The following is a 115,343-nucleotide window of genomic DNA, read 5'->3' as shown; positions in this document are numbered from 1 at the left end:
AAGCTGTTTCCGATGACCACGCTCAATGCGATTCATCAAAAAATGCACGCGACTGTCGAGCAAGTAGGCGGCTTAATTGACGCAGTGTTTTTTTGCCCGCACAGCGCGGATGATAATTGTGACTGCCGCAAACCCAAACCCGGCATGCTGCAAGAGATCGCAAGCCGCTACAATGTCTCGCTCAAAGGCGTGCATTGTGTCGGCGACTCTTTACGTGATTTGCAATCGGGTTTTGTAATGGGCTGCATTCCGAATTTAGTGTTGACTGGCAAAGGTCAAGGAACGATGAACAAAGGCGGCTTACCGCCGGGAACACAAATCCATTCCGACCTCGCGGCGATGGTGGACGCTCTACTCAATGCAGAAGCAGCCGCCGACTAATTTTTCATCTTATTTCTTTCGCTTCAGGATTATTCATGTATTCAGCATTGTGTTTTATCCGCTCTTTACTTTTCACGATTGTGATGGTCATCGCCACCGTGATTTGGGCACCTATCTGTTTTTTGTTTGCACCGCTTCCTTACAATCAACGCTATTGGGCAACTGCACGCTGGAATGTGTTCATCATCTGGGCGGCAAAAGTAATTTGTGGAATTCGTTATCAAACCCGCGGATATGAGAATTTCCCTGACGGTCCTGTGATCGTTTTATCCAAGCATCAATCTGCTTGGGAGACCATTTTCTTACTGATGTCGACCCCGCGCCCCTTGGTATTCGTATTTAAAAAATCGATACTCTACATCCCCTTTTTTGGTTGGGGGATCGCCCTTTTAAAAATGATCCCGATTGATCGTAGCAAAGGTAAAGACGCCTTCGCACAAGTTGTAACGATTGGACGCAAGCGTTTGGCAGATGGTCAATGGGTCATCATGTTCCCCGAAGGCACCCGCATTCCCGTTGGACAAAAAGGTAACTACAAAGGTGGCGGCACGCGACTGGCGATCGAAACCAATACACCTGTGATTCCGATTGCCTTAAATTCGGGCGAATGCTGGCCTAAGAATTCATTCATCAAACGTCCTGGCCTGATCACGGTCTCAGTCGGCAAACCTATTGCGCCTGGCGATATGAATGCGACAGATTTAATGACCAAAGTCGAAGAATGGATAGAAGCGGAAATGCGCGTCATCTCGCCTCAAGCCTACAAGTAGGCCTACAAGTAAGTCTACAAATAAGCCGCTCAATCAAAGCCATGCTAAACTCTTGAACTAGACCTGCTCGCTTTGTTCTATATTGACTCAGCAAGCAAGCGCTGTAGATTAGATTGAGAGATTTATGATGTCAGTTGGAAACTCTAGAAAAGCTGCGCCTGCAACGCAAGCAAGCTTGATCCAAGGATTGCAGCGTGCGTTGCAATTAGATTTTTTCAACGATTTATTTGGCGGAAATGAGCAAGTAGTCACGCCTCACCGTCCGCCAAGCACAGTCGATCCCGCCACTGGCACACGCAAGCGCCAAATCCTAATTCAAGACCAAGTCCTTGACTATGAATTGCGTCGCTCAAAACGACGTAGCATCGGCTTTTTGATTAGCGATGACGGCCTACGTATCACGGCACCTCGTTGGGTAACGATTGCCGACATCGAACAAGCGATACGCGAAAAGCAACAATGGATCATCGCGAAACTACGTGAGAAACGAACACAATCGGAACGTCGTCTACAGGCGACTATGCGCTGGGAAGATGGCGCGCGCTTGCCGTACTTAGGGCAGCACTTACATCTGCGCATTGTGCATCACGGTCGAACTGCGGTAACGCACGACATCGAGCAAGCTACCCTCAACATTAGCCTGCCACCAGAATTTACGGAACAACAACTAAAAGACCGAGTACAGAGTTGGTTGCAGCAAGAGGCTAAACGTGTTTTTAATCAACGTATGCCCTTATATGCAAGCAAGTTGGGAGTGAGCTACCACTCAATGAGCTTGTCGTCTGCCGGGACGCGCTGGGGGTCTTGCACAGCACAAGGAAAAATCCGCCTCAATTGGCGCTTAATTCATTTTTCTCTAGATATCATTGACTACGTAGTTGCGCATGAACTCTCTCATCTGCGTGAGATGAATCACAGTGCTGATTTTTGGGCCACGGTCGAATCGATTTATCCTAATTACGAAAACGCTAAACAGCAATTACGCCGTCACGCCAGTGCTGACTTGCCTGTTTTTTAATCGCGTTATACGCGAGCTAGCGTATCAGCGTATTTTTAGCTGAACAGGTACAATCGACGCTTTTCCATTTTCGAGGACATTATGCGCTTACTTCACACGATGCTGCGCGTTGGCAATTTACAGCGCTCTATTAATTTCTACACCGAAGTATTGGGTATGAGATTGCTCCGCACTTCTGATAATCCAGAATATCAATACACACTTGCTTTCTTAGGCTTCGGCAGCAATCCCGACCACGCGGAATTAGAATTAACTTACAACTATGGCGTTGAGTCTTATGAAATGGGAACCGCCTATGGTCATATCGCCATCTCGGTTCCAGATGCAGCGGCAGCATGTGCCGCAGTCAAAGCACGAGGTGGTAACGTAACGCGTGAAGCAGGTCCCGTCAAAGGCGGAACAACGGTGATCGCTTTTGTGCAGGACCCGGATGGTTATAAAATCGAACTAATTGAGCGCTAATAAAAGAGCTGGTAAAGCTAATCAATAAATTAATCGATGCCATTGATTTAAGCGTCTTAATGCAATTAGGTTCAATAGCTTCGCCCTGATACCACCATGTTGATACTAGGGCTAAAAAGCAGTTAAAGTATTTTGCCGTGGATCTTGAAATTGATGAGTTCTTCCACTTTTAAAGATCTACCTGACTTTGAATTCGCATGACGGATAAAATTGGCATCGACCTTAAAAATCTTCAGGCTTACAACATTTTCTATTGTTAAATTGGTCAAACCTAGCTTTTTCATCTCATTGACAAATTGTTGTGTAATTTCAAAATTCTTGAATTTTATTAAATCTTCCAATTCAAGATTCTCAAATCCCATTCCTGCGACTTCCCTGACAAATGTTGTGTCAACCTTAAAAACCCTTGCTTTAACTAACTCTTCTAAAGCCAGATTGGAAAAACCATTGGCCGCCATTTCTTTTACAAATGCTGGATCGATGCGAAAGATTTTTGCCTTAAAAAAATCCTCCATTTGCAATTTTTTAAATCCCATCGTCTTTATTTCATCGACGAATGCCGTTGTGATATCCAAAAATGCCGCTGAAAATATTTGCTCTTGATTTAATAGAAATCCTCGGTCGTGCATGGCATGCACAAAAGAAGCTTGTTCAAAAAAACGAAATGTCCCTTGACCATCTCCCTTATTAAACTTTCCTTCCAATTCAAATATACCTGCTTCACGAACAAGGCGGAAATTCACACTAGTATTCGAACCCTTTGCCCTCTCCTCATTTAAACCTTCAAAATCGATAAAATCAAAACTTGATCCTTGATTAAGCTCCTTGAGATTTTTCTTATAATAAAAATTAAATTGAATTTTCCCCTTAGAAAATTCGTCAAGATTCACATGCTCTTGTCGCGCATGATTCACATCTGTAATTTTGGCTTTCCACGTACCCTGTACCGCAGCCTTAGGCGTTTCCGCAGTGGCTGGAAAAATCAAACTAAATGCCATCATGAATAAAAAAAACAACTTGTCGCGCATTCTCATCTTTAAACTCCTTTGTGGTATCGCTGTTTCTTAGGCCTTTTATAAACAGATCGTCGTTTAATTTAAGGTTCAAAGTTTTATCAGCAATTACTATGCCCGCTTATGTGCATTCACTTGACTATAGGAGAGAGGCGTCATTTTGTTGGCATGACTCGTGTCCGCACTAACAGCTCGGACATATTTCGGACAATCTATACGTGTCTATATTAGATCGGGAACTAAGGCAAGTACAATGTAGCGCCTAGAAGTTTTATAGGCTGAGATTCTCGTATTCAAAACAATTTTCAAATTCAATTATTTCCATATCTGCGGAAATAAGAAATCAAACCGCGCGTAGAATCATCTAGCTGCGCGTCGTAAGCTTGGTCACCATTTAAGGCCGGTAATAAGCTGTTCGCTAATTGCTTGCCCAATTCTACGCCCCATTGATCAAAAGAATTCAAGCCCCACACCACGCCTTGCACGAACACTTTGTGTTCATACAGCGCGAGTAACATGCCGAGTTGGAATGGATCTAAGCTGGTCATCAGAATTGTGGTTGATGGTTGATTTCCAGCGAACACTTTATGCGGCAATAATTTGGCGATCTCGGCTTCTTGCAAACCGGCTGCGGCTAATTCTATGCGTGCTTGTTGTTCGGTTTTACCAAATGCGAGCGCCGAACTTTGTGCCAAACAATTCGCCAACAAGGGTGCTTGATGTCCAGGCAATGGATAATCACTACTTGCGGCCACCACAAAATCACAGGGGATCAACCAACCGCCTTGATGCAATAATTGGAAGAAAGCATGTTGACCATTGACGCCAATCTCGCCCCACACAATAGGATTAGCGCGGCAACTCAAAGGCGCACCGTCACGCCCGACTGTCTTGCCATTGGATTCCATTTCCAACTGCTGTAAAAAGCCCGGCAAGTGACGCATGGATTCGTTATAAGGCAATACGGCGGTAGTTTCCGCTCCCAAGAAATTAGTGTTCCAAATCGACATTAAAGCCAATAGAACCGGGAGATTTTTGTCTAATGGCGCGCTACGGAAATGGGTGTCCATGGTTTCTGCGCCTTCGAGCAAGCGCTCAAAGCCACGCATACCAATCGCTAAAGCCACCGACAATCCTACCGCTGACCACAAGGAATAGCGTCCACCGACCCAATCCCAAATCTGCAAAATATTCGCATCGGGAATACCAAATTCATGCGCCTTGCTTGGATTCGAAGTGACCGCAATAAAGTGTTTAGCAATTGCCCATTCTTCCATCGCCGCAGCTAACAACCAAGTGCGTGCGGTATGCGCATTGATACTAGTTTCTTGTGTTGTGAAAGTTTTGGATGCGACGATGAATAGGGTCGTGTGCGGATCGAGTTTTTCTAGCAATGGCGCTAAATGCGCGCTATCTAAATTGGATACGTAATAGAAATTCAATCCTGGATGCTGCAAGGCGGACAAGGCACGCGTTGCCAACTTAGGACCAAGATCTGAACCGCCGATCCCGATATTCACAATATTTTGAATTGCATCGCCTTTAAAGCCGCGCCATAGACCGCTGCGTACACGTTCGACGATATCGCGCATTTGTTTTCGTACTGCATGAACTTCGGGCATCACGTCATGTTCCGCGCTGGGGAAAGGCGTGAAATCGGTATGACGTAAAGCGGTATGCAGGACGGCGCGGTTTTCGCTGAAATTAATTTTTTCGCCAGCGAACATGCGATCGCGCCAGTCTTCTACTTTGGCGTATTGTGCCAACTTGATTAAATCATGTAATGCCGCGGCATCAATACGCTGCTTAGAATAATCAACCAGCAAGCCATCTAACTCTTGAGAAAAATGCGTAAAACGTGCCGCATCATCAGCGAATAAATCGCGTAAATGCTTATCCTGCAAGCGCACTTTATGAGCCAATAAGGCTTGCCATTCAGAAGTACTGGTGAGGTTCATAGTGTCCGGATTTTTTAATTAAGCAGGCAAAAGATTCGCCAGTGCGACGTATTGTTCTAGAGGGATAGTTTCGGCACGGGCTTGCGGATCGATACCGACTTCCATCAATTGCTGTTCGGTGAAAAGACCAGCGACGCAGTTGCGTATAGTTTTACGACGCTGAGAAAAGGCCTTAGTGACAACTTGTTCTAAATTCTCTAATTTGCACGCCAACTTTTCTTTTTTGGGAATCATGCGCACAATCGCCGAGTCCACGCGCGGTGGTGGATCAAAGGCGGTAGGCGGCACGATAAACAGCAATTCCATGTGATAACGCCATTGCAGCATCACCGATAAACGCCCGTATTCCTTACCACCCGGCTCAGCCACCATGCGCTCAACCACTTCTTTTTGTAGCATAAAATGTTGGTCTTCAACTTGCTCTGCATATTCGGCAAGATGGAATAGCAAAGGGCTAGAAATATTGTATGGAAGATTACCAACGATACGCAATTTTTTACCTTGATTGACTGGGATAGTGGCAAAATCAAATTGCAGCGCATCACCCTCGTGGATAATCAATTTGCTTTGATCAAAACTTTTCTTCAAACGCGCAACTAAATCGCGATCAAGTTCCACCACATGTAGTTGATCTAAGCCTTCTAACAACAAACGCGTCATCGCGGCCAGACCCGGCCCAATCTCGACCATGCTCTCACCGCGTTGCGGATTAATGACCGTGATAATGTCACTTAATACTTGCTGATCGGTGAGGAAATTTTGCCCGAAGCGTTTACGTGCGATGTGTTTCATGTTTTTTGAATTGTTATTGAAGATAAGACTAGAAATCGACTAAAAATTTGAGCGCCCGTTAAAACAAGCAGGCCAGCCCGGTAAGAGTAATAGCAATGCAGTTATTTAGCCAGTCCGTTCGGGCTAGGTGTTGCGCCTCGGCTGGCCGCTTGTCGCGCTACCATTTCGGCCGCAATACGAATCGCTACGCACATGCTATTCGCGTCCGCCAAACCTGTGCCTAGTTTGGCCAAATCTAAGGCAGTACCGTGATCAACCGAGGTGCGGATCAAGGGCAAGCCCAAAGTAATATTCACACCCAAGCCAAAACTTGCGTGCTTTAAAACAGACAAACCTTGGTCATGGTACATCGCTAAAACGCAATCAGCGTCTTTCAAGTATTTTTGCTGAAACAAAGTGTCCGCAGGAAAAGCGCCGCGTGCGTCTATACCTGCACTACGCGCATGTTGAATGACAGGATTAATGACATCGATCTCTTCGCGCCCCAAATAGCCGTTTTCACCCGCATGAGGGTTTAAACCTGTGACAAAAATCTTGGGCTTACTGATTCCGAATTTTTCTTGTAAGTCGCTATGAATGATTTGCAAGGTACGCAGTAAATGATCGAATTGAATCGCGTTAGGTACGTCGCGCAAAGCTAGATGAGTAGTGGCTAGCGCGACCCGCAAGGCTTGCGGCAAATGATCAGAAGCTTCACATGCCAACATCATCACTACCTGAGCGCTGCCAGTGCGCTGTGCTAGATATTCGGTATGTCCAGTAAAAGCAATGCCAGCGTCATTGATGGTACTTTTTTGCAAAGGCGCAGTGACCATTGCATCGCACCAGCCTTGCTGTATCGTTTCGATAGCCACATCTAAGGTTGCCAAAACCGCGCGCCCATTGCGTGGATCGAGTTGCCCCGCCACCACATGCGCCATTAACGGGCTATCAATCACGGTAATCTGATCTTTACCGCATCCTGGCAAACCATTATGACGCAAGGCCTGCTGAGAGACGCCCATCAATCGGATATTTCTATCTAGATCATGAGCCAACATCGCAAGATAAGCGGCGTCGCCTATCAATACGGGTCTTACCTGCCCACGCAATTCCCAAGCCGCCAACAAAGAGATTTCAGGTCCTATGCCGGCAGGCTCACCAACGGTAATGGCGATGACAGGTAAAGATGATCCCATTATTTTTTATCGTTGTTTCTCAATTAAAGACTGATCTAATGCTTCAGTTTATTTCAGTTTATTTCAGTTTATTTCTATTTATTTTTGCTCGTTACGGAATTCAACATACGCGCGGTCACGTAATTGGCGTAACCAGTCTTGCAAAGCTTCTTCTGATTTACGGCTGCGTACCGACTGACGGGCTTCGACTCGTTTGCGTTCTTTTGAGTCTTCGGTCACTTTACGTTCAGTCACTTGTATCATATGGAAACCCAACTGCGTTTCTACTGGATCACTGACTTCGTTAAGCGCCAATTTGTTCATGACCGCTTCAAATTCTGGGAAGGTATCGCCTGGGCGTATCCAACCCAAGTCTCCGCCTTTAGTAGCTGAAGAGTCGATAGAATTAGTCTTTGCCAATTCTTCAAATGTCGCCGTCTTATTGATAATCTTTTGCTTCAATTCGGCCATCGTGGTTTTGATTTGCGCGGCAGTCAACAGCTGCGTAGGTCGCATCAAAATATGACGAACATTTGACTCTTGTACGGTATTGGCGGCAGCCGTTGGCGCAATATCACGTTTGCCTAATAACTTGAGGATATGAAATCCGTTAGGGCTACGAATGATTTCAGAGAAACCACCAACGAAGCTGATTTTATTGACCGCTTCCATAAAGAGTGGGGAAATCTTGTCTTGCTCTCGCCAGCCCACTTCGCCGCCTTTCAGCGCTTCGGTAGAATCAGAGTAGGTTGCCGCCAACTTAGCAAAATCCTCGCCTATGCGTAATTTTTTATAGGCTTCTTGGGCGCGCGCACTACGTTGTGCGATGACTTCCGGTGTCGCATTCTCTGGAATACGAACCATGATGTGACCAAGATTAATTTCTTGATTCTTACTAGGAGCAGCCGCTTCAGCAGCGAGGAAATTATCTACTTCCAGCTCGGACACTTGTATTTTGCTATCGACTTCACGCTCACGGACACGCTGCATCATGATGTCATCGCGAATCTCTTCACGGAAAGCGGCAAAGGAAGTGCCATCACGCTCGATTTGATTACGCAACTCTTGCAAACTGGTTTTATTTTGTTCCGCCATACGTTGCAAAGCACGGTCTAACATAATGTCATCAACGCGCATGCCCTGCTCTTTTGCTAACTGCACTTGTAAGCGATCGATGATCATGCGTTCTAACATCTGCTTTTCCAGATCAGCGCGAGCTGGCAGCGGTGTGCCCTGCGCCTTCAAAGAGCGTTCTATGGAGTTGAGTCTATCTTCCACTTCCATTTTAGTAATCACTTCGTCATTGACGACCACGGCAATACCATTTACCACTTGCGCTCTGGACACTTTTTTCGGTGCTGGCTTCGCAGTTTGCGCTAAAGGATCCTCAATTGGTGCGATAGGCGAATTAGTCGTTGCGACTTTTGCTGGCGCCTGTGCAGTTGCGGGAGCCTTCGCTTCCTGCGACCACGCCGCTGACGACATGGTAAGTCCAAATAAGGCGGTTAAACAGACGGATAAACCGAGTGCTAACGGGCGTTTCAATTGATTCATGTGCAAATTGTGTCGCATAGTGATCCAAAATTCATAAAAAAATGAGGTCTTGCTAATTTACCTCGTCTTTTATCGCCGTTTTCTGGCGAAAGCTGCAATATACACGCTAATTCGTAGCCTGATAACCTGAAATATTCTTTTTCAAAGTTTCAACCGGATTACTGCCAAAACCTAAACGTGCCAATCCGTTCAACTCCAACTGAATCGAAAAGCCAGAGTTATTCGATAAATTCGTCGTCGCGAAACGATGAGCAACAAAACGCAAAGCCCAACAATCGGCTCGATACTCAAAACCGGCCAACCCCTCTACCAATTTATTATTTTGCAAAGAGTAATTACTCTTACCGACAACATACCAACGATGCGCCATCGGCCATTGTCCCGATAGCTCCAACTGTTTCAACACTTCACGTTGAAATTGGTATTGCAAATTGAGGATTTTCTTGGGCGCTGGCTGCCAACGAACCGCATAATTTGAACGCACCAGTTGACGATCGCTCTGGCTTACCTGGAATGCCGCTTCTAGGTTCAAGGTATCCGATACCTGGCCATTTCCCGCAACTAGCAAATCGGAGCGACTAGGATTGGTTTTACCGTCTAGACTGACTTTCTGCGTATTGAAGTAAAAGCGCTGACCTAGGGCAAACTTGAAACGCTCTACCCCATTGTCTTCAATAAAACGTGAGACCAATGCTGTAGTCACTTGATTTGAATCGCCAATACGATCATGCCCAGTAAAACGGTTTTCACTAAAAATTTGCGCAAAATTAAAGTCAGCTACGGCCGTATCAAATAGCGGAAAATCGGTTTGATCGCGGTAAGGCGTATTCACGTAGAACAAACGCGGTTCCAAAGTCTGGGTCATTTTCTCCCCAAGCAAACTGGCGCGACGCTCGAATATCAGACCACTATCGATGGATACGCTAGGTACCGTTCTTTGCAAACTATCTGGTTTGCCTATGCCTGGATTATCGATTTGATAGCTAGTCGCGTGAAAAGAAATCTTAGGAACGATAAAAAAGGCTGGTTGAATATAGGGTAAAGATACTTGTGGGTTCAACACCGCACGCTGGCCACGCATCATAGTCGGATGCCAAAAACGGGTCATCAACGCATCTACCGACCAATCCAAACCGAGCACATCACTTTGCCCCGCATGAAAACTGAGTTGAGGTAAACGTTCGTATGGCAAAGTAATTGGCGCAGTAATATCTTGCAAAACCTGATAACTGGTTGAACGTAAAGATGCGTTCCAGAACGAGCCATAATAATCGAGCGCCACTTCACGCAATAACAAACGCTGCGCGGTCTTAGCCGTCGAGTTGGAAAAATCGGCTGGATAATCATTATCCGAAGCCTTATTCAAATTCCACGAAAATAACAGCTCAGGCAGTACATTCTGTCTGTGGATGGAAGAACCGGCGTAGCGCGTGGTATCGGTTAATTTATCGCGTATCACTTCCACCGCAGTTTCACCTGCGTAAGTATCACCTAAATAACGGCCTTCCAATCCCAATTGCAAACCACGACGCGCGATAAATTTAGGATGAACGGTCAAATCACGGTTGGGCGCGATATTGAAATAATATGGCATACCGAATTCGATTCCGCCTTTATTCGAATGCCCTACACTGGGCGGCAACAGGCCTGAATGCCGCGCGCCTGACAAAGGAAAACTAAAATTCATCCACGATGGTGCACCCATAATCGGCACACCTTTAAAATAAAGTACCGATTTAGTCGCTATACCGCGATCCAAACCAGTATCTAGGCTCATAGTATCGGCTTGCAAATACCAATCTGGCGACAAGCCTTCACAAGTGCTGTAAGTGCCTTTGATAATTTTGGCTTTTTCTTCGCTTTCGAATTCTATTTTTTCTGCGTGTCCCTGACCATTATTTTTTGCCAAGAAATAGGTGGGATTAGTCACAAAGCCTGCGCCAGTCTCAATCACAAAACGCAGCAAATCACCACGATAACAATCGTTATTGCGCTTCAACACTACGTTACCCGAAGCGTCGAGTTGGTCTTCTATTTGTGAGTAAGTCGCTTTATCCGCACTGAAATATAAATTTCCCCGATTCACTTCCACTTGATGATCCAGATTAATCACTTTTTCAGGCTGCCCGGTCACCAACTCAGCCTGAATCACGGTAGGCGCGACGCTGCTATCCAGGACTTTGGGATTGTTGGCTTTATTCAAGTCAGTGGACTTTTTCTCGGTTGCTGCGGCTGGTGTTGGTGATTTGTTCTCTTGAGCTTTGACGGCTAGCTCCTGCCCCTGCAATGGCACCGTACTTTGCCCATAAGCTGGGGCAAATGCAGCCCATATGAGGCCAGCAATAAGACTCTTGGCAAATACCGGATGTGCGGGAAACATAGCTGCGGATGACGATGAATGCGATAATACGATTTTGCTTCGTTGGCTGTTTCGGCGCATGAAATAATTAGTTGATGGCATTAAGTTAAATGTTTCTCTGGCGCTAAGTGCTCGATAATAAGACAAATGCGTGTAAATACCTATTTTGCAATAAATAAACTTGCTCGCTGACTTGTGTGCTGACTTACTTATTAAGCTATTTGGCTCGCTATTTTTAACTAGCTGCCGACTAAAAGCCGACTATTATAGGCGCAAACACCCGCTTACAAGAAATCATGCTCGCGCTAACAAACACATATAAGGCATAGCCCAACGAAGTCGTCACTGCAGATACAAAAAGCGAGAATCCCAAAACACATACTCGCGCTATGAAAATTAATTATTTAGAACGCAATTTAGAACACAAATAAAGAGTCATAACTATGTCAACACAACACGACCAAGATACCCAACGTCTAGAGCATTTACGCACATGGTTGGCTAGTATCACCACGCCACAGCTAGATTTAGATAGCTTACGTATCGCTTCCGCTGATGCCAGTTTCCGTCGCTATTTCCGAATCGACGGTATGGCGGATGGTACTAAATACAGTTTCATCGTGATGGATGCGCCGCAACCGCAAGAGGATGTCAAACCTTTCATCCAGATTGCGGCTTTGTTTAAGCAGATCAATCTGACAGTGCCCGAGGTGTTGGCACAGGATACCGAACAAGGCTTTTTGCTATTGACTGATCTCGGTACGACTATGTATTCCCATGTCTTAAATAGTGACACCGCGCACAAGCTGTATCTTGATGCGATTGATGCCTTAATTCTGCTCCAAACTCAAAGCCAACCAGACGTCTTGCAAGAATACGATAGAGAATTTTTGCGACGTGAATTAATGATCTTCCCTGAATGGTACATAGGTAAACATCTGGGTGTGACTTTAACGGAAGAACAAACGGCAAATTTAAACAAAGTCTTCGATGCGCTCTTAGCGAATATCGTGGCCCAGCCGCAAGTCTTCGTGCACCGCGATTATCACTCACGCAATCTAATGTTGATGGACAAAGGCAATCCTGGCATTTTGGACTTCCAAGGCGCACTGTACGGCCCGCTGACTTACGATCTGGTTTCGCTATTACGCGATGCCTATGTACAGTGGGATGAGGAAATGGTGCTCGACTGGGCGATTCGCTATTGGGAAAAAGCTAAAAAGGCGGGCTTACCCGTAGCACCCGATATCGACGGTTTTTATCGTGATTTTGAATTCATGGGCTTACAACGTCATCTCAAAATTCTCGGTATCTTCGCCCGCCTCGCACACCGCGATGGCAAACAACATTATCTCGACGATATGCCGACCGTGATGGAATACGTGCGCAAGACATCACATCGTTATAAAGAATTGATTCCACTATTGCGCCTATTGGATGTACTAGAAGAAACCGCACCCAAATTCGGCTATACGTTTTAATTACCTTCAGGTTCTCAGATGAAAGCAATGATATTGGCCGCAGGTCGCGGCGAACGTATGCGACCTTTAACCGACACTTGTCCTAAACCTTTATTAAAAGTGCGAGGTCGCCCTTTAATCGTTTGGCATATTTTGAATCTGGTGAAGGCGGGTATCACCGACATCGTCATTAATCACGCGCATCTCGGTTACATGATCGTGGAAGCCCTCGGCGACGGTAGTAAATTTGGCGCAAAAATAAGTTACTCTGCAGAGCCAACTGCGCTGGAGACAGCGGGTGGAATTGCGCAAGCATTGCCTTTACTGACGGATGGTGAAGCGCCTTTTATTGTGGTCTCGGGTGATATTTACATTCCGCATTTTAATTTTGCCGAATGCCTAAATACTTTGGAAGACAAGGATATGTGGGGCAATCCTCATCCGCTAGACCAACGCGATGTCGCATGGCTCTATATGGTGAAAAATCCTGACTTCCATCCCGCTGGCGATTTTTCATTAAGCCTGATGGGACTTAGCAATGGCGATAACGAAGGTGCCACGCGACTTACCTTCGGCAATATTGGCGTGTACCGACCAGAAATGTTCACTCATATTCAAGCTGGCGAACACGCTAAACTCGCACCGATTCTGCGCGACTACGCAGACCGAGGCCAATTGGGTGGAGAGCTGTATCGTGGCGTGTGGCACAACCTCGGTACGCCTGAACAATTAGCAGCGTTGAATGCGCCTTTAGCCAAACTGAATTAATTCAAATAAAAATCGTAAGTTAGGACTTATGCAAAATTGTCCCGGGAGCCTCTGTCAGCATGTCTAACCTGAACAACCTACAACCACACAGCAAGATCGCGATTTGTGGTGCTGGCCCGGTGGGGCAAGCTTTGGCATTGATGCTGTATCAAGCTGGATTTGCGGCACATGACATTGTTCTATTCGATGCCAAAACCAGTGAACAAGCAAGCCAGGATGCGCGTAGTATCGCGCTCTCTTACGGCAGCGATCAACTCTTAAGTAAACTTTTAAATACGCTCCATGCTAGGCCAATAAAAACAACTGCGATTAAAGAAATTCATGTCTCACGTCGCAAGCATTTTGGCCGCAGTTTTATTACGGCAGAAGATTACCAATTACCGGCCTTAGGCTATGTAGCACGCTATGGTGATATCGTTAGTCCTTTAGAATTATCACTACAAAATGCGGGTATTGTGACGCATAGACCGGTGATCGTAACGCGCATTCAGGAAGAGGAATCACAAGTTACGATACACTTGCAAGATGGCACTACGCACACGGCGGCCTATGCGATTCAAGCCGAAGGCGGTACTTTTTCTGATCAGGAAGAAAGATCGCAACACCATGATTATCAACAAACTGCACTCATCACCCACGTGCTAGTTGACAGACCCATCGTGCAACGTGCCTTTGAACGTTTTACCGACCAAGGGCCGATCGCCTTACTGCCACAAGAAGATGGATACGCCTTAGTATGGTGCATGCGTCCAGACGCTGCACCTGCCAAATTGGCGCTCAGCGATACGGCGTTTTTAAGTGAATTACAAAGCGCCTTTGGTGAGCGCCTCGGTCAATTTATTAGTACCCAAAAACGTGTCGCTTATCCATTGGGATTAAATGCTCAAGCGCACGCTACACAACGCACCGTGCGCATAGGTAATGCCGCGCAAACGCTGCATCCGGTTGCAGGTCAAGGTTTAAATCTAGGATTACGTGACGCCTATTGTCTCGCGCAATGTCTAGTAAAAGATACTTCACCACAAGCACTGCATCACTTTGTAGCGCTACGCAAAACCGACAGGCAAGTCGCCATCAAACTGACCGACACCATGGCAAAAATTTTCGCCAGCAGCCAAGACGGTAGCATCACACAAAGCCTATTAGGTTTAAGCTTGAGCGCGGTTGATTTACTGCCACCGGTAAAGAAAATGCTTGCCGAACAAATGATGTTTGGTTGGCGCGGATAGCACCAGACATGAACTAGGGTGCGCACGGTGCACCCTAGTGAAAATCAACAGCTAGTTTAAATCGATGGCCGCTTTTTAGCCAACGCCTGCTTTTGATTGCTTGATAAACTCAAGCTCAGATTGGGCACATCATCTGCCTGTAACTTCGCATTCACGGTCAATAATTCATCACGACGGAAGGCATGAATCTGCACTGTTTCACCCACGCTATAGGCGCTCAAAATACCATTCAAACCATTGGCCGCATCAGCCGCTGTCACGCGTAAGCCATTAACTGCCACCAACACATCATTCGCGGATAAACCAGCTTTATGGGCAGCACCATTTTCATAAACATGAGTCAGCTTACAGTCTGCGCCACTCTTACTGACGCGAACATTGAGTGAGGCTTTTTTGCTCGTATTTTCATCGGTGAGTTGCACAGCAAAATCCGCATACAGAGCCGCAAGTGGCAGGTCCTCTGTACCTTTGATGTATTTATCGATAAAACGTTTTATCTTCAGGCCAGTAACTTGCTCGACCAAAATTTCAAATTCCTGCTCGCCCAAACCTTGCTGCTTAGCGCTTGGTACTTTATCGTAAAAGTCTTTACCAAATTTTTTCCATAGCGCGCGCATCACGTCGTCGAGTGATTTTTTACCTTGCGTTTCTGCGCGTATCGTTAAGTCCAACGCCAAAGCTACCAATGAACCTTTGGCATAATAGCTGACGATCGCATTCGGTGAGTTTTCATCCTGACGATAATATTTAGTCCAAGCATCAAAACTCGATTCCGCCACACTTTGTTTTTTGCGACCCGATCCGCGCTGCACTGCATTAATGGTCTTAGCGATCAATTTCAAGTACGCAGCTTCATCAATTAAATCACAACGACGTAAAAACAAATCGTCATAGTAACTAGTAAAACCTTCAAACAACCATAGCAAGCTAGTGTAATTTTCTTGTGTCAAATCATAGTTAGCGAAGGCAGCTGGCTTAATCCGTTTCACATTCCACGTATGGAAATACTCGTGACTGCATAAGGCCAAGAAATTACGATAAGCGTCGCTGAAGCTGGCATCATTCTTGGTCGGCAAATCAGCACGATTGCAAATCAAGGCAGTCGAAGCGCGATGCTCCAAGCCACCGTAGCCATCACCCACTGCCATCGTCATGAACACATAACGCGACATCGGTGCTTGCTTGGTGCGCGGCTCAAAAAAAGCAATCTCCGCTTCGCAAATCTTTTTCACATCGTTAGCGATACGCGGCAAGTCGATATTGGGCACCTTACCTGTCACCACAAAATCATGTGGTACGCCATGTGCTTTAAAACTAATCAGCGCAAAGTCGCCCATTTCAACAGGATGATCGACCAGATCGTCGTAATCTCTAGCGATATAGCTACCAAAACCATAGCGCTTAGCTTTTAATTCCGGTAATGAAGTCGCAACGCGCCAGGTCTTGGCGGCGCTTGCTTCGGGTCTTTGAATATCGACGATATGCGAAATATGCTCTTGACCACGCACTTGCAAGAACACACTGGTGCCATTAAAGAAGCCATGGCTTTGATCAAGATGTGCCGCACGTACCGACAAATCCCATGCATAAACTTCATACGTAATGATCAATGCACCGTCACAAGGCGCAGCTTGCCAAGTTGTCTTATCTAATTTTTTTAAAGGGACTTTTTTACCATTGGCTTGTGCCGCGATACGAATAATATTGCGGGCAAATTCACGCACCATATAACTGCCGGGGATCCACACTGGCAGCGAAACGATTTGACCTTGCGTATCTGGCTGGGCAATCGTCAGCGTCACTTCGAATAAATGTGCGGCTAAATCATGGGAAGTAATGCTGTAATGTACAGCGGCATTATGTTTTGTCATTTTTCTTACCTTCTGTCTAACGTTCAATTACAAGCGAATATTCGCCGCTAGGAAAGTAAATACTTGCGTCGTCACCACCACGCAAGTCAAACGAAAACGCAATTCAACGAACCACTCTGGCATGTTGAAACGCACATACATACGCTTATCGTACTGATAGGAAAAAATGAATGCCAATACTTGAATCACAAAACCCAAGAGCATATTCGACATACCAAACCAAGCAATAATCGCAGGTAAGACACCCCACAACAAATCTCGTTTAGCCTCTCTCGCATCACGTTCTTTACCAATTAAAGCAAGTCCCCAATGCAAGCCGCCGAGAAAACCTAAAATCGCAATGCCATACACTAATTGCGCATCAATAAAAAACTCCATCCAATCGGGATGCACGATCCAGCACAGCAAAGTCAACAATACAAAAGGACTTAATCCAACCAAGCCAAGTCGCGTAGCAAATTGTTTATCAAGAGTATACATAGAGAGCCAAAAGAAATCGCCATCAGAATGGCGAACAAAGAAAGCCGCTATTTTAGGCGAAATAATGAGCTGTTGGGATGAGAATAGCTAGGTTTCGGCGATTTCTGGGTCTATTAAGGGTCTATTAAATCCGCAGGAACATCAATGTCCCGCAATATGCCGGGATCAAATACTGCGATTTCAGTCACGGGGAGAGTCTGGAGTAGCTGGCGTGCACCACGATCACCTTGCAAACTCAATAATTGGGGTAAATATTTAATCGCAAATCCAACCGGATTTCCACGCTGACCCTGATAGCTTGGCACCACAATATCCGCCCCCGCTTCTAGATGTTTTCGAATTTCTCTTAAGGTATCTAGGTCTAAGAAAGGCATATCTGCCAGAGCAATCACGACAGCATCCGCATCAGGTGGTACTTGACACAAGACCGTTACAAGAGAGGTCGCCATGCCTTCTTGCGCATCTTCACAAACACAAAATGGCAATCCTAATTCGCTGAGATTTTGTTGAATAGACGCCGCCTCTGAAGCGACTACAACGAGGCTTTTGGGGAATTCTTGAAATAACTTAGAAGCGCTCGCAGCGAGAACACTTTGCCCGGTTGGCAAAGTTTGCAGTAATTTATGCTGTACACCACTAGGATCAAAACGCCTCCCCTGACCAGCCGCCAACAACACGCCATAGCATAGGAAAGCGTCTCGCTCACTCAATTTGTATCAACCTGAATTTATTTCAAAGCAACGGGCGCTGATTTCATATTCGTCAGCTTATCCTCTAAAGCCTTGATATCTACCATCCCAGGCAAACGTGAACCGTCCGTAAAAATTACCGTCGGAGTTCCAGTTACCCGTATTTTTTTACCCAAAGCCAAGACTTTTTCATGGGGCGCTACACAACCCGCAGCAGCCACAGGTGCTGCTTTATTATTCAGCATCCAATCGTCCCATGCTTTACTACGATCTGGCGCGCACCAGATATCGCGAGATTTGGTCACTGAATCTTCCGCCAAAATATTGTACATAAAGGTATAAACCGTGATGTTATCGACACCTTGCAAAGTGTGACGGAATTTTTTGCAATAACCACAATTAGGGTCTTCAAAAATAGCAATCACACGCTTGCCATTACCCTTCACATACTTGACCGCTGCATCCAAAGGCAAATCGGCAAAGTTCACACGATTTAATTCATCAGTACGTTGCTTGGTGAAATTTACCGATCCCTTGATATCGATAATGCTACCGACAAACACGTATTTTGCCTTCTCATCGGTATAAACAATTTCATTACCCATGCGAACTTCATACAGGCCGCCATAAGGCGTCTTAGTCACAGAATCTACTTTCGCACCGGAACCAACATTCTCCACTATCATCTTTTTGATATAGGCCTCGGTTTGAGTCGATGTTTGCGCTTTGGGCTGAGTGGACGTTTGTCCATGCGCTGAACCTGCCAAAACACTTGCGCCGACCATCACTACGCCAGCCAAGTTGATTAAATTCTTTTTCATTATCTCGATCCGATAGCTATCAATGTCACTACAATTTTTTCAAACAATTCATTTTCCCATCGCATGAGAAATTAATTTTCTTTTTAAGAGTGGCATGCGATTAAGTAAGTTCAATCCCGCATCACGCACCAGACGAACGGCAGAAATCTCGCTACCAAAGAGTCGCTCTAAACCATCGGTCGCCAATTGCATCAAAGCCACCTCTTCGCTACGGGCACGCCGATAACGACTCAAGACGCGCGCATCACCGCAATCACGAAACGACTCGCGTTGACTCACTACGTTCAACAAACTCTGCACGTCTGCAAAACCCAGATTCATACCATGTCCCGCCAGCGGATGCACCACATGCGCTGCGTCACCAACCAAGGCAACACGTTGCGCTACCAAACTATGCGGGCGAATAAAACGCAAAGGAAAGGACTTGATCACTTCTGGTTGCAGCGGCGACAATTGTCCGTGCGTCACAGCGCAGTAAACCTGCAAACGCGCTATCAGGCTAGATAAAGACTCACGCATCAAATCAGCAGCCAATGCATCGGGTGCGGACCAAACCAAAGATACTTGATTTCCGGGCAAAGGCAGAAGCGCAATGATCCCCTGGTCACCGACAAACCATTGGTGCGCGACACCATGATGCGGTTTTTCACAAGCAAAATTCGTCACCACGCCTTGCTGACCATAAGAACGGTAATCCAGTCCAATATCCACCTGACCGCGCACCCAAGACTGCGCGCCATCAGCACCAACCACCAAGCTAGCATGCAACTCACGACCATCCGCCATCCATATACTGGCGTGTTCAGTGTCGCTACTTAATTTTTCAGCACTGCCATTGATGCGGTGAATATTGGGCGCAAAGCGCAAAGCGGCGTCAAGTGCATGATTCAAATTACTATCCTCAACGATCCACGCCAATTCACTGATATAGGAACCATAGGCATCAAAATCGATAGCCCCTTTAGCATCCACGCCAGCATCCTTGACCATCATCGAAGTGACTGCAGCAATCCGACTAACATCCAAAGCGTCCCAAACTTTCAAACCATGCAATAAATGATAGGCCACATGATTTAAAGCAAACACCCGAACATCCAGAGCATCCGGCAAACTACTGGAAACGGATAAAGGATTCGCACTAGCAGCTTGCCCCGCCCCCAAAAGCGCCACCGACAAACCGGCCTGAGCCAACCCCAAAGCCGCCGCCTTACCCACGGCACCGTCACCAACAACACAAATATCCGAGCGAATCACCTGATGGCTCATAGCAAACCCCAATTCAGCAAATTCCAACAAAAAGCATAAGTCCCCCATTATACGTGAGCTAAATCCCATATTCAGAAAGCCCAAATACAGGCTGATATAAGTTAAAGGATGAGGCCAAAACAGAATTTATTTGCTTTTTCCCGAACAAGTGTCTATAATTCTTGGTCTTGGCCTGGTAGCTCAGTCGGTAGAGCAGAGGATTGAAAATCCTTGTGTCGGTGGTTCGATTCCGCCCCGGGCCACCAAGAAATTCGTATTAAAAATAAGGGCTTACAGCGATGTAAGCCCTTATTCTTTTATGGCTTCCAATCTACAATTCCGCAGAATGTTCTACAATTATTCGCCATAGCAAACAAATTCAACCACTTTACTTTACCCGGATTCACCCCAAGGTTTTTAAAGTTTGTTAAGTTTGACTAACTAAGATCTGGCGAACAAATAATTTTAAAGCTCAAAAAATAAATTACTATTTGTTGTCGCGATTAGTCATTAACAAAATGTTGTGCGCCTGACCTACATCCAAATTGTGAATAAAATGACAAAAATAAACACCGAAACCGAAACAGTCGTAAAAAAAATACTTCCGTATTTGCAACGCCGAGGATATGACCTAAGTCAAGATCTCGATTTTGAAACTGCTGTCAATACTACAGATAGATATACAAAAGGGTACATCGACATACTTGTCACGCTTGGAAAAGATAAACCGCTATTCTTAATTGAGGCGAAGAAAATCTCGAAAACTTTAACAGTAAAGGATCGAGACCAGGGGTTGAGTTATGCAAATTCAAAGGGGATAAATGTCCCATTCTTCGTATTAACAAATGGTATCGATATACATTGCTACAATACAAAAACAAAAACAAAAATTCAGTGGGATGGTAAGAGTACAGAAAAAATACCAACGAAAGAGCAGCTGAAAGCGGTCATTAGAACGTTAAAAGCAAATCCTCACGAAACAAACATCGCGATATCACGGGACTTAAGTCTACCGTTCAGACCTGGCCTTCCCTTACGCCAATTAAATGCCCTCTTTTATAAGTGTCATAGTGCGATAAGAAAAATCGAAAAAAATGAAGAATACGCTTTCTCAGATTTCTCGAAACTATTGTTCCTCAAATTATTAGAGGAAAAAGCAGACATCGAATCTGACTTTGTTTTACCCTATTCTTATCGCTTCCACGAACTTGCTCAAAAACCGGCCTCCGAAGCAGATCAAGTGAAGGATTCCGTCCTTAGCATGATCGAATCTATCATCGACCAACGGGCTTATGGAGCCGTACTGCAGGACAAAATAAAGTTAAAGAACCCTAAAGCATTTCAGTACATCATAAAAGAACTCTCTGGTGTTTCATTTTATGACTGTAGTTTGGACTCAAAAGGTGCAGCATTTGAATACTTTGTACGAGCAACACTAAAAGGTAAAAAACTCGGCCAATATTTCACTCCAAGAGAACTTGTACAGACGATGCTCGCAATAGTGGGCAGAAAGAAAATTGCCAATGCTGTAATTTCGAACTCTGAAGGCCTAAAAATATTAGATCCAGCTTGCGGCACAGGTGGTTTTCTAGTCTTCTTGATGCAAGAAACAATTGCACAAGTCACAGATATGTTGAAAAGCCGTGAAATTACGAAAGCAACCTGCGAGAAGGCAAAAAAGACAATTAAAGAAACTATTTTCTTTGGGTCAGACGCGAACGAAGGGGTCGCTGCTTCTGCAAAAATGAATATGATCATTGCGGGTGATGGTCACACCAATATACAACGTGAAGATAGCCTCGCTGTTAGTGCAAAGAATTGGAACATAAATACCCCAGATTGCGATCTAATTCTCACAAATCCTCCTTTTGGAACGTCGGAAAGCGAGTCTCTGTCAAACGCAGATCGAGCCCAATTCCCGATACAGAGTAGCAAAGGCCAATACCTTTTTTTACAAAAAATGATCTTGGCTTTGAAGCCTGGATCAGGCGAGATTTGCACAGTTATTGACGAAGGTGTGCTAAATACCGAAAGCGGAGCACCACTGCGCAAATGGATACTGCAACAATGTAGATTAAAGGCTGTTGTAAGCCTCCCGAACGAGACATTCAAACCAAATAAAATAAATGTCAAATCAAGCTTACTCTTTTTGGAACGCCGCGAAACGCCAGATTTAGAATTTGAAGAAACTTACAAAATTACGATAAGCAAAATCGAATCATTAGGATATTTGGGGTCAGGTGAAAAGATCCGTGGCTTTGAGTCATCAAAATTTTTCGATGAAATTGCGACAAAACTTCTAGACCAAGACGGCAAAGCGCATCGTGCTGGGTATAACTGGGAAGCATTCGATGTCAGCTCTAGCCGCCTTTGCAAAGATAAAACAAACAGATTTGATTTCAAATACTGGAACACTGAAGTAAGAACACAAATAAAGAACCTCAAAAATGCCGGGGGCGTTTCAATTAAAGAGTTAAACTTAATTACAACTGCTAGAGGAAGTAGCCCCTCTGCCGAAAACTATGTTGATGAAGAGGATGGATACGCTTTAGTAGTCAAATCAGGAAGCAATATTTCACGTCAAGGTAAGATCATTAAAGACGAAGCTGATTATATTGAAAAATCCGTATATGACGAATACGTTGAAAAATCCACCGAACAGAAAAGTAATTTGAACTTAATTGAGAAAGGTGACGTGCTGTTGTCTTCAACGGGCGATGGGACACTAGGAAAGTGTGCAGTCTATGATCTTGACACTCCCGCTATTGCCGATGGCCACGTAACAATAATTCGTCCTGATTTAGATAAAGTCGATCCATACTATCTATGTGACTACCTTCGACTTGGTTTTGGATCAGTGCAAATTACCAGGTCATATACTGGCTCCACAGGGATGATTGAGCTTACCCCTGACCAAGTAGATAATATTGTTGTAGATCTAAAAGAGAGTAAGCAAGCGCAGAAGCAACTTTCAAAAAAATTGAGAGCCTTAGAGGACAAATATCTAAAAACTCTCGAAGACGCGAACGAACTTCAAACTCAAGCAGCAAACTTAATGCAGTTGGTTTGAATCACTTTGTGATAGCAGCCTAGCGCTACAATTTTGGTGTTAGGCTGCGAGAGTTTCAAGTTGATCTTGCTCTTCGACTTAGAGGCTTCACCAGATCACCGATTCTGTGACGCGTGTAAATCTCTGTAGTGTTTCTATTTTTGTGGCCAAGAAGACTTTGCGCATGCGCCAGATTTTCTGTATCGGTAGCTGTCTTTGCCCTCAAGTCTCTAAACTGAAAACTTACCCCAGCCTTTTCCCGAGCCTTATCAAATCGAGATCGCAAAGCATAATAACTCAATCCTTTCCCATCAGGATCTTGTAGCAACGCCTTGTTAACTTTATCTCTTGGCTTCGCCATAATCCTTTCAATCACATTCGCGAGTTCTCCTTCAATCACGATACGGAGCTTCTTGCCAATCTTATTTTGGGTAACTATCAGGTTCCCATCCGAAATGTCCGTCTCCAAAATCTTAAGCACATCAGCAGGACGCTGACCGGTACATAATGCTAAATCCATGGCATCTTGTACTGTTGGATGCGCAACTGAGTATACCGCTAAGTATTCTGTATCAGACACATACCGATCTCTAGCCTTTTCCCTATGGCCTTTAATCCCAATACAAGGATTAGTTACATCAGTGTATCCCCATGATCGAGCGTGATTAAAAATGGTACTAAATAGAGCTCTCTCGCGATTTGCACGCACTTTTGATGTCTCGCCCCTTACACGCAAGTATTCGGCGATGTCGAATGGTCTAATACTATCAATAGCCAACTCGCCAAATACAGCATCTAAAAGCTTGAAGTATTGAATATAGTCGCGCTGTGTATGTGCTTTTAATGTAGGTAGAATCTCACGCAAGTAGCGTTGTCCGATAACCGAAAATGATTTGTCTTCTGGATCTACTACCTTACACTCCAACTCAGCCCATAAACGGCGAGCCACATTTATATCTTTACCTAGAGGTGTCCACTTACGAGGTATGTTGCTAGAGACATGATAGTATGAGCCACTCTTTACCGACATCCTTGGCGGCAAGCCGTGATTTGTTTGACGCCTACGCCCCATAATTATTCTATCCCCGAACCAATCTAGAAATCGCATTAAAATTTGGACGACGCACCTCAACATGAGGCTCGCCCACCCGAGAACTAAATGCTGCACCAAGTCGAAATTCAAAATAACTTCTCGCTACTTTCGGCCTTTTTTGAGCGGTTATCTCGAATTTCCAATTATTATTCCGTAGCCATTCAATCTGGCGTGAACAATAAGAATAGCCAGTCAATTCACGAATCTCATCTTCTGTTAAGAACATACTCATTCCATTTCTACGTATTTTGGGGAGCTGTTGCAACCCAACACACTCCAAGAGCTTGATTCGCGAAAAATGCCATTCCCTCATTATTATGGTTCGCGCCTAATTGCATAACGTGCGAGAAGGCGTCAAAAGCATCTGTACCGTATGGCAGCTGATAATAGTTTTTCTCAGGTACGACAATCCCGCGAGACGACCAGTAGCGCTTCTTATTTAGTTCGTGCGTATCCTGATCTTTTGAAATGTATTTGCTGATATAACCCGCCAATTTGTGCGCACCATGCTTACCGAATCCAAACCTATGCGGATCACGCACATTGATTTGTCCGCCTTGTTTTCCATCGTCTGACAGCCCGACAATCTTCTGCCAGATGGCGCGAATCAATTGATAAACTTGGCGACCGTGCACAGCCACATGAATATGAAATGCACCTCGTTCTTGACGCTCCACCGTGGCTACATAATGAAAATCTTTATGCTCCCCCATACGTCTACGGAATAAATCCCAATCCTTCTTCAGTCGCTCAGTGTCTTGCATATTTTCGCGATAAGTAAGTGTCAGCATACGATCAACAGCAATAGCTTTACAACGCAGTCTGACAGCCTGTTTAGCGCGTTTGGCGCTATCTTCATCGTTCTGTCCCCGCTTCTCAGAATCGCCGCGCTTAGATCGATTTGGCATCGGTAACGAACCTGTTTTCTTAATCCGAACAGAGCGAGTTGCACAAATCTCTCTTTGCCCATCAGGAAACTGACGGTCGTAAATCATCCAAGTAGTTTTTAAAACAGGTCCATCGTCTAATAACCAATTTGCGGTCTCATCTTCTGTAGCAAGCCGCCCCTCATCAAACTCAAAATTCTTGCTTGAACATTGTGAATCATCTATATTGCTAAACATTGATGCAGCTCCTTAGTAAATGCGTCAATCATGGAGACGAACACTTGCAGGTGTTGCGTCTCTTTTTTTTACAAAACCATTTTTTTAAACAAACCTTTGTGACCCTTGCCGCCCCAGAATTTTGCTGTTTCCGTTAAGTGTCCCTAATACAAGTTTAGGCGCGCTTCGCGCGCTTCCGTCCTCGCTGTCGCTGTGGGCGTCGCGCTGCTCAGAACGCCTATCTTATTTTTTGCTAGTTGCTGAACGAAAAAAATCAAAACCAAAAATACTCAACCACCTATCGCTTAAACATGCTTGTTTGCGGGATACGCTGTTCGCTTCGCGAAGGTCTACCGACCCGGCAGCTACCACAAACATCGGACGATAAAACCGTCCGACCGCGACATGTTTAAGTAGAACCGTTTCGGAATATCCATACATTCTTTGTCTTCAATCAATTGCACCAAATACTTACCAAATCAATCAACCGATACGGCATGAAGTTCATGTAGTGCAATTGCATCGCTTAGCCTCATCTGCGATCTCGATGAATTAACATCGCAATTGAGCAGAAAGTGCTCAATTTCTAAAAACGCATGTCCGGCAAACCACTCGTTTGTTCCAGTAGCCGAATACATCAAATTAGCCGGTGGTGTAGTTTGATATCCAGGCTTCTGACGAAAATAGTTCAAAGCCTTTAATTCAAGTTCTTTTGCATCTGCAATCTTTGCTCCAACGAGAACAGAAAAGCTCTTATCAAGATCAAACAAGTCAGCAGGGTTTAATGAAGAAATATGAAAATTTGATGCCCTCTTAACCCAATTCTTTGAGTATCCGATTTTGATCTTCGAGTGATCCACGAGAATCAGTGCATATACGCGATAGACTGGTATCTCAATCGGCGCATAGACAGACACAGGGACTTTGATTCGATACCAGCCAAGCAATTTACTAACAAAAGGTTTGAAACCTGGATACCTGTCAGTAACCTTTTTTACTGTCGCACGAAGCTTTTTCTCTCCTATCTTTTCAACTAGATAAAGCAACCTTAGTGCATCAATCTCGTTCTGAACATGCACTCCGTAAAAATCAGCCGGGAAAGACTCAACTATGTCACTCATTGCGAACTCCCTATTTTCGTAATTTGAAGCATTAGCAAAATTTCCGTCCTTGAATCATCGTTACTTTTGCTATGCAAAAATTTTGGCAAAAACGGCAAACCAGAATGTGCATCTGAATTTTTTTCCTGAGTAAGCCCTCCAATCAAAACCAACTCACCATCAGCCAAACTCACTGACGTAGATAGCTGACGTTTGGTCAAAGTTGGTGAATTATTTACGCCGGTTTCCGTTTTGGCGAAGTCACTTATCTGCTGATCAATAGTCATATCGATGGTTGACTCGCGAACGATTGGAGACAAATCTAGAATCACGCCCGACGACTTGTATTCGATGGATTGAACCGGCTGCCCACCGCCCTGAGGAAAAGACACTGCCCCAAGAGTCGGAACGTCCTGACCGACCGCCAAACGCGCATGTGCACCCGATTTCACTCTTAACGTTGGTGTAGACATAGTTCTGAATCGACTATCGCCAGCTAATGCAGATAAGGCGGCATCAATATTGGCTGACTTGATAGCGATGGAATTTGCCAGGCTATTCGCATTACCAAGACTCAGCCCTAAGCGCCCACCCAATACATTGAGCGCTAAACCGAATGCCGTTCCTTCTGTCTTCGCGGTTGTGACTTCATATACAACCATCTTGACGACAACCTCACCGGCATTCGTGTCAACTTGCGGCAATATTTTTTTGAGCTTTTGAATTTCATTTCCACTGCCTGCAAATATGAGCGTATCGCTGTCTTGATCTATTGCCGCTGATGCAGTTCCTGGCTGTACGTTCATTGGATTCGTCTTGGCGTTGGCTGGAGCACGTACAACTCTGTTTACTGTAAAACTTCCTGAAGTGAACAACGGGGTAAGCAGTCCAGTTAAATAGGAAACCTGCCGATATTTCGGTTTATAGATATAAACATCCGACTCCGCAGCTTCTGCCTCTGCAATCTTTTTGATCGATAGATAATCAACACCATCACGGGTTTCTATTTTCAGGTTTAGAGAGTCAAGAAAGTTATTCCAGAAAACTCTCAAATCCCCCTTGCTTGCGTCAAACCGAAACGACACAAGACGCTCATCCATCAATAGTGCAGGATCGATCACGTATGGTTGTTTTAATGCTTCCAAGTAAATCAGACTGACTATTTGAGAAATACTCACGAACTGAAAATCAAATTTAATCGCGGTATCGTTCAAAGTCTTAGCTTGGACTTTCAAAGGCTTGAGCGCTTCTTTCGCGTTTGAAGCGAATGAAGGAACTGAGACAAGCAAAATCATTGCAAAGATCAGGCGCATCATTTTGGAACCTGTGCAGTTGGAGGTAATACTGCATGATCAGATGATCCCGACCAACGAGTTACCCGTTCGTTGTCGATTTCTCCAATTTCAATCGCACCATTTCCTTGAAACATTGATGGCGATTCAATGCGAAGTTTTCCGACTTTATTAGACACCACAAACCAGCGGCCTTTTGATGATGCAATCTGTCCGACGATTCTCCAATTTTCTGAAAAACCAGAAGGAGCGGAATAGGAAGTCGTATTTTCAACTGTTAAGTTTGGATCTTTACTCTTGTCGGCCACTACTAATTTTTGAGTATCAGAATTCTCAGCCTTGTTTGGATTAAAGAACTTCCACGTCGAATAACCTCCGATTACTCCACACAGGATTACGCCACCTGCGTAATACCAGAGCGCCTTGTTTGCCAATATGTTTTGACGGGAGTCAATAGATTTCTCCATACCTTTACCGCCCGCATAGCTTTGATAAAGTGGGAAAATTTCTGGATCGTATTTCTTTTGTCTATCGTCGATACGTGTCTTACTATTTAACTTCCACCCCTCGTAAATTTCAACCCGATAACGTTTACTTAAACCAAGTGATTTATGTTTATGCATTCGGAATGCAAACTCAATCACGTTCTTCACAGACCTATGCAATCCACTTATGTCTTGAGTCATTAGGACTACATCGCAAGCGACACCGGTAACGGAATGAGTATAGTGACGATGCATGCGAAAAAATTGCATGTGTTCATGACTTAACTTGCCACTGTCAGTACCCCAAAAACGCCATGCCTCGTCGATAGCTACTAAATCCCCGCCTTTCACGACAGAATCTAATTCCGACTTTTCTTCGTCAGGAAAAAACTGTGGTTGTAGAATTCGATCGTTTTCAACATGAATGATTGAACCTAATTTGTCGATTTGCGCATCACGTTTATTCACGAGATATTCGTGGATCAAATCCTCGTTTATTCCGTCAATATTCGTAACAACACGCCGACCTTGTGACACGGCATCTAATATCGGTGACGAAACGACTTCGAAGGATTTTCCTGATCCCTGTAAGCCAACATATGCATTGATTGCCATGATTAACCGATCAGCGGCACGCGACGAATAATGAAGCGAGTGGAGTAGGCAGAAATTACCATCGAAATTCCGGAAGATACTGCGAATAAATCGAGAAAATACCAAACTGACGCAGATATTCCACCGATAGCGCTATGAATTTGACTTGCCTTGCCAGAAGGAATTAATCCCCAACCTATAATGACCTCCATAAACTCTTTGACGATGAAGTAAAGCGCAAAAAAAGTTACGAACTTGACGATTACAGACCTTAGTAAAAATCCGAACATTGTTCGCAAAGCGGATAAGAGAATTCCAAAGAGTGCGGCTGGCATAATTAATTTTCCTGATCTATGCGGAAAGAACAATAAACAAAGCAACAAGAATCCAAACCAAAGACATTACCGACGTAATTTGTGATCGGAATTGCTCAGAAATCGCGCAGTGAGATTCCATCGCAATCGTTTCGCCAAAAATCTGAAAGGTTGGCTTTGGGCATTCAGAAGCATGCGATGGCGTTCGATAGTTCTTTAGTTCAGGAATCAACGACATAATCGGAGAAAGAATTTGCCATGCTGTCGGCGTTGTCTCTAGAGTTGGATCTGGCGTTTGTGGATCTGCACCGAGATCTACTTTCGGCGCATTCATAACATTGACGTTAGCAGTGGATGTACCTGGACTCGGTGTAGGAGTCGGATTAGTAACGGGATCAGTACTCGGATTCGTTACAGTTACCGTTGGTGAAATTGGAACGGTTACTGAGCCAGGCGCATTGGCCGGGGAAAGCAAATCTGCAATCGTTGGTGCAGCGGCAGGTTCAACGGCTCTCCAGGCCGCGACATCAGTCGCTGTAATTGGTTGCGTAACGCTATATGGTAGGCCTTGATAACCTGGCTGAGCAGCTGCGTTTTGCCACGCTTGGTTCGCTAGATTGGCGATCAAGTTGTCTGGTAAAGGTTGATTTTTTGCAGCCGCACTCATTCCACCATAAGCGGTGTTTAAATCTGGATAAGCACGCGGCCCCTCTGATGCACTTATGTTTAGCCCCGCGCCCTGATCAGATTTGTAAGGCGACGTTGCTGGCGGTTTCGCATTGTCGCCACAATAGTAAGGGGACGTTTGCGTACAGACATATTCGATTCTTTCTAAACCCACCAACCGACGTGATCCATTTGCTGAAATTTCGTAAGCCGGCGGTTGAGCCCAACTATGCACCTGTCCGGACTGTTGCGCATTTACGAGCAAATGGTATTTCTGTGTAAATTCATCCAAACTATAAAAAGCTAAAATTAGTCCATTTCCAGCATCCCTTGAAATAGGTATTTCTCCGGCAGGTGCTAATGGAAACTGTCCGCAAAAATCAGAAGCAAAACATGTTGAAGACCTGTAGACCCTAAGACCATTTGCAACAGCGGTTTTATATTGGCCTTCTTGGATCTGGCCTGGTGCGTACGCAGGCGGCGTTGTAATTCCATTCGAATCAACAATAAGAAGATTATCCGACAATTTTAGAGAAGTTTTTCCCGCTACTATGGCTGCACCGACAGCGAAAATACCCACGCTCGCCGCTACCGTTAGCCAAACCGGCGCACCAGCGATACCAAGTGCGACACCACCGACTGTAGATGCAACATTCACAGCAGTTAGCGACGAGCTTGCACCAGCGAGCGTAGTAGCAATTCGTGGATCATTTGCTGCAAAGCCACGCGAAATAGCTGTTTTTGTCAGCACTCCACCAATCGCACGATTAACCACAAAGTTTGCAGCTGGCGCAACAGGCAAAGCTTGTGATTGTGCCGGATTCTGCTGAAGGACAGTAGCGACAAGAAGCGCAATTACAAGAATTTTCTTTAGCGCGATCAGTGCAATAATTTTTTTCATCATAAAAATTTTTCCAGAGCCGACAAAAATGTTGGGTCAATCAATCGAAGCCAACGTATAAAAAAGTAGGCGGCTGAAAATTGGATTGCGAGCACAAGGATTGCAACTAGCAATTTAATCAGCGTCTTTATTTGGGTTTTCATAATAGAAATTATTCAAAAATTTTCGCAAACCAAATGATTGACAACGTTATCCAAATCGGGAATAAGAAGATTAGAACTGTGAAGAAAATTGATATAACTTCGTCTTTTGACTCGGCAAAACACGAAAGAAACCACAAGCATGGAAATAGTAAAATCGTGAGTGGCACATCAAAATTTGATCGAAATGGCTTACCATCAAGATAGTTAAGCACCGCTTTTCGGACGCAAATCCAAATGAAAATTAGTGGACACAAAACAAGAAAAATTTTATTTAACATTTCGTCCTCCTATTGATTGTTAATACCCTGAATAACCGCCCATCCACTGACGATTCCCCACAAAAACATAGATAAATACCAAAGCTGATTAATAGTCATTTTCGAACCTCTTTTTTTTCGCGGACGCGAAAATTTAAAAAGGGGCAAATGCCCCTTTCTTAGTCCTCGCGATTAGCCGCCTTTTATCATCCGCAGAACGACCTTAGCGCCTTTGATTGCGATATATACGCTCGCCAATAAACCGGCGATTGCCAAAACTGCCGATGTTGTGGTGCCAAAATTAACTGCTGACGTTAATGGCGTTAAATCAGGACCACCGTCAGCCAGAGCAGAACCGGAAACAACAATTGCACCTACCAATGCCAAACCACGTTTAATATGTTTGTTCATGTTAAAACTCCTTCGTAAAAAATCTGGGGAAGCGCCCAGTCCGCATTGTTAGCCTCGACGAATAAATCCCAAGACCAAACCAATTCCATGTGCCACAAAGTACAGCCCAACCACGGTGCCAAAGGCCAATGCCCAGAGACCAGATGCATAGCTGTAATTGAATGGCTCTAGCGCTGCGTCTAAATTGTTTTTTTGTGAGGGATCAAGAAGATAAGCTTGCACTTTCGCCGGCACATAAAATTGCGCACCAACTTTCCCACATGCCGCTTGTTGTGCAGCAGTCGCAGCGGTTGCAGGAACACACACGACTACAGTTTGAATTGATCCGACTCCCACCGTTAGGCCGCTTTCTTATCAACTTCTTTTGATAATGCTGACCGAGGCGAGCTTACGTTGTATGGATGTAAGTTAGTTAATCGTGCAGTCAACCGAAGATCCGTACCAACAGACAACTCGAATTCAGCCAAATATTCCCCAATCGGCGTTTCATTTAAATGCCGTGGCATTAACAATTCACCGACTAAAACTTGTTGGCCTTTCTCAGCACTTTCAGACGTAACGATGCACTGACCTATTTTCATTTGGCCTGGCTCACCTGTTTTCTTGCTTTTGAAATCGATTGTTTTGAAGCCGACGATTCGTAAATGATGTTTTGAATCAATGGACATGTTTTTTCCTTTTCAGAGGTAAAAGTTTGTTTTTACTTTTTTTTTAAAAAAAATTAAAAGTATCAATAGGCCATATAACCGAGTTAATCCGTGTAAATTTCATACACGGTGTAGAAAATATACACTGTTTGCAAAATAATTGCAATATATCGATAAAAAGACGAAAATTTACAAACTCAGGAAATGGAATGATTGAAATGACAAAGCGAATTCGGGATCTGGAAGTAAGCGAACATCTAAGAACACTTACTCATGAGAGATTTGGTACGCGAGGGAGATTTACACTACTTGAACGTGCAAGCGGCATTGGTGCGTCGAAGTGGAAGAATTTTTATTACAAGAAACAAGAAGCTACAACTGAAATGATTGCATTTTGGATTGAAAAATACCCAGAGGATGAATCATTTTTAATGACTGGAAAGATTCCACCAAGAAAAGACGGCTATCCGTTCGGTACAATACCACCGCACGTAAGACAGACCGAAACGATAAGTGACAGATTAAACTGGGTAATTGTCGAATGGACATCACCTCGTGGAGCGGCTCTTTTTGAATATTTGGAAGAGCGATCAAAGCATCAAATAGCAGCTGAGGAGTGGAAGAAAACAGTCTTGGGCGAACAAGCGCCAACAGCAGCTATGGTCGAAATTGTTTGTAAAGCTAGGCCTTACTTCGCAGCCTGGATTACATGTGGGAGTGAAATAGATAGTTACGATCAAGTTGATCCGACCTGTACACGTTCAATAAAAACTTGGCGATCAAATTTATTGAAACAGTTGATGTCTGCTCCATCGGAAGATCCTGAAAAATAGAAGCATTACTTACGAAATTTACCTTTCCTTCTATATGTTCTTTTCTAGGAAAAATGCCGTATATTTAGCTTGAACATCCGCAACTTTTTCATCATCACAAACGTGAAATGACGATCTCTCGATGACAAATTTAGATCGCTGATCCAGTGACGCTTGGAGCGCAATCGAATCAACTTCACCATAAATTTTCACAGCAAGAATGCCGATACAATCGATGATTACATCCCTTGCACATTCATATTCAATTTTTTATTGGATCTCCCACAACGATTCCGTTAGTGGTGAGAGAAATGCCAAGCAAAAAAATTACAAATTAGTAATTTTTTGTTCCAAGTAAATCAACTAATCAAATTCATTCTAATCGTGTTTTTTTTCAGTTTGAATTAGTCACTCTATTGACCATAGCTTTGACTTTTGCGGTCATATTGGTTGGTATCATATTGATTTTAGGATGAGCATTTGCGAAAACACGAAAAACTTCATCTGCAAATGCCTGTCCGATTTCAGCTACACCATCGAAATCAACAATAACTGATTGAAATTTTTCAAATCTTCTAGTTAACCTTTTGGCCTGGGATCTTGACACTAGAGTTTCACCCTCATGTTGTGCCAACTTTACAGGAACAATTGTTTTTGCAAAAGAGAAGTCCTCTGGCAAAGCAAATTTATCAAAGACTTCTTGCGATGTTCTGATGCTCTGATTCTCAAGTTCCATAAGCACCTTGGTTCCTTTTATTTCATCCTTCCTAGAAAGGAGAACATCCTCTAAATTTTTGTCGAGATGTACAAATGCCAAGTCCCCTGAACTAATAATAAATGAATCAAACATTTTAGATGAAAAGAAAATGCCTTCCCCTGAGTGATTTGTCGGATCGGTTGTAAGCTTACCTTTTGCCAACTCCAAAATAGCTTCCCGAGGGTCATACAAATTTAATGCCCGCTGAATTTTTAAGAAAATTCCCTCACCTGTATCCATCACAACGCATTTTGTCGAATATATATTTCGACTAATAGTAACAGTAACATTTTCAGATCCTGAATGATCGATAGCATTATTGACCATTTCTGTTATTCCGTGATGCCAAATATTCCTTACGTTTTGTGGAAGATCTTTGACCATTGGTGCACAAAGCTCTCTCCAAACTACATCTTCAGATAAGCCTTCTCGATTATATGTAGCACTTTTCTTCGCAACATCAAGCAAATAATATTCAATTCCTCTACCGGAACCTGTAGATTCGATTAACTGAAGCTTCTTCAATTGCGCTAGCCATGAACTTGCTGTTTGACGCGAGACTTTAAATGTATCTGCAATTTTCGCTGAAACATTTTTCCCATCAGTTCTAACTAACTGACATATTGAAATAATTTTTGAGTTTTCCATAAAGGAAATTGTGGCTCATATTAACGGTAAGGTCAACAAAAACAAATTTAAATGAAAAATATTTCATAAATATGATGACATTAATGGAAAGAATAATCAAATAAAATGTAAAGCAATCTCATCTTAATCGTAAAGTAGAATTTATTAAAAAAGGAAAATTAGACATAACATATACATTCCAAGAAAATTTAAGTTTACCTATCTAGCAGTTCTACAATTCATGGTAACGCTACGCGATTCCTCGCTCTCTAGCGTGAGAGAAAATCAACTTTGTAGAAATAAAGAAATGTAAGTATTTGTTTTATAAAAAAAAGTTTGATGATTGAAAATCCTTGTGTCGGTGGTTCGATTCCGCCCCGGGCCACCAATATAGAAGCCGCTTAACAAAGAAATTTGTTAAGCGGCTTTTCTACAATTCTTGGGCTAGTTTTACAATAATTGCTGTTACACAGCGGCTGCTTTGTCACTCATTCGCATTTTAATTGGCACCCAAAATCATCTATTGTAGGCATACATTCGCAGTCTCATTGCCACCCACTGGCACTCTAACTATCACCCCACATCTCAAATTTCGTCACAAATTGACGCTTCAAGGCGACGACTTCGCTTGCGACATTGGACAGACCAATCTAGAATAAACCTTGTCATTTTTATTCCTCCATTTCTCTTACCTTCCTAGACTCAATGAAAAAAGTTGCTGCTGCAGTTGAAACACTTGCCCCTGAACCACGTCTATACCGCGTTGTTTCCGCCCGCATTCAACAACTGATCAAAGAAGAAAACATTGCCGCTGGTGAGCGCTTGCCGTCGGAACGGGATTTGGCGAGTAAGCTCGCTGTCAGCCGCGCTTCGCTGCGTGAGGCCTTGATCGCCTTAGAGTTGGGCGGCATCGTGGAGGTGCGTGGTGGCTCGGGCGTGTATGTGAGCGAGCAAGCGAAGGTTGACAATAATGTAGTCGAAGGTGGCCCAGGGCCATTCGAAGTGCTTTCCGCCAGGCGTTTAATCGAATCCGAAATTGCCGCCATTGCTGCAAAAAACGCTACTGATTCGGCGATTGATGCCATCTTGAAAGCCGTGCTCGAAATGGAACGTCATCACGATAATCGCAATGAAAACGAGATGGCTGACCGAAATTTTCATCTGGCCATTGCACGCGCAACGGGCAATAGCGCGATGGTTGGCGCTATTGAATACCTGTGGAATCAACGCGGTAGCTTGTGGCACAAATTAAAAGAGCATTTCCAAACGGAAGAATTACGCAAGCAAACCTTACTGGATCATCGCGCCATCTTAGAAGCCATTGCCGCGCATGATGCGAATGGTGCAAAACAAGCGATGCGCGCTCACTTGGATAGAGTTAGCCGGACTTTCTCGCGCGGTTAATTTTAGCCACCTAGCTTGACGAGGATAAGCCGCTTTAGGGTTAATTATTTAGGGTTGATATCTAATGTATTGCTAGTGTATCGGATCTAGACGGGCTGGCTGTTTCAATGCCCAATCAAAGCGATTTTCAGATATGTACTGGATGGGTGCGCTTAATGCGAAATTTAATGCGAAATACTTTTTCATCCGCATAAAATTCTTGATCTTGTCCCGTCCACCAACCCGGAACACCTAGCACCGGTAGAGGTGTGTAATCTGCGGTTGTCAAAGTATGAGATTGTAATTGGGTGCTTACTTGCCTATCAAGTTGGGTGGCCTGTAGACTAACATCTTGCTTGAAAAATTCTGGACTTACCCACACCACCCAAGCATGCGCCGTAATACCTTTATACGGCTGCACCAGCTTCTCCATCAAGGCATGACCAAAACTCCAGACCTGCGCCACAGTCGCAAAATCATCACGATGCTCGATGAAAGCCTGCTGCCATTGATGCTCACGCAAACAATTTAAAAGTCGATGTCCACGTTCAGAATTTTCTAACACCAAGAGTGCGGCATTTTCATCAAAAATGGTTGCCGCATCACGCGCTGGACCACGTGATTTGCCGATACCAAGCGTCTCAATTTGCGCGGCTTGTAGTGCATTGAGTTGACGTTTGATTTGCGGAAAACTTAGCCAAACCAAGGCATTAAAAAAATCATGCAAATTTTCGCGTGTTGGTACTTTGCCCGCCGCACTGATGTGGCTTTCGTAGGCAACACCGTCTGGTAAGTCTTCTTGTGGAATAAACTGCAAAGGCAGATCGCGATGATTCAATAAACCCGCTGACCGCGCTGCTTGGTTCAAAGCGACACGCCAATCTTCCTGCGCCAGAATATTTTCTGCGGCAGGAAGAATCGAGGCTAACCAAGGTCGCGACCAATCAATGACGGAGTAAAACTGAGTCATTATAAAATTAAGCGGAGACTTTCCAATTGATAGTCTCGCCACCATTCAGCGGCACTAAGCTACCGTCGAGATAACTCAATTCATTTGGCAAAGTCCAGCTTTCGCGCTTTAAGGTGATGCTGCCAGCGTTACGTGGCAACTGATAAAAATCAGGACCAAAGAAACTCGCAAAGCCTTCCAATTTATCTAATGCACCGACTTGATCAAAGGCCTGTGCATACAGCTCCATCGCATGCAAAGCGGTATAACAACCAGCACAACCACAAGCGTGCTCTTTGACGCCTTTTGCATGTGGCGCTGAATCGGTACCGAGGAAGAAACGAGGATTACCAGAGGTCGCTGCTTTCACCAAAGCTTGGCGATGTGTTTCGCGCTTCAATACTGGCAAGCAGTAATAGTGAGGACGAATGCCGCCTTTGAAAATTTCATTACGGTTGTACAGCAAATGATGCGCCGTAATTGTGGCAGCAATTGAGCCACTCGCTTCGGAGACATAAGCTGCCGCATCGCTAGTCGTGATGTGTTCAAACACCACTTTCAGTTCTGGCATATCGGCACGCAAAGGCTTCATCACGGTATCAATAAACACAGCCTCACGATCAAACAAATCAATCTCTGGATTAGTGACTTCGCCGTGCACCAAGAACGGTATGCCAACTTCTTGCATGACTTCTAAAGTTTTATAGCACTTACGCAAATCGGTCACACCCGCGTCTGAATTGGTCGTCGCACCAGCGGGATACAACTTCACCGCATGTACAAAACCGCTGTCTTTAGCACGACGAATTTCATCGGGCGGCGTGTTATCCGTCAAATACAAAGTCATCAAGGGTTCGAACGCCATCCCTTCTGGCAAAGCTGCCAAAATACGTTCGCGATATGCACCTGCTAAAGCTGTCGTGGTCACAGGCGGTTTCAAATTCGGCATCACAATCGCACGAGCAAATTGCGCTGCGGTGTGCGGCAAAACAGTTTTTAAGGCGTCGCCGTCGCGCAAATGCAGATGCCAGTCGTCTGGACGGATAATGGTGAGTTCGGAAAGTGTACTAGAATCCATAAGCGCTTTGAATGAAAATCGTAAGAGGAAAAGTCACTATTTTACCGTTTAACGGGTGGGCTTTGGATTTCTATTGGTTACAAAGCGAATTACTTGAAAAGTTTCTATCTTGCACAGGAACCGGAATACATTTTAATTAAACACCTTATCCGACGGAAAACGCAAACTATCTCTTAATAGAAAACTCATAGGCAAGGCATAATTTAATCCGCTCGTAGGCAATGCTTGCATGAACCATTTTTCATACAGTTTGGCGAGCTCGCCTTCATTGATAAGTTTAGCAATCTCTTTATCGATCAATGTTTTCAACGCAGGATCGTCTTTGGCGAACATGATGGTCTGAGCCTCGATACCGATGTTGTCACCTTGGATTTTCCATTGTGAAGTTACTTCTGTACTAGCGCGTAGTCCAGCTAAGATAAGTTCTTCTGCGACCACCGCATCAGCCTGTCCTTCTTGCAACAACTCAAGTCCGGCGCGGGAATTACTGACCTCGATCAACTTTATTTCTGAAAACTTCAATTGCGTTAATTGCCGCAGCAAACTGTTTGCTGTACTGCCACGCACGATGGCCACGCGTCTTTGTGTTAAATCTGACCAATTCTTGATATTGGAATCGGCCTTGGTCAAAAATCTCGTTGCGGCAAAAAAATAAGGTATGGAAAACGCTACTTGCTTACGACGTTCGGCAGTATTGGCCGTCGTGCCGCATTCCAAATCCGCGCTTGCGTCTTGTATCGCGGAAATCCGATTTGATGAATTAACCAGTAAATAGCTGAGCGTTATTTGCGGCTGCTTTAAATCACGTTTAATGCGTTCAACCACTTTGCTGCAAATATCCATGGCGTAGCCTATGGGCTTACTGTCTTCGGATAAATAAGAGATGGGAACACTCGCTTCGCGATGCGCAATGACGATGGTCTTGCGTTCTTTGATACGCGCTAAGGTATCAGCGGCGTGAACTTGTATAGCGAACAGCAGAGTGAAGCTAAAGCATAAATACTTAAACACGGTATTCCTTTGAAGCGGAAACATTTGCCGTGCTATTTTACACTTTGCGGAATTTGTGTGTTTGAGAGGGAGAAAGTTGGGGAAAACTCACGCTGCATAGGTACTGCATAGTCTGGCGGCGCGGGCTTTTCCCACCCTACAAATCTTTTTTCTATCGAATCTCAAACACCATTGAGCCAAGAGAAATTTGATACTCGGGATGCAGGGCAAGGCGTCTCCCGCAGCAATATGTCAATATTGCGAGGAAAGACAACGCCGCTATGCGCCCGAGAATCGAATTTATCGCCGCGCTCAATTATGGGTAGAGACCTCGGACTTCACGCGCTTGTAATACACGAGTACAAGCAATGATAAAGGCCGCAGTACGCAAGGAAACATTCTTGTCCTCGGTCACGTGCCATACTGAGTGGAAAGCTTCTTTCATAATGCGTGTTAAACGATTATTGATTTCATCTTCTGTCCAGAAATAGCTAGAGAAATCTTGTACCCATTCGAAGTAAGAAACCGTTACACCACCGGCATTGGCGATCACGTCAGGCACGACCAAGACACCACGATCACGCAAAATATCATCTGCTTCTGGCGTGGTTGGGCCATTTGCACCTTCGAGAATAATTTTTGCCGTGATTTGATTCGCATTAGCTTCTGTGATTTGTTGTTCCAAAGCCGCTGGAATCAAGATATCGCATTGCACTTTCCAGAATTCTTCATTCGGCAAAACGGCTTCAGCACCAAGGAAACCTGCAACGCTACCATTAGTGGCAACGTGCTCTAACAACTTAGGCACATCCAAACCATTTGAATGGAAAATGGTGCCGCCGTGATCTTGAACTGCCACCACTTTAGAACCTGCTTCTGCAAACAAACGTGCAGCGATACCACCGACGTTACCAAAACCTTGTACTGCGATTTTTGCGCCAGCAATCGTCACACCTTTTTTCGCAGCAGCTTCACAACCAACGACGAAAACGCCACGGCCTGTCGCTTCACGACGACCCAAGCTACCACCTAAAGAAATAGGCTTACCTGTCACTACGCCCGTCGCGGTACGACCTTCGTTCATGGAGTAAGTGTCCATCATCCACGCCATGGTTTGTTCATTGGTATTGACGTCTGGTGCTGGAATATCTTTGTCTGGGCCGATGATGATACCGATCTCAGAGGTGTAACGACGCGTCATACGCATCAATTCACCGCGTGACAAAGTCTTAGGATCAACACGAATACCGCCTTTTGCACCACCGTAAGGAACGTTGACTGCAGAGTTTTTGATCGTCATCCAAGCAGACAAAGCCATCACTTCAGACAAAGTCACATCTTGATGGAAACGCACGCCGCCCTTACCAGGACCACGTGAAGTATTGTGCTGTACGCGATAGCCTTCGAAGTGCGCAATCGTACCGTCATCACGTTCGATAGGCACATCAACGATCAAAATACGTTTAGGGCGTTTTAAAGTTTCTACCCAACGCGACAAGCTGCCTAAGTAGGGTGTTACGCGATCAATTTGTTCTAGGTATACGTTCCATGGGCCAGTCGCATGCGGGGTCAGGTAGGACGGGATTTGGTGGTTACTTGACATGGTAAGTCCTGTAAATAATGTGGCTCGAATTAAGCTTGGATTAACATTTTTCTGACTTGATCACACCTTAGTTTTTCGATCTGATCAAAGGCAGCGCATCTTAAGGCAAGTGCTTAGCGGCGTTCCAATGCTTTGTTTGCATCCAACTATGCGTGATATGCATAGTTGATAAAATAAAAATAAAATGCGATGCGAGAACTACTGCAAAAATGCAGTAGGCGATACCAATTTGAATTGGTTTGAATTGGTTCTACTTAGTTTCAACTCAGGAGTGTGCGCTTGCATAAAGGAATTTGAAGCGTCGACAATCTCTAGCCCATAGCTAGGGTAAAAAGGAAAGGTAATAAAAGCGAGAGGTAAAGAAAGCTTGGGTAGAAAATTACATTCTCGTATATTGATGCACAATGACCTGAATTTTGGCCTCACGTTTGAGCTTATCGAGACTGGCTTGCAGTCTTTCTACCAACTCAGGATCAGAATGCAGATGCAGGCCAAAATACAGGGCGCCGCCATCATACAATTTCATCAAACGGACAAAACTATCGGCAGGAAGGTCAAAATTTTTCTGATTCATCGCCATACCAATTTCCGTATTAATAAGCACATCGAGATGGCCTATTTTTGCGGTACGCATCACATCCGTATTCGAATTAAAAATACGAATGGCCGACTCGGGGACGCCAGCCTGAGTCAACTCGGACACCGACGCCTCTGCCCTGATTAAACCTATTCTGAACTTAGCAAGATCTTTAATCTGATGCACTTTATCGGCGACTTCTTTACGCACATAAATCCAGGTCGTTCGTGGCAAAACGGGACCTATCCAAATAAATTGTTGCTCGCGACTAGGCACACGCGCAATCGTGTAAATCAAAGTATTGGGTGTTTCCTGTACCGTTTTATAGGCGCGGATCCAAGGTACTAATTGAAATTCGCATTGAATTTTTGCATTGGCACAGGTCGCTCGCAAAATCTCCGTGGTGATACCCGTCACTTCGCCGTCTTGCAGAAAATTATAGGGCGGCCATTCTTCAGTATAAGCCTTGATGGTTTGTGCCGAAGTCGGAGAAATTTGAAGAATTAGGAAGGCAAAAACACAAGCAATATGTTTGAAAAATGATTTCAACTTTATCGACATAAAAACGAAAGTAAACATGAAATCAAAATTACGAGCGACAGACATAGAGGTTTAGAATATTTCCAAATGGCATGCATTATCACACAGAATCTCTAGCCTAACCGCAATCCCAGCCCCATAGGACAACATCACTGCGCGACATACAACAACTAGCCCAAAAGTCGCAGCCAAGCTCACTATCGCTGCGAACGTACCGTTTTGGATTTATTACTCAGCTGCGATTTCTGCGCTAAATAATCCCATAATTTCGCCACTACTGGTTTGCCCGCTTTTTGCTCGGACGGACGTTCGCGATAGAGACGGATTTCCATACTCACTTCCCACGCATCAGCACCACTGTCGGCTCGTGCTAATTGCTTTTGTTTGAGCTCACGCACCACCGCAGACTCTGGTAAAAATGCAACGCCACGACCTTCCAAGGCCATCATTTTTAAGCCTTCTGCCATGTCGGTCTCGTAACACCTATCCAAATGCAGCGCTTGTTTAGTTTGATTCAAAATCAAATCCACCATACGCCCTAAGTAGGCATTATTAGCATAGGCCAAAAAGGGTAAAGGCTGCTCTATCGTACCTGGCAAAACAAAATCCGGCACGCCCGATTTATCACAACGCGCGTAGGCACGTAAGGCTTCTGTTCCCATACTGATCATTTCGTATTGCGCAGGATCGAGTAGTAAAGGTTGCTGCGGATGGTGATAACACAGCATAAGATCGCACCCACCTTCCACCAAACTCATCACGGCATCATGCACGTTCAAAGCCAACAAACGGCTATTAATTTCTCCAAAATTATTCTGTAACTCGGTCAGCCATTTAGGGACAAAGGTCAGCGATAAAGTATGTGGCACCGCAAAGTCAACGGTGGTTTGAACTGACGTACGTTTGCCACGTAATAAAGCGCGGGCATTGTTGATTTGCCCCAGCATAGCAATGGCTTGCTCGAAGAAAATCTCGCCCGCATGAGTTAAGCGGGTGGGATAGGAAGTGCGATCTATCAAGTCCGCCCCCAACCACGCCTCTAAGGATTGTATACGCCGTGAAAAAGCTGGCTGCGTCACGTGGCGCAATTCCGCTGAGCGACTAAAACTATTGGTTTCTGCCAAGGAGACAAAATCCTCTAACCATTTGGTTTCCATAAAACGTTATTCCTCTTGCGTCGCCAAATTACTATGCTGCTGTCTTTCCCACATCTGCGCGTAGGCACCCGCTAAATTCATCAGCTCAGTATGCGTGCCGCGTTCAATAATGCGGCCTTTATCCATCACCAAAATCTGGTGCGCATCAACGATAGTCGATAATCGGTGAGCGATCACCAAACTGGTTCGGCTCTTTGCAATTTGTTTTAATTGCGCTTGTATCATTTGCTCAGATTTCGAATCTAATGCGGAAGTTGCCTCATCAAAGATCATCATCACTGGATCTTTTAAAAGAGTACGCGCAATCGCCACGCGCTGTTTCTCACCGCCCGACAATTTCAAACCACGTTCACCAACCATAGTTTGGTAGCCATCTGGCAGGCTCTCAATAAAATCGTGGATGTAGGCGGCTTTGGCGACTGCAATCACCTCATCTTGAGTCGCGCCCGGTTTGCCGTAAGCGATGTTGTAGGCGATTGTGTCATTAAATAACACCGTATCTTGCGGCACTATACCTATCGCCTGACGTAAAGAATGTTGCGTGATATCGAGAATGTTTTGTCCACCTATCTGTATCGCACCTGACTGAATATCATAAAAACGAAATAGCAAACGCGATAAAGTAGATTTGCCCGAGCCACTGTGCCCGACCACCGCAGTCGTAGTTCCGGCAGCGATTTTGAAATCAACATCAAACAAGATCTGGCGCTTTTCTTCATAACTAAAATTGACACCCTGGAATACCACATCGGGCGAAAGATGTCCCTGCAATTGCAGAGCCGGAGCATCGGCTTTATCGGCAATTTCTTTATTTTGATCGAGCAATGAAAATAGCTTTTCCATGTCGGCCAGACTTTGCTTAATTTCACGATACAAGACACCCAAAAAATTGAGAGGAATGTATAACTGAATCATAAAAGCATTCACCAAAACCAAATCACCCAAGGTCATGGTTTGGTCAATCACACCTTGCGCCGCACGCCACAAAATCAAGGTAACGGCGGTAGCAATAATCAAGGATTGACCCGCATTTAATAAGGATAAAGTGGTCTGCGATTTGACTGCTGCTTTTTCATAACTTTGCAAACCCTGGTCGTAACGCTGAGCCTCATATTCCTCGTTACCAAAATATTTAACAGTCTCGTAATTGAGCAAAGAATCAATCGCCTTAGTGCTGGCTTTGGAGTCCAATTCGTTCATGGTGCGACGGAAATTGGTGCGCCATTCTGTCACTGCAATCGTAAACACGATATACGCGACCAGAGCAAAGATAGTAATAATGGCGAACCACTTATCATATTTAACGAACAAATAGCTCAGTACCAAAGCAATTTCTAATAAGGTCGGCACGATGCTAAACAAAGCAAAAGAAACTAGCGAAGAAATGGCTCTGGTACCGCGCTCGATATCACGCGTCATCCCACCAGTTTGTCGGTTCAAATGAAAGCGTAAGGAAAGTGCATGCAAATGGCGAAAGACTTTAAGCGCAATTGTACGTACGGCACGCTGCGTTACTTTGGCGAACACAAATTCACGCATTTCCGTGAACAGCGTGGTGGACAAACGCAAAACACCGTAGGCGATCAAGACACTTACGGGCAAGACCATTAAACTCGCAGGACTCAAAGGATTGGCGGTGAGACGATCTACCAATTCTTTCAAAACCAATGGAACACCGACATTCGCTAATTTGGCGCCAACTAAAAAGCTCAAGGCTAAGAGAACCCGCCACTTATACGCCCATAAATAAGGTAGCAAGGTTTTGACCGTGGACCAATCGCCACGTCCTTGCGGAGAACCAACAGAAGAAGATAAAGATGAATTACGACGCATGGGCTTCCATCAAAAAAAAGAAATTTGCTATATCATTCCAACTATTGTGCATTGAAAACTCTGATTCAATTACAAAATAACCATAAATCCAGAGGTGATCCAAGCGCTTTAGGCAGACAAAGCGGATCGATCAGTAAAATCAGTGTAAGTCCTTTTTAAATTACCCAGATTTTTACAAGAAATCATTTACCCGATTGTATCGCGTTCAGCCTAACTACGAGAGAACACCATGTCAGACACTCATCAAACTTCCCTGCCAGCCGGCATGCCCACCATACGCGTAATGCCTATGCCATCCGATGCTAATATTCATGGCGACGTATTTGGTGGTTGGATTATGGCGCAAGTCGATATCGCTGGAGCCGTGCCAGCAGCGCGCCGAGCCAATGGCCGGGTTGCAACGATTGCGGTAAATTCATTTTTGTTTAAACAGCCCGTATTCGTCGGTGATTTATTGTCGTTTTACGCTGAAGTCGTGAAAGTGGGTAACACCTCCGTCACCGTATCGGTAGAAGTTTATGCGGAACGCAACCGCCTGCAAGCTGATACGGTTAAAGTGACCGAAGCCACGTTGACTTATGTGGCCACTGACGAACACCGTAAACCGCGCCAAATCCCAAAACTCGAAGCTTTATAATTTACCCGAGTTTAATAGCATAGCGTTAGTACCAATTAAGTTTGTAAGTCTTGAATATTGAATACTGAATATTGAGTAGTAGATCAGACTAATTGGAATAATAGTCTCACCTCAGAGCGTAGGATCAATGCATGCTTAGTTTATACAAGTTCATTGCCTTACTTGTCTTTTTAAATGCGAATTTATTCTGCGCGTCTGTCGCTGCACAATCCTTGGCTTTGTATTGCGAAGACGATAGGCCACTACAATTTTTTGACGAAGAAGGCAAACTCACGGGCATGACGATAGAAATCGTCAGAGAAATCCAAAAGCGGGTCGGTAACAACGACCCGATTCAAGTCGTACCTTGGTCGCGTGGCATCGACAAAATTAATGCGAACCCGAACACCTTGTTATTTAGCATGGCACGCACGCCAGAACGCGAATCCTTATACCAATGGATAGGTCCGATAAAAGCCAACACTTATGGTTTGTATGCAAGAGCAGACTCGAACTTAGAAATTAATAGTCTAGAAGATGCAAAGAAAATTCCCTTGATAGGCGTCTATCGGGGTGATATTCGTGATCAAACTTTAACCCGTCTAGGCTTTACTAATTTAGACAGGGCCAGCTCAAATATTTCCAGTTTCAAAAAACTCATGATAGGCAGAATATCCGCCTATACCGACTCTAAGCTAGGCGTGGAAAGTCTGGCATTAGCATCCGGCTATGCCGCTAGTGACGTTAAATTTGTTTTTGAGTTGTTCAAAAGCGATCTGTATATCGCCGCCTCAAAAAGCACCTCCCCAGCCATAGTAAAAAAATGGAATGCTGCCTTAGAGAGCATGAAAAAAGACAAAACCTTTCATCAAATTCAGCAAAAATATGTGCACGATGATGTGCAAAATAAAATAATGAAGTAGGTCTAGGCCAAAACAAATACAAATACAAATAAAAAAGAGAGTCGCAGCTCTCTTCTTTCGTCATCCAAAAACCGCTTAAGTTTTTTTCGCCTCGTCCCGCAACGCACGACGCAAGATTTTCCCAACATTTGTTTTCGGCAATTCAGTGCGAAATTCTATGTACTTCGGTTTTTTATACGCGGTAAATTCCTCTTTACAGAAAGCCATTAACGCTTCTTTGGTCAAAGCTGGATCTTTTTTCACCACGTATAACTTCACTGCTTCACCTGAGTTTTCGTCTGGCACACCAACGCACGCGCATTCCAACACGCCTGGATGACCTGCAACGACACCTTCAATTTCCGTTGGATAGACGTTAAAACCTGATACCAAAATCATGTCTTTCTTACGATCGACAATCTTGGTAAAACCACGTTCATCCATCACACCAATATCGCCTGATTTGAAGAAACCATCTGCGGTAAATGAATTAGCGGTTTCGTCAGGACGATTCCAATATCCCAGCATGACTTGCGGACCTCGAATCGCAATCTCACCGCTCTCACCCAAGGGAACTGGCTTACCATCATCGTCCAAAATCGCAATCTCTGTCGAACAAATCGGCAAACCTATGCTACCCGTAAATTCTTTCGCATCGGCATAATTGGCGGTCGCCACGGGCGAGGTTTCTGACAAGCCGTAGCCTTCTGCAATCGCGCAACCAGTGACTGCTTTCCATTTTTCTGCAACTGCTTTTTGCACCGCCATCCCACCGCCTGTGCAGCAGAAATAACCTGAGAAATCAGTTTGTGCGAATTCTGGATTATTCAATAAGGCGTTATATAAAGTATTGACCGCTGGGAATACGTTGACTTTATATTTTTTGAGTTCTTTCACAAAACCAGGAATGTCGCGAGGATTAGGAATCAAAATATTCAAACCACCGATGCGAGTTCCCACCATATTACAAACTGTCAAAGCGAAGATATGGTAGAGCGGCAAAGCGCAGACGAATACTAACTGTGGCGTTCCCTTGTGAGCATCCATGCTCGGTTTTAACCATGCATGATTTTGCAGCACATTGGCCACCACGTTTTTGTGTGTCAGGACAGCACCTTTAGATACGCCTGTGGTACCGCCGGTGTACTGCAAGAATGCGACATCATCCAGCTTAGCTTCCATAGGTTGAAATTTCATGGAACTACCCTGCGCCAATACTTCTTTGAAGCGCACAGAACCCGGCAAATTAAATGCTGGTACTAATTTCTTCACATGACGCACGACCAGATTGACTATCGCACCTTTGATCCCGCCCAACATTTCGCCCATAGAGCAAATCACAACATGCTTAATATCAGTATGCGCAATGGCCTGTTCTAGAGTGATCGCAAAATTTTCTAAGACGAAAATCGCTTCCGCGCCTGAATCTTTTAATTGATGTTCCAATTCACGATGCGTGTACAAAGGATTGACGTTGACCACCACGTAACCAGCCCGCAATACTGCGGCTAGAGCAACTGGATATTGCAAGACATTGGGCATCATGATCGCGACTCGAGCACCAGGCTGTAAACCACGACTTTGCAACCAAGCAGCGACTTTTTTCGACAAGACATCGACTTCGCCATAAGTCATGTACTTGTCCATACAGACATACGCATTGCGATCAGAAAAAGTCTTGAAGGCCTCTTCCAACAAATGTACCAAGGATTTGTATTGCGTGACGTCGATCTCTGCTGGCACTCCTGGTGGATAGGATTTAAGCCAAAATTTATCTGTGCTCGTTGCTGTATCCATACTGTCTCCATTTTTAATTGAAGGGTCAACTTATGTTAACTTGTGTTGACCTCGTGTTGACTCATTTTGCTTGCCGATCTCGCCGACAAAACCACATGCACCAACACGATACACCAAGCCTCACACTCTGACCATTGTTGGTGCAAATTAGCCGCGTAAAATCAGAGAAAACTGAGTAAGCGCTCTAGGAAATTTTGCACCGCAGCATATGATACCTAGGCGATTTTAGCTTTTTCGACTTCTACCAAAAGATCGTAAAAGGTCGGACCACCACCCATGTCGGTTAATTTTTGACTGGTCACTTCATTGGCATTTTTATGGTCCGACGCAAATTTTTTCCACCAAATCGACAGCCCAACTACCATGCCAGCACGCGCTTTATCGGTGACGCGTGCTTTCGCAAGGAAGCTGCCACGGTCATTAAAAATTCGCACCCTATCACCGGCTTTAATCTCGCGGCGGGTCGCATCCTCAGGGTGGATATCGAGATGCGGTTCACCTTCGGTATCACGCAAACTCTTCACATTCACAAACGTCGAATTTAAGAAATTACGCGCTGGCGGTGAAATCATCGCCAGCGGATATTTTGCTGCCAACTCCGGATTGCTAACGACCGATTCGTAGGGAGGAATATACGCAGGCAATGGATCTAATCCATCATCTAACATTTGCTGACTATAAAACTCGCATTTACCGGAAGGCGTCGTGAAGCCGCCGTGCGCAAATGCGGCATCTGGCATTTTCAACTTAGACCAACCTTGCTGCTTTAACTGTTCCCAATTGGTATGTTCGGTGCGCGCATGTTGATAATTAAATGCTTGTGCGGCAATCGCATCATCGGACTCGGTAAAACAAGGGTCGGTAAATCCCAATGCCTGCGCCAACAAACGGAAAATTTCTGCATTCGATTTGGCTTCACCCATAGGCGCAATGGCAGCATTATTCGCCATCATATAGCGATGGCCATAGGCGCTATGCACATCGACGTGCTCCAACTGCGTGGTGGCAGGCAATAAGATATCCGCGTAATCTGCCGTATCCGTCTGAAAATGTTCTAGCACTACCGTGAATAAATCTTCTCGCGCAAAGCCTCGTGCCACCACAGAAGAATCAGGTGCAATAGCAACCGGATTCGAATTGTAGACCACCAACGCTTCTATTTTAGGACCAAATTCCGCAGAACCAGGATGCATTAAGCTATTGCCGATATCGCTCATATTAATCGTGCGACTGGCCTGAGCTTCCGGGAATAAATCTGGACGCTCTAAAGCCTTAGAATTTTTTACAAAGCCACCGGATGACGATAACAGCGCGCCACCTGCGGCGTGACGCCAAGCACCAACCAAGGCGGGCAAACAGCAAATATTACGCACTGCCATACCACCGCCGTGTACGCGCTGCACACCATAATTCATACGGATTAAACTAGGTTCACCACGACGTGCGCCTTCGCCATAGTCGCGTGCTAGACCTTCTACTTCTGCAATCGTGATGCCGCAAATAGCCGCTACTTTCTCAGGTGTCCATTCTGCCACGCGCTGCTTTAATTGGTCGAAACCCAACGTGTATTGCGCAATATAGTCATGATCGAGCAAGTCTTCTTTGATCAACACATGCATCATGCCCAAGGCCAAAGCGGAATCTGTACCAGGCCGCACGGCGATATGTTGATGACATTTTTCCGCACTCAAAGAACGATAAGGATCAATCGCAATAATTTTGGCGCCATTGCGCTTGGCTTCTTGCACGCGTGTCCAGAAATGCAGATTCGAAGCGATAGGATTGCCGCCCCAAATAATAATCAGACGTGCATTTTGAGTTTGTTCAACATCGGTACCGATGCGATCACCTAAAGTATATTTGTAGCCCGCACCACCGGCCGATGCGCAAATCGTACGATCCAGAAAGGAAGCGCCGAGTTTATTCAAAACCCTCGCGGACATGCTTTCGCCTTGCACCATGCCCATGGTACCGGCGTAACTGTAAGGCAAAATGGCGAGCGGATTACGTGCTGCGATTTCTTTTAAACGAGAAGCAATAGTCGCGATGGCTTCGTCCCAAGAAATTCGAACGAACTTGCCTTCACCCTTATTACCAACGCGCTTTTGTGGATATAACAAGCGATCAGGATGGTAAGTGCGTTCGGTATACCGGGCTACTTTGGTGCAGAGTACGCCGCCCGTCGTGGGATGATCAGGATCACCTTTGACCTCCGTCGCCACACCATCTTGCACAGTCACCAATAAGGCGCAAGTATCGGGGCAATCATGAGGACAAACGGCACGAACGACAGAGCTAGACATAATACTTCCTTCAATAGGTAAGACAATACCGAGATGATAGACCGCTTCTGATTCTTGTGCCAGACACGAGCGTGGGAACTTTCTGATGGTTTCGCGGTCAGGATTAACGAAGATTTAATTTTTTTCCGCGTGCGTCTGCAACAAATCGAGTAAGTCTAGTATCCTTACGTTCTCACTCAGGTGCTAAGTTGGATTCTAAGTAAGGTTCTAAGTTAGATTCTCGGTTAGGTTCTGAATTAAATAAGCTTGATTAAATTCAGCACGAACGCACTTTTAACGCATTTTTAAAAATAAAGACTATTGCCATGAATCGTACTAAGACCGCTCTGATATTGATTATTCTCGCCTGTAGCGGTCTACTTGGCTTTGCCTTGTATTTGCAACTCGTATTGGACATGTTGCCCTGCCCGCTGTGTGTCATGCAACGTTACGCATTTGCTTTGATCGCCTTAGCTTGCGTGTTTGCTTTGATATTTCCTAATCAACAAAGAAAAAGCATGGCCGCCAGTGCAGTTTTCGGCTTCATTGGTGCGGGAATAGCGGGTTATCAGTTGTGGGTAATCTCTCAACCGCCAGGCTCTTGCGGTGCCGATCCCTTGTCTGGCCCTATGAATAGTTTTTTTGTGGCGCAATTATTTCCTGTGATGTTTAAAGCCAATGGCTTGTGCGAAACGCCTTACGATCCCATCTTAGGCTTATCTATCCCTGCATGGGCTTTGACTTGGTTCTTGGTATTTATCCTTGCGTCTTTCACTTTAATCATCAGTAAGAAAAAAGAACGTGTGTTCTTCGGCAAAATCCGTGGATGAGCATTTTCAAGGATGTGCATTTTTCCCCCTCCATGCTCGATAGCGCAAGTTCAGGCAACATCACCGCTTGAACCTCTAGAAACCCGTATGCTGTTATGTCAGGTAACTGGCTATAGCAGGGTGCAATTAATTACACAGTCCGAACAAGCGTTAAGCGATCAACAACTAGCGCAACTCAATCAATTCGCCACTCAGAGACTCGCAGGCGAGCCTATGGCCTACTTGCTTGGATATCGTGAGTTCTTTGGGCTGAAATTTAAAGTCACGCCGGATGTCTTGATTCCCAGACCCGATACCGAGTTATTAGTCGAATTAGCACTGGAATGCACAGCGAGCGGTAAGCAACTCTTGGATTTAGGCACTGGCTCTGGCGCCATCGCGATTTCGATTGCGGCGCAAGATAAAAAAATCGAAGTCAGCGCAGCCGACATCAGCGCTGCGGCCTTAGATATTGCTCGCTTTAATGCAACTCAATTGCTAGACGCCAATACCAAAATTCAATTTCATTTGAGTGACTGGTATAGCGCCATCCCTGCACAAAAATTCCACACCATCGTCAGCAATCCACCTTACATCGTCAAAGATGACATCCATTTGAGCCAAGGCGATTTGCGATTTGAACCCATCAATGCCTTGACCGACCATAGCGATGGTCTAACTGCTTATCGCAGAATAATAGACGGCGCGCACCCCTACTTGTATTCCAATGGCTGGTTATTAATGGAACACGGCTATGACCAAAACGAGGCGGTGCAAGGCTTATTAAAAACCGCTGGATTTATGGAAGTGCAAAGCTGGCCAGACTTAGCGGGTATTTTGCGAGTTAGCGGCGGACGCTTAGGCGATTAAGGAGGTTAAGGAGAACTTCAAATGGATATTTCAACCGACAAAGCAAAACTGGATATCGCGCTGATCCATAGTTTTTTATCTGAGCAAAGCACTTGGGCCATCAATATTCCAAGAGTACTGGTAGAAACCTCTATTCAACATTCTCTTTGTTTCGGCGGCTATGAAAACGGTCAGCAAATTGCCTTTGCGCGCGTGGTAAGTGACTATGCAACTTTCGCCTATTTAATGGATGTCTTCGTTTTACCCGAACATCAAGGGCGCGGTTTGAGCAAACAACTGATGCAGTACATCATGGATCATCCGCAACTCCAAGGTCTCAGACGCTTTATGCTCGCCAGCTCCAATGCGCGTGGTCTATACCAAAAATGGGGCTTTCAAGCCTTAAGTAAGCCAGAAATCATGATGGAAATTAATCACCCAGACATCTACAAAGCATCTAAATAATGTCTTACGCAATTTCAATTTAAAGACAAATAAAGCGAATTTAGGTGAGGTTAGAAACAATATTGGTATTTATTTAAAAGCTTTATGAACTAGCTTTGGCTGTTAAGCTTTTTTCTCGTCTGTCAAGACTGGCGCAATTGCGCAAATTGCGTATGATCACGGGCTGATCGACTGCCTAGCCTAAATTTATCTTGGAATTACCGAATTCAAGTTCGGAGTTCAAATTTGAAGTTCAAGCTTAACGAATTGAACATCAAGGCTAGTGAGCAGCCCATTTCACTTTGCATTTTATATATTAACTATTCTCACCTATGTTGCCTTCCATTGAACAACGTCTCGCCGTAGAACTTGCCGCCAAACCTGTACAAATTGCTGCTGCGGTAGCACTTCTTGATGAAGGTGCGACCGTCCCTTTTATTTCACGTTACCGTAAAGAAGTCACAGGTGGTTTGGACGATACCCAGTTGCGCTTGCTAGAAGAGCGCCTGCGCTATTTACGCGAATTGGAAGACCGCCGCGCGGCGATCATTTCTTCCATCGAGGAACAGGGCAAAATGACACCGGCCTTGCTCGATGCGATTCATCACGCAGAAGATAAAACACGCTTAGAAGATTTGTATTTGCCGTACAAACAAAAACGCCGCACTAAAGCACAAATTGCAGTCGAAGCTGGATTGCAACCGCTGGCAGATGCATTATTAGCAGACCCGAATTTGGTACCAGAAACCGTCGCAGAAGCCTATTTAAAACCCGCCTTCTCAACTGCCAATGGCGACAATCCCGGCGTCGCCGATGTGAAAGCGGCCTTAGATGGCGCGCGCCAAATTTTGATGGAACGTTTCGCAGAAGATGCGAGCTTACTGCAATCCATTCGTGAATACTTACTCGACCACGGTATCGTCGAAACCGCTGTGGTCGCAGGCAAAGAAGAAGCTGGTGCTAAATTCAGCGACTATTTCGCCTACTCAGAAACTTTGGGTACCATCCCTTCACATCGCGCTTTAGCCATCTTCCGTGGTCGTCGTGAAGAATTTTTAACGGTAACTTTACGCCTCGATACAGAAGAAGAAAAACCGAAATGGGATGCACCTTTAAACCCTTGTGAAAGTCGCATCGCCGCCCATTTTGGCGTCAGCAATAAAGGTCGCGCTGCCGACAAATGGTTAAGTGATACCGTGCGTTGGGCATGGCGCGTCAAAGTCTTCATGCATTTGGAGACGGAACTCATGACCAATTTGCGAGAAACCGCCGAAGTCGAAGCCATCAATGTATTTGCCCGCAATCTGAAAGCCTTGCTGCTCGCCGCTCCTGCTGGTCCGCGCGCGACTATGGGTCTCGATCCCGGACTACGCACTGGCGTTAAAGTAGCGATTGTCGATGCAACAGGTAAAGTAGTTGAACACGCCACAATTTATCCGCACCAACCACGCAATGATTGGGATGGTTCATTGCACGTCTTGGCGCAATTAGCTGCCAAACACAATGTCTCCTTGATTTCGATTGGCAATGGCACGGCATCACGCGAAACGGATAAGTTGGCGCAAGATTTAATCAAGCTCAAACCTGAATTAAAACTGACTAAGATCGTGGTTTCTGAAGCCGGCGCGTCGGTCTACTCCGCCTCCGAATTCGCCTCCAAAGAATTGCCTGATCTCGATGTCACCATCCGCGGTGCCGTCTCAATTGCACGCCGCTTGCAAGATCCATTGGCGGAGCTGGTCAAGATTGATCCTAAATCTATCGGCGTCGGCCAATATCAACATGACGTAGGTCAATCACAATTAGCGCGCTCACTCGATGCCGTGGTTGAAGATTGCGTCAATGCGGTTGGCGTTGATGTAAATACGGCCTCTGCACCTTTGCTGGCGCGCGTCTCGGGATTATCGAGTAGCGTGGCACAAAGCATCGTCAATTATCGCGACGCCAAAGGCATGTTTAAATCACGTTCCGAATTACGCTCCGTGCCTCGCTTAGGTGACAAAACCTTTGAACAAGCAGCTGGTTTCTTGCGCGTGATGGGCGGCGACAATCCACTCGATGCATCCGCCGTGCATCCTGAATCCTATCCACTCGTAGAAAAAATTCTGGCCGATATCAAGAAAGATGTGAAGTCTATTATTGGCGACACAGGCTTGCTAAAAGCGATCAGCCCCGCCAAATACGCGGATGAAAAATTTGGTATCCCAACGATCTCTGATATTTTGAAAGAGTTAGAAAAACCTGGCCGTGATCCACGTCCAGAATTCACGACAGCCACCTTTAAAGACGGCGTAGAAGAGATCAAAGATTTACGTCCAGACATGATCCTAGAAGGTGTCATTACCAACGTCGCTGCCTTTGGTGCCTTCGTTGATATCGGTGTACATCAAGATGGTTTGGTGCATATTTCCGCGCTTTCCAATACCTTCGTCAAAGACCCACATACCGTCGTCAAAGCGGGCCAAGTGGTGAAAGTCAAAGTATTAGAAGTTGATGAAAAACGCAAACGTATTGCACTGACCATGCGCCTGACCGACTCCGCTCCAATCGCCGGTAGCAAACCCGAGCAACGCGCAGATCGTGACGATGCCAAACGCTTGAATCAGCATCGCAACCAAAGCCAACACAGCCAAGCTGCAGCACCCGTGAATAGTGCGATGGCTTCTGCGTTTGCTAAGTTGAAACGCTAAGTCATCACTAGTGGCATGCCCGTGCATTAAGCGATCATGCCACTAGCGCTAGCTACTTCAAATAAAAATGAAGTCGGCAAGCGCGAAGAGGGATCAAGCGGACGCTGACTTCACACTACCCTTTTTCTACGCTTGGATCTCCGCCAATTCGATTGCTGGCAACACGAAAGGTTCGACTAATTTTAAATAGTCTCTCTGAAGTCGAAGTTGTGAAAAAAATTGAATAAATTCCTCAGTCACTACAGTGTTAACACAGGTGTTCGCCGAGGGATTGAATAAACGTTTTTTCAAAGGTGTTCGTTGCGCATCCAGACCATTTAGATATTCTAAAACGAACAAGGTAATTAACACGGGATAGTAATGTGCATTATCCATATTCGGCATTGCAACACCCACATCTACATCTATAGGTTTCTCGTCCCAATTTTCGTTAGCAGTCAGCATGAGGTTGTACGTCGTATTGAGGCGTTTGACTTGTCGTGGATTAGTCAATCCGAAGTATTTTAGCCAATGTACAAACGCCGACTTTTGTGTTCTAGACAAACTAGCGACAAGGGTAAGTTTAACCTCCTTTGTTACCTCGTCTTTTTTAGTTAATGTTTTCGCCTCTGTCTTTATATCTGAATTTAACGTGGCATCCATTTCAAGTTGTGGGCTATCGATTTCCTTCTTTTCAATCGACGACGACTCTGTTGGTAATTTTAGCGCTACCTGTGGTCTGCCCCCCTCCGACGAAACAGCACTTGTTTTATCTAAACTCAGCATTGCTTGTTTCTGTATTTCACCTGAATGGTTTTCAAGAAATTTTTTGTCGCTCTCAGACAAAGTTCTCTCCCATAATTTTTCAACAAATAGTTGAATGCCGTCTGGGTCCGGCTGTGCCAACACTATGGGGATATGAATCACCTTCGCTAAGTAATCGCGCGCAATGGCGTTCGCATTATTAAAAGCATGGTGTTTAGACACCTTCTCAAAATGTAAGGCCAGTGCGGCCAATGCAATTTTAGGGTCAACCGCTATCAGTACCGATACTTGGGGAATCTCTAGTACCAAGCGTACTGCTTCAAATACTTTCACTATACCTTCTGGACTGCATCGATCTAAATCGTCAATCACAAACAATAAGCGCTCAGGGGGTTTAATTGGTTTTGTTAATCCAAATAGATGCTGTGTTTGAGGTTTGATCTGCACCTGACCTAAACGCACCTTACAAAATTTTTCTAATGTGACACGCATTTCAGGAATCTCCCCCAAATGCTTAGCATAATCAGGTAATTTCAAATAAGTTTTAAGTTTATCTGCTAGTGGCGTTGCAATGATGTTTTTAAATTCATCAACAAAGAGTTTCGACATCATGTAAATCGAAGAAGCAGCACCTGCCCCCACAAGCAAAGAGTGTTTAAGAAAATCCTTCACGTTACTCAATTCACTTAGCATTGCGAATATTTGTGAAGAATTGTCTTTGCTTTGAATATCTACTGTCGGAGCTTTTGGCAGCAAGGGAATCAATTCATTATAAAAAAATAGTATTGCGATCAAAGGCAGCGTAGCGACAACAAAACGTGCAAGCAACATTCCCACCTTCACCGCACCATGCAATGCAAATGCGACGCGTAATTTTAGATAAAACTGCCACATCCACCGTGGAACTGCCCCCAACTGCCACCATTTAAGGCGCGCAAGTGGTAACGGTATCTCCAGTAAGGCCTTAATTACTTCCTGCGTGATTCCCGCTTGTAAATTAGGGGTATGTTCATATGACCAAGCGTTAAATGTACCAAATATAAAAGCCTGATCTCCGGGCTGGTCTCTAAGTTGCGCTTGTAGAGATTTGATAAAGCTTGACTTGCCTGACCCCCAATCACCAAGCAAGCCTATAGTTTGATGTGAATGATTTTTTTCATGTGCCAAAATCGCAGCCAAGGCTCGCGTTAAAGCGCCTCGATTTAAATGATCTTCTTGACTTGGCGCCTCGGGTAGAACGTGCTGGCTGGCTCTGTTTTTAATTAGTGGGTCTTCAGGAGTTTTCGTTTCGGAAGGTATCGCTTTTTGTTCATCTACGTTTTCGGCTTGAACTGCGTCTTCTATCAATGACGTGGGAGATGCAAACGACTCTGATTGGCTTGATACCGACTTTGCTTTACGTCTGGATGTTTGAGATGTTTTCTGTGCTTTAGGAGTCACATTAAAGTAGGCTGCTAATTCTTGGACATTTTTTTCAGCATCTCTTAATTTATACGTTCCATTCACTATTCGTGGATAAGCATCGGCAATTTCTATTACAAGCCGAGCTCCCTGCGAATCTATATCGTGAAACTCCGAAGCTATCTGACGCAGTGCTTTTGGCCAGATGTCTATTGCCGAAACCTCAAGCTCAGATCCAAACGTTGTTAACCACAAACGCTGTCCTAAATACTCCTCTATCGTAATACTATTTTTTTCTATGTACTCTAGATCTACAAGATTAGCGGCAAATTCGGCAGTATTTAGAAGGTCGACAATACTATCAGCATCGATACCCGCGTTGTCTGAGTAGGCGGCAACTGCTGTGTAAGTAGCGCAGACAGCGACATAAACGGCGTCATTGAGGGTGGTGTCATCAGGATCGTCATCATCGTTATCAATATCGATAGCTTCAGCTGCTTCGGTAGCAATTAAGGCAGCACGATTACTCGATTTTCTATCAAAAGATACTCCACAGGCGATTGCCCACCAGATGCCGAGCAAATAGGTAATCCGTTTATCCCCTTTATCCCTTGTCGCCCAATAATCCAAGCTAGGATAACCGCTCACTAAGGACGGTAGAATACGCAAAGCACATCGTGCTGCGAACAAACTTACTAAGGCGTGACCATACTTATCTCTTTTTATAACGGCTCGCAAACGATTTTTTAGCTCACTCGCCGAAATCTCCTCAACGTCTGACTCAATTGAATTCATACTTCCCTCTTTTCTTCACACTTTTATTAATGCGAAAATTGCTTTATCTCTTGTTGTTCCCGATGCCTAGAAGTAATTAGGCGCAGTGAGATTGATGCAATAAACCTTACGGAAAACCTATGATTCATTTTTTTTAATATTTTCGCAAGCTATTCTTCATTTACATGAACCAAATACGACGGCAGAGAAAATTTATTTTGTCTTGAATTTCCCATGAAAAAGGGCGCGAATAAATTCGCGCCCTGTCTGAGAACATTCAACCTCAAGCTTTGGAATAAAAATTCCCATGAAAACAATGCGGCAGCCAATATGGTAAGTGTGCCAGTGCTACTGGTCCTGCTGCTAGATTTTGTGCATCAAAAACACTAGCAAAACTAGTTTGCCGTGGAATATCAAAACCCACGCCCACCAACCACGCCTCGCCCTCTTTGGTCGAACCGGCTTTAGATACCACGACATGCTCTTCCAAACGACAGTCTGAGCCAAAATTAAAGCTGTCCGTCTTGCCACTTTCTTGGTCTAGACGCATGACACCATTCAAGGTGTTGTTGGTATTTTTTTCTACAGCGACTGGATAATAGAGATAGCGATTTCTTTGTCCAACGACACGTGGATCGACACGAGGAAATTCTAGATTTTCACTGCGTTCGGTCAAACTAACCTTATTGCGATTCAAGTCAATTTTTAAAAACGCTGGTGTCGAAGGTTCAGAGATCACATCTTCACCTCGCATGATTTTTGGCATCCAATCATTAAAATTATCCAGGTTATCGCTCTTCACAAAATCAACATGAATGACGTTATTTTCTTCCCACGCATTACCGAAATGAAAAACCATCAGCGCCGGTATTTCTAGCAGGCGAAATCGACTGAAATCGGCTTTCTCCACGATCATAATTTTGACCGATTCTTTGGCTTGCCATTCCATCGCCTGCACCATACTTTTTCCTGATCGCACTGCATCCATATTCAAGTGTATCGGTGCGAATAAGAAAATCATGTGCTTTTGTGAGATGGCAAAATCATGCACCATGGCGGAACGTGGGGCATTCATAATATGGTGCTTGAGTAATTTACCTTGTGGCGAAAATTGGTAAAGTATCAGCTTACCCATCATCGTGCCGAAATTCCATAAACTGCCATCGGCTTCCATTTTAGGGTGAGCAGAAAATGGCATGCCTGCTAATTCGGGTGCCCAAGTCACTGCGCCCTGTGTTGTCAAAGTCTGAGCATCCATCGCATGCGCCGAACCACCTTCCCACAACGCCAATAAGCGGCCATCCATGCGAATTACGTTAGTATTCGCGGTATTCATAGTGTCAGATGTACGCAATGGGATTTTCGGTTCTATCGCCGTACCAAAAGCAGGAACTAGAAATTCACCCGCCTGCTGTTCAGCGACGAATTTTTTAGTGCGAACAAAGCGCGCTTGATGTGACACCCCGTTGTCACCAAAACGCCATGCATGCACTAAACCATCACCATCAAACCAGTGATGATAGCGTTGCCCGCCGCGTTCAAATAAACCCGGACCATTGCGATAAAAATCACCGCGTAAATCCGCTGGTAACTTGCCTTCTATCCAGGCCGCGTCACAACTAATATCCTGACCTTGGAATCCGCGCAGGCAAGTCAGTTTAGGATTGGTTTTAAACAGTTCTGGAGCGCGGCGATAATGCGAATTAACAGCATCCGCTTGACGTGCCCACGAGGGTAAGGACGCAGTGGCAGCAGTGGTAGCGAGGGCGGTTCCCATCGATTGCAAAAAGTGGCGGCGATTCATGCTAGCGCTCCTTAATTCACACGTACGCTGATACTATGCGGCGCCGAAGTTAAGCTGATCTTAGCGCTATCGAAAGTCGGCGGACCAAAATTACCTACCGCATCATTACTGAAACCATAAGGTTCAGTGGGCATACCGATGGGATTGCTATCAAGACGTCCGTTGCCGTTCAAATCCTGTATTACCGAGATCGCATAATCTCCGTCTGGCAAGCCCTCAAATTGAACCGCGACTTTATTCGCATTCGCCGCGACCTTTTTACTTAAATACACTTGCTTCAGCCATTGTCCTTTTTGGTTAAAGACTGCCACCATGACCTCGCCTTTGGTTTCGGTAATGCCATGTACTTCCACTTTTAAGTCACCCGCCAAGGCCGATGCGCTGAGCAAAGCAGAGCTTAAAGCCATAACACTAACGATAGTTGCAACGATTTTCATACGACCTCCTAATTGATAATGTAGGTCTGCATGGTAGTAAGCGAATTGCAAGCTTTGGCGTCTTTGCGACGGAGCGAGCACTTTTTGGCGTCAATGGTCGTCACAGGACGCGAAAAATAAATAACAACATAGCAAGATGCAAAAACATCCGCCGCTATTTGGGCTAGTTCTTCTGCCTGCGCAGGCTTTTCTCAGTTTCCTTTATAATGGCGAGCATCGATCTATCTTTTAAGGAAATATCATGAGCGACGTTCAAACTTGGATTAAAGAAACCGTAACCACCAACCCTGTTGTGCTGTTCATGAAGGGCACTGCGCAATTTCCACAATGCGGTTTTTCTGGTCGTGCGATTCAATTATTAAAGGCCAGTGGTGCAGAGAACCTGGTCACTATCAATGTGTTAGAAGACCCAGTCGTGCGTCAAGGCATTAAAGACTACGCAAACTGGCCTACTATTCCTCAGTTATACATCAACGGTGAATTCATCGGCGGCTCAGACATCATGAATGAAATGTTTGAAAGTGGTGAATTGCAAGCCCTGATCAAAGGCTAAGCATTCCACAAGTATAAGCACGCTATGAGCACACCACTCGCACCGAAACGAATTATCGTCGCCATCACGGGTGCGACGGGTGCGATCTATGGCGTGCGTCTGCTTCAGCATTTACAAAACCTACCCGGCATACAAAGTCATCTTTTGATTTCGGATGCCGGGGTTTTGAACATTCATCAAGAGTTAGATCTAAAACGCAAAGACATCGAAGCCATGGCGCACGTCGTGCATGCAGTACGTGATATCGGTGCGACCATCGCTAGTGGCTCTTTTCAATCGGATGGCATGGTCATCGCGCCCTGCTCCATGAAAACCCTAGCCGCCGTCGCACACGGTTTTGCCGACAACTTGATTACGCGCGCAGCCGATGTGGTTTTGAAAGAGCGCCGTCGTTTGGTTTTGATGGTGCGAGAAACGCCATTTAATCTAGCGCATCTACGTAATATGACCGCGGTCACCGAAATGGGCGGCATCATTTTTCCACCACTTCCCAACTTCTATCATCGTCCTGCCTCAATAGAAGAAATGGTCGATCACAGCTTGGCGCGGGTGCTCGATTTGTTCAGCATCGAACATCAGCTTGCGCCACGCTGGGCGGGTTTAAAAGGTGATAGTTGAAGCACTAGGTGCTTAGACATTCGCATTGCTCAAGAAAGCCGCAAACTCAATTAATTGTCGCTCCTGCGCAGGCAGGAGCCCAGCGTCTTCCATCAATTGCCCATCAAGACACTGGATTCCTGCTAAAAACACGCAGGAATGACGACTAATGCTGCTATTTCGCATTAACACTGTCTACCTCAACAAACATCCAACACCTAAAATTACCTCACACCCAGCAATGCAGCACGTGTAGTCGGCGACTGCAATTGATCCAACCACCATTGCAAAGCTCGTCCTTGTTTCGATTTAGTTGACTGCCGCCACACGTAATAACTCTGTACTTTTTGCTGCGCGCGTTCGACTTTCTTTTCCACTAAACGCCCAGTATCAAGATAGGATCGAGCGACGCAGGTCGGTAAAAATCCGATGCCCAAACCACGTACTTGCGCATCCAGTTTCGCGGGTAAATCAGCGACCGTAAAAACATCTTGTCCACTCAACAAACCTATCGACATACTTGCGCCACGTTGCACACTATCGGCAATTGCCACTGCCCGGTGCGCACGTATCGTTTGATCTGACAAAGGTTCACAGGCTTGCGCCAAAGGATGGTGAGGCGCCACTGCGAATGCAAAATACACGCTTCCCAAAAGTTCACGTTGTAAACCACCTTTGGCATGTGCATCCATCACCGCACCAATCGACAAATCGGCCTGCCCCGAAATCAAAGCTTCCAAAGTACCGGATAAAGTTTCTGCTCTCAATTTCAACTTGGTTGGGGGATTCAATTTAAAGAAATTTTCACACAACTCCATCACCGTACTGCGATCAATAATGCTATCAATCGCAATCGTCAATTGCGGCTCCCACCCAGTCGCTACTCGCTTCACCCGATTCGCAATGGCATCCACTTCCAGCAATAAATTCTGCCCTTCACGCAACAACTCAGCACCTGCCTGAGTCAACTTAGCCTGACGTGAGCTACGATCAAACAATAAAACATCCAAAGCATCTTCAATCTGCCGCACCCTATACGTCAAAGCACTAGGTACCATATTCAAACTGCGTGCCGCTGCAGCGAAACTGCCTGTATCAGCAATCACCTGGAGCATGGAAAGTGAGGCTGGCGTTAAAACATCGCGTGGAGTGTTTGTGTTCATGGTGATGGTGTTGATTTGAATTGTTTGAATGATGGCATTTTATGTGTGGAGATGGATGCGTTTTGTTATGGGGAAGCTGAAAAAAGCTTGCGATACAGGTGGATTTAAACAAACACTACTATTCTTAATTTTTTAAGTCAGAAAATAGGTAAAACGCCATCTATCAAAGAAACGAATACTTCGTTGTTATTTTATGTTTATGTTAACCTTAGTTTCTTTTGTTTTAGAACAATTTATTTATGCAGAAGAAAAATGCTCAATAACTAAGTGCCTTAGGCTTTTCAGTACTCCCTTGGACGATCTACTATTGTCTTCAATGGCGTTGGACAGCACAAGGGGCGCATTTCCAACCTTCGATGAATGAACAGCTTGTAGCAATGTGGGCACTTTCATTTGGTGCAATATGCAGTATTCTATCGCTCGCTTTGTCCATGAGAAGTCCTAGGAACGGTCGCGCTATATTGTTCAGTATAGTCTTGCTTGCGTCTGGAGCATGGTATTGTGCCGAAACTGTTCCATTGATTACTGAAGGCTTTCGCGCGAGGTGGTCACCGCACATTGGCTTAATCAACTGCTCGATGCAAACACGCTGCTGCAGAGTACAATTTCCTGTTTTCGCTACATACCACTTAACTCATCATGAAAGCACTCATGAATAACTTAAGATTAATTTGCATAGTCTTTCTTTTTTTCGGCAATAGCGCCCCCGCGTGGTGTGATTCAGTTGGGTACGCAGAGATCAAAAAAATTCAATTCGAAACTTCCGATATCAGTATCGTCCATTGGCATGACTGGTCGACAAAGAAAAATAGAGATGCTCGATGGGCAATGATAAGCACTGATAAGAACCCATTTACCGAATCGAATACCTATTCCTACATTCAAGCATTTGATAAAAAAACGGGCAACATTCTGTTCAAATCACCTGTTCCAGCATTGACGGTGATTTGGGCTACACCTGACTCAAACTATATTATTGGGATATCAAACATAAAAGTTTGGAACCCCTATCATCTGGTAGTCTTTAATAAGAAAGGTGATCTTCTCTACAAGGCTGCAATCGATACGAAGTCCTATCCAGATGCGTCAGAAAGCGTCACCAATTGGATCAATTGGTATAAAGAACCCGTACCTAAAATCACTTTAAAAAGCACCATTGATTCCATAGAAATCTCCATAGAAAGTAACAATATGTGGAAACAAAGCGTAATCAATGGCGAGTTTACTTATGGAGAACGCCCGAATCCGGTACCGATTCGCATCTTCCGTTTTCCACTCAAGAGTGGCGATATCAATTGACCATAAATTTTTCCGTTAAGTTGGTATCGTTTGCAGCAAACAAAATTCAATGTTCTTAGACTTGTGTTCTACATAAAATTTATGAAAAACGACAAGCACATTGATTTAGAAAAATGACTTATGGCAAAGTCTTTGCAACACTTTTCAGCAGATTGTTCTCAACAAAACACCACATTTTTTCTTACGGAAAAACTACCTCTTTATAGTTTCAAATAGCAGTCCCACCACCAACGAAAGAAAAGGAAACCAAATGAAACGAGTCACTGGCATAGGCGGTATTTTTTTCAAAGCTAAGGATGCACCTGCTATGCATGCTTGGTACAAAAAGCATTTAGGGATAGAGGTTCAATCTTGGGGCGGTGCTGCTTTTAGTTGGACAGATGATGATGGTAAGCCTGTTGCGGGTACCACCGCTTGGTCGATTAATGCACAAGACAATGACTACTTCGCGCCTAGCACTGCACCTTTTATGATCAACTATCGGGTGCAAGATCTGCATGCCTTGATCAAGATGTTGAAGCAAGAAGGCTGCCATGTATTCGATAAGATTGACGAGTCTGAGTACGGCAAGTTTGGCTGGGTGATTGATCCGGAAGGCAATAAGGTCGAGTTGTGGGAACCGCCTGAAGGTCAATAAATCGATTGCGTTTTTTCCAAAAAGTTGCGACCAAATTCTGGATTGTGCAACTCGCTTGATTCGTTTTCCAGAAATGTCTTTCTGGAAAACGAACATCAACATTCAATGAAGATCTTAAGCACCAGCGCTGCGGCGCGCGTCGAGACTCCAGCCACCGGCACCAAACGCTGCCAATGCCATCAAACCACCAGCCACCGCAATGTTTTTAAAGAACAGTAATTGCGTCACATAAGCTTGACCTGCAGGCACCGCCCAATATGCATGAAAAATGAACGATGCGACCAACGTGAAGAAAGCTAAGGCGAGCGAAGCGAAGCGTGTGCCTAAGCCTATGATCAAAGCGATGCCACCGACGATTTCGAGTATCAAAGCAGCTGCGGCGGCTAGCGTTGGCGCAGGTAAACCGACTGAAGTGATGTAGCCTACCGTGCCTTCAAAGCCAGTCAGTTTGGCGATACCTGCTGGTAAAAATAATACGGCTAGTAATAAGCGAGCGACGAGGGACAATGGATTTTGTAATTGGGTAAACATGATGAGTTCCTTTTTAATTGATAACGATAATTCTTAATGATTGCTGTGATTTTTTAGTGGATTTATCTGGTGAGCGGTCGTTAATTTATGGCCACAAATTGTAGGGCGGGTGCAACCCGCGCCGCCACACCGTCACTCACCTGAGCAACGCGGGTTGCACCCGGCCTACAAAATCTACGCTGCCAAATCAAACACTAAAACCTCTGCATCACGACCATGGCGCAAGCTCAGGTGACTTTCGTTTTCTATGCGCAGTGCATCACCACCGCTCAAACGTTGGCCGTTGACTTCCAACTCGCCACGTATCAAATGCACATAGGCTTTACGGGCGGGATTCAGCGTCAACTCAGCCTGTTCTGAACCGTCAAACAAACCGGCATACATAGCAGCATCAGCGGTCATAGACACAGAATCGCCAGCGCCGTCGGGGGACGCAACCAGCGCCAATGCGCCACGTTTGCTCGCTGCCGGTATGGTTTTTTGTTCATAGCCGGGCGTCACACCTAAGCGATTGGGTTGTATCCAGATTTGCAAAAAGTGTGTGTGCTGTCCGTCGGCATGATTAAATTCGCTATGCCGTACGCCAGTTCCTGCGCTCATGCGTTGTACGTCACCCGGTGGAATACCTTTGATATTGCCCATACTATCTTTATGCGCCAATTCACCGGACAACACATAGCTGATGATTTCCATATTCTGATGGCCGTGCGTACCAAAACCAGTACCTGGTGCGATACGATCTTCGTTGATCACGAGCAGATTGCCCCAGCCAGTGTGGTCTGGATCGTAGTAATTGGCGAATGAAAAGCTGTGCTGGCTTTTCAACCAGCCATGATCAGCATGTCCGCGGTCTTGTGATTTTCTTAAAGTCAGCATTTTTTCTCTCCTGTTGAATTAATCAAGGCATCTCGTTTTTGATTTGCTATGAGATAGCAATGAGATGCGATGGAAGAGATTATGCGGCTTAGCGCCCGACTTTGGGATGAACGGTTTTGATGACATCGTTCAAAATTTTTGAATGATTATCAAGAGATAATGGTAGTTCTTTCCGTCTCTATGGACGCTACTCTTAACTTGCATTTCATTTCCGAATAATTATGCCTGTTTGGCATTTTCAATGGCAGCAATTATGCACTAACTACCACTAACTCTGAGTCGAGGGTCAAGTCAGAAATAACAAAAAAAGGGGACAAAAGATTTGTCCCCTTTTTTCATGTATCTTTTCAGATTTCCCTTGCGAGCAAGAGAGGATTTTTCAAAGATTAGGCTACGCTAAATCAAAGCGATCCGCATTCATCACTTTATTCCAAGCCGCGATGAAGTCATGCACAAATTGTTGTTGTGCATCCGAACTTGCATACACTTCGGCCAAAGCTCGTAATTGTGAATTCGAGCCGAACACGAGATCGACTGTTGTGCCCGTCCACTTCACTTCTCCCGTCTGACGATCACGACCTTCCAGCACGCCTGCCGTTGTCGATGGCTGCCACTTGGTGCGCATATCGAGCAGGTTGACGAAGAAGTCATTGCTCAAAGTTTCTGGACGTTTAGTAAAGACACCGTGCTGAGTCTTGCCCGTATTCGCGTTCAAAGAGCGCAAACCACCGATTAAGACAGTCATTTCTGGCGCACTTAAATTCAATAACTGCGCCTTATCAATTAACAATTCGGCGGCGTGTTTCTCCAAACCTACACGGACATAATTACGGAAGCCATCTGCGGCTGGTTCTAACACCGCGAATGAATCAACATCAGTTTGCTCTTGCGATGCGTCCATACGACCTGGCGTGAATGGTACCTGCACATCCTGTCCTGCTTTTTTGGCCGCCGCTTCTATCGCTGCAGCACCTGCCAATACGATCAAATCGGCCAGTGAGATTTTCTTACCACCGGATTGCGCCGCATTGAATTCTTGCTGGATCGCTTCTAATGTCGTCAACACCTTGGCTAATTCCAAAGGCTGATTCGCTTCCCAATCGCGCTGCGGCGACAAGCGAATCCGCGCCCCATTGGCACCGCCGCGCTTATCGCTGCCACGGAAAGTCGATGCGGATGACCATGCAGTATTGACCAGTTGCGCAATACTTAAACCAGAGGCCAGCACTTTGGCTTTCAAGGCAGCGATGTCTTGTGCATCTACTACCGCGTGATTCAAAGCGGGAATCGGATCTTGCCAGAGCAAGGTTTCACTTGGTACCAAGGCACCTAAATAACGTGTGACTGGCCCCATATCACGATGCGTCAATTTGAACCAAGCACGCGCAAATGCATCGGCAAACTCCGCAGGATTTTGATGGAAACGACGCGCAATTTTTTCGTAAGCAGGATCAAAACGTAACGATAAATCAGCGGTAGTCATCATCGGTGCATGCTTCTTCGATGGATCATGCGCATCGGGAATCAAGTGTTCAGGTTTGCAATCTTTTGCTACCCATTGTTTTGCGCCAGCTGGGCTCTTAGTTAATTCCCATTCGTAACCGAACAGCATGTCAAAGTAACCGTTATCCCAAGTCGTTGGATTAGGTTTCCATGCGCCTTCGATACCGCTGGTCGTCGTGTGTACGCCTTTGCCAGAACCGAATTTATTAATCCAACCCAGACCTTGTTCTTCTATGCCTGCCGCTTCTGGTTCTGGTCCAACTAAGCTTGGATCACCCGCGCCATGGGCTTTACCGAAGGTATGACCGCCCGCGACCAAAGCCACCGTCTCTTCATCATTCATCGCCATACGGGCGAAGGTTTCGCGCACATCGCGACCTGAAGCGACAGGATCAGGATTGCCGTCTGGACCTTCTGGATTGACATAGATCAAGCCCATTTGCACAGCGGCTAATGGATTTTCCAAATCGCGTGATCCTGCGCTTGAACCAGCATAACGGCTATTCGCTTTATCACTGGTTGCGAGCCATTCGGTTTCTGAACCCCAGTAGATATCTTCCTCTGGTTGATAGATGTCTTCACGACCACCGGCAAAACCAAAGGTCTTAAAGCCCATCGATTCCAATGCGACATTACCAGCTAAGATGAACAAGTCAGCCCAAGAAATTTTACGGCCGTATTTTTGTTTAATCGGCCATAACAGACGGCGTGCTTTATCGAGATTGCCATTATCTGGCCAGCTATTCAAAGGTGCAAAACGTTGATTGCCGGTACCTGCACCACCGCGACCGTCCGTAACGCGATAGGTGCCCGCCGCGTGCCATGCCATGCGTATCATCAAACCACCGTAGTGACCCCAATCGGCTGGCCACCAATCTTGTGAATCGGTCATCAGTGCTTTGAGATCTTGCACCACCGCATTCAGGTCCAGCGATTTGAATTCTTTTGCGTAATCAAAATCCGGCTCCATAGGATTCGACTTGGGCGAATGCTGATGCAAAATATTTAATTTCAGTTGATTCGGCCACCAAGTGGAATTAGTCGGCGCACCTGCAGCAACCGCGTGTTTAGCAGCACCATGATGGAAAGGGCATTTTGCTTCGTTGGTCATATCAATCTCCTAGAAATAGTTGAAAAGTAAGTTCAACAACATGCTCAATAACAAGTTCAAAACTACGATGGGTTTGATTCTAGAGAGCAAAGACCGATAGATCAATGCAATTAAATTTATGGATTCGATAAATTTTAACTAAATAACCATAGGCGTGGTTTATACGCAGTTACGTCAGCATAGTGCATTATTGTGATGTATGCCGTATGACAGGCGTTTGAATTAGGCTGGCAAGGGAAAATTTTCCACACTCTCAATATGGGTCAGTCATACCACTTGCTGCATCAATTCAAATAATTGCTCACGCAACCATGTGTTGGCAGGATCGCTATCGGCGCTCGCATGCCAATAGAGGTGAGCATCTATCTGTTGGGTGGCGAGAGGAAAAGGGTCTATCCTATTCATAAACTGCGCATTCGCCATCTTGGCATATTGCTCTGGCATGGTCAGCAGTAAATCGGTTTCACTCACCACCCGACAAGCGGCGAAATAATGCTGGCAGCGCAAACTAATCTGTCTGCGCAAACCTTCTCGATTTAATTCGAAATCTTCTAAACCCATGCCTTGTTTACGAGACGACACCAGCACATGACTTTGTTGTAAATAGGTGTTGAGATCAAGCGCGACATTTTTCTTCTTAGGCATCTTAGGATGATTTTTGCGTGATAGCACAATCAGACGATCGCGCGAAACGCGTTGCTGGTGAATATTGCCAGCCAGCGGGATCGGCACTTCTAACACCATATCGAGGTTGCCACTGCTTAATCCTGCTTCGATCTCGCGCCTATCGACCCGCACACTGGTGATACTGATGCCGGGTGCCTGTTGCGCAATGCGCTGCATGAGTCGCGGCAAGATGGTCGCTTCAAATACATCACGCAACCCCAAATGGAAGCGACGTTCGGTTTGCTGAGGATGAAAACTTTGATCAGGCTGCAAACTCATTTCAAATAAATGCAAACCCTGACGCACCTGCGTAATGATGCTGCGCGTGAACGGGGTCGGCACCATCGCACTGCCCTGCCTAACAAACAAGGGATCATCAAACATACTACGCAAGCGCGCCAAGGCGTGGCTGAGCGTAGGCTGACTCAAATGCAAGGTCTGGCTAGCGCGTGTGATATTGCCTTGACTGTAAATCGCGTCAAGCACCACGAAGAGATTAAGATCAGTACGAGATATATGCATGAAATGAATTATGTCACATTCAAATCATTCATTTGAATAATTCATAGCTAGCTCGTATGCTGCTGCAACACCGTTTGTATTTGCTCTCCCACTCTACGAAAGTGCGCTATGAACTTTGCCCATTCCGATACTGCCACTAGCTTAATTGCACGTATGCAGTCCTTCATGCAAGAACATGTGATCCCCGCCGAACAAGCCTACGCCGCGCAATTACGGGGAGGTGCTGATTGGACACAGTGGCAACAACCGCCAGTGATGGAAGAGTTGAAAGCCAAAGCGCGTGCTGCTGGCTTATGGAATTTATTTTTACCGGAAGACGGCGCACGTCTATCCAATGTCGATTACGCCCCTTTAGCAGAAATCACAGGTCGCTCGATGATCGCGCCTGAAGTCTTCAACTGCAATGCACCCGACACTGGCAATATGGAAGTGTTAGTCAAATACGGCAGTGAAGAACAAAAACAACGCTGGCTAAAACCCCTGATGGCAGGTGAAATCCGCTCCGCTTTTTGTATGACAGAACCGGAAGTCGCATCCAGTGACGCCACCAATATGCAAGCAACCGCGATCTTGGAAGGTGACGAAGTCGTACTCAATGGGCGCAAATGGTGGAGTTCTGGCATTGGCCATCCGAACTGCAAGGTGTTGATCTTTATGGGCCTGAGCGACACCAGCGCGGACAAGCATCAACAGCATTCCATGATCTTGGTGCCACTTGATACTCCCGGCGTGAAGATAGAACGCATGCTACCCGTATTCCATACACTAGACGAACCGTATGGACATGGCGAAGTTAGTTTTACCAATGTGCGCCTGCCTGTTTCATCGGTCATCGGTGGTTTAGGACGTGGCTTCGAAATCGCCCAAGGACGCTTGGGGCCTGGACGAATACATCACTGTATGCGGGCAATCGGCGCTGCGGAATTTGCATTAGAACTGCTGTGTGAACGCGCGATGCAACGCGTCGCCTTTGGCAAACCTTTGGCCAAGCTCGGCGGTAACGCCGACATCATTGCAAATGCGCGCATGGCGATAGAACAAGCCAGATTGCTGACCCTGAAAGCGGCTTGGATGATGGACACGGTCGGCGTCAAAGGCGCGATGAGCGAGATTTCCCAAATCAAAGTGATTGCGCCAAATGTCGGTACACAAGTGATCGATGCCGCGATGCAAATGCATGGTGGTGCTGGCTTATCTGACGATTTTCCGTTCACCGCTTTATATGCCTATGCACGTGTGTTGCGCATTGCCGATGGACCAGATGAAGTACATCGCGGCTTGATCGCCAAACTCGAATTGAAACGACAAGCTAAACGCCTCGGCATTTCTAACTAAACAAAAATGACTATGAGCATGAATCATTTATTAGACAAGGCAAGCGCAGTGCGTGCTGGCGAAGAACTTGATCGCCAAAAAATCAGCGCCTTCATTCACCAACATTTACCCAACTTAACTGGCGAACCTATCATTGAGCAATTCGCTGGTGGCGCCTCCAATCTGACTTATCTATTACGTTATACAGAACGCGATCTCATCTTACGTCGCCCGCCGTTCGGATACCGCGCCAAGTCAGCGCATGACATGCTACGCGAAGCCAATATCATGAGCGCGCTCAAGCCTGTATATCGCTATGTTCCGGAGGTGATTGCCACTTGCAGCGATCCCACCATTATGGATTGTGACTTCTACGTGATGGAACGCGTGCATGGAATTATTCCGCGTCAAAATCTCCCCAAAGATTTAGCACTTTCCGTCGAAGACACGCGCCGTTTGTGCCTGAACGTCATCGACAAAATGTTAGAGCTACATCAGATCGATTATCAACAAGCCGGTTTGGCCTCAATCGCCAAAGGTGCGGGCTATGTGGCACGCCAAGTGACAGGTTGGAGCGAACGCTATCGTCAGGCAAAAACCGAGGACGTCGGTGATTTTGAAAGCGTGATGCAATGGCTACACGAAAAAATGCCCGCACAGGATCTTGCTACCTGTCTAATCCACAATGACTTCCGTTTTGATAATGTCGTTTTGAACCCAGAAAAACCAACTGAAGTCATCGGTGTACTCGATTGGGAAATGGCGACACTCGGTGATCCATTGATGGATTTAGGCAATACCCTCGCGTATTGGGTACAGGCCGATGATGATGCCGTTTTTCAATCAGTTCGCCGTCAGCCGACACATTTAGCTGGCATGCTAACGCGTCAAGAAGTGATTGCCTATTACGGTGAAAAAACTGGCTACCGTGTCGACAATTTTGATTTTTATGCGATCTTTGGTTTGTTCCGCTTAGCAGTGATTGTGCAACAGATTTATTACCGTTACTTTCACGGACAAACCACTAATCCTGCTTTTGCCAATTTTGGCAAGCTGAGCAATTACCTTGAGCAACGCTGCTTAGGACTGATTCGCACATCCTCTCTATAAGCATTTTTTTACTTACATGAGTCATATTTATTTAATCCGTCATGGACAGGCGAGTTTTGATGCAGATGATTACGATCAACTGTCACCGCTGGGCGAAGAACAATCACGACTGCTTGGTTCCTGGCTACGTCAAACCCGACAAAGCATGCATCACATTGTTATCGGCGGCAATCGGCGACATCGCCAAACTGCGGAACACTGCCTTCAGCAATTTAGCGACGAGCAAACCAACACAACTCCGAAGATTAAGCAGGAAATTGCGCAGCAAAACTGGCAACTCGACCCAGGATTCAACGAATTTCAACACGAAGAAGTATTACTAAAATACTGCACGGAATTTACTGACTTCAAGGCACTTAAACAATCTTTGGCTAAACACCCACATCCACGTCAGGCATTTCACGCCATGTTTACTGCGGCGATCCAGCGTTGGACTAGCGGTGAGTTTGATGATTACAGTGAGTCTTGGCTCGCCTTTCAGCAGCGATGCCGACTAGCGCTCAAGCGAGTATTAGCAATGCAAGAAGCCTCTGAAGCCGATAAGAATATCTGCATCTTTACTTCTGGCGGCACCATCTCAGTTTTATTACAAGAAATTTTAGGCATTAACGATCAACGCATTTTTGATTTGAACGCCTGTCTTATCAATACCGGCATCACCAAGCTTAGAGCAGGCAGCAAACAACTGAGTCTGAACTATCTCAATAGCAGCGCTCATCTCGACCTCGATCCACGATCAGAACTGATCAGCTATCGTTAATCAAATTCATACTATCTTTTGGAGAACAAGATGCAAGAACTAACAGGCAAAGTCGCCGTCATCACGGGTGCTGCCGAAGGTATAGGTAAAGCTATCGCCATCGCGGCGGCGGCCGAAGGAATGAAATTAGTATTGGCCGATATCAGCGCCGAGACGCTAGCGCACACCGTCACCGAATTACGCCAGAACGGCAGCCAAGTGATAGGCGTGGTCACCGATGTCGCACAAGAAGCGGCCATCATGCATCTGGCCGACCAAGCTTATACTCAATTTGGACAGGTGCATTTGCTGGTCAATAACGCGGGTGTCGCTTTCACCAAATCTGCTTGGGAAACAACGGCTAAAGATTGGGAATGGATTATGGGCATCAATCTTTATGGCGTCACCCATGCGCTACGTGCCTTCGTTCCCCGCATGTTGGCAAGTAAGGAAGAAGCTCATATCGTCAACACCGCATCGCTCGCTGGCTTAATCGCAGAACCCGCGCTAGCTGCCTACAATGTGAGTAAATTCGGCGTCGTCGCTTTGAGTGAGAGTTTGTATCACGATCTAACTTTACGTAAATCAAAAATCGGTGTGTCAGTGCTTTGCCCAAGCTGGGTCAAAACTCGCATCACGGACTCAGAGCGTCATCGCGATCAGGCCGACCGCAGTAAGCTAGAGCAATTAGAAACCATCAGCCTGAAAACCGGTGCAGCAATCACCAAGGCAGTGGAAGCAGGGATCGCTCCTGAGCAAGTTGCACAGGCAGTGATATCGGCGGTAAAACAAAAACAGTTCTACATTCTGACTCATCCAGAATCAAAAGCAGCGGTACACATCCGTAGCGAAGATATATTGCAGGGTCGCTCCCCCAGTCTCTTACCCATCTAAGACCACTCACAATCCACCGACGCCTAGTCGGCACGCATCACTATGCGTGCTTAGATCAAGCCAGTCATAAGTTCAACGATGCGCAAATACCACTTTAGGTTTCCGTGGTTTTTTGCGCATATCAAAATCACGTGACAATTTTTCACATTTGCTTTTACCGAAATCTCCTACAATGGTGTATATGACCATTTTGACCTGATCCAGAGAGAGATGGCTAGATAGGCACTAAGGTAGCAGAATATATCTATGCCAAAGGCTCTGTCGGTTCAAATAGACATAATAATTTACCTTGCATTATTAGCGTTACTTGAATACATTGAAGTAAGCAAAATCACAAGTCGAAGATGTATCAATCCGTGCTAATAGGCCATTTAAGTTTTGCCTTAAAGTACGAGTTACTGGGTGCTTTCTAAATCAATGATATCAGCCTTACAGACTTAGTTCAGCCTCAGTTGCAAACCTAGTTGAAAAACCAGTTGTACCCTAAGTTTCAAGCCTTAAAACCTGGTCAGAAGTCAAAGTTTTTTTATTTCAATCATTTAAATCGGAGACATCATATTCCATGGCTAATATCCTCGACATTCCAACGTCCGAAGAGTTTCAATACGATCCAAATAACTTGCTTGATACTTTGATCAAAACTCTAGGCATTAAAAACGACGCGGCACTCTCTCGTGCTTTAGAAGTGGCGCCGCCAGTGATCAGTAAAATACGTCACAAAATTCTGCCCGTCGGTCCTTCATTACTGATTCGTATGCACGAAGAATCAGGCATCAGCATTAAAGAAATCCGTAACTTGATGGGTGATCGCAGATCAAAGTTCCGTATGCCGGATCAAATATAGAACTGAACTAAGTTTCATTCATCATTGCATCAAGATCAAAAAGAAAGCGTCAACGGTAAATACCAGTTGACGCTTTTTTTATCTATTAACTCAACACATCACTCACTCTGCTTAGCAATGTACATAGCGCAATTCGTTCACTATTCGTTCACGATTGGGTCATACGCTGACTACGTATTTTGCGATACAAGGTTTGACGACTAATACCCAAATCACGCGCAGCGGCTGACACATTACCGTTTGCATTTTGCAAGGCCATTAAGATTAACTGATGCGCACTCTGCCGCAAATTGCTTACTGGCATTTTTTCGGTCTCAGTGTCAGCATCGATATCTGCTCGACTCGCCATGGTGGCAATTGAAATTAGATTGTCATTGACTCCCGTTAATAGTGCTAACTCTTGGGCGAGTTCATCCCCCAAATGTTCCCAACTAATTTCAGATTGGTACTCATCCATCAAAGCCACGGCCGCACGCAGTACATGACTGAGTTGCCGCACATTTCCTGGCCAATGATAACGACACATGGCACTCAATAAATCTGGGGCAATGCTAATAATATCGCTCTGCTGCTGTCTCAATTCACTTAACAGATTCAAACATAGCTCAACAAAATCAGTGCGTTCACGCAAAGCGGGCAAACTCAAATGCAGGCCATTAATACGATAATACAAATCTGCCCGAAAACGCCCTTGCTCTATATTGCTTTGTAGATTTTGGTGGGTCGCGCAAATCAAATTAAAATCCACCGCTATCGCCGCACTACTGCCCAAAGGCGTGACGACTCTCTCCTGTAAAACCCGCAATAACCGAGTCTGCAAAGACAAAGGCATGTCGCCGATTTCGTCTAGAAACAAAGTGCCGCCATGCGCCTCGCGCAAGCGACCCAGCGCTCCTTGTCGCAATGCGCCGGTGAATGCACCCGCGACATATCCGAATAATTCAGCCTCAATCAAATGCTCAGGAATCGCCGCGCAATTCACCGCGACAAAGGGCTTGTCACGACGGCTTGAGGCCTGATGTACAGAGCGAGCGAATACTTCTTTTCCTACACCCGATTCACCGGTGACTAATAAGGGAATCGCTTTATCAATCAACTTACGCGCCTTTTGATCCGCCGCAAACCAACGACGATCGATCTGTGATGAAGTGTGTAATGAATCAAGCTCAGTTTGCGTACTAATCGTCACTGCCTGACGAACTCTATTTTGACTATGCATTTGCATAAACAAACGACGACCGTCCCGACAAGACAAGACTTGAGGAATACCAACTGGATGCGCATAGCCTGCCGAACGTGTAGAAAGCGTTAATAAAGTTTCAAAATCCTGATCAAACAATTGCGCCCACGAGCTTGCCCCAAGATCGGCATAACGTAGTTTCAATAGACTTAAACCACATCGATTCGCACCCAGTAAAAAACCATCTTCAGAAAATGCCAATACGGCCTGAGCGACCGATCCTAAACCTTCTGCCCGAGCATGCAACCGCACGATAATTTGATGCTGGGATGAGCTTAGCACCATACTGTTTTCTATCATCTGGGCTGCGGTCGAGACTAATCCCAATGTATGGGGATGGCGACTGCGGTGATCACCCGAAATATCCAGTATGCCCATCAACTTACCTTGCGCGGACAAAATCGGCGCTGCGGCACAAGTCAAAAATTCATTGTGCTCTAAATAGTGTTCGGCACCGTTGATTTCTATTTCACTGGCATCCGCGAGAGCCGTTCCGATAGCATTGGTACCACGCTGATTTTCAGCCCAACTTGCGCCACACTTGAGCGCGACACGATCCGCCTTACTTAGAAAATCCAGATCACCCAAGGTATGCATTAAAACACCTTGAGCATCGGCCAGTATCACCATGCTATGACTGTGCCTAAGTTGGCCAAACAGGTATTCAATCACAGGCTCGGAATGACTGATTAATTCGTGGTTGACATCACGAACATAATCCAGATTACGCGCACTTAAATTATCAACACTATCGACTGCACCTACCGGTGAAAGTCCAGCAGACAAGCTTCGTTGCCAAGACTGAGCAACACGCAAATCAATAGCAGATTCTGGATAAATACCGCGCTCTACAAACTGTAAGCGCGCTTGTTTCAAGTGCGGTGCGGGAAGGATCGCGTGATGGCGCATGAACTGGTCTCCGTGAGCGATATAGGTCGCTTTTCTTTGTTTGGTTTCTTCATAGGCTACACGCAAATTGGTACTAGCGCACAACGCAACACCAAACTATTACCTGTCTCAAAATGTTACAGCTGTCACGTTACAGCGCGGACAACTGACAAACATAGTAGCAGGATTGCGCCTCATCGATACCAGCACAGAAGAGAATTTCTACTGTCCTAAAACAATAAGTCTGCGAAAAATCAATAAAAAAGCAAACCATTTTTTTACAAAATTGAGCAAAGAAAACACCCTAGCTAGGAGGTTGCAATGCAGCATAGTGAATCTCCCAAAAAACCAAATACAACTGGCATGGCATTTGCAATCAGTCATGGGAACAAGTCTGGGTTGACCATCGCTGTGACACATCTCAGCTTGCTAATAAGTTTATCGATAAGACAACCACAACTAAACCACCACCCAAGGAGACCAACTTGATTTACTCAGCCCCAGGCACTGCAGGTGCGCTCATTCAATACCAATCTCACTACAACAATTTTATCGGCGGTAAATGGACTGCTCCGGTCAAGGCGCAGTACTTTGATGTAATTACACCCATTAGCGGCAAAGTGTATACACAAGCGGCACGTTCAACTGCGGAAGACATAGAGCTAGCGCTTGATGCAGCGCATGCAGCAGCCGATGCTTGGGGCAAAACCTCTCCGACTGAACGCGCCAATATTTTGAATAAAATTGCCGATCGCATAGAAGCCAATCTCGAATTACTAGCCTACGCAGAGACGGTCGATAATGGCAAAGCCATACGCGAAACCTTGAATGCCGACATCCCACTGACGGTCGATCACTTCCGTTATTTTGCTGGTTGCATTCGCGCCCAAGAAGGTTCTTTGTCCGAACTCGATGAAACCACAGTGGCCTATCATTACCATGAACCTTTAGGCGTAGTTGGGCAAATCATTCCATGGAATTTCCCGATTTTGATGGCGGCATGGAAGCTTGCCCCAGCGCTAGCTGCAGGCAATTGTGTGGTCTTAAAACCCGCTGAATCCACTCCAATTTCGCTATTAATTTTGACTGAACTTATCGCCGACTTACTGCCAGCGGGCGTATTAAATATCGTCAACGGTTATGGTCGCGAAGCAGGTATGCCTTTAGCCAATAGCAAGCGCATCGCAAAAATTGCATTCACTGGTTCCACCTCAACTGGTCGCGTTATTGCGCAAGCGGCAGCGAACAATCTCATTCCCGCTACCTTAGAACTAGGAGGTAAGTCGCCCAATATCTTCTTTGCTGACATCATGGATAAAGATGATGCTTTCCTTGATAAAGCGATAGAAGGCTTGGTCTTGTTTGCATTCAATCAGGGCGAAGTTTGTACCTGCCCATCGCGTGCTTTGATACAAGAAAGTATCTACGATAAATTCATGGAACGTGTCATGCAGCGCGTAGCAGCGATCAAGCATGCTAACCCACTGGACACCGACAGCATGATGGGTGCGCAAGCGTCTAAAGAACAATTGACCAAGATCTTGTCCTATCTTGATCTCGGCAAACAAGAAGGTGCAGAAGTACTAATTGGCGGTGCGCAAGCGCACTTAGGTGGCGATTTGGAAGGTGGCTATTATGTACAGCCGACCATGTTCAAAGGCCATAACAAGATGCGCATCTTCCAAGAAGAAATCTTCGGCCCAGTGTTAGCGATCACCACCTTTAAAGACGAAGCCGAAGCGCTGGAGATTGCCAATGATACCTTGTACGGTTTGGGCGCCGGTGTTTGGAGCCGCAACGGCAATGTCGCCTACCGCATGGGACGCGCCATCAAAGCCGGTCGTGTTTGGACTAATTGCTATCACGCTTACCCTGCTCATGCCGCATTCGGTGGTTACAAAGAGTCCGGCATAGGTCGTGAAAATCACAAAATGATGTTGAATCACTACCAGCAAACTAAAAATCTCTTGGTCAGCTACAGCGAAAATAAATTGGGCTTCTTCTAAGCGAAGGTGTAGCTACGGCTACGATCGTAATCAAAGCCATGGTTTATGATGAGCAAAGAATGGCGCAGTATGGATAGAAATACTGCGCCATTCTTAAATTAATTCATTTCAATTTAGCGCGAGGCATTATGGTAGACCGAGTCATAGCCACTCCTGCGGCTTACGATCTGATTACTCAACTCAAAGCCGAGCACGGCGATATCCTGTTTCATCAATCGGGAGGATGTTGCGACAATAGTGCTGCGAATTGCTATTTACCAAGCGACCTGACTATTGGGCCTTACGATATTAAATTAGGCGAACTGGATGGCGTTCCGTTTTACATCGGCAAGCTGCAATACGATTATTGGAAACATACGCAATTAATTCTCGATGTCATCGAGGGACACGGCGGCACATTTTCATTAGAAGGTGCCAGCGGCAAAGCGTTTCACACGCGTTCTCGCTTATTTACTGAGGAGGAATGGGCTCAGATTGAAGCGCAAGTCCAGCGAGATTTGAATTAGTTTTTGCGTGCAATATCGCTGGCGTTGGCGTTGCCTCAGCTTTTTGATTTCCCAACAAGGAAGCCGCGAGAAAAATATCCGCAGCCTCAACCGTCAAGGGTTTGGCGAACAAATAGCCTTGCAACAGATGACAGCCCAATTTTTTTAATTGTTCAGATTGCTCTTCTGTTTCCACACCTTCAGCCACCACTTCCAAGCCAAGATTTTGCGCGAGGCTAATCGCGGTAGCACAAATTTCCCACGCTTTACCGCCCTTGTCCATGTCCCAGACAAAGCCACGATCCAACTTGAAAGCTTGCACGGGTAACACACGCAGATAAGCTAAAGAAGAATAGCCAGTCCCAAAATCATCAATCGACAAACGCACATCCAATTTACGCAATGCGCCAAGACGTTCAATCGAACGTTCGGGATCTTGCATCAGAACTGATTCGGTAATTTCTAGCTCAATATCACTGCCTGATAATTGATAACGTTGCAAAGCTGCCGATACGGTTTCTTCTAGCTCGGAGACAAGTAATTGTTGGGCTGAGAGATTAATTGCGACTCTAAGTTCGTGATAGCCCATCGCACGCCAACGTGCCAATTGCTCACAGGATTTGTCGATCACCCAAGCACCAATGTGAGCAATGATACCCATGGTTTCTGCCAATTGAATAAAGCGATCTGGCATCACCAAACCATATACTGGATGCTGCCATCGTATCAGGGCTTCCAAGCTAACAGTCTGCCCGCTGGACGCGGATATTTGAGGTTGATAGCAAAGGAAAAATTGATCTTTCTCTAAAGCTTCTTTCAGCGCTCGTTCAAAATCAATTCTTTGTCGTATGTTTTCTTTCAATGAGGGATGGAAGAAACGCAATTTACCCGTGCCATGACTTTTCGCATCATGCAGCGCCAGTTCGGCAGCCGCCAGAATATCGTCCTCCGCTCCGACATTATCAGGGAACACCGCCACACCCGTATTGGACGTGATGCTCAAAAGATTATCTTCGATAAAAAATGGCGATGCCAAAGCGCCCGTTACTTTTTCATAGACTATCGTGACGCAGCGCTCAGTTTTTAAACCGGTCGCTCCCACCACAAACCGACCACTACCCAGTCGAGCAACCAGGTCACTATCCCTGACACTTTGTCGAATTCTTTGCGAGACCTCGATCAATAACTGATCACCTACTTTATAACCACGCGTGCCGTTAACGATACTTAATTGATCAACGTCAAAAATAAAAACGCCTAATTTGGATTCATTCACCCGATTTAATTCCAGCAAATCACGCAGACTAAACAAGGCCCCCGCCCGATTCGGCAAACCAGTTAACACGTCGTTGTTTAAGACATGCTCTATGCGCTGATTAGCGATTTTTCTGCTTTCAATCTCGTGCTGTAATTCACTATAAATCTCCAGCTCTTCAATTCTTCGGTTCGACACATCTTTACCAACTAGTGCCGAAAAAGAAACGGCTAAGAATAGAAAACTAAAGCCTCCCAGATACGGCGCCTTCAATACCCCCGTATCCGATAAGCCAGCAAATATGCCCGACAGCAGCAACAATGACAAAGATGCCCAAATGAGCCTACTCGTTAACTTCTCCCCCAAACGGATAATCCTAAAAGAGAAAATCATGGTGTGAATAATCAAACCCAAGGCGATCAAACGTAAAATTCGAAAAGCTAAAGTTGGCTCTCCCGAAAATATCCACATCTGCTCACCCCAAGGCATGACGGTCGCCACTTCCGGATGTAATTGAACAAAACGATAACCAAAGGGGCTCAAATAGTTAGCCAGCATGATCATACCGGCCACGCCACCCACAATATAAGAAACGCGAAACGAGCTCGACTTCAGCTCTAGTGCCGCGACCAAATACCAAATCAAGGGAATAATGAGAACAGAAAAAAAGTTCACCCACTTATGGGCAAATAAGGCCGCTTGAAAGCTAGTAGCAGAATATTGAATCCCACACGCTAATTGAAATAAAGCAAACAACAAACATAAAGCAGAAAACGTCCAACAGGCTCGGGTATAAGCGCTGCTACGCGCAGTAACCGCGGCCTGAAACGAACCTAAGGCAAACACTCCCACGGATATAAAATACAGCGTTGCAACGGGAGCGTTCATTTCATCCTTATGTTATTCATCAATAGGGCGCTAGGCAAAAAATACCTAGGCATCTCAAGTCCGAAAATCAAATTGTGTTAGTTTGACATGCCAAGTGGTATCTCGAGCCAAGCCATAGCGATTCAGCATAAACCGAGTAACAGCAATACAAATTGGCCGTCACCAAATCACCGGCAATCCACACAATCTCAAGCCAAGCATCACATACAAAATCCGAAAAAGATGCTTTAAAGCATTTAATTATACGTCTATACTTAATTGATAACAACTTGCGCCAGCTAGCAAAGACCGGCCGAACTTGAATAAGTTCCGTCATACCACGATAGAAAGCTTGATAAGAAAACCACTCGTAGTCGATGTTGTTGCTGGAGTGGTCTTATTTGGATGAAGTGCGTAGCACTTTGGCTACTTCAGATGTTTTTGTTGTTTATTTGTTTGGTTTAGATGGGTGTCTTGTGGTGGTTCCAAAACAAGGTTTAGATGGGTGTCTTGTGGTGGTTCCAAAACAAGTGATCTGGTTTCAAGCATGGAATCAGCAACTAAGCGGCTGGCTATTGCGCCATTAGCGCGATCACCAGCCGATCTCACAACACACTTCTATCACTCAATCGGATTGTTTGTACTGTCCGTGCATTGTGACATTTGTACTGCCAATTTTTCTCATAAAACCAGAAAAACCTTAGGCATCGATTTCCTTTTTGCGCAATTTCGCCTATAAATTTACATCAAAATTCTGAAAAAATGCCTTAAAAAGCTTGTCAGTTTGGCCTGTCCGTAGTTACGGACGGGACACCATTAAAACTAAAAGCCTCACCCAAAGCCCAGCAATTTGCTGATGGCTTTGGGTGAGGCTTTTTTGTTTCTTAAAGAAGAAAGAGATCAACGAGAATTAACTTCTTCTCATACGACTAACATATCCATACGGCACCAATAGATGAAACCCATTGCGCCTTACCAATGCTTACGCCTTACGGCCTTATATCTCAAATAAAGTCTGCGCTCATTCTCATCGCAGAGAATGCGATGTATGCATCCGTTGGCTCAGAACTTAATGCTTCCTCACCAGCGAGCCAATCATCTAATTGATTATCAAAGCGCACCACAATATTTTTCAAATTTTGCTTAAGTAAAGCAGGAGTGCACGTTAAAAAATTCTCTCTAGTCCAGTCATCAGAAAGTCCCCATACTTCAGCATAAGGAATTAAAACACGCAATCCTTCTGGCACATCTTCTACAGCAAATGAAACTTTTGACTTAAATGATTCATCTTGACCTAAGAGAAGCTTTATTTCCTCAAAGGTCAGAATGTCATTTTTACGACTCTCGATATTATTCACTTAGCGCTCCCTTCATGCGATCAAACCAATCCCAATATGCTTGTCTCGTATTTGAAGGTACTTTTGCTGTGTAACTAAACAAGACACCCATGTCAGAAAACAACTGCATCATAACAAAAACATCAACAACAAAACCCAAAATACACAAGAAGACACCCATGTTAAAAACAACTACATCATAACAAAAACATCAACAGCAAAACCCAACGTTCTTGTTACTCATCCTTCATCTACCCTAAAAACACTCCCGAAAACAAGAAAATGTTCCCTATAAATCATTAAAACAAAATTTATGGCGAACCAAATCCGTCGCGGCGTCATGCGACTAAGTTAAGTATGTCAATTTGAATTAAATTACCAGCGTTACCGCAAGTCAGATGCCTAGCGTAAGTACTGGCATGCGCACGCCCATCACGCAACGTTGCTTTAGACTGATCGCATAGGCTTTGAGCCGTTCCACTTGTCCAATGGCAGTGCCGCGCGTCATTGCTTGCGTTTGCATAAACGCTTCAAACGTCTTAGAAGTAAAGCCCAAGCGTGCCAATATTGGTGGCGTATCTGATGACATCGCCGCTTTATTGTCAGTGCGCACAATCCGCGCTGTCCAATCGACCAATTCGACGTAGTCCAATAAACTAAACGGCAAGCCTAGTGCAGGATCGGCATTGAGATGATTAGCAAAGGGATGTAACGGAGGCACTACTTCGGGGGCTACTACAGCAGTAGCCTGATCATGGACAAGGGATTTTTCTGCGGCACTCGCTGGCTGTTGAGCAGCAACTTCGCGCAAGCGTTGTTGGATGGCGGTGAAGTCCGCCGCTTCGGGTGTCGCAGCGATACCTGCACGAACAGGGTTGAGATCGACATACGCGCAGCACGCAAGAAGTCCCGCTTCGTCCAAGATAGGCTGGCTTTTAAAACGCCCTTCCCAAAACCGTCCAGTACAACGATCCTCCTCATTCGCTCGTCGTGCAATCGGTTCATTTAAACAGCGCATATACCAAGACAAGTCACACAGTCGATGTCGTAATTGTGTCAATACCATTTGCGCCACCCGTATTTCTGCCTTGATCGTGAGTTCGTCTTTAAGATACTTTTGTACCAGCAAAGGCAAAGAAAATAGCAATCCCCAACGATGCGCGACTTCGGCCTCAGGCCAAGATCGCGCCTGAGCGGCATCCAGATGTAAAACCAGATGGTAATGATTAGACATCACCGCATAAGCACAAATATTGATAGCAAAAGATCGCGACAATTCGGCTAAGCGTTCCGTCACCCATCGCTTGCGATGCGAAAAATTTTGACCAGAAATCGGATCTTCACCCCACAAAAAAGCCCGTCTTACGCAACGACCTATGCAGTGATAGTAAGGTGTAGCATCAAGTGACACATGGTTTTTACGTGCTGTCGGCATCATCTTTTCCTTGGATATGGAATATCGATAGGATAGATGAATTTAATTAAAGTTCAAGTTTTTTTGCTATTTATTTAGATGGGTGTCTTGTGAGTTGCTTGTTTTTGGGATGGATGTCCTGTGAATCTCACTTCAGTAATGAAATCATATCGTTATCCTCAATTTGAATAGCAAAATCCAAAGGAGATTTATTATTTTTGTTTTTATGATTCGCGTTAGCACCATGCTGTACTAATAGCTTTACAGTATCGTAGTTCCCTCTTGCGTTAAACACTGCCGTCCAAAGTACCTCGTTTCCGTAATCGTCACTAATAGAAGCATTAGCATTCCAAGCTATTAATTGAGAAACCACATCATAGAGATTATTTATAGCACAATAATGAAGTGGCGTCTGTCCCTTATTATCTTTTTGGTCAACGTTTATTTTTCGGTTCAACAACATATCTACGAATATTAGCTGTTTATATGCGATTGCCTCATGAAGCATATTTCGACCGAATTCATTTGTCGAATTCACGTCAGTATTATCAATAAGTGATGTGAACAAATCCACATCACCTAAACGAACCGCTTGAAATATTTTTTCAATTGCTTCCATTGCTTCCTTCATATTTATGTCCTCTGTTATTACTGGGCAACTCAGGGCGATATTTTGTCGGATCCCTATATATTTTTAGAAATTCTTCTTTCGTCAATTTTCCATCCATATAGTCCTTATGCAACTTACGATACTCATTGTCGGGTAGGTGGCCCATATCCCATTGACCAGCCCTAGATTTTGTTCTGTCCCATGGTAGCTCATCACCAGTATTGGGATCGTAAACTTTACCGTTCTTTTGCTTTGCAGCCTCATAGGTGGCTTCAACTTGCCCTTTGGCATAAGGTGGTCGATTTAAAGGATTTGAATATGGTTTTTTTGCCCCAAAGGCACTTAAAACAACTCTAGAGTCCGCAACATTCCGAACAATATCCCTCGCGCCATCAAACACAACACCTACACCAAAGTTCGCAATGGCGTCACTGATTACTTTAATGTCTTGACGCTTGCCTTCGTTATCAATCGATTTGACGTCAAACGCGTAATCTTGTATCGCATCACTTAGTTTTTCAGAGGCATAACCACGTACCGCATCAGTCACTTTCTGCATTACAAAAGACATTGCGGTTTTCGGGATTCCCCCAACTGCTAATTTCATCCCCCAAACTGCACCTGTTACATTGTCTTCACCGACTGTTTCGATTAAACCTGCAATCGCTTGATTTGTGTAATTCAGTACATTTGCACCTGAATGAATAAACTTGCTCTTCAATACTTCGATGTCTGGCGCATTAACCATGACATCAGGTAAATTGATTTTCAATACCTTATTTTCACCTGTGGGTTCTGCGACTGGCGAAACAACAATTGGCCTATTTAAGGGATTGTCAGCAGGGTTATTGACTTGCTCTGTGAGTAACGGAGCATTCATGCCAGAGGCCATGATCTGATTCAGCAACGCGCTCTGATCCCTAATCGAGAGATCTTCGAAATTGACGCCATTTTTCTTTTCAAAGGCACCAATTTTTGCAGGAATCGCGAACCCATCTTGTACGCGAGGATCCGTGGCGGCATAGGTTGCCTCCATGACGCCAACACCACTTGCAATTAACTGATCCTGAACGAATCCTACCGGATCCCTTGCGATCGTCTGCCTCGAATCATAACGAGCTTGTTTGAGTTTTTGATCTGCGTCCACACCAGAACTTTGTTCCGCGAGGGACGACCCGAGTGCATTGCCAAACGCATCTACAGCAAGCCCTAATAAAAAAACTTAACCCAACAAAAACTTAAATTAAAACTGAGACTTCGCTGACTTCGCCAAGTTAGCTGCCGCGGCTTCAAATTTTGCGAAACGTTGGTCTAGTTGACGCATCTGAGCGGCCTTATCTGTTGGGCTTAGGAATGAATAGCGGATGCTGTTGTAGACTGTTTTCTTCAAGCTGTCATACGAAGGCGTATAGCGGCTCGCGAATAAAAAATATTCGCGGCTTAAATTGCTACGTGACACGCCGGCATCATCGCTGCTGATCACGAACGGTACGTCATGGCGCATATACATAGCCACTGGATGTTCGTGCTGCTTTAAACCTAAAATAAAATCATTGCTGGTCAGATTGATCTCTACTGGCACATCGCGACGCTTTAGTTCTGCCAATAATTGATCTGGATTTGCCTCATGCATAATATCCACACCGTGACCTATACGTTCTGCGCCGGCGATTTGCAGGGCGCTACGCATATGATGTTGGAGGTGTTCTGGCGGGACGATGCCGAGCACTAATTCACCCGCATGCAAAGACAAACGAACTTTAGGAAATCGTTGTTTTAAAAAGGCGAACATTTGCATGTGCAAGTCATAGTCACGCACCGCCACCAGTGCATGTTCAGCCCCGACAATATTCACACCAACGATCAACGGATTATTTTGGCTCGCGGCAAATGCTGCATACAAACTAGAGAATACCTTGGAAGGTGCGCTATTGCGCGAGACATAGGTTTGAATCCGCAAAGTAAAATCCGCGTCATCAATGCCCGCCGCATCATTAATCGTTTCTTGAACATAATCCGCGATTTTCTTTTGTGCTCCGGCGTCTTTCGCTAAAAAGTCAGCGAATTGTTCAAATGCTTGCGTTTGCGCTTCTTTATATGCTTGCGTTTGTGCTTCTTTATATGCTTGCGTTTGTGCTTCTTTATACGCTTGCGTTTGCGCTTCTTTGCTACTGCTGGATTGAAGTGCATCAATTTTGGCCGACAGCTCGGGATGATCGGTGATCGGTGCGCTCTTCAGCATGGTTTCTAAATATTGCTGATTCTCTGCTTTAGCCTGCTGTTTTAAGATCCGCAAACCAACATTGGTTGAGTATTTTGAAATACCTGAAAAGTATCCGAAGGTATTAAAAAAATGCTGATCTGGCGCGACCTGGGGATGTACATGATTGCTAAAATCAACCACCGACCAAGTTGACATCAGCTCACGATAAAAAAGATTGTCTTTACGAATCGCGTCGGCTTTGAGGCAAGATTTATTCTCGTCAGTCAAAAAAGCTGGGCGTGATTCAATGCGAAATTTTTCTTGTTTTTTGGCGCTATCGCTTTCACGATAAATACAAAATCCTTGTTGCCCTATCCAATCCAGATAGGTTTCCGCATAGACCGAGCCAGTGTAGTGATGATGAATGTCGCCGCCCTTAGGTAACATTGTCATCAGCATGTTTAGTTCGGCCAGACGTGTTTGCGCGCCTGGTGTGCCTGCGATCAACTGCGCGTAATACTGGCGCGTGGTTTGCAGGTTCTTCTTAGTGACAGCATCGGCAGCAGATTTTGCTTCGCTAGCGTAGACATTGGCATAAACAGCGGGCAGTGCGATTGCGCTGACGCACAGTGCGACGATCATCTTTTTCATCTTAGGCTTTCGTTTTTTTGAGTGAATACAAATGTCAGCTTATGGCCAGATTTTTTGTAACAAGGCAGCCAAACGATAGCCCGCAACTTTCAATTGTTTTTGAGTAATCTCAGTGCTGCTGTCTATGTAGTTAGGGGGCAATTGGGTATACCAAGAAGAAAACTCTACACCACGACGACTAGTCACTTTAACTCTCTCCGTCGCCACGATATCGGCGTAGGCAATTTTTGCATAGCCCAAACCTTCATTTGCCCATTGCTCTGGCCAAGTGATGGCATCACCTTCGTTGGCAACAGCGACGGCGGAATTTGCCATCAATTTATCTGTCAGCTCAGCCACTGATCGCGCGCCCAGATTGCGCATCACATTTTCTACTACAGTAACGTCCCAATATAAATGTAAGGGCTTGCCAACGCGTTTAGGTTTATCTGCGTCGCTCGTCCCATTAGCGGCTTTGGCTGCGGCTACATCGCGCTTGTAAGTTTCTTGATCGCGCTGAGTCCAAGTTTTTTGATCTTCTAACAGTAAATTATTACCGCCTTGCAGATCAAATATGGTGACGCCATCCACTTGCTGTTTGCTAGTTGGTGTCACAAATTGGTTATCGCTATTAATGTAGGCAGCGCCTACATGCAAAGGCTGATGAATATCGCCGACCAAATGGACGATCATCAATAAGGCTTGACGTTGGCTGAAACGATGAGGATTGGTGGTCTCATTATCATTGCCCTGCAACACCGCAATCGACTGCTTCAAAATTTGAACAATATCGTGGTCCGTCGTGCCCACGCCACCAGCGACATAAGTTTTATTCAATACCGGCGTGTTGGTGTAGTGATAGGCAGAATGTTGAGGGTTTTGCAAAGTGAACGCGACCATCTCAGGCGTTTGTGGTCCACAGAAACTGCCTTTTGCACAATCGGCCCAAATAGAAAGCGATTGCAGGCTTTCACCCGATTGCAATAAGGCTTGTACTTTTGCACCTGCGTTCGTCCCTTTTAATAGGCGATCCGCAATCGCGCCTACCGTTTTATGGCCTTCGTCACCCGATGCTGCGGCATTGAGCGGGCTTAATGTAACAAGCGCAAAAAATGCGCTGCATAATAATGTCGATATAGTATTTTTTTTCATTTTGAATTGCTTTCAAATTCTGTCGTTGATATCTGATTGGCTCGTTGGCTCACAAATTCTATTGAGCGGTTTACATTAGTTCTGGCGTTTCACCCGACCTGCTGGATTTTCACTGCCGACCGGTGACCCTGCCTGATCGCGTGCTTTAATATAATCCAAAAACACGTCGAGATCTTTAATACCGGTGTCCACTTTATTCATAGCTTGTGAAAATATCGGTAGGCGATCACCACCACCCGCAATGAAATTATTGGCAGCGATACGATACTCCTTTTGATCATCCAACGCGACTCCGTGCAATTTCACGCTCTCCGGCAAGACGCGTTGACCACGTGGGCGATTTCTATCCCAGATATAACTAAACCCATCCGACACTTGCAGCACATTTCTACCATCGGGAGACTCTTCGTCCAACCACATTTGTTGCTCAAGCAAAGTTCTGATTTGCGCTCCCGTCATACTCATTAAGACCAAGGTATTACCGAACGGAAGTACGGTAGAAATTTGCCCATAAGTGCTGATATTTTTCGAGCTCGTTTCTAAATTTGCGCGTATGCCTTTATTGTTCATAAAAACGATTTGCACGCCCATACTTTTTACGGCCGCCAACTGAGCATCTGCAACGACATTTCCCAAAGGCGATTCTCCTGCCTCATTCATTTTGCGACTCAATACCGGTACCGCTAAACGTGCCACAGGCTGGGTAATAATCGCATGACTACCTTCCTTCGCCTTATTCATCAAACTAGTCAAGGCTTCGGGTACCGCAGCGCTAGGTGTTTCCATCACGATATTGCGTGCTTCGATATTCGTTACTTGATGACTACTGCCATCAAGCGTCAAGGCGATGCGAGTCAATAGATGTCCATACATCTGCGCCTGTGTGACTGTTCTATCACCCACTTTACAAATAAACCCGGTATGACTATGACCACTCACGATCAGTTTAATCGCAGGATCGAGACGATTGACGATATCAACAATCGGCCCCTTCAACTGCGAGCACGCGGGCTGATCGAAGGCTTCAGTAGTGGTACCACCTTCATGAATTAAGACCACGAAGACTTTCACGCCCTGCGCTTTTAATGCGGGAATGGTGCGATTAATCGCTTCAGCTTCGTCAATGAAATTAAGGTCTTTCACATTATCACTGGCGACCATCATAGGCGTATCGCGCAAGACCGCGCCGATAAAACCTATCTTCACTCCTTTCACCTGCTCGATATGGTAGGCAGGAAACATCGGCATATTAGTTTGTTTGTCGATCACGTTGGCGGCAATGTAAGAAAATTGTGCGCCAGCGTAATGTCCAAACAATTTACATGCTTTATCTGGCCGTGGAGAATCGCATCCTCCATGAATCTGACGTTTTAATTCTTTCAAGCCCGCATCAAATTCATGATTACCGAGCGCGCTCACCCGTAAGCCCATTTGACTTAAGGCATCAAGCGTGGGCTCGTCCGCAAACAAAGATGAAATGCCAGGACTAGCGCCGATTAAATCACCACCACCGACAAACAACATATCCTTGTCTTCTTTGCGCCATGCTTGCAAATTGGCACCCAAGACCTCTATCCCGCCGCCAACAAGCGTCTTTGGCGCGCTATCTTTAGCTCGGGTAACAGTAAACTTCTCTTTATCGATATGTCCGTGAAAATCATTAATGGCCACCATATTGACGACTATAGGTTGAACCTGTGGCGTGGCACAGGCCAACAATCCCAGAGAGAGGCTGAGGCTGATGGCAGTTCGGGTAAAACGGGACCAAGAGGAAGGAGAGAGGTGCATAATTTTAAGCATTACAGGTGATCGTATTTGTTGTTCATAGACATTAGAAAAATCTACGAAAATTTGTAAACTAACAGCGCTAATTATCAAAGGTAGCCAACAATCGCGCATCTATAACTAATTAAAAATTTAAATTAGTTATAGCAAATAAAAAAACGGTCAGTGTTGCCACCAACCGTTTTCATAACTCACACTAGCAATTAGAACTCATAGCGTAAGGTAGCTTGAACTGCCCATTGAGACTCGCCTTTAACTTGACGAGTATCGTAGCCCTCAACTGTTGAGCGAACGTTATACACATATTTACCTTGTGGATCTAAACCAGCGAAATCGACAAAACTACGCGCTTGTCCACCACCGCTTTGGAAACCAACTTCGTTAATGCGTCCCCATTTTTTATTTAACAAATTGCCAACGTTAAACAAATCTAAAATAAAAACAGCTTTGTTTTGCTTGTAAAGTCCAGGCAACTCTTGTGTGAAACGCATATCGATGCTGTTTGTCCATGGTGCGAAACTCGCATTACGCTTAACCACTCCACCAGCAGCGTTCATCAAATCTGAATCTTGCTTCACGACTTCCCAGAAACGTGTTTCATTTGTCTTATCCGTCGCTGTATCACCACGGAACACAACTTCACCAGAACCAAAGGCTTTTGGTATGTACATTAAGTCGTTACCAGCAACACCATCACCATTTAAATCATTATTAAATGTCCAGCTATATGGCTTACCACTGCGGCCTTCATAGAATACGCCAAAAGTGCTTTTCAGGTTAGCAAAGAACGCCTTTTGGAAAGTCATACTAAAGTTGATTCGGTCTTTCACTAAGTAGGCCGAGTTCGAAGCAATTTTCTCATTCGGATTCAAAATCGAACGCGCTGCCCAGTTAGAGTTTGCGACAGAGGATGTCAAACCACTAACTTCAGTAGCTTCGGTGTACGTGTAAGCAGCATTCCAACCAAAGCCGCTTGAAATTGGCTTGAAGAGTGACAACGTCACCAAATTACCGCCACCTTCACTTGTTTTTGCCGCCAATAAAACGTTATTGTAATTAGGATTACTCAATGCCTTCGCACGGAAACCACTACAAGCCCCTGTAGTCACAGTGCCACCTGTTGCAGTCCAGCATGCTGGATTGTAGCCTTGTGGGGTATAGAACAACTGGCGACCATCAGTACCTATTTGAGTTGCAGTACCCAAATTCAAATGTTCATAATAGATCGCTTGCTTGTTACGGGTGTTTAAATATTCCGCACCAAATATCAGTCCAAACCATGGTAATTGATGGTCAAATGCCAAATTGCCCTTCCATACCGCTGGTTGACCTAAACCTGGCTGTAAGAAATCCACGTTAGCAGCGGGCGTTACGCCAGCAAAATTAGTTGGTTGCTTAGTTGGATCCATACTAAACGTACCATCTACAGTTGGACATGCCGCGAAACCTGACGTACCGCAGCCAATCACCCTTGTCGCAACACCAGTATTAGAAAATGGATTTGCTAACCAGACATTGGCGGCCGCACCTTGGAATAAACCTAGACCACCACGAACTTGTGTCAAGCGCTCACTGTCGACAGAGTAATTGAAACCAAAACGAGGTTGATATAAATTTTGACCATCGATAGTCTGTGTATTGTCTAATCCAAATCCGCCGGATTGACGAACCCCTGTCGCCGCGACACCAGCAATCATAGGGGCAGCTGCTGCCGCATTCGCATATGGTCGCTCATTGATGGTTGGTGCGTCTAAGCGAACACCAAACATCACTGACAGATTCCGGTTCACCTTCCATGTATCTTGAATGAATGCGCCTGCATTCTTCAGAGTAAATTTTGCAATCGCATCATTTAGAGTGCCTCCAGCAACTGGCACTTGAACTAAGTAACTGTTAGGACGACCTCGACTGAAGTTTTCCAACACTGCTGCTTCAACTTGTGCTGCGGTCGCAGTACTACAGTTGATGGCACCAAAACTGTAGTAGGTCGTACTAGTGCTGCTTGTGCAATTAAAGTTGTAGGTGCCATTCACGTTTTGTAAAAACGCGTTATAAACTTGATTGTTGCTGTAATCGCCACCAAACTTTACTTCATGGTCGCCCAGAATCCAGTTTGCACCTAAGTATATATCCGCAGTTTTAGTTCGCAAGACATTGTTTTGACGACTAGCTTCTGTACCGAAGTTTAAGAATCGTGATCCTGTCCCTATCGTACTTGGTGTACCTACTGGCAAATTACCCGCAAAATTCAGCCCGATCGAAGGCAAATTCGCATTATTTTTGGGGATACTGTCAGTATCGCGTGAAGAAATTTTAATTTCAGTTGAGAATTGTGGCGTCCAATCTGAGAATACTTGCCCAACCAGGAAGTCAACTGTCTTATTCTGACTCCACCAATAAGAACTTAATGACAAGCCCGTCGCAGAAAATCCTGCAAATGTTGGTTCTTTTTGCTCGGTTTTTGAATAGCGGAAATTAGCTCGGTGATCATCATTGATGTTCCAGTCAATCTTAATCAACGCATCTTTCACCACCAATTCAGTACCTTGCGGAATATCGACAGAACCAATATCTGCGCCGTATTTATTTTTTGCTACCGCTTGAGCACCAGAAATAGCAGAGGTCGTAATACCGACATTAGTCTGAGCACTGCCTAACGGACCAAAAGATGGCGCCGTTCGCGTACTGTTCAATTGTTCAAGACTGGCGAAGAAAAATAATTTATCTTGGACAATAGGCCCACCGAAGGTGATACCTTTAGTTTGTTCTTTAAAACTTGGCGCGTCCGTGTATGTGTCGCTACTAGCGTTATATCGCTGACCAACTAAATTGGTATCGCGAAAAACGTAATAAACACTACCTTTAAAGTTATTGGTACCGGATTTGGTAACTGCATTGATATTGGCACCGGTATAACCCTTTTGTGTAACGTCGTAATTGGAGACGTTAATTTGCACGGATTGAACTGCGTCAATCGAAATAGGTTGTTTTGCAGTCGGCAAACCATTCGCTTCAAGTCCAAACGTATCACTAATACTAACACCATCGATAGTGATCGAGTTATAACGAGAATTCTGACCTCCCGCTGAAATTTCACCACGCTCTTTATCTGTTTGAGAAATACGTGGATCCGTGCGCGCATAATCTGCTAAGTTGCGCTGAATCGAACCTAAAGCAGCCAACTCTCTGGCACCGATATTCGTACCTGTGCCCATCGTACTTTTATTAAATTTCTCGGATTTACCATTGCTACCGCTAATTTGGACAACTTGTACATCACTGCCAATAACAGCATCAATGTTCGATGTTTCTGCCAATTGAATGAACACATTTTCACGCTTTTCGGTAATTCCGTCTTGTGTGATCGTAATCGTGTAAGGACCACCAACACGTAAACCACGAGTCAAGTAACGGCCTTGAGCATCGGTAACTGTATTGCTAACCGAACCGGATTCAGTATGGACAATCGTCACTTTAGCGCCAACTACAGGTTTACCGGCGCTGCTAGTCACTACACCACCAATACCTGAGGTCGTGTTTTGCGCCATTGCAGGTACGGTCGATAGTGCGATTGCCAGACTGAGGGCAAGTTTCGTTAGACGAAACTTTTGTTGCTTGTTCATAGATAGTACTCCCAAGAAAATAAACAGTTTTATATAAGAAAAAAGAAACTTGTTACCGCGAATAAGGATTTTTTTTGTGCCAAAAAAACTTCTATTTGATCGCATTTTTACTTCAAGACTATGACAGAGTCACCTTTCTTTTAGAGGATTCCCTCCAATACAACAAGAATGTAGTTTTCTAGGCATTTAAATTTAATTTTTAGAATGCAATTCTTGCAAACGCTCTGTCAAATAGGAACCTGCAGTATGGCGCGCTGATAAGACCACATCCGGACGGGGATGCAAGAATAAGGGTAACGACACGCGCGATTTTTTCGCTTCTTCACCCGTCGGATTGAGCACTCGATGGATGGTGGATGGATAGTAGCCATCCGATGCTTCTTGCAGCATGTCACCAATATTTACGATTAACATACCGAAGTCACAAGGTACATCGTGCCATGCGCCATCCTTGCCTACCACTTGCAAACCCGCCGCAGTCGCCGCAGGCAAAATCGTCAGCAAATTAATGTCGCCATGCGCTGCTGCACGTACCGCTCCCGGCTCTTCATCACCCTGCAAAGGTGGGTAATGCAGCACGCGCAATAAGGTTTGTTCGCTGCCTGTGATCATTTGTGACAAAGGCATGGAATACTTTGCTTTAACATCGGCTGGCGTGTATTGCTCTACCCATTGCAGCAGCGTCGCAGCGAGGTTGGCACCTTCGCTGTAATACTGACGCGCAGCATCGGACACTTCCGCTGGGTAACGTCCCCAAGGATAGATGTGATAAAACTCTTTCAGATCACGTTTGGTATTTCCCTTGGCGGTTTCTGAAACCGAAGGCGAAAAATAGCCATCATACTTTTGCGGGTCAAATGCGTAATGGTGTTTGGCTTCACTTTGAAAAAAACCATACCACTCGGCATAAACTGTATTCAATAATTGCTGCGACAAAGGATGATTGGTGAGCACACCAAAGCCCGTGTTATGCAGGCTTTCTGCAAAATCTTTTGCTGCTGTCGGACTGGTAAAATCAACAGGCGTAATAAACATGGCAACCCCCTTGCTCTCTCTAAAACCGCATCAATATAAATTTAAAATTACACTACCAGTGGCGCACGCAACCAGTTCACTTCCAAAGTACGTTCGATCAAAGCGAGACACTGTGCTGTATCAACTTGCAAGCAAACGCGCGTCTCAGGACGGCGTGCTTCCCAACCCGGTTCTGCATAGCTCAAAGTACCGCCCAGTCTGTCCATCATAGTTTGTCCATTGCCCATGCCTTCCAGCTGCACGCGCACACGGCCGTCTTGCGTTTGGAAGAGTTCTGGCGCGACTAAATACACAAAGGCAAGGATGTCATGACCGTAACAAGCATGTCCTAATTCAGGACGTGCCTTGAGATGGAAATCACTATAAAAATTCACCGCGTGCTGCAAAGTGGTCAAGGCCAAATGCTGCTGATGGTACTGATGATGCTGTGCTAACTGGGCGAAATAGGCAGACTGCATCACCACTCTATGTGTGACATCTAAACCTACCATGGTTAAATTCCAACCAGCGGTAAATACCAGGTCAGCCGAGTGCGGATCGTTCCATACATTGGCTTCAGCCACAGGAGATACATTGCCCGGTTCGACCACCGTACCCGCCATCAAGATGACCTGCTTAATCAGCTTAGGCAATTGCGGCTCCAGCTTTAATGCCAAACCTAAATTGATAAAAGGCCCCACCGCGACTATCGTAATTTCGCCTGGAAATTGACGTGCCATATTGACGATAAATTCGGCAGCTGATGCCGCTTCAGCTTGTCCAGAAACCGCGACACGCGATGGCAAATTACCCAAGCCATCATCGCCATGAATAAAGCCGGGTGGCTTACCGGGCGCTTTCATCAAGGGCAAGGCACCGCCTTCAGCCACCGGAATTTCGTAACCAGCGATGCGAGTCAAATACAAGGCATTCGCGGTCGCTTGCGGCACAGTAACGTTACCGAACGTGGTCGTGATACCAACAATGTCGATCTCAGGATGTGCCAATGCGAAGTACAAAGCCATCGCATCATCAACGCCCGGGTCGGTATCAAAAATTACTTTATGTGACATAGATAACTCGCTAAAAATTTCTTATTACTGCTAACTATTGTGTTCGCAAAGACCAGAAAGCAAACCTCTCAACACGGAGACACAGAGATTAGGAGATAAGCGGGAGGACAAACAAGTGCTTATCTCTGCTTTGTTTTTCCTCCCTCTCTCTGTGTCTCTGTGCCTCTGTGCTTAGAGGTTTTAATTTTCCACATGCCAAATGAACTGCATCTCAATGATGCAAAACTTCATTCTTAGCGCGACTTAACGAAAGGCACACCCAGCGCTTTTGGTCCAACCGACTTTGCCATCACGCCGGCTAAGACGATCACCGTCACCACGAATGGCAGCATCTGGATTAAAGATCCCGGAATCTGACCAACTACAGGGAAAGCCACGCCTTCCATTTGAATTTGTAGTGCAGCGAAAAAGCCAAACATCAAACACCCCAAGGCCGTTTGCAGCGGTCGCCAGTTACCAAATACCATCGCAGTTAGTGCTAAGAAACCGTTACCCGCCGACATATCGCGCAAGAAAAATCCACTCTGTACTATCGCCAAATACGCACCAGAAAACGAACAAAGTACGCCACCACACAAGAGCGCTAAATACCGTGTTTGCGCGACATTGATACCGGCCGCATCGGCCGCATGAGGATTTTCACCGACAGCACGTAAGCGCAAGCCAAAACGGCTGTGATAAATAAACCAGTGCAAGAAAGGAATTAAGGCAAAAGCCAAATACACCAAAACAGTGTGGCCTCCCAAAAATTTTCCAAGCAACCAATTCAATGCAGGTATGTTTGACCACCAATCAGCAAATGGAAAATTCCATACCGCAAAACGCGCCGCACCCAAGTCGGGACTACGGCCACCGAGTTGAAAGAAATACTGTGCCAAGACGAAGGTTAAACCCGACATCGCAATATTGATCGCGATACCAAACACCAATTGATTGCCTTTTTGATTGATCGCCACATAGCCTTGTAACAGGACAATGCAACAAGACACCAACATCCCTGCTGCCACGCCAAGATATGGATTCTGGGTTGCATAAGTACAGGCTGCGGCGGCAAATGCCGATGCCAACATCTTGCCCTCCAAAGCCAAATCAATGATGCCACTACGTTCTGCAAACACACCAGCAAACGCTGCAAACAACAAAATAGGCGCGCTGCGTATGGTCGACACCAAAATACTAGAGACGTGAAAATCTTCAAGCATGTTTTTCTCCTTGCGCTTTTCGTCCGCGCATCAAATGCAAAACGCGCGTCAAAGCCGGTGCATACATATTTTCCATGGCACCACAAAATAAGATGATCAAGCCTTGAATAAATACAAAAGTCTCAGGTGGAATATTCGATTTTTCTAAAGACAGATCAGAACCACCTTGTATCAAAATACCGAATAACAGAGCCGACATAAAAATCCCCACTGGATGCTGACGTCCCATCAAGGCCACCGCGATACCGATAAAACCAGCACCATTGGTGAAGTTGAGACTCAAATAATGCATGGAACCGGCCAGCATATTCATCGCCGCCACACCAGCAAAAGCACCCGATATCAGCATGGTGACGATGACCACGGTGGAGATAGAAATACCCGCATACAAAGCAGCATGGGCGCTTTTACCCGCTGCACGTAAGGCATAGCCCCAACGAGTACGCCACACCAACACACCATAGGCTAACAAACAAAATAAGGCACAAATGAAAGTCAGATTTAAAGGTGTATCGCCTAATGCTGGAATCCAAGAATTCAAGCGCGGCAACCACGCAGTCTCGGCAAATACGCGACTGGCGGGATTTTGTTCACCCGTCGGTATCATGTAAGTGATGATGATAAAGTTCATCAAAGAAGCGGCGATAAAATTGAACATGATGGTCGTGACCACCACATGACTACCGCGCTTGGCTTGCAAATAGCCGGGTAAAAAAGCCCAAGCCGCTCCAAACACCGCAGCACCCGCCATCGCCAATGGAATCAGTGTCCACGTCGGCAGACTGGCATCAAATTGCAAGATCACTAAAGTTAAACCCAGCCCACCCAAATACATTTGTCCATCACTACCGATATTAAACAAACCTGCTTGCATAGCGATGGACACAGACAATCCGGTAAAGATAAAAGTCGTGGCGTAAAACAAGGTGTAACCCAAGCCCTCGATATTGCCCAATGCGCTATTGAGCAAAATACCTAGTGCTTCAATCGGACTCTCACCCAACAGATAAATAACACCCGCGGCTACCAACATCGCCGAGAGCAAATTCAACAGAGGCAGAGCGACATTGGTCGCCCAACGTGGTAATTCAGAATTCATTTATGCAATCCACCCATCAATAAACCTATGCGCGTCGTGTCGTAATCGGCGATATTCAATTCACCCGTGATACAGCCACCCGACATAACCAAAATACGATCAGCTAAAGCACGAATTTCTTCCAGCTCGGCTGAGACTAAGAGGATAGCAACGCCTGCGTCACGCAAGGCCAGCAATTCGGTATGAATGCGCTGTATGGTGCCGATATCCACACCACGAGTCGGCTGTCCCACCAACATCAATTTAGGTTGTGCCGCGATCTCACGTGCCAACACAATCTTTTGTTGATTGCCACCCGACAGTTGCGATAAACGCAAATGTGAATCCAAAGGACGTACTTCAAATTGACGGAGTAAGGCATCGCTAGCTGCGATACATTTTTTCTTATCGAGATAAATTTGATCGGTCTGCTGTCCCAATAAAATATTTTCCCAAACGGTGAATTCTTTCACCACGCCGTCACGCAAACGATCTTCTGGCACATGCGATACCCCCAACTTACGAAGTTTGGCAGCCAAAGTCGCGTCTTTTTTCTGGAAGTTCAATTGGCAATCATTGATTTGCACGGTGCCGGCAAATTTGTCGCCATTCAAATTGCGCATGCCAGCCAATATTTCTAATAATTCGGATTGACCGTTACCAGAAACCCCCGCAATCGCCACAATTTCACCTGCGCGTACTGAGAAATTTAAATGACTCAATAAGTGCACACCTTGCTGGTTCTGCAAACACAAATCTTCGACCTGTAACACCACATTACCCGCGGACAAAGCCTGGCGCGGCAATTCAGTCGCTACACTGCGACCGACCATTTTATGAGCCAGCTCTTCTTGATTGGTGTGAGCGGTTTGCAGTGCGGCGACTACACCGCCTGCGCGCATCACCGTCACCTCGTCGGTAATTGCCAAAATTTCGGGCAATTTGTGGGTGATTAAAATGACGGTTTTTCCTTGCTGTTTAAATAGTCGCAGGATGACAAACAAGGCTTCTGTTTCTTGCGGTGTTAGCACGGCGGTTGGTTCGTCCAGAATCAAAATGTTCGCGTTGCGATACAACTGTTTCAGGATTTCTACGCGCTGTTGCTCGCCGACTGAGAGTGTATTGATACGGGCATCCAGTTTGATCGCGAGACCGTAGTCGTCGCATAGTTTGACTAACTCGCCCGCAATACGAGCGCGGTGCGAACGCAAACGAAAACCACCTTCCATACCTAACATAATGTTGTCCAACACGGTCATATCTTCAACCAACATGAAGTGCTGATGCACCATGCCTATGCCAAGCTGTATCGCTTCGTGACTATTGCGTATGGTTTGCGGCTGGCCGTTGATGAGTATCTCACCGGAGTCAGCATGATAGTAACCATATAGGATACTCATTAAGGTGGATTTGCCGGCCCCGTTCTCACCAATAATGCCGTGTATCGTTCCTTGCGCGATGGAGAAACTCACGACGTCATTCGCCAGAACTTTACCGAAGCGCTTTGATATATGGCGGAATTCTACTGCTGTAGGCATGTTATCAAATCAAGTAGGTTGAAACGTCTCTATCTCCGTCACTGCGGGCTATCGAATTCTTTTATCGATACTAAGGACACAAAGAATAGTGAATAACTGGTGATAAGACGAAAATTCAGAAGAAATGAATTCAGACAAAACAAAGCCGCAGCACAAGTAGGCTGCGGCTTTCTGAAAATTATAAGGGGCAACGGCTCGCTTCGCGATAATCAATCACTTTGACTTTGCCATTCAGGATATCTTGCTTAGCGGCGTTCACACGTTTTTCGATTTCTGGTGTGATCAGACTGCGATTGTCTTTATCTAATGCCCAATCCACGCCACCTTCTTTTAAGCCTAAATTAGAAATACCTGCTTTCCACGTACCATTTTTTACTTGCATAAAACTATCGTAGATCGCGTTATCAACTCGCTTTACCATCGAGGTCAACATCACGCCAGGGAATAAATAATTTTGATTGGAATCGACACCAATCGCCATCTTGCCTTTTTCTTTAGTCGCCTGCAAAGCGCCCATACCACTACCACCAGCAGCGGCAAAAATAACATCGACACCGCGTTCCATTTGCGCACGTGCCAACTCGCCACCTTTGGCTGGATCGTTCCATGCGGTCGCTGTGGTACCGACAATATTCTGTGACACATCAATCTTCGCATCGACAGACTTAGCACCCTGTGTATAGCCACACACAAAAGCACGAATCAAGGGGATATCGATACCGCCTATGAAACCCAATTTTTTAGATTTTGATGCCAGTGCTGCTGCCACACCAACCAAATATGAACCCTCTTGTTCCTTAAATAAAATTGAGCTGACGTTCGCACCTGCAGCGGTACCATCTACCAACACAAATTTTGTCTTAGGGAATTCTTTTGCCACCGTCTGTACCTGCTGCGCATGGGTAAAACCAATAGCTGCAATCAGATCTACACCTTTACGTGCCAAACTACGCAAGACTTGCTCGCCCTGTGCATTGCTCATCACCTGTGCGTCGATGTAAGAAATCTTCGTGTCTTTTTTGAAGCGCTCAGCGCCTTCATAGGCGGATTGATTAAAAGAGCGGTCAAATTTACCGCCGGCGTCGTAGACCAAAGCGAATTTGGGCTGATCTGCAAATGCCGCTGTCGACATAGAAAAAAGAACACTGAAAACTAGTGAAGAACGCAGTTTCATATTGGCTAGACTCCGAAATTTCTTGATTAGCTTGATTAGCTCAATTCGCCAGTTTTGCTTTGTTAGCAAGTCTGACCACTTTTTAATTTAGCGCGAGATTATAAGGGCATTCACTGCTTCTGTAACTGCAGCAACTGTCGCTCAACCGCTTCTCGATACGGTATTGACGTTTGTGCACCCAGTTTCGTCACCGCCAATGCCGCCGCACTTTGTGCAAACATACAAGCCGCACGTACATCACGACCTTCCGCCATCGCCACTGCAAAGCTACCCACAAAGGTATCACCGGCGGCAGTGGTATCAAGCACTTCAACTTCAAAGGCAGCTAAAAAATAGGCATTTGCTGGGGTTGCTACCCACATCCCCAAAGCACCCAAAGTTAACAATATGACTTTCGCGCCACGTGCTAACAATGCCGCTGCCGCTCTCTCAGCAGTCACTACATCAACGACAGCTACACCACTTAATAGCGCAGCCTCAGTTTCATTCACCACCAGAAAATCAACCTGGCACAAGAGTTCATCAGCTAAGACTTGCGCAGGTGCTGGGTTCAATACCACTTTGACATTGGCTCGCCTCGCACATGCAATGGCATGCATGACGGTAGCAAGCGGTGTTTCCAATTGGCATAATAACAGTTTAGCCTCGGCAATAGTGTTACCCGCTTTGTCAATATCTGCCGTGCTCATTAGAGCATTTGCTCCAGTTGTTAATACAATACAGTTTTCGCCTGCATCATCTAACAAAATTCCGGCCACGCCCGTCGCACTGCCAGCCATCACCCGCACATGTTGCACATCAATACCGTCTTGCACCAAAGCTTGCACGCAGCTTTGGCCATTCAGATCATCGCCAACATTGGCCACAAAATGTACTTTAGCGCCCATGCGCGCCGCAGCCACTGCCTGATTCGCCCCTTTACCACCATGCACTTGATGAAAGCTATGTCCCATCAAGGTTTCGCCGGGCACTGGCATACGCGGCGTTTTGAACACCATGTCCATATTGACACTACCGACGACAGCGATTTGCGGTTTCATATTCTTCCTACTCAAGACATTGTATGGCGGATGATTTATGCATAACTAATAGGTGATTAATTCACTCAATAAAATCCCAAAAACGCTGCACAACATGCTGCTGATGAGCTGCTAACAAGCTCAGTCAACTACCGCGCTGTAATTTTTGATTGCAAAAACACGCTCAACATTTCCAAACCTTTATCAAAGCCGTGATTGTTTGGAATCACCAAATCGGCATTACTGCGGTGTGGCAAAATGTATTTTTCAAAGGCAGGTTGATGATGTTTACTTAAACGATAAATAACGTCATCCTGATCATAACCACGCTCAACCGCATCACGTTGTACACGTCGATAACGACGATGATGCTCCTCCGCGTCAATAAATACTTTCAAGTCAATGATGTCATACAGTGCGGGATTATGTAGTGCATAAATACCTTCCAACAGAACGATAGGCGCCGCTGGGATATGAAAAATCTTAGGCTCTACGTCCGCATTATTGAAAGTGTATTCAGTAATTTGTAAGCTTTCACCATCGCGCAAACGCAATACATCTTGATAAAACTTATCCAAATCCAAAGAGGAAGGAATATCGAAGTTTTCAATCTTATTTTCGTCTTTCGACTGCTGGTCAATCGACTTGTAATAATTATCTTGAGACAGCAAAGCCACGCTACCCGCGGGCATGGACGCTAGCAGGGAATTGATGAAAGTGGTTTTACCGCTTCCACTTCCCCCAGTAATACCGACGAGATATGGTTTCATTAATGGCTTACCTATCTAAAAAATAAAATTCTGAAATAACGAAATGCCTAAGCACAGCAGCTCACTCAAAAAGCGGTATTTAATTAACTTTGCATGAACCGCAATGATTAATCATGTGCTGATGAATCGAGGGGCGAGAGTATAGCCGCATTCGGCTATTTTCGGAAACATGGGCAGAACCACTAGCACACCAGTTAAGCAATCACTATTTCACGCTTCAGCCCAAGCTAAGTCCTCATTTCATCACGAATAATCGTCAAAGCCTCTCTAAATGCAAAATTGTCTATAGCCGCCGTCAGGCGTTTTACTGCTTGCGGAAAATGAAACGCTATACTCGCTCGCAATTGATCATAGAACTCACTGGCATCAAGATCATCTCGTTCCAGCAATTCACATAATTGCTTTAGTTGCTCAGCCAGAGCATCTGGCTGAATGACTTTAGCAGGACGACTCTGCGGCAAGGCCTGTGGCAACAAGCGATGCAAGGCTTGCACCACAACATTTAATTCCATGTCCAAACTATTAAGCTCAGTCTTCAATTGCCCGATGCCTGCTTGCGCCTGCGTGTTTGATGGAGTGTTTGATGGAGTGTGGGATTGAATGTTGGATTGAGTTTTTGATCGATCGTGTAAGCGAATACTGCGCTCGGCATCCGCCGCATATTCTTGTAACTTCAAGAATCCCAAGGTCCCAGCCAAGCCTTTCAAAGTATGCAGAGCCCGCTCTGCTTCTTGCATTTGATCTTGCTCTATCAATTCGATCATTTGCCGCCCATCCTGATGATGTTCAACACTAAACCGTCGCAACAAATTGGTCAGGCGAGCAAGATCGCCATTGAGCGAACGTAAGCCGGCTTGCAAATCAAACCCTGGGATCTGTAGCAAAATAGTATGCAACTCGGCTTCTTCGTGATGGTCCAAACCACTGGCAGAATCCATCTGTGGCATCACCTTATTCTGCTCGATACTGAGCTCAATAGCTTGCGGCAACCACGCCGCAAGAATTTGAGCCAATAAATACGGATCAACCGGTTTGGCTAGATGATCATTCATTCCTGCTTCTATCGCTGCACTGCGGTCTTCGGCAAATGCATTCGCGGTCATCGCAATGATAGGCACTGTTTTATAAGCGTCCAATTCGCGTATTTGACGGGTCGCCGTAATCCCGTCCATCACCGGCATTTGGATGTCCATCAAGATCACGTCGTAATTGTTTTCGCGCGCGAGATCAATTGCCACTTGCCCATTTTCTGCGATATCCACAGTCAAATGAATTTCACGCAACAACTCCCCAGCAACCTCTTGATTCAACTCATTATCTTCTACCAATAAAGCTTTAGTTCCCGCTTTAAATCTCTGTACCATTTGCTTAGGCTGCTGAGTCGCGCGCTTTGCAAAAGCTTGCCCCCAATGCCTTTGTATCGTTTCAAATAACATAGCAGGCATCACAGGTTTAGGAATGAAAGCGGTAAATCCACCGACACTTACCTCGTCCGTAGGGCAACCACTGCTGCCACTCACAAGAATACAGACCGGCATGAACTTCAATGGCAACAAACGTATTCGTTGCCAACTCTGCGTTCCATTCAGCTCAGGCATTTGCCAATCGGTAAAAATAATCTGGTAAGGATCACCATCAGCATCCGCTTTAATCACGCTCTCAACTGCCAAACGTCCATTTGACACAGAGTCTGCACGTGCGCCCATGTCGGTCAACATATCGACTAGCAACTCGCGGGCTTCCTGAATATCATCGACGACCAATACTCTGGTTCTGGGAGGCAAAGCGCTCATAGGACGAGGCGCGGCAGAGACTTTGGTTCCAAAAGGAAGCTCCACCCAAAAGGTGCTGCCTTTACCCAAACTACTTTCTACTCCTACCTGCCCCTCCATCAAATCGGCCAATCTGCGGCAAATCGCCAAGCCCAAACCTGTTCCACCGTAGGTACGGGTGGTCGATACATCGGCCTGCTGAAAAGCGGCAAATAATTTAGCCTGCTGTTGCGCATTCAAACCAATACCCGTATCCCGCACCTCAAAACGCACCCGCACCTGATCTTCAGTTTTATCGACAATACTCCCAACTAACATCACGCTGCCACTCTGAGTAAACTTAATCGCATTGGTGACGAAGTTCAATAATATCTGCCCCAAACGAACCCCATCACCATGCAATAAAGGAGGAATATCATTGATTCTGGCAATCACCTCCAAGCCTTTCATTTCTGCTTTTTCGCTCGTCAAAGCAAATACATTTTCTACCACCCGCTCTAACTCAAAATCGGTAGGATCGAGGCTCATTTTGCCGGCTTCAATTTTTGAAAAATCCAAAATATCATTGATGATGGAAAGCAGATGCATAGCGGCACCAGCCACTTTATCTAACTGATGTTGTTGGTGTTCACTGACCGTATCACGTCGTATCAAATGCGTTAAACCGATAATCGCATTCATAGGCGTGCGGATTTCATGGCTCATATTGGCTAAAAACGAACTCTTAGCGCGATTCGCCTCCTCTGCCAAATTCTTAGCCACCAGCAAGGCTTCATTTGCAGCCTGCAACTCGGCAGATTGCAATTCCAGTGTGGCACTCGCGGTCGCCAATTTCGCGGTGCGCTCTTTGACGATGACTTCGAGTTCATTACGATAATGACTCAGCTCGCGTTCGGTTTGTTTGCGCTTCGTAATATCAACCCAAATACCAGTAAGAAATGTGCCTGAACGCAAAATTAATGGACGCATAGAGATCCAATAATCGCGCACTCCACCGTCTTTTGTACGACGCTGATTTTCGAATTCCAAACCACCATTGGAAATAATTAAATCTATGCGTTCATCCACTTCTTTCCGAGATAAAGTCGCCTGGATATCATACAAACTTATGGTTCGAAATTCATCTTCGGTATACCCAAGCGGCTCATAAGTCGCACGATTGAAATTAGTGAAATGCAGCGTCTCAAGATCGACTACCACTATCCCAATAGGCGCTTGTCCCACAATGCTGGAATACAATTCCTCTCGCTCTTTCAAAGCGACCAAGGCGCTAGTACGCTCGTCTTGGACACGTTTGAATACAGTGACAGCACGTGCCAAATCGTTGATGAGGGAGCTGGGCTTTAGCGCCAGAGTTTGAATTGCATGAAATACTTTGTTCTCGTCATTGATCTCAATTCCAGAACTCAGCTTTTGCAGACCGATACTAATTAGATCAAGGCGACGCCCCAAATTCATCGCGATGAACAACCATAAAATAATCATACCCAAAGCCCCCGCCTGGCTAACTAGACTGAGTCGTTCTGACATATCCTGAAGTTTCTGGCGCGCTGCTGCACTGTTCTGAACCGCATTTTCCATATAAATATTGGCGATATCAGACAAGATAAAATTTAAATCGGCATAATGTTCTACCGCTTGATCTAAATGACGATTGGCCACATTGATGTCGATAGCAATGCTATCCGTGCTGGCCAATACAAATTGACGAAATTCAGCAAAAGCAGTGATAGCCGCTGGAATTTTTTCTTGCACTAAGTTGAAATCATGGGTTGTACCTAATGTCAGGATTCTTTGATCCAACTTGGCGACTTTCTCGGCGACGGCTGCGTGAATTTGAGAGGCCTGCTCTTTTTCAATTTGACCGGACTGTGCTTTTCCCAAAGTCTGGGTAACAATCTTTTGCACTTCGAAAGCTTGGCGACTAATCTCTGTTGCCTCTCGCGCTGAGCTGACATCTCGCTCTTGCTCCAGCGCCAAGCTCTCCTGCGTTTCAGTCAACACACTGCGTGTCAGGTTATCAAAAATCGTGCCCGCAATAACAGCAAAAGCTACTGGCAAAAAAAACACCAATAGAAAACGTATACGTTTTAAATTACGCGTGTTGGTCAGTGCAAACATCGAATACCTTTACTACGCTAGTGAATCATCAATACCACATCGCCCCAAAAGAAAACCATCCACCATCTGATTGCCGAGCGCATGATTAATCGGAATTTCTATTTAAAATTAATCCTCAGCTAATGCCACAACATCCTCTTCAGGATCAGAAAAATGTTCTGAGATAGCGACAATTTCGTCCTTCATTTCCAAGAACGCATCCACGATATCGGGGTCAAAATGCCGTCCACGCCCTTCCGAAATAATCGCAATCGTATCCTCTAAAGAATGCGCTAGTTTGTAATGACGACGTGAGATTAAAGCGTCAAACACGTCCGCAATCGCCATCAATCTGGCAGGCAAGGGAATTTGTTCGCCCATCAAACCTAAGGGATAGCCTGAGCCATCCCATTTCTCATGATGACCGCCTGCGATTTGCTTACAGACTTCCAGGAAATCAAGCGCAGACGCACTAAACAGATGAGGGGACATGATAGGAGGCATAAATCCGTTCGCCTCTTTTTCCCGGCCGCGACTCACACTCTTGATCGCATCGTCGATCGCCTGCACACCAATAGTCGCATGCGTCTTCATGATTTCAAATTCTTCTGGGGTTAGCTTTCCAGGCTTTAACAAAATACCGTCCGGAATTCCCACTTTCCCGATATCGTGTAAGGGCGCTGCTTTGGCAATTCGTTTCCGTGCTTCCGGATCAGTGAGCTGACTGGCGAAACGAGGGTGATCTTTAAGGTGCTCCATGAGCACCTCAATATAGGACTTGGTACGATGCAGATGATTGCCGGTTTCATTGTCGCGTTTTTCAGCTAAGCTCGCTAAAGCATGCAAACTAAAATCTTTGATGACTTCGTTTTCTAGCGTACGCCGATACACTTCAGCATCCAAATAAGCATTTTGATTGGCCAAGCGATCACGCGAGGCTTTCAACTCAAGATGTGCTTTGACGCGCGCAAGTAACAACATAGGCTTCACAGGCTTGCTGATGTAGTCAACCGCGCCCAAGGCCAAACCATGTTCTTCATTTTCATCGTCATCCATTGCGGTGACAAAAATCACAGGGATTTCACGCGTTTCGTCTTGCTGTCGCAGTATCGTCAATACCTGGTAGCCATCCATTTCCGGCATCATGACATCTAATAAAATGAGATCTGGCTGCGGCAGACTTGCGGCGATTTCCAATGCCCGTGCGCCAGAGTTAGCCACACGTACGTGGTAAAACGGTCGCAACAAGTGACCAATGACATTCAGATTTTCCTTAGTGTCATCCACCACCAGTACGGTTTGTTCTATGCGCTGCTCGGATAAAGTCATAACACCACCCTTTTAGGGAGTTTCAATTAATCTCAGTCAATCTTTGGCACAGACATGAACATAGACATCATCGCCCCCATCGCAACCCCATAGACATCCACTCGACGTGGATTAAGACCAGTAATTAATTACCAACTATTTAAATCAGGGAGTTTTCACCTGACACATTGCCAATTAGAAATACTAACACTATTTAACTTATACCCCGAAACCCCAGTTACATCAATCCATAGGAGCGCAACAATCAGACCAAACCAATACAAAAAGCGACAATGACTTGATCTAAATTCAGATATCAACACAGGCCAAGCCACTAGAATCTGTTGACATAAATAAACCAAGCTTATCTTTGCCAAGCAGCTAGTCGCTTGCGGGATTTTAATGATAAGTCTAAAATCAATTTCCCAAATACAAGCTTTTTTCCGCCCATCCATCTCTGCGCGCAGGCCGGCCTTGCGCCAACTTCAACAGAATATAGAAAAAGCTCGTTATGCGACTCGACCAGTTATTTTTAAGCAACAGCAGCTCCCTATCCCTACTCACTGGCGAATATGATGTGCCGCTAGTAGCGCTGTCCTTATCGGTCGCGATCTTAGCCGGCATCATGGCCTTTCAACTGGCAGGCATGGCTCGCACGGAAAAGCGAACATTTAATCGCCAAATTTATTTACTCTCTGGCGCATTCGTGCTTGGCTCTGGGGTCTGGTCTATGCATTTTGTTGGCATGCTGGCCTTCAGCGTTTGTAGCACGGCGCGCTATGACAGAGTAATCACCATTATGTCTATGCTGCCCAGTTTTTTGGCATCTTGGATTGCACTACTCTTGATAGCAAAAGAACGTGTGACACGCTGGCAATTGCTCGTCAGTGGTGTGCTGGTTGGAGCGGGAATCGGTGTCATGCATTACAGCGGCATGGCAGCGGTACATAAATCCTTGATCTTGCGTTTTGACCCGACTATTTTTGCTGTCTCCATCGTCGTTGCAGTCGCACTTTCCATACTCGCATTGTGGTTACGTTTTAGGCTGATCGACGATCAGCGTATCAGTGCGCATAAAATTGATATCATCAGCGGCATCGTACTCGGATCTGCTATCTCGGGAATGCACTACACCGGCATGCAGGCAACTCACTTTATGATCAACGCCGAATCCAACTTGGCACCTAGCTCCAATTTTGATCTGGCGCTTTCCATCGCGGGTATCACCACCTTAGCCATACTTATCACGGTTGCAGGTAATGTCTTACTGCGCTATCGCAGCATTTATCAACGCATGGTACAAACCGAAGCACGTACCCGTACCATCGTCGAAACTGCGGTTGATGGCATCATCACCATCGACAGCAAAGGCATTATCCGTGATTTCAATCACGCCGCTGAAATCATCTTTGGCTGGCAATCTCACGAAGTCGTCGGCAACAATGTCAACATGCTTATGCCCGAGCCGCAACGCGGACAACATGATAGCTACTTGCGAAATTATCTGATCAGTGGCGACGCCAAAATTATAGGCGCTGGTCGTGAGGTGATAGGTCAGCGCAAAGACGGTAGCAGCTTTCCACTGCGACTCGCCATCGGCGAAGCTGCGCAGCAGAACAACACGCTATTTGTCGGCTTTATCACCGACATCAGCCAACGCAAGCAGATGGAAGAAGCCTTACGCAATAGTGAGCAACAATATCGCTCATTAATCGGCAACCTACCGGGTATCGCGTTTCGCTGCCGATTTGACCAAGATTGGAGCATGCTCTTTATCAGCAATGCTGTAGAGCGACTGACTGGATGGACACCCGAGGATTTCATACAAGGTAAAAAAACCTTCGCGCAACTATTGCACCCCGACGATATACAGTGGACCAGCGCTAAAGTGAGCGAAATGCTCGCTACCGATATGGCGTACATGATCGAATATAGGATTATTGATCGCTCTGGCAAAGAGCGTTGGGTATCGGAGAGCGCCAGCGGTGTACGCGGCGAAGATGGCGAGATTAAATGGATTGATGGCGTCATCATCGACATCACCGACAATAAACAACGCAATGCCGAATTCGAAGGTGTAGTCAATGCGATTGGTCGATCCCTGGCGGTCGTCGAATTTGATTTGAACGGCACCATCATGCATGCCAATCAAAATTTTTTGGATATCACCGGATACCGCCTCGATGAATTGGTCAGTCGCAAGCATGCGGTGTTGTGCTCGACCACTGAAAGCAATTCCGCAGAATATCTGGCGTTTTGGGAAACGCTACGCAAAGGTATTTATACTTCTGGGGATTTCCAGCGCTTCGGCAAAAACGGCAAAGAGATCTGGATACACGGTAGCTACAATCCTATTTTCGATCCAGATGGTCATCCCTACAAAATCATTAAATTTGCTAGCGACCTATCAGAACGCCACGCGATGGAACAAGACTTGCGTGTAGCAAAAATTAAAGCCGAACAAGCCGCCGCTGCGAAAAATACTTTCCTCGCGAATATGAGTCATGAAATTCGCACGCCTATGAATGCCATTTTGGGCTTCACCGATGTGCTACTCAATGAACCGGTGAGTGAAACACAACGTCGTCATTTAACTACGGTGCGCAACTCCGCCCGTTCCTTACTCACCCTACTCAACGATATTTTAGACACCGCCAAATTAGAACACGGCTCGGTCGAATTAGAAGTCCGGGATTTTTCCTTGCGCGAAGTCTGCATGCAAGTCATGGCAACGCTGCGCATCAATGCACAAACCAAGGCTTTACCCTTGATTTTGGACTACCCTGAATCGATACCCGACTACTTCCAAGGCGATGCGCTACGCATACAACAAATACTACTCAACCTTATCGGTAACGCCATCAAGTTTACCGAAAAAGGTGAAGTCGTTTTACACGTCAACAAGCAAGGCGATAAAGTCCATTTACGAGTACGAGACACAGGCATTGGTATCGCGCCCGATCGATTGGATCACATTTTTGTTCCGTTTGCGCAAGCCGACGCGTCTATGAGCCGACGCTTTGGTGGCACCGGACTAGGCACATCCATTTCTCGCCAATTGATCGAATTAATGAATGGTCGCATTTGGGTTGAAAGTGAGCTCGGTGTCGGTAGTCAATTCCATGTTGAGATCCCACTAGCCCTTGGTAATGCAGTAATAGCAATAGAAGAAAACGATGTTATTCAACTCCCGCACTTGAATATATTAGCCGTTGATGATGTGCCACAAAATTTAGAACTCTTACAAGTCATGCTAGGTAACCTGGGTCACACCATCACGACGGCGTCGAATGGCGCTGAAGCACTCAACATTTTCCCTAAGCAGCGCTTTGACATCATACTGATGGATGTACAAATGCCAATTTTAAATGGATTGGAAGCCAGTCGATTAATTCGAATATTGGAAGAGAAAGATCAACTGCCGCCTACGCCCATCATCGCTTTCTCGGCCAGTGTACTAGAAGCTGATATAAAAGCTACCAAACTAGCTGGCATGGATGGTTTTGCGCACAAACCCGTGGATTTGCCGCGCCTAACACATGAAATTGCCCGCTTACTAAAGTTGGATATAGGAAATCCTGACGACGCTAAGCGCCACCGCAAGGCCATCGACATGACCATCGAACAGCTTAGCGGCTCAGTGATCGACTGGAGCCGCGGTCAACACTTATGGGGTAGTGAACAGCGCCACCGTGAGGCCTTACAACAATTTTTAGTAGGTTTCCGCGATACCGTGCCACGCTTGCGAAGTATGCTAGAAGCGCCGATTGAATTCGCCGAATTGGTACATAAACTAAAAGGTGCGGCTGGCAATCTGGCACTCTCTCGCACAACCAATTTATGTAATGCCATAGAAGCACAACTCAGCACACAAACGCCGCATGATTCCCACTCTTTATTGGATCAACTGGCAGTTGAAATAAATAATGTTGTAGAAGCATTAGGTGAATTCGAGATCACAACCAATACCGCGCCCAAAGCTGCAATGCTCGCAGAAAAAACGGTGGTAGATGCAGAGAAGTTACTCCCGCTATTGCAAGCATTAGATAAGAATTTAGCACGCGGAGAATTGGCCGAAAATATACTCGATGAACTCGCCACCTTATTGCCCGAGTCTGACTTCGAATCACTCAACCAAATCGTCAATTCATTCGACTTCGACGCAGCACGAACTATGATAACCAATTTATACAATCACTATCGTCCTCAAGGAATTCTGTCATGAAACCAATAGACGAGCGACCTAAAATTCTAATTGTTGACGACGCTGCAACCAATTTGCAAATTTTGCGCCAAGTGCTGCATGAAGACTATCGCCTCTTGTTCGCACTCGATGGTGAAAAGGCACTCAAGCTCGCGCAAGAAGAAGCGCCGAATTTGATCTTGCTCGATGTGATGATGCCGGGTTTAACGGGTTTAGAAACATGCCAACGACTCAAAGCCAATCCTGCCACCAAGGCGATTCCCGTGATCTTTGTCACGGCATTGAGCGAAGTCAGTGATGAATCTGCTGGTTTTGAAGTTGGTGCGGTGGATTACATTACCAAACCGATTAGCCCGCCCGTCGTACGCGCACGGGTCAAAACACATCTGTCTTTGGTTGGTGCAGACGAGTTACAGAAAACCCGTTTGCAAATCATCCAATGCTTAGGTCGCGCTGCCGAATATCGCGATAATGAAACTGGCTTACACGTGATACGCATGAGTCACTATTCACGCCTGCTCGCGCTGGCAGCGGGCTTTAGCGAAAGCCAAGCCGACTTATTATTCCATGCCGCACCAATGCACGACATCGGCAAAATTGGCACGCCAGATCACGTCTTGCTCAAACCCGGCAAACTAGATCAAGACGAATGGGCAATGATGCAAAGACACGTTTTGATGGGTGCAGAGATCTTGGGCGAACACGATTCGCCCTTACTCCAAATGGCACGCACGATAGCGCTCTATCACCACGAAAAATTTGATGGCAGCGGCTATCCTCATCGCATCGCAGGCGAAGCGATTCCTATTGAAGCGCGCATCGTCGCCATCGCCGATGTGTTCGACGCATTGACCTCGGTTCGCCCCTACAAAAAAGAATGGAAAGTACAACAAGCAGTCGATCTATTACTCAGCGAAAAAGGCAAACACTTTGATCCTGAACTGGTCGATTTGTTTATCGCACAATTACCAGCGGTGGTCGAGATTAAAGAAAAATATGCGGAAGAGACAGCGGCCTGAACTGTAGAAAAACCAAAGACTAAATAACTCGCTGCGCTTCGTAATAATGGTTTTCACCTTCATCAACGTAGTGACCAATCATTGCGAATCCATGCGCTTGCAAACAAGCGACATAAGCGTCTTGCCCCAACGAATGTGACAAAAGGCCAGTGCTCGCGTCTCGCCACTGACAAGCCTGTAGCGGTGCAGTGAACAACAAACGCCCACCGAGTTTCAAATGCGTTGCAAGACGCTGAATCAAAGCCAATTGATCCGCTTCATCAAGCAAAAATAGCAAACCTATCGCCAACACCGCATCAAACTGCTTAGAAAAAAACGTACTGTCTTGCACCCGCGCGCAAGCCACAGGAATGGATGGAAACCGCTCTTGAAAATGCGCGAGCAAAGTAGGTGAACTGTCGATTGCCCAAATCTGCAAACCCACCTCGTGCAAAACACTCGTCACCGGAAAACCCGCACCACAGGCAAGCTCCAACACTTCCGCATTAGGACTTAAACTGGCACACCAAACTTGCAACACCGCTGTACCAATTGTTGAGTGATCACGTGCACGTAGAAATTCTAGTGCGTGAGTTTCGTAGGCGGTGGCGGAATCGATAGACATAGTTTTACAACGAATGCTTGAAATTAAGTCGATGAACCAGATTGGGTTCGAGAGCGACTAATAGAACGCTTAATCAACATCAAGCACAAACTAGTCAACACCGCTGCACCAAACACAGTAATCGACATCGGCAAGGCCATTACCAACAACCATAAATGTTCAGCAGGAATCCACGCAGCATAAATGCCAATCAAAAATCCTATCACGCCTAAAATCAACAGCACCAACACGATCAAGCTTGACATCTTTGGCTTAAAAAATAAGCCGAGAAAAATCCCTGTTAGATTGGTGATGATCCAGATGTAATCGGTGTTTTCCATGGAGTTTTAAAGTTAATTTGAGGAGTTGTTGAGAGTAAGCCCAAATTCAACCTCAACGCAGAGATGAAGGGATCGCCTTCATTAAAATAAATAGAACTGAAGTTGTCATACGCAATTCTCTGTCGATCGTCTTGTTATGTGTAACTATCGTATGTGTAATTGTTCAAATTCGATCGCGACCTCAGGCTTTAGACGCAACTTCAACAATGCTGTGTGATCTGCGACCACGCCACTTGCCATCAAGAACTCATCGTTATGTTGCAATTCAATTCGGATGCTATCAAGCTCAATTAACGTCATCTGAATCAATTGTTTTCCTAGTCGTCTCCAACTTATAGAAAATTCACTAAAGGATGCGCCAATTATCACAATAACTTCATCGCCACCCCTTTGAGTGACAAATGTTAATTCTTGATATTCCCATGGGATCGTATCAGGTCCAACAATCCGTGGCTCGGCCTCAAAAAATCCAATTAGCTCGTGATTCTCAGGTAGTGAAATCAAGCGCCCCCCTAATACACATAACGCCTTGCTTACCAGCCCAACGGAGCAGAGCGAGCTTGTGGCGCATAGTTGGGGCCGAGTACAGCAAATTGTTAGATTTCATATTGGGCCGTTATTTTTTTGATCAAAGCAATAAAGCTGTTCATCAATCTCACGTAGAGGGCGACTGTTTGCTGATGCAATTTTGGTTAGATCTTTGGCATACTCAATATACTTTTCGTAGCTATACGTGCCGTAATACGGCTTTATGCCCGTTAATGCTCTGTAAGCCCTAACATCTATTATTGGGAATACATCTGGCTTTATAAATTTGAGGATAGCACTGGCCATAGGGAAGCCAATACCTTGCGACAAGACCAGCTTTTCTAATACTTCTTTAACGATATCGTCGTCTAGGTTTATATTTGTGCTTGCTGACAATCTATTTAAAACATGAAGAGTATCTTGAGTCACGGAAAGCACTCTATCAGATTTCCATAGTGAAACCCTTCTTAGGTCTTCATCTGTAATCGAATTTGATCCATTCAACTTCGCATGAAGCTCGGCTGTCTCCTTTTCGTTATAAGAAAACGTGAAATTTAGCTCATCCGTGGAGCTGTCGTATTTCTTATAAGTTTTCTTTTCTTTTGCCACTTAACTCTCCCAGAAATCTAACGTAGAGCTAACCGACGCTGCGCGGCTTTATCGCGCAGCGTCCAGCGACCGAAGGGAGCGAGGTTGAGCGCCATGTTGGACGAAGCCGCTACGCGGAGAAAACAAAGCATACCAACTCCGAAATTCAAAATTACAATTCTATCTCAAGCCTTCAACGGTGAAGGCACTATTTTGAGGAGAATTGATCATGAATCACGAC

At 45.5% G+C, this 115,343-nt stretch carries 94 protein-coding genes and 2 tRNA genes (1 of these 96 running past the window's edge); 32 read left to right on the top strand and 64 right to left on the bottom strand.

Features of this window, described 5'->3' with window-relative positions:
• From gmhB to gloA, 4 genes are all read left to right on the top strand, one after another.
• Positions 1-381, top strand: the 3' portion of a protein-coding gene (gene gmhB / locus ACFFJH_RS06275) for a D-glycero-beta-D-manno-heptose 1,7-bisphosphate 7-phosphatase (protein ID WP_212674810.1). Its footprint begins 180 nt before the window's first position; only the last 381 of its 561 coding nucleotides appear in the window; its start codon lies off the left edge, out of view; the stop codon is at positions 379-381.
• Between the two features lie 35 nt (positions 382-416).
• Positions 417-1,151 carry a lysophospholipid acyltransferase family protein gene (locus tag ACFFJH_RS06270; protein WP_390211000.1) on the top strand — a complete coding sequence of 245 codons (735 nt, stop codon included), beginning with the start codon at positions 417-419 and terminating at the stop codon, positions 1,149-1,151.
• A 124-nt stretch (positions 1,152-1,275) separates the two neighbouring features.
• Positions 1,276-2,169, top strand: coding sequence for a M48 family metallopeptidase (locus ACFFJH_RS06265; protein WP_390210999.1), 894 nt, complete (start codon positions 1,276-1,278; stop codon positions 2,167-2,169).
• 81 nt (positions 2,170-2,250) lie between these two features.
• Entirely contained in the window at positions 2,251-2,631 is a 381-nt protein-coding gene (gene gloA, locus ACFFJH_RS06260; RefSeq protein ID WP_390210997.1) for a lactoylglutathione lyase, read from the top strand.
• A 122-nt stretch (positions 2,632-2,753) separates the two neighbouring features.
• Here the strand turns inward: gloA and ACFFJH_RS06255 are convergent, their stop codons facing one another.
• The 6 genes from ACFFJH_RS06255 to ACFFJH_RS06230 all read right to left on the bottom strand — a co-directional run bounded on the left by ACFFJH_RS06255 (position 2,754) and on the right by ACFFJH_RS06230 (position 11,485).
• Entirely contained in the window at positions 2,754-3,665 is a 912-nt protein-coding gene (locus ACFFJH_RS06255; protein WP_390210996.1) for a hypothetical protein, read from the bottom strand.
• Positions 3,666-3,955: 290 nt separating this feature from the next.
• Positions 3,956-5,602 carry a glucose-6-phosphate isomerase gene (gene pgi, locus ACFFJH_RS06250; protein ID WP_390210995.1) on the bottom strand — a complete coding sequence of 549 codons (1,647 nt, stop codon included), beginning with the start codon at positions 5,600-5,602 and terminating at the stop codon, positions 3,956-3,958.
• Between the two features lie 18 nt (positions 5,603-5,620).
• Positions 5,621-6,394: a 16S rRNA (adenine(1518)-N(6)/adenine(1519)-N(6))-dimethyltransferase RsmA gene (gene rsmA, locus ACFFJH_RS06245; RefSeq protein ID WP_390210993.1), complete on the bottom strand. Its 774-nt coding sequence runs from the start codon at positions 6,392-6,394 to the stop codon at positions 5,621-5,623.
• Between the two features lie 101 nt (positions 6,395-6,495).
• Positions 6,496-7,572 carry a 4-hydroxythreonine-4-phosphate dehydrogenase PdxA gene (gene pdxA / locus ACFFJH_RS06240; protein WP_390210991.1) on the bottom strand — a complete coding sequence of 359 codons (1,077 nt, stop codon included), beginning with the start codon at positions 7,570-7,572 and terminating at the stop codon, positions 6,496-6,498.
• Positions 7,573-7,650: 78 nt separating this feature from the next.
• The gene (locus ACFFJH_RS06235) at positions 7,651-9,105 is read right to left on the bottom strand and encodes a peptidylprolyl isomerase (RefSeq protein ID WP_390210988.1); all 1,455 of its coding nucleotides are present in this window, start codon (positions 9,103-9,105) and stop codon (positions 7,651-7,653) included.
• A gap of 106 nt (positions 9,106-9,211) precedes the next feature.
• Positions 9,212-11,485, bottom strand: a complete 2,274-nt coding sequence (locus ACFFJH_RS06230; RefSeq protein ID WP_390210986.1) for an LPS-assembly protein LptD — start codon at positions 11,483-11,485, stop codon at positions 9,212-9,214.
• Between the two features lie 422 nt (positions 11,486-11,907).
• Between ACFFJH_RS06230 and ACFFJH_RS06225 the strand changes: the two genes are divergently transcribed.
• From ACFFJH_RS06225 to ACFFJH_RS06215, 3 genes are read left to right on the top strand one after another with little or no spacing between them, the layout of a single operon-like run.
• A complete protein-coding gene (locus tag ACFFJH_RS06225) occupies positions 11,908-12,945 on the top strand; it encodes an aminoglycoside phosphotransferase family protein (protein WP_390210985.1) in 1,038 nt (345 codons plus the stop codon).
• Positions 12,946-12,963: 18 nt separating this feature from the next.
• The gene (gene murU / locus ACFFJH_RS06220; RefSeq protein WP_390210984.1) at positions 12,964-13,692 is read left to right on the top strand and encodes an N-acetylmuramate alpha-1-phosphate uridylyltransferase MurU; all 729 of its coding nucleotides are present in this window, start codon (positions 12,964-12,966) and stop codon (positions 13,690-13,692) included.
• Between the two features lie 59 nt (positions 13,693-13,751).
• Positions 13,752-14,921, top strand: a complete 1,170-nt coding sequence (locus ACFFJH_RS06215; protein WP_390210983.1) for an FAD-dependent monooxygenase — start codon at positions 13,752-13,754, stop codon at positions 14,919-14,921.
• 56 nt (positions 14,922-14,977) lie between these two features.
• On the opposite strand, the gene ACFFJH_RS06210 is transcribed toward ACFFJH_RS06215, so the two are convergent.
• From ACFFJH_RS06210 to ACFFJH_RS06190, 5 genes are all read right to left on the bottom strand, one after another.
• Positions 14,978-16,792: a M61 family metallopeptidase gene (locus tag ACFFJH_RS06210; RefSeq protein WP_390210981.1), complete on the bottom strand. Its 1,815-nt coding sequence runs from the start codon at positions 16,790-16,792 to the stop codon at positions 14,978-14,980.
• Between the two features lie 27 nt (positions 16,793-16,819).
• A complete protein-coding gene (locus ACFFJH_RS06205) occupies positions 16,820-17,272 on the bottom strand; it encodes a DUF3429 domain-containing protein (RefSeq protein ID WP_390210980.1) in 453 nt (150 codons plus the stop codon).
• Positions 17,273-17,385: 113 nt separating this feature from the next.
• Positions 17,386-17,982 (bottom strand): nucleotidyltransferase family protein, encoded by a 597-nt coding sequence (locus tag ACFFJH_RS06200; RefSeq protein WP_390210979.1) that lies wholly within the window; start codon positions 17,980-17,982, stop codon positions 17,386-17,388.
• Between the two features lie 17 nt (positions 17,983-17,999).
• Positions 18,000-18,782, bottom strand: a complete 783-nt coding sequence (locus ACFFJH_RS06195) for a DsbC family protein (protein WP_390210978.1) — start codon at positions 18,780-18,782, stop codon at positions 18,000-18,002.
• A gap of 48 nt (positions 18,783-18,830) precedes the next feature.
• Positions 18,831-20,048 carry an FAD-dependent monooxygenase gene (locus tag ACFFJH_RS06190; protein WP_390210976.1) on the bottom strand — a complete coding sequence of 406 codons (1,218 nt, stop codon included), beginning with the start codon at positions 20,046-20,048 and terminating at the stop codon, positions 18,831-18,833.
• Between the two features lie 169 nt (positions 20,049-20,217).
• Here ACFFJH_RS06190 and ACFFJH_RS06185 point away from each other — a divergent pair.
• Both ACFFJH_RS06185 and ACFFJH_RS06180 read left to right on the top strand, forming a co-directional pair.
• Positions 20,218-20,293, top strand: a tRNA-Phe gene (locus ACFFJH_RS06185).
• Between the two features lie 290 nt (positions 20,294-20,583).
• On the top strand, positions 20,584-23,097 hold the full coding sequence (locus tag ACFFJH_RS06180; protein ID WP_390210974.1) for an N-6 DNA methylase: 2,514 nt from the start codon (positions 20,584-20,586) through the stop codon (positions 23,095-23,097).
• A gap of 55 nt (positions 23,098-23,152) precedes the next feature.
• Here the strand turns inward: ACFFJH_RS06180 and ACFFJH_RS06175 are convergent, their stop codons facing one another.
• The 11 genes from ACFFJH_RS06175 to ACFFJH_RS06125 form a co-directional block, all read right to left on the bottom strand.
• Positions 23,153-24,025 carry a tyrosine-type recombinase/integrase gene (locus tag ACFFJH_RS06175; RefSeq protein ID WP_390210973.1) on the bottom strand — a complete coding sequence of 291 codons (873 nt, stop codon included), beginning with the start codon at positions 24,023-24,025 and terminating at the stop codon, positions 23,153-23,155.
• A 130-nt stretch (positions 24,026-24,155) separates the two neighbouring features.
• Positions 24,156-24,395, bottom strand: coding sequence for a DUF4224 domain-containing protein (locus ACFFJH_RS06170; protein ID WP_390210972.1), 240 nt, complete (start codon positions 24,393-24,395; stop codon positions 24,156-24,158).
• Positions 24,396-24,408: 13 nt separating this feature from the next.
• Complete coding sequence (locus ACFFJH_RS06165) at positions 24,409-25,293, bottom strand: rolling circle replication-associated protein (protein ID WP_390210971.1); 885 nt, start codon at positions 25,291-25,293, stop codon at positions 24,409-24,411.
• Positions 25,294-25,751: 458 nt separating this feature from the next.
• The gene (locus ACFFJH_RS06160; protein ID WP_390210970.1) at positions 25,752-26,393 is read right to left on the bottom strand and encodes a hypothetical protein; all 642 of its coding nucleotides are present in this window, start codon (positions 26,391-26,393) and stop codon (positions 25,752-25,754) included.
• Positions 26,390-27,688 (bottom strand): type II secretion system protein GspD, encoded by a 1,299-nt coding sequence (locus ACFFJH_RS06155; protein WP_390210969.1) that lies wholly within the window; start codon positions 27,686-27,688, stop codon positions 26,390-26,392. Before ACFFJH_RS06155 ends, ACFFJH_RS06160 begins: the two co-directional genes overlap by 4 nt.
• Positions 27,685-28,764 (bottom strand): zonular occludens toxin domain-containing protein, encoded by a 1,080-nt coding sequence (locus tag ACFFJH_RS06150; RefSeq protein WP_390210968.1) that lies wholly within the window; start codon positions 28,762-28,764, stop codon positions 27,685-27,687. The genes ACFFJH_RS06155 and ACFFJH_RS06150 overlap by 4 nt, the downstream gene beginning before the upstream one ends.
• A 2-nt stretch (positions 28,765-28,766) precedes the next feature.
• The gene (locus tag ACFFJH_RS06145; RefSeq protein ID WP_390210967.1) at positions 28,767-29,078 is read right to left on the bottom strand and encodes a DUF2523 family protein; all 312 of its coding nucleotides are present in this window, start codon (positions 29,076-29,078) and stop codon (positions 28,767-28,769) included.
• 16 nt (positions 29,079-29,094) lie between these two features.
• The gene (locus ACFFJH_RS06140) at positions 29,095-30,627 is read right to left on the bottom strand and encodes a hypothetical protein (protein ID WP_390210966.1); all 1,533 of its coding nucleotides are present in this window, start codon (positions 30,625-30,627) and stop codon (positions 29,095-29,097) included.
• Positions 30,628-31,216: 589 nt separating this feature from the next.
• Complete coding sequence (locus ACFFJH_RS06135; protein WP_390210964.1) at positions 31,217-31,435, bottom strand: hypothetical protein; 219 nt, start codon at positions 31,433-31,435, stop codon at positions 31,217-31,219.
• A 48-nt stretch (positions 31,436-31,483) separates the two neighbouring features.
• Entirely contained in the window at positions 31,484-31,771 is a 288-nt protein-coding gene (locus tag ACFFJH_RS06130) for a hypothetical protein (protein ID WP_390210963.1), read from the bottom strand.
• Positions 31,772-31,773: 2 nt separating this feature from the next.
• Positions 31,774-32,103 (bottom strand): hypothetical protein, encoded by a 330-nt coding sequence (locus tag ACFFJH_RS06125; protein ID WP_390210961.1) that lies wholly within the window; start codon positions 32,101-32,103, stop codon positions 31,774-31,776.
• Between the two features lie 188 nt (positions 32,104-32,291).
• Here ACFFJH_RS06125 and ACFFJH_RS06120 point away from each other — a divergent pair, with 188 nt between their 5' ends.
• The gene (locus tag ACFFJH_RS06120; protein ID WP_390210960.1) at positions 32,292-32,915 is read left to right on the top strand and encodes a hypothetical protein; all 624 of its coding nucleotides are present in this window, start codon (positions 32,292-32,294) and stop codon (positions 32,913-32,915) included.
• 373 nt (positions 32,916-33,288) lie between these two features.
• On the opposite strand, the gene ACFFJH_RS06115 is transcribed toward ACFFJH_RS06120, so the two are convergent.
• Positions 33,289-34,299, bottom strand: coding sequence for an STAS-like domain-containing protein (locus ACFFJH_RS06115; RefSeq protein ID WP_390210959.1), 1,011 nt, complete (start codon positions 34,297-34,299; stop codon positions 33,289-33,291).
• A 292-nt stretch (positions 34,300-34,591) separates the two neighbouring features.
• On the opposite strand from ACFFJH_RS06115, the gene ACFFJH_RS06110 reads away from it, so the two are divergent.
• Both ACFFJH_RS06110 and ACFFJH_RS06105 read left to right on the top strand, forming a co-directional pair.
• Positions 34,592-34,666, top strand: a tRNA-Phe gene (locus ACFFJH_RS06110).
• 317 nt (positions 34,667-34,983) lie between these two features.
• Complete coding sequence (locus ACFFJH_RS06105; RefSeq protein WP_390210958.1) at positions 34,984-35,682, top strand: FadR/GntR family transcriptional regulator; 699 nt, start codon at positions 34,984-34,986, stop codon at positions 35,680-35,682.
• A gap of 127 nt (positions 35,683-35,809) precedes the next feature.
• On the opposite strand, the gene ACFFJH_RS06100 is transcribed toward ACFFJH_RS06105, so the two are convergent.
• The 7 genes from ACFFJH_RS06100 to ACFFJH_RS06070 all read right to left on the bottom strand — a co-directional run bounded on the left by ACFFJH_RS06100 (position 35,810) and on the right by ACFFJH_RS06070 (position 44,388).
• The gene (locus tag ACFFJH_RS06100) at positions 35,810-36,631 is read right to left on the bottom strand and encodes a DUF3025 domain-containing protein (RefSeq protein ID WP_390210957.1); all 822 of its coding nucleotides are present in this window, start codon (positions 36,629-36,631) and stop codon (positions 35,810-35,812) included.
• Between the two features lie 7 nt (positions 36,632-36,638).
• Positions 36,639-37,688, bottom strand: a complete 1,050-nt coding sequence (gene pyrC, locus ACFFJH_RS06095) for a dihydroorotase (protein WP_390210956.1) — start codon at positions 37,686-37,688, stop codon at positions 36,639-36,641.
• 132 nt (positions 37,689-37,820) lie between these two features.
• Positions 37,821-38,699 carry an amino acid ABC transporter substrate-binding protein gene (locus ACFFJH_RS06090; protein WP_390210955.1) on the bottom strand — a complete coding sequence of 293 codons (879 nt, stop codon included), beginning with the start codon at positions 38,697-38,699 and terminating at the stop codon, positions 37,821-37,823.
• A 295-nt stretch (positions 38,700-38,994) separates the two neighbouring features.
• Positions 38,995-40,281 (bottom strand): Glu/Leu/Phe/Val family dehydrogenase, encoded by a 1,287-nt coding sequence (locus ACFFJH_RS06085; RefSeq protein ID WP_390210953.1) that lies wholly within the window; start codon positions 40,279-40,281, stop codon positions 38,995-38,997.
• A 379-nt stretch (positions 40,282-40,660) separates the two neighbouring features.
• Positions 40,661-41,407 (bottom strand): substrate-binding periplasmic protein, encoded by a 747-nt coding sequence (locus ACFFJH_RS06080; protein WP_390210950.1) that lies wholly within the window; start codon positions 41,405-41,407, stop codon positions 40,661-40,663.
• Between the two features lie 188 nt (positions 41,408-41,595).
• On the bottom strand, positions 41,596-42,555 hold the full coding sequence (locus tag ACFFJH_RS06075) for a LysR family transcriptional regulator (RefSeq protein WP_390210949.1): 960 nt from the start codon (positions 42,553-42,555) through the stop codon (positions 41,596-41,598).
• A gap of 6 nt (positions 42,556-42,561) precedes the next feature.
• Positions 42,562-44,388, bottom strand: a complete 1,827-nt coding sequence (locus ACFFJH_RS06070; protein ID WP_390210947.1) for an ABCB family ABC transporter ATP-binding protein/permease — start codon at positions 44,386-44,388, stop codon at positions 42,562-42,564.
• A gap of 229 nt (positions 44,389-44,617) precedes the next feature.
• Here ACFFJH_RS06070 and ACFFJH_RS06065 point away from each other — a divergent pair, with 229 nt between their 5' ends.
• Together ACFFJH_RS06065 and ACFFJH_RS06060 are read left to right on the top strand one after the other, a co-directional pair.
• Complete coding sequence (locus tag ACFFJH_RS06065; protein ID WP_390210944.1) at positions 44,618-45,025, top strand: acyl-CoA thioesterase; 408 nt, start codon at positions 44,618-44,620, stop codon at positions 45,023-45,025.
• A gap of 131 nt (positions 45,026-45,156) precedes the next feature.
• Positions 45,157-45,927, top strand: a complete 771-nt coding sequence (locus ACFFJH_RS06060; RefSeq protein ID WP_390210942.1) for a substrate-binding periplasmic protein — start codon at positions 45,157-45,159, stop codon at positions 45,925-45,927.
• A 75-nt stretch (positions 45,928-46,002) separates the two neighbouring features.
• On the opposite strand, the gene ACFFJH_RS06055 is transcribed toward ACFFJH_RS06060, so the two are convergent.
• Together ACFFJH_RS06055 and ACFFJH_RS06050 are read right to left on the bottom strand one after the other, a co-directional pair.
• Positions 46,003-47,703, bottom strand: a complete 1,701-nt coding sequence (locus tag ACFFJH_RS06055; protein WP_390210940.1) for a long-chain-fatty-acid--CoA ligase — start codon at positions 47,701-47,703, stop codon at positions 46,003-46,005.
• A 215-nt stretch (positions 47,704-47,918) separates the two neighbouring features.
• Complete coding sequence (locus ACFFJH_RS06050; RefSeq protein ID WP_390210937.1) at positions 47,919-50,006, bottom strand: molybdopterin-containing oxidoreductase family protein; 2,088 nt, start codon at positions 50,004-50,006, stop codon at positions 47,919-47,921.
• Between the two features lie 305 nt (positions 50,007-50,311).
• Here ACFFJH_RS06050 and ACFFJH_RS06045 point away from each other — a divergent pair, with 305 nt between their 5' ends.
• From ACFFJH_RS06045 to ACFFJH_RS06030, 4 genes are all read left to right on the top strand, one after another.
• Entirely contained in the window at positions 50,312-50,815 is a 504-nt protein-coding gene (locus tag ACFFJH_RS06045) for a disulfide bond formation protein B (RefSeq protein WP_390210935.1), read from the top strand.
• Between the two features lie 12 nt (positions 50,816-50,827).
• Positions 50,828-51,664 carry a peptide chain release factor N(5)-glutamine methyltransferase gene (gene prmC / locus ACFFJH_RS06040; protein WP_390210932.1) on the top strand — a complete coding sequence of 279 codons (837 nt, stop codon included), beginning with the start codon at positions 50,828-50,830 and terminating at the stop codon, positions 51,662-51,664.
• A gap of 21 nt (positions 51,665-51,685) precedes the next feature.
• On the top strand, positions 51,686-52,108 hold the full coding sequence (locus ACFFJH_RS06035) for a GNAT family N-acetyltransferase (protein ID WP_390210930.1): 423 nt from the start codon (positions 51,686-51,688) through the stop codon (positions 52,106-52,108).
• A gap of 311 nt (positions 52,109-52,419) precedes the next feature.
• A complete protein-coding gene (locus ACFFJH_RS06030; protein ID WP_390210927.1) occupies positions 52,420-54,777 on the top strand; it encodes a Tex family protein in 2,358 nt (785 codons plus the stop codon).
• Between the two features lie 126 nt (positions 54,778-54,903).
• On the opposite strand, the gene ACFFJH_RS06025 is transcribed toward ACFFJH_RS06030, so the two are convergent.
• From ACFFJH_RS06025 to ACFFJH_RS06015, 3 genes are all read right to left on the bottom strand, one after another.
• The gene (locus tag ACFFJH_RS06025; RefSeq protein WP_390210925.1) at positions 54,904-57,717 is read right to left on the bottom strand and encodes a KAP family P-loop NTPase fold protein; all 2,814 of its coding nucleotides are present in this window, start codon (positions 57,715-57,717) and stop codon (positions 54,904-54,906) included.
• Positions 57,718-57,979: 262 nt separating this feature from the next.
• Complete coding sequence (locus ACFFJH_RS06020; RefSeq protein WP_390210923.1) at positions 57,980-59,500, bottom strand: carotenoid oxygenase family protein; 1,521 nt, start codon at positions 59,498-59,500, stop codon at positions 57,980-57,982.
• A gap of 11 nt (positions 59,501-59,511) precedes the next feature.
• A complete protein-coding gene (locus tag ACFFJH_RS06015) occupies positions 59,512-59,937 on the bottom strand; it encodes a DUF2141 domain-containing protein (RefSeq protein WP_390210921.1) in 426 nt (141 codons plus the stop codon).
• Between the two features lie 241 nt (positions 59,938-60,178).
• Here ACFFJH_RS06015 and grxD point away from each other — a divergent pair, with 241 nt between their 5' ends.
• Together grxD and ACFFJH_RS06005 are read left to right on the top strand one after the other, a co-directional pair.
• A complete protein-coding gene (gene grxD, locus ACFFJH_RS06010; protein WP_390210919.1) occupies positions 60,179-60,490 on the top strand; it encodes a Grx4 family monothiol glutaredoxin in 312 nt (103 codons plus the stop codon).
• A 24-nt stretch (positions 60,491-60,514) separates the two neighbouring features.
• On the top strand, positions 60,515-61,108 hold the full coding sequence (locus ACFFJH_RS06005) for a UbiX family flavin prenyltransferase (RefSeq protein ID WP_390210917.1): 594 nt from the start codon (positions 60,515-60,517) through the stop codon (positions 61,106-61,108).
• A 203-nt stretch (positions 61,109-61,311) separates the two neighbouring features.
• Here the strand turns inward: ACFFJH_RS06005 and ACFFJH_RS06000 are convergent, their stop codons facing one another.
• Positions 61,312-62,250 carry a LysR family transcriptional regulator gene (locus tag ACFFJH_RS06000; RefSeq protein ID WP_390210915.1) on the bottom strand — a complete coding sequence of 313 codons (939 nt, stop codon included), beginning with the start codon at positions 62,248-62,250 and terminating at the stop codon, positions 61,312-61,314.
• Positions 62,251-62,901: 651 nt separating this feature from the next.
• Between ACFFJH_RS06000 and ACFFJH_RS05995 the strand changes: the two genes are divergently transcribed.
• Together ACFFJH_RS05995 and ACFFJH_RS05990 are read left to right on the top strand one after the other, a co-directional pair.
• A complete protein-coding gene (locus tag ACFFJH_RS05995; RefSeq protein WP_390210913.1) occupies positions 62,902-63,549 on the top strand; it encodes a hypothetical protein in 648 nt (215 codons plus the stop codon).
• A 250-nt stretch (positions 63,550-63,799) separates the two neighbouring features.
• A complete protein-coding gene (locus tag ACFFJH_RS05990) occupies positions 63,800-64,186 on the top strand; it encodes a VOC family protein (RefSeq protein WP_390210911.1) in 387 nt (128 codons plus the stop codon).
• A gap of 114 nt (positions 64,187-64,300) precedes the next feature.
• Here ACFFJH_RS05990 and ACFFJH_RS05985 read toward each other — a convergent pair whose 3' ends face one another.
• The 4 genes from ACFFJH_RS05985 to ACFFJH_RS05970 form a co-directional block, all read right to left on the bottom strand.
• The gene (locus ACFFJH_RS05985; protein ID WP_390210909.1) at positions 64,301-64,717 is read right to left on the bottom strand and encodes a DoxX family protein; all 417 of its coding nucleotides are present in this window, start codon (positions 64,715-64,717) and stop codon (positions 64,301-64,303) included.
• Between the two features lie 174 nt (positions 64,718-64,891).
• Positions 64,892-65,593, bottom strand: a complete 702-nt coding sequence (locus ACFFJH_RS05980) for a pirin family protein (protein ID WP_390210907.1) — start codon at positions 65,591-65,593, stop codon at positions 64,892-64,894.
• A 391-nt stretch (positions 65,594-65,984) separates the two neighbouring features.
• Positions 65,985-68,207, bottom strand: coding sequence for a catalase/peroxidase HPI (gene katG, locus ACFFJH_RS05975; protein ID WP_390210904.1), 2,223 nt, complete (start codon positions 68,205-68,207; stop codon positions 65,985-65,987).
• Between the two features lie 267 nt (positions 68,208-68,474).
• Positions 68,475-69,395: a LysR family transcriptional regulator gene (locus tag ACFFJH_RS05970; RefSeq protein WP_390210900.1), complete on the bottom strand. Its 921-nt coding sequence runs from the start codon at positions 69,393-69,395 to the stop codon at positions 68,475-68,477.
• 108 nt (positions 69,396-69,503) lie between these two features.
• Here ACFFJH_RS05970 and ACFFJH_RS05965 point away from each other — a divergent pair, with 108 nt between their 5' ends.
• The 5 genes from ACFFJH_RS05965 to ACFFJH_RS05945 all read left to right on the top strand — a co-directional run bounded on the left by ACFFJH_RS05965 (position 69,504) and on the right by ACFFJH_RS05945 (position 74,296).
• Entirely contained in the window at positions 69,504-70,730 is a 1,227-nt protein-coding gene (locus tag ACFFJH_RS05965; protein WP_390210898.1) for an acyl-CoA dehydrogenase family protein, read from the top strand.
• Between the two features lie 18 nt (positions 70,731-70,748).
• Complete coding sequence (locus ACFFJH_RS05960) at positions 70,749-71,819, top strand: phosphotransferase family protein (RefSeq protein ID WP_390210896.1); 1,071 nt, start codon at positions 70,749-70,751, stop codon at positions 71,817-71,819.
• 16 nt (positions 71,820-71,835) lie between these two features.
• Positions 71,836-72,579: a histidine phosphatase family protein gene (locus ACFFJH_RS05955; RefSeq protein WP_390210894.1), complete on the top strand. Its 744-nt coding sequence runs from the start codon at positions 71,836-71,838 to the stop codon at positions 72,577-72,579.
• 30 nt (positions 72,580-72,609) lie between these two features.
• Positions 72,610-73,452, top strand: a complete 843-nt coding sequence (locus ACFFJH_RS05950) for an SDR family NAD(P)-dependent oxidoreductase (protein WP_390210892.1) — start codon at positions 72,610-72,612, stop codon at positions 73,450-73,452.
• A gap of 562 nt (positions 73,453-74,014) precedes the next feature.
• Positions 74,015-74,296 (top strand): hypothetical protein, encoded by a 282-nt coding sequence (locus ACFFJH_RS05945; protein ID WP_390210890.1) that lies wholly within the window; start codon positions 74,015-74,017, stop codon positions 74,294-74,296.
• A gap of 148 nt (positions 74,297-74,444) precedes the next feature.
• On the opposite strand, the gene ACFFJH_RS05940 is transcribed toward ACFFJH_RS05945, so the two are convergent.
• Positions 74,445-76,445: a sigma-54-dependent Fis family transcriptional regulator gene (locus ACFFJH_RS05940; RefSeq protein ID WP_390210887.1), complete on the bottom strand. Its 2,001-nt coding sequence runs from the start codon at positions 76,443-76,445 to the stop codon at positions 74,445-74,447.
• A gap of 464 nt (positions 76,446-76,909) precedes the next feature.
• Between ACFFJH_RS05940 and exaC the strand changes: the two genes are divergently transcribed.
• Together exaC and ACFFJH_RS05930 are read left to right on the top strand one after the other, a co-directional pair.
• Positions 76,910-78,430 carry an acetaldehyde dehydrogenase ExaC gene (gene exaC, locus ACFFJH_RS05935; protein ID WP_390210885.1) on the top strand — a complete coding sequence of 507 codons (1,521 nt, stop codon included), beginning with the start codon at positions 76,910-76,912 and terminating at the stop codon, positions 78,428-78,430.
• A 128-nt stretch (positions 78,431-78,558) separates the two neighbouring features.
• Positions 78,559-78,936, top strand: coding sequence for a DUF779 domain-containing protein (locus ACFFJH_RS05930; protein ID WP_390210883.1), 378 nt, complete (start codon positions 78,559-78,561; stop codon positions 78,934-78,936).
• Here ACFFJH_RS05930 and ACFFJH_RS05925 read toward each other — a convergent pair.
• Positions 78,881-81,058: a putative bifunctional diguanylate cyclase/phosphodiesterase gene (locus ACFFJH_RS05925; protein ID WP_390210881.1), complete on the bottom strand. Its 2,178-nt coding sequence runs from the start codon at positions 81,056-81,058 to the stop codon at positions 78,881-78,883. The two genes, ACFFJH_RS05930 and ACFFJH_RS05925, sit on opposite strands and share 56 nt — an antisense overlap.
• Positions 81,059-81,438: 380 nt before the next feature.
• Here ACFFJH_RS05925 and ACFFJH_RS05920 point away from each other — a divergent pair, with 380 nt between their 5' ends.
• Positions 81,439-81,624, top strand: a complete 186-nt coding sequence (locus ACFFJH_RS05920) for a hypothetical protein (protein ID WP_390210878.1) — start codon at positions 81,439-81,441, stop codon at positions 81,622-81,624.
• A 417-nt stretch (positions 81,625-82,041) separates the two neighbouring features.
• Here ACFFJH_RS05920 and ACFFJH_RS05915 read toward each other — a convergent pair whose 3' ends face one another.
• The 18 genes from ACFFJH_RS05915 to ACFFJH_RS05830 form a co-directional block, all read right to left on the bottom strand.
• Positions 82,042-82,395 carry a hypothetical protein gene (locus tag ACFFJH_RS05915; RefSeq protein WP_390210876.1) on the bottom strand — a complete coding sequence of 118 codons (354 nt, stop codon included), beginning with the start codon at positions 82,393-82,395 and terminating at the stop codon, positions 82,042-82,044.
• A 373-nt stretch (positions 82,396-82,768) separates the two neighbouring features.
• The gene (locus ACFFJH_RS05910; RefSeq protein WP_390210874.1) at positions 82,769-83,812 is read right to left on the bottom strand and encodes a transposase; all 1,044 of its coding nucleotides are present in this window, start codon (positions 83,810-83,812) and stop codon (positions 82,769-82,771) included.
• A gap of 124 nt (positions 83,813-83,936) precedes the next feature.
• Positions 83,937-84,419 (bottom strand): ankyrin repeat domain-containing protein, encoded by a 483-nt coding sequence (locus tag ACFFJH_RS05905; RefSeq protein WP_390210872.1) that lies wholly within the window; start codon positions 84,417-84,419, stop codon positions 83,937-83,939.
• Complete coding sequence (locus ACFFJH_RS05900) at positions 84,394-85,545, bottom strand: HNH/ENDO VII family nuclease (RefSeq protein ID WP_390210869.1); 1,152 nt, start codon at positions 85,543-85,545, stop codon at positions 84,394-84,396. Before ACFFJH_RS05900 ends, ACFFJH_RS05905 begins: the two co-directional genes overlap by 26 nt.
• Before the next feature lie 96 nt (positions 85,546-85,641).
• Complete coding sequence (locus ACFFJH_RS05895; RefSeq protein ID WP_390210867.1) at positions 85,642-87,252, bottom strand: adenosine deaminase; 1,611 nt, start codon at positions 87,250-87,252, stop codon at positions 85,642-85,644.
• Between the two features lie 39 nt (positions 87,253-87,291).
• Positions 87,292-88,383, bottom strand: a complete 1,092-nt coding sequence (locus ACFFJH_RS05890) for a S1/P1 nuclease (protein ID WP_390210865.1) — start codon at positions 88,381-88,383, stop codon at positions 87,292-87,294.
• Positions 88,384-88,458: 75 nt separating this feature from the next.
• Positions 88,459-90,171 (bottom strand): bifunctional metallophosphatase/5'-nucleotidase, encoded by a 1,713-nt coding sequence (locus ACFFJH_RS05885; RefSeq protein ID WP_390210863.1) that lies wholly within the window; start codon positions 90,169-90,171, stop codon positions 88,459-88,461.
• 200 nt (positions 90,172-90,371) lie between these two features.
• Positions 90,372-93,791: a TonB-dependent receptor gene (locus ACFFJH_RS05880; RefSeq protein ID WP_390210861.1), complete on the bottom strand. Its 3,420-nt coding sequence runs from the start codon at positions 93,789-93,791 to the stop codon at positions 90,372-90,374.
• A 192-nt stretch (positions 93,792-93,983) separates the two neighbouring features.
• Positions 93,984-94,826 (bottom strand): isopenicillin N synthase family dioxygenase, encoded by an 843-nt coding sequence (locus tag ACFFJH_RS05875; RefSeq protein WP_390210859.1) that lies wholly within the window; start codon positions 94,824-94,826, stop codon positions 93,984-93,986.
• A gap of 47 nt (positions 94,827-94,873) precedes the next feature.
• Positions 94,874-95,878: a nucleoside hydrolase gene (locus ACFFJH_RS05870; protein ID WP_390210857.1), complete on the bottom strand. Its 1,005-nt coding sequence runs from the start codon at positions 95,876-95,878 to the stop codon at positions 94,874-94,876.
• Positions 95,879-96,111: 233 nt separating this feature from the next.
• Positions 96,112-97,080, bottom strand: a complete 969-nt coding sequence (locus ACFFJH_RS05865) for an ABC transporter permease (RefSeq protein ID WP_390210855.1) — start codon at positions 97,078-97,080, stop codon at positions 96,112-96,114.
• On the bottom strand, positions 97,073-98,179 hold the full coding sequence (locus tag ACFFJH_RS05860; protein WP_390210853.1) for an ABC transporter permease: 1,107 nt from the start codon (positions 98,177-98,179) through the stop codon (positions 97,073-97,075). The genes ACFFJH_RS05865 and ACFFJH_RS05860 overlap by 8 nt, the downstream gene beginning before the upstream one ends.
• Entirely contained in the window at positions 98,176-99,696 is a 1,521-nt protein-coding gene (locus tag ACFFJH_RS05855) for an ABC transporter ATP-binding protein (RefSeq protein WP_390210850.1), read from the bottom strand. Before ACFFJH_RS05855 ends, ACFFJH_RS05860 begins: the two co-directional genes overlap by 4 nt.
• Before the next feature lie 178 nt (positions 99,697-99,874).
• Positions 99,875-100,870, bottom strand: a complete 996-nt coding sequence (locus tag ACFFJH_RS05850) for a BMP family lipoprotein (protein ID WP_390210848.1) — start codon at positions 100,868-100,870, stop codon at positions 99,875-99,877.
• A 110-nt stretch (positions 100,871-100,980) separates the two neighbouring features.
• Positions 100,981-101,910 carry a ribokinase gene (gene rbsK, locus ACFFJH_RS05845; RefSeq protein WP_390210846.1) on the bottom strand — a complete coding sequence of 310 codons (930 nt, stop codon included), beginning with the start codon at positions 101,908-101,910 and terminating at the stop codon, positions 100,981-100,983.
• 128 nt (positions 101,911-102,038) lie between these two features.
• Complete coding sequence (locus ACFFJH_RS05840; RefSeq protein WP_390210844.1) at positions 102,039-102,659, bottom strand: uridine kinase family protein; 621 nt, start codon at positions 102,657-102,659, stop codon at positions 102,039-102,041.
• 227 nt (positions 102,660-102,886) lie between these two features.
• Positions 102,887-106,552: a hybrid sensor histidine kinase/response regulator gene (locus tag ACFFJH_RS05835; RefSeq protein ID WP_390210842.1), complete on the bottom strand. Its 3,666-nt coding sequence runs from the start codon at positions 106,550-106,552 to the stop codon at positions 102,887-102,889.
• A 108-nt stretch (positions 106,553-106,660) separates the two neighbouring features.
• Entirely contained in the window at positions 106,661-107,860 is a 1,200-nt protein-coding gene (locus tag ACFFJH_RS05830; protein WP_390210840.1) for a response regulator, read from the bottom strand.
• 490 nt (positions 107,861-108,350) lie between these two features.
• Between ACFFJH_RS05830 and ACFFJH_RS05825 the strand changes: the two genes are divergently transcribed.
• Together ACFFJH_RS05825 and ACFFJH_RS05820 are read left to right on the top strand one after the other, a co-directional pair.
• Positions 108,351-112,064, top strand: a complete 3,714-nt coding sequence (locus ACFFJH_RS05825) for a PAS domain S-box protein (RefSeq protein WP_390210837.1) — start codon at positions 108,351-108,353, stop codon at positions 112,062-112,064.
• On the top strand, positions 112,061-113,062 hold the full coding sequence (locus tag ACFFJH_RS05820) for a response regulator (RefSeq protein ID WP_390210834.1): 1,002 nt from the start codon (positions 112,061-112,063) through the stop codon (positions 113,060-113,062). The genes ACFFJH_RS05825 and ACFFJH_RS05820 overlap by 4 nt, the downstream gene beginning before the upstream one ends.
• Before the next feature lie 19 nt (positions 113,063-113,081).
• Here ACFFJH_RS05820 and ACFFJH_RS05815 read toward each other — a convergent pair whose 3' ends face one another.
• The 4 genes from ACFFJH_RS05815 to ACFFJH_RS05800 form a co-directional block, all read right to left on the bottom strand.
• On the bottom strand, positions 113,082-113,666 hold the full coding sequence (locus ACFFJH_RS05815) for a class I SAM-dependent methyltransferase (RefSeq protein ID WP_390210831.1): 585 nt from the start codon (positions 113,664-113,666) through the stop codon (positions 113,082-113,084).
• Between the two features lie 23 nt (positions 113,667-113,689).
• Positions 113,690-113,986: a hypothetical protein gene (locus ACFFJH_RS05810; RefSeq protein ID WP_390210829.1), complete on the bottom strand. Its 297-nt coding sequence runs from the start codon at positions 113,984-113,986 to the stop codon at positions 113,690-113,692.
• 144 nt (positions 113,987-114,130) lie between these two features.
• Positions 114,131-114,295: a hypothetical protein gene (locus ACFFJH_RS05805; protein WP_390210827.1), complete on the bottom strand. Its 165-nt coding sequence runs from the start codon at positions 114,293-114,295 to the stop codon at positions 114,131-114,133.
• A gap of 294 nt (positions 114,296-114,589) precedes the next feature.
• Complete coding sequence (locus tag ACFFJH_RS05800; protein ID WP_390210825.1) at positions 114,590-115,123, bottom strand: hypothetical protein; 534 nt, start codon at positions 115,121-115,123, stop codon at positions 114,590-114,592.
• Positions 115,124-115,343: the final 220 nt, after the last annotated feature.

The sequence above is a fragment of the Affinundibacterium danionis genome (assembly GCF_042432465.1).
Taxonomy (GTDB): Bacteria; Pseudomonadota; Gammaproteobacteria; order Burkholderiales; family Burkholderiaceae_D; genus Undibacterium; species Undibacterium danionis.
This window is presented reverse-complemented; position numbering and strand designations above follow the sequence as displayed.

What these genes read in the sequence shown, in the direction of transcription:
- ACFFJH_RS06270 (WP_390211000.1), top strand. Translation starts at nt 417, where the DNA reads ATGTATTCAGCATTGTGTTTTATCCGCTCTTTACTTTTCACGATTGTG.
- ACFFJH_RS06265 (WP_390210999.1), top strand. Translation starts at nt 1,276, where the DNA reads ATGATGTCAGTTGGAAACTCTAGAAAAGCTGCGCCTGCAACGCAAGCA.
- gloA (WP_390210997.1), top strand. Translation starts at nt 2,251, where the DNA reads ATGCGCTTACTTCACACGATGCTGCGCGTTGGCAATTTACAGCGCTCT.
- ACFFJH_RS06255 (WP_390210996.1), bottom strand. Translation starts at nt 3,665, where the DNA reads ATGAGAATGCGCGACAAGTTGTTTTTTTTATTCATGATGGCATTTAGT.
- pgi (WP_390210995.1), bottom strand. Translation starts at nt 5,602, where the DNA reads ATGAACCTCACCAGTACTTCTGAATGGCAAGCCTTATTGGCTCATAAA.
- rsmA (WP_390210993.1), bottom strand. Translation starts at nt 6,394, where the DNA reads ATGAAACACATCGCACGTAAACGCTTCGGGCAAAATTTCCTCACCGAT.
- pdxA (WP_390210991.1), bottom strand. Translation starts at nt 7,572, where the DNA reads ATGGGATCATCTTTACCTGTCATCGCCATTACCGTTGGTGAGCCTGCC.
- ACFFJH_RS06235 (WP_390210988.1), bottom strand. Translation starts at nt 9,105, where the DNA reads ATGAATCAATTGAAACGCCCGTTAGCACTCGGTTTATCCGTCTGTTTA.
- ACFFJH_RS06230 (WP_390210986.1), bottom strand. Translation starts at nt 11,485, where the DNA reads ATGTTTCCCGCACATCCGGTATTTGCCAAGAGTCTTATTGCTGGCCTC.
- ACFFJH_RS06225 (WP_390210985.1), top strand. Translation starts at nt 11,908, where the DNA reads ATGTCAACACAACACGACCAAGATACCCAACGTCTAGAGCATTTACGC.
- murU (WP_390210984.1), top strand. Translation starts at nt 12,964, where the DNA reads ATGAAAGCAATGATATTGGCCGCAGGTCGCGGCGAACGTATGCGACCT.
- ACFFJH_RS06215 (WP_390210983.1), top strand. Translation starts at nt 13,752, where the DNA reads ATGTCTAACCTGAACAACCTACAACCACACAGCAAGATCGCGATTTGT.
- ACFFJH_RS06210 (WP_390210981.1), bottom strand. Translation starts at nt 16,792, where the DNA reads ATGACAAAACATAATGCCGCTGTACATTACAGCATTACTTCCCATGAT.
- ACFFJH_RS06205 (WP_390210980.1), bottom strand. Translation starts at nt 17,272, where the DNA reads ATGTATACTCTTGATAAACAATTTGCTACGCGACTTGGCTTGGTTGGA.
- ACFFJH_RS06195 (WP_390210978.1), bottom strand. Translation starts at nt 18,782, where the DNA reads ATGAAAAAGAATTTAATCAACTTGGCTGGCGTAGTGATGGTCGGCGCA.
- ACFFJH_RS06190 (WP_390210976.1), bottom strand. Translation starts at nt 20,048, where the DNA reads ATGAGCCATCAGGTGATTCGCTCGGATATTTGTGTTGTTGGTGACGGT.
- ACFFJH_RS06180 (WP_390210974.1), top strand. Translation starts at nt 20,584, where the DNA reads ATGACAAAAATAAACACCGAAACCGAAACAGTCGTAAAAAAAATACTT.
- ACFFJH_RS06170 (WP_390210972.1), bottom strand. Translation starts at nt 24,395, where the DNA reads ATGTTCTTAACAGAAGATGAGATTCGTGAATTGACTGGCTATTCTTAT.
- ACFFJH_RS06165 (WP_390210971.1), bottom strand. Translation starts at nt 25,293, where the DNA reads ATGTTTAGCAATATAGATGATTCACAATGTTCAAGCAAGAATTTTGAG.
- ACFFJH_RS06160 (WP_390210970.1), bottom strand. Translation starts at nt 26,393, where the DNA reads ATGAGTGACATAGTTGAGTCTTTCCCGGCTGATTTTTACGGAGTGCAT.
- ACFFJH_RS06155 (WP_390210969.1), bottom strand. Translation starts at nt 27,688, where the DNA reads ATGATGCGCCTGATCTTTGCAATGATTTTGCTTGTCTCAGTTCCTTCA.
- ACFFJH_RS06150 (WP_390210968.1), bottom strand. Translation starts at nt 28,764, where the DNA reads ATGGCAATCAATGCATATGTTGGCTTACAGGGATCAGGAAAATCCTTC.
- ACFFJH_RS06145 (WP_390210967.1), bottom strand. Translation starts at nt 29,078, where the DNA reads ATGCCAGCCGCACTCTTTGGAATTCTCTTATCCGCTTTGCGAACAATG.
- ACFFJH_RS06140 (WP_390210966.1), bottom strand. Translation starts at nt 30,627, where the DNA reads ATGATGAAAAAAATTATTGCACTGATCGCGCTAAAGAAAATTCTTGTA.
- ACFFJH_RS06135 (WP_390210964.1), bottom strand. Translation starts at nt 31,435, where the DNA reads ATGAACAAACATATTAAACGTGGTTTGGCATTGGTAGGTGCAATTGTT.
- ACFFJH_RS06125 (WP_390210961.1), bottom strand. Translation starts at nt 32,103, where the DNA reads ATGTCCATTGATTCAAAACATCATTTACGAATCGTCGGCTTCAAAACA.
- ACFFJH_RS06120 (WP_390210960.1), top strand. Translation starts at nt 32,292, where the DNA reads ATGATTGAAATGACAAAGCGAATTCGGGATCTGGAAGTAAGCGAACAT.
- ACFFJH_RS06115 (WP_390210959.1), bottom strand. Translation starts at nt 34,299, where the DNA reads ATGGAAAACTCAAAAATTATTTCAATATGTCAGTTAGTTAGAACTGAT.
- ACFFJH_RS06105 (WP_390210958.1), top strand. Translation starts at nt 34,984, where the DNA reads ATGAAAAAAGTTGCTGCTGCAGTTGAAACACTTGCCCCTGAACCACGT.
- ACFFJH_RS06100 (WP_390210957.1), bottom strand. Translation starts at nt 36,631, where the DNA reads ATGACTCAGTTTTACTCCGTCATTGATTGGTCGCGACCTTGGTTAGCC.
- pyrC (WP_390210956.1), bottom strand. Translation starts at nt 37,688, where the DNA reads ATGGATTCTAGTACACTTTCCGAACTCACCATTATCCGTCCAGACGAC.
- ACFFJH_RS06085 (WP_390210953.1), bottom strand. Translation starts at nt 40,281, where the DNA reads ATGTCAAGTAACCACCAAATCCCGTCCTACCTGACCCCGCATGCGACT.
- ACFFJH_RS06075 (WP_390210949.1), bottom strand. Translation starts at nt 42,555, where the DNA reads ATGGAAACCAAATGGTTAGAGGATTTTGTCTCCTTGGCAGAAACCAAT.
- ACFFJH_RS06070 (WP_390210947.1), bottom strand. Translation starts at nt 44,388, where the DNA reads ATGCGTCGTAATTCATCTTTATCTTCTTCTGTTGGTTCTCCGCAAGGA.
- ACFFJH_RS06065 (WP_390210944.1), top strand. Translation starts at nt 44,618, where the DNA reads ATGTCAGACACTCATCAAACTTCCCTGCCAGCCGGCATGCCCACCATA.
- ACFFJH_RS06060 (WP_390210942.1), top strand. Translation starts at nt 45,157, where the DNA reads ATGCTTAGTTTATACAAGTTCATTGCCTTACTTGTCTTTTTAAATGCG.
- ACFFJH_RS06055 (WP_390210940.1), bottom strand. Translation starts at nt 47,703, where the DNA reads ATGGATACAGCAACGAGCACAGATAAATTTTGGCTTAAATCCTATCCA.
- ACFFJH_RS06050 (WP_390210937.1), bottom strand. Translation starts at nt 50,006, where the DNA reads ATGTCTAGCTCTGTCGTTCGTGCCGTTTGTCCTCATGATTGCCCCGAT.
- ACFFJH_RS06045 (WP_390210935.1), top strand. Translation starts at nt 50,312, where the DNA reads ATGAATCGTACTAAGACCGCTCTGATATTGATTATTCTCGCCTGTAGC.
- prmC (WP_390210932.1), top strand. Translation starts at nt 50,828, where the DNA reads ATGTGCATTTTTCCCCCTCCATGCTCGATAGCGCAAGTTCAGGCAACA.
- ACFFJH_RS06035 (WP_390210930.1), top strand. Translation starts at nt 51,686, where the DNA reads ATGGATATTTCAACCGACAAAGCAAAACTGGATATCGCGCTGATCCAT.
- ACFFJH_RS06030 (WP_390210927.1), top strand. Translation starts at nt 52,420, where the DNA reads ATGTTGCCTTCCATTGAACAACGTCTCGCCGTAGAACTTGCCGCCAAA.
- ACFFJH_RS06025 (WP_390210925.1), bottom strand. Translation starts at nt 57,717, where the DNA reads ATGAATTCAATTGAGTCAGACGTTGAGGAGATTTCGGCGAGTGAGCTA.
- ACFFJH_RS06020 (WP_390210923.1), bottom strand. Translation starts at nt 59,500, where the DNA reads ATGAATCGCCGCCACTTTTTGCAATCGATGGGAACCGCCCTCGCTACC.
- ACFFJH_RS06015 (WP_390210921.1), bottom strand. Translation starts at nt 59,937, where the DNA reads ATGAAAATCGTTGCAACTATCGTTAGTGTTATGGCTTTAAGCTCTGCT.
- grxD (WP_390210919.1), top strand. Translation starts at nt 60,179, where the DNA reads ATGAGCGACGTTCAAACTTGGATTAAAGAAACCGTAACCACCAACCCT.
- ACFFJH_RS06005 (WP_390210917.1), top strand. Translation starts at nt 60,515, where the DNA reads ATGAGCACACCACTCGCACCGAAACGAATTATCGTCGCCATCACGGGT.
- ACFFJH_RS06000 (WP_390210915.1), bottom strand. Translation starts at nt 62,250, where the DNA reads ATGAACACAAACACTCCACGCGATGTTTTAACGCCAGCCTCACTTTCC.
- ACFFJH_RS05995 (WP_390210913.1), top strand. Translation starts at nt 62,902, where the DNA reads ATGAATAACTTAAGATTAATTTGCATAGTCTTTCTTTTTTTCGGCAAT.
- ACFFJH_RS05990 (WP_390210911.1), top strand. Translation starts at nt 63,800, where the DNA reads ATGAAACGAGTCACTGGCATAGGCGGTATTTTTTTCAAAGCTAAGGAT.
- ACFFJH_RS05985 (WP_390210909.1), bottom strand. Translation starts at nt 64,717, where the DNA reads ATGTTTACCCAATTACAAAATCCATTGTCCCTCGTCGCTCGCTTATTA.
- ACFFJH_RS05980 (WP_390210907.1), bottom strand. Translation starts at nt 65,593, where the DNA reads ATGCTGACTTTAAGAAAATCACAAGACCGCGGACATGCTGATCATGGC.
- katG (WP_390210904.1), bottom strand. Translation starts at nt 68,207, where the DNA reads ATGACCAACGAAGCAAAATGCCCTTTCCATCATGGTGCTGCTAAACAC.
- ACFFJH_RS05970 (WP_390210900.1), bottom strand. Translation starts at nt 69,395, where the DNA reads ATGCATATATCTCGTACTGATCTTAATCTCTTCGTGGTGCTTGACGCG.
- ACFFJH_RS05965 (WP_390210898.1), top strand. Translation starts at nt 69,504, where the DNA reads ATGAACTTTGCCCATTCCGATACTGCCACTAGCTTAATTGCACGTATG.
- ACFFJH_RS05960 (WP_390210896.1), top strand. Translation starts at nt 70,749, where the DNA reads ATGAATCATTTATTAGACAAGGCAAGCGCAGTGCGTGCTGGCGAAGAA.
- ACFFJH_RS05955 (WP_390210894.1), top strand. Translation starts at nt 71,836, where the DNA reads ATGAGTCATATTTATTTAATCCGTCATGGACAGGCGAGTTTTGATGCA.
- ACFFJH_RS05950 (WP_390210892.1), top strand. Translation starts at nt 72,610, where the DNA reads ATGCAAGAACTAACAGGCAAAGTCGCCGTCATCACGGGTGCTGCCGAA.
- ACFFJH_RS05945 (WP_390210890.1), top strand. Translation starts at nt 74,015, where the DNA reads ATGGCTAATATCCTCGACATTCCAACGTCCGAAGAGTTTCAATACGAT.
- ACFFJH_RS05940 (WP_390210887.1), bottom strand. Translation starts at nt 76,445, where the DNA reads ATGCGCCATCACGCGATCCTTCCCGCACCGCACTTGAAACAAGCGCGC.
- ACFFJH_RS05930 (WP_390210883.1), top strand. Translation starts at nt 78,559, where the DNA reads ATGGTAGACCGAGTCATAGCCACTCCTGCGGCTTACGATCTGATTACT.
- ACFFJH_RS05925 (WP_390210881.1), bottom strand. Translation starts at nt 81,058, where the DNA reads ATGAACGCTCCCGTTGCAACGCTGTATTTTATATCCGTGGGAGTGTTT.
- ACFFJH_RS05910 (WP_390210874.1), bottom strand. Translation starts at nt 83,812, where the DNA reads ATGATGCCGACAGCACGTAAAAACCATGTGTCACTTGATGCTACACCT.
- ACFFJH_RS05905 (WP_390210872.1), bottom strand. Translation starts at nt 84,419, where the DNA reads ATGAAGGAAGCAATGGAAGCAATTGAAAAAATATTTCAAGCGGTTCGT.
- ACFFJH_RS05895 (WP_390210867.1), bottom strand. Translation starts at nt 87,252, where the DNA reads ATGAAAAAGATGATCGTCGCACTGTGCGTCAGCGCAATCGCACTGCCC.
- ACFFJH_RS05890 (WP_390210865.1), bottom strand. Translation starts at nt 88,383, where the DNA reads ATGAAAAAAAATACTATATCGACATTATTATGCAGCGCATTTTTTGCG.
- ACFFJH_RS05885 (WP_390210863.1), bottom strand. Translation starts at nt 90,171, where the DNA reads ATGCACCTCTCTCCTTCCTCTTGGTCCCGTTTTACCCGAACTGCCATC.
- ACFFJH_RS05880 (WP_390210861.1), bottom strand. Translation starts at nt 93,791, where the DNA reads ATGAACAAGCAACAAAAGTTTCGTCTAACGAAACTTGCCCTCAGTCTG.
- ACFFJH_RS05875 (WP_390210859.1), bottom strand. Translation starts at nt 94,826, where the DNA reads ATGTTTATTACGCCTGTTGATTTTACCAGTCCGACAGCAGCAAAAGAT.
- ACFFJH_RS05870 (WP_390210857.1), bottom strand. Translation starts at nt 95,878, where the DNA reads ATGTCACATAAAGTAATTTTTGATACCGACCCGGGCGTTGATGATGCG.
- ACFFJH_RS05865 (WP_390210855.1), bottom strand. Translation starts at nt 97,080, where the DNA reads ATGCTTGAAGATTTTCACGTCTCTAGTATTTTGGTGTCGACCATACGC.
- ACFFJH_RS05860 (WP_390210853.1), bottom strand. Translation starts at nt 98,179, where the DNA reads ATGAATTCTGAATTACCACGTTGGGCGACCAATGTCGCTCTGCCTCTG.
- ACFFJH_RS05855 (WP_390210850.1), bottom strand. Translation starts at nt 99,696, where the DNA reads ATGCCTACAGCAGTAGAATTCCGCCATATATCAAAGCGCTTCGGTAAA.
- ACFFJH_RS05850 (WP_390210848.1), bottom strand. Translation starts at nt 100,870, where the DNA reads ATGAAACTGCGTTCTTCACTAGTTTTCAGTGTTCTTTTTTCTATGTCG.
- rbsK (WP_390210846.1), bottom strand. Translation starts at nt 101,910, where the DNA reads ATGAAACCGCAAATCGCTGTCGTCGGTAGTGTCAATATGGACATGGTG.
- ACFFJH_RS05840 (WP_390210844.1), bottom strand. Translation starts at nt 102,659, where the DNA reads ATGAAACCATATCTCGTCGGTATTACTGGGGGAAGTGGAAGCGGTAAA.
- ACFFJH_RS05835 (WP_390210842.1), bottom strand. Translation starts at nt 106,552, where the DNA reads ATGTTTGCACTGACCAACACGCGTAATTTAAAACGTATACGTTTTCTA.
- ACFFJH_RS05830 (WP_390210840.1), bottom strand. Translation starts at nt 107,860, where the DNA reads ATGACTTTATCCGAGCAGCGCATAGAACAAACCGTACTGGTGGTGGAT.
- ACFFJH_RS05825 (WP_390210837.1), top strand. Translation starts at nt 108,351, where the DNA reads ATGCGACTCGACCAGTTATTTTTAAGCAACAGCAGCTCCCTATCCCTA.
- ACFFJH_RS05820 (WP_390210834.1), top strand. Translation starts at nt 112,061, where the DNA reads ATGAAACCAATAGACGAGCGACCTAAAATTCTAATTGTTGACGACGCT.
- ACFFJH_RS05815 (WP_390210831.1), bottom strand. Translation starts at nt 113,666, where the DNA reads ATGTCTATCGATTCCGCCACCGCCTACGAAACTCACGCACTAGAATTT.
- ACFFJH_RS05810 (WP_390210829.1), bottom strand. Translation starts at nt 113,986, where the DNA reads ATGGAAAACACCGATTACATCTGGATCATCACCAATCTAACAGGGATT.